76 protein-coding genes and 1 tRNA gene are annotated in these 80,872 nt (G+C 45.4%); 40 read left to right on the top strand and 37 right to left on the bottom strand.

Annotation, left to right across the window (positions count from 1 at the left end):
- On the top strand, positions 1 to 1,268 hold a 1,268-nt coding region (locus H528_RS12875; protein WP_022853372.1), incomplete at its 5' end, for an AAA family ATPase.
- Between the two features lie 35 nt (positions 1,269 to 1,303).
- Here the strand turns inward: H528_RS12875 and H528_RS0105680 are convergent.
- The 3 genes from H528_RS0105680 to aroC are packed head-to-tail and all read right to left on the bottom strand — an operon-like array spanning position 1,304 to position 3,320.
- On the bottom strand, positions 1,304 to 1,819 hold the full coding sequence (locus tag H528_RS0105680) for a flagellar basal body-associated FliL family protein (protein WP_022853371.1): 516 nt from the start codon (positions 1,817 to 1,819) through the stop codon (positions 1,304 to 1,306).
- Between the two features lie 60 nt (positions 1,820 to 1,879).
- Positions 1,880 to 2,227 (bottom strand): hypothetical protein, encoded by a 348-nt coding sequence (locus H528_RS0105675; RefSeq protein ID WP_022853370.1) that lies wholly within the window; start codon positions 2,225 to 2,227, stop codon positions 1,880 to 1,882.
- Positions 2,220 to 3,320 (bottom strand): chorismate synthase, encoded by a 1,101-nt coding sequence (gene aroC, locus H528_RS0105670; protein WP_022853369.1) that lies wholly within the window; start codon positions 3,318 to 3,320, stop codon positions 2,220 to 2,222. The genes H528_RS0105675 and aroC overlap by 8 nt, the downstream gene beginning before the upstream one ends.
- A 72-nt stretch (positions 3,321 to 3,392) precedes the next feature.
- On the opposite strand from aroC, the gene H528_RS0105665 reads away from it, so the two are divergent.
- Positions 3,393 to 3,635: an FmdB family zinc ribbon protein gene (locus tag H528_RS0105665; RefSeq protein ID WP_028845805.1), complete on the top strand. Its 243-nt coding sequence runs from the start codon at positions 3,393 to 3,395 to the stop codon at positions 3,633 to 3,635.
- Between the two features lie 2 nt (positions 3,636 to 3,637).
- Complete coding sequence (locus H528_RS12870; protein ID WP_022853367.1) at positions 3,638 to 4,216, top strand: YkgJ family cysteine cluster protein; 579 nt, start codon at positions 3,638 to 3,640, stop codon at positions 4,214 to 4,216.
- Here H528_RS12870 and H528_RS0105655 read toward each other — a convergent pair.
- From H528_RS0105655 to H528_RS0105645, 3 genes are read right to left on the bottom strand one after another with little or no spacing between them, the layout of a single operon-like run.
- The gene (locus tag H528_RS0105655) at positions 4,175 to 4,807 is read right to left on the bottom strand and encodes a tetratricopeptide repeat protein (protein ID WP_022853366.1); all 633 of its coding nucleotides are present in this window, start codon (positions 4,805 to 4,807) and stop codon (positions 4,175 to 4,177) included. The two genes, H528_RS12870 and H528_RS0105655, sit on opposite strands and share 42 nt — an antisense overlap.
- Positions 4,807 to 5,889 carry a DVU0298 family protein gene (locus H528_RS12865; protein ID WP_022853365.1) on the bottom strand — a complete coding sequence of 361 codons (1,083 nt, stop codon included), beginning with the start codon at positions 5,887 to 5,889 and terminating at the stop codon, positions 4,807 to 4,809. The genes H528_RS0105655 and H528_RS12865 overlap by 1 nt, the downstream gene beginning before the upstream one ends.
- Positions 5,882 to 6,496, bottom strand: coding sequence for a tetratricopeptide repeat protein (locus tag H528_RS0105645; RefSeq protein WP_022853364.1), 615 nt, complete (start codon positions 6,494 to 6,496; stop codon positions 5,882 to 5,884). The genes H528_RS12865 and H528_RS0105645 overlap by 8 nt, the downstream gene beginning before the upstream one ends.
- Positions 6,497 to 6,577: 81 nt before the next feature.
- Here H528_RS0105645 and mltG point away from each other — a divergent pair, with 81 nt between their 5' ends.
- Genes mltG through ligA form a run of 4 tightly spaced genes read left to right on the top strand, consistent with a single transcriptional unit; the run spans position 6,578 to position 10,289 of the window.
- The gene (gene mltG, locus H528_RS12860) at positions 6,578 to 7,624 is read left to right on the top strand and encodes an endolytic transglycosylase MltG (protein WP_022853363.1); all 1,047 of its coding nucleotides are present in this window, start codon (positions 6,578 to 6,580) and stop codon (positions 7,622 to 7,624) included.
- Between the two features lie 3 nt (positions 7,625 to 7,627).
- Positions 7,628 to 7,852, top strand: a complete 225-nt coding sequence (locus H528_RS0105635; protein WP_022853362.1) for a DUF433 domain-containing protein — start codon at positions 7,628 to 7,630, stop codon at positions 7,850 to 7,852.
- Complete coding sequence (locus H528_RS0105630) at positions 7,853 to 8,206, top strand: DUF5615 family PIN-like protein (protein WP_022853361.1); 354 nt, start codon at positions 7,853 to 7,855, stop codon at positions 8,204 to 8,206.
- 10 nt (positions 8,207 to 8,216) lie between these two features.
- Positions 8,217 to 10,289: an NAD-dependent DNA ligase LigA gene (gene ligA, locus H528_RS0105625; RefSeq protein ID WP_022853360.1), complete on the top strand. Its 2,073-nt coding sequence runs from the start codon at positions 8,217 to 8,219 to the stop codon at positions 10,287 to 10,289.
- Between the two features lie 31 nt (positions 10,290 to 10,320).
- Here ligA and H528_RS0105620 read toward each other — a convergent pair whose 3' ends face one another.
- From H528_RS0105620 to acs, 3 genes are read right to left on the bottom strand one after another with little or no spacing between them, the layout of a single operon-like run.
- On the bottom strand, positions 10,321 to 10,767 hold the full coding sequence (locus H528_RS0105620) for an ACT domain-containing protein (RefSeq protein WP_022853359.1): 447 nt from the start codon (positions 10,765 to 10,767) through the stop codon (positions 10,321 to 10,323).
- A 12-nt stretch (positions 10,768 to 10,779) separates the two neighbouring features.
- Entirely contained in the window at positions 10,780 to 12,087 is a 1,308-nt protein-coding gene (locus H528_RS0105615) for a phenylacetate--CoA ligase family protein (RefSeq protein WP_022853358.1), read from the bottom strand.
- A gap of 58 nt (positions 12,088 to 12,145) precedes the next feature.
- Entirely contained in the window at positions 12,146 to 14,053 is a 1,908-nt protein-coding gene (gene acs, locus H528_RS0105610) for an acetate--CoA ligase (RefSeq protein ID WP_022853357.1), read from the bottom strand.
- A gap of 66 nt (positions 14,054 to 14,119) precedes the next feature.
- On the opposite strand from acs, the gene H528_RS0105605 reads away from it, so the two are divergent.
- The 3 genes from H528_RS0105605 (at position 14,120) to H528_RS12855 (ending at position 17,400) form a co-directional block, all read left to right on the top strand.
- Positions 14,120 to 15,331: a 3-deoxy-D-manno-octulosonic acid transferase gene (locus H528_RS0105605; RefSeq protein ID WP_022853356.1), complete on the top strand. Its 1,212-nt coding sequence runs from the start codon at positions 14,120 to 14,122 to the stop codon at positions 15,329 to 15,331.
- A gap of 373 nt (positions 15,332 to 15,704) precedes the next feature.
- A complete protein-coding gene (locus H528_RS14770) occupies positions 15,705 to 16,682 on the top strand; it encodes a DnaJ C-terminal domain-containing protein (RefSeq protein ID WP_022853355.1) in 978 nt (325 codons plus the stop codon).
- Positions 16,663 to 17,400, top strand: a complete 738-nt coding sequence (locus H528_RS12855) for a DUF434 domain-containing protein (protein WP_022853354.1) — start codon at positions 16,663 to 16,665, stop codon at positions 17,398 to 17,400. The genes H528_RS14770 and H528_RS12855 overlap by 20 nt, the downstream gene beginning before the upstream one ends.
- Here H528_RS12855 and H528_RS0105590 read toward each other — a convergent pair.
- The 5 genes from H528_RS0105590 to H528_RS0105570 form a co-directional block, all read right to left on the bottom strand.
- Entirely contained in the window at positions 17,323 to 18,531 is a 1,209-nt protein-coding gene (locus tag H528_RS0105590; protein ID WP_022853353.1) for a type II secretion system F family protein, read from the bottom strand. The two genes, H528_RS12855 and H528_RS0105590, sit on opposite strands and share 78 nt — an antisense overlap.
- Positions 18,532 to 18,589: 58 nt before the next feature.
- Positions 18,590 to 20,059 (bottom strand): IMP dehydrogenase, encoded by a 1,470-nt coding sequence (gene guaB / locus H528_RS0105585; protein ID WP_022853352.1) that lies wholly within the window; start codon positions 20,057 to 20,059, stop codon positions 18,590 to 18,592.
- A 17-nt stretch (positions 20,060 to 20,076) separates the two neighbouring features.
- A complete protein-coding gene (locus H528_RS0105580) occupies positions 20,077 to 21,288 on the bottom strand; it encodes a Ppx/GppA phosphatase family protein (protein WP_022853351.1) in 1,212 nt (403 codons plus the stop codon).
- 3 nt (positions 21,289 to 21,291) lie between these two features.
- Entirely contained in the window at positions 21,292 to 22,164 is an 873-nt protein-coding gene (gene sppA, locus H528_RS0105575) for a signal peptide peptidase SppA (protein WP_022853350.1), read from the bottom strand.
- Between the two features lie 75 nt (positions 22,165 to 22,239).
- On the bottom strand, positions 22,240 to 23,940 hold the full coding sequence (locus tag H528_RS0105570) for a 30S ribosomal protein S1 (RefSeq protein WP_022853349.1): 1,701 nt from the start codon (positions 23,938 to 23,940) through the stop codon (positions 22,240 to 22,242).
- A gap of 135 nt (positions 23,941 to 24,075) precedes the next feature.
- Between H528_RS0105570 and H528_RS0105560 the strand changes: the two genes are divergently transcribed.
- Complete coding sequence (locus H528_RS0105560; RefSeq protein ID WP_022853347.1) at positions 24,076 to 24,696, top strand: bacterio-opsin activator HTH domain-containing protein; 621 nt, start codon at positions 24,076 to 24,078, stop codon at positions 24,694 to 24,696.
- Here the strand turns inward: H528_RS0105560 and H528_RS0105555 are convergent.
- The 4 genes from H528_RS0105555 to icd are packed head-to-tail and all read right to left on the bottom strand — an operon-like array spanning position 24,693 to position 30,109.
- The gene (locus tag H528_RS0105555) at positions 24,693 to 25,427 is read right to left on the bottom strand and encodes an ABC transporter permease (RefSeq protein WP_022853346.1); all 735 of its coding nucleotides are present in this window, start codon (positions 25,425 to 25,427) and stop codon (positions 24,693 to 24,695) included. The genes H528_RS0105560 and H528_RS0105555 overlap by 4 nt on opposite strands.
- Complete coding sequence (locus H528_RS0105550; protein ID WP_022853345.1) at positions 25,424 to 26,272, bottom strand: ABC transporter ATP-binding protein; 849 nt, start codon at positions 26,270 to 26,272, stop codon at positions 25,424 to 25,426. Before H528_RS0105550 ends, H528_RS0105555 begins: the two co-directional genes overlap by 4 nt.
- Positions 26,272 to 28,866, bottom strand: a complete 2,595-nt coding sequence (gene leuS, locus H528_RS0105545) for a leucine--tRNA ligase (protein ID WP_022853344.1) — start codon at positions 28,864 to 28,866, stop codon at positions 26,272 to 26,274. The genes H528_RS0105550 and leuS overlap by 1 nt, the downstream gene beginning before the upstream one ends.
- 16 nt (positions 28,867 to 28,882) lie before the next feature.
- Positions 28,883 to 30,109 carry an isocitrate dehydrogenase (NADP(+)) gene (gene icd, locus H528_RS0105540; protein WP_022853343.1) on the bottom strand — a complete coding sequence of 409 codons (1,227 nt, stop codon included), beginning with the start codon at positions 30,107 to 30,109 and terminating at the stop codon, positions 28,883 to 28,885.
- 177 nt (positions 30,110 to 30,286) lie between these two features.
- On the opposite strand from icd, the gene H528_RS12850 reads away from it, so the two are divergent.
- The 6 genes from H528_RS12850 (at position 30,287) to H528_RS12840 (ending at position 35,636) form a co-directional block, all read left to right on the top strand.
- Positions 30,287 to 31,135, top strand: a complete 849-nt coding sequence (locus tag H528_RS12850) for a damage-control phosphatase ARMT1 family protein (protein ID WP_022853342.1) — start codon at positions 30,287 to 30,289, stop codon at positions 31,133 to 31,135.
- Positions 31,136 to 31,335: 200 nt separating this feature from the next.
- Positions 31,336 to 31,719: a desulfoferrodoxin gene (locus tag H528_RS0105530; RefSeq protein ID WP_022853341.1), complete on the top strand. Its 384-nt coding sequence runs from the start codon at positions 31,336 to 31,338 to the stop codon at positions 31,717 to 31,719.
- 61 nt (positions 31,720 to 31,780) lie between these two features.
- Positions 31,781 to 32,983 (top strand): FprA family A-type flavoprotein, encoded by a 1,203-nt coding sequence (locus H528_RS0105525; RefSeq protein ID WP_022853340.1) that lies wholly within the window; start codon positions 31,781 to 31,783, stop codon positions 32,981 to 32,983.
- Positions 32,976 to 33,683, top strand: coding sequence for a DVU0298 family protein (locus H528_RS12845; RefSeq protein ID WP_022853339.1), 708 nt, complete (start codon positions 32,976 to 32,978; stop codon positions 33,681 to 33,683). The genes H528_RS0105525 and H528_RS12845 overlap by 8 nt, the downstream gene beginning before the upstream one ends.
- Positions 33,684 to 33,814: 131 nt before the next feature.
- Positions 33,815 to 34,957, top strand: coding sequence for a KamA family radical SAM protein (locus tag H528_RS0105515; protein WP_022853338.1), 1,143 nt, complete (start codon positions 33,815 to 33,817; stop codon positions 34,955 to 34,957).
- A 4-nt stretch (positions 34,958 to 34,961) separates the two neighbouring features.
- Positions 34,962 to 35,636 (top strand): PHP domain-containing protein, encoded by a 675-nt coding sequence (locus H528_RS12840; RefSeq protein WP_022853337.1) that lies wholly within the window; start codon positions 34,962 to 34,964, stop codon positions 35,634 to 35,636.
- On the opposite strand, the gene H528_RS0105505 is transcribed toward H528_RS12840, so the two are convergent.
- Together H528_RS0105505 and H528_RS0105500 are read right to left on the bottom strand one after the other, a co-directional pair.
- The gene (locus H528_RS0105505) at positions 35,620 to 36,219 is read right to left on the bottom strand and encodes an RNA ligase partner protein (RefSeq protein WP_022853336.1); all 600 of its coding nucleotides are present in this window, start codon (positions 36,217 to 36,219) and stop codon (positions 35,620 to 35,622) included. The two genes, H528_RS12840 and H528_RS0105505, sit on opposite strands and share 17 nt — an antisense overlap.
- Positions 36,216 to 37,271, bottom strand: a complete 1,056-nt coding sequence (locus H528_RS0105500) for a uroporphyrinogen decarboxylase/cobalamine-independent methonine synthase family protein (protein ID WP_022853335.1) — start codon at positions 37,269 to 37,271, stop codon at positions 36,216 to 36,218. The genes H528_RS0105505 and H528_RS0105500 overlap by 4 nt, the downstream gene beginning before the upstream one ends.
- 88 nt (positions 37,272 to 37,359) lie before the next feature.
- On the opposite strand from H528_RS0105500, the gene H528_RS0105495 reads away from it, so the two are divergent.
- From H528_RS0105495 to H528_RS0105475, 5 genes are all read left to right on the top strand, one after another.
- Positions 37,360 to 38,292 carry a J domain-containing protein gene (locus tag H528_RS0105495; protein WP_022853334.1) on the top strand — a complete coding sequence of 311 codons (933 nt, stop codon included), beginning with the start codon at positions 37,360 to 37,362 and terminating at the stop codon, positions 38,290 to 38,292.
- 61 nt (positions 38,293 to 38,353) lie between these two features.
- A complete protein-coding gene (locus H528_RS0105490) occupies positions 38,354 to 38,692 on the top strand; it encodes a P-II family nitrogen regulator (RefSeq protein WP_022853333.1) in 339 nt (112 codons plus the stop codon).
- Positions 38,692 to 41,205 (top strand): [protein-PII] uridylyltransferase, encoded by a 2,514-nt coding sequence (glnD, locus tag H528_RS0105485; protein WP_022853332.1) that lies wholly within the window; start codon positions 38,692 to 38,694, stop codon positions 41,203 to 41,205. The genes H528_RS0105490 and glnD overlap by 1 nt, the downstream gene beginning before the upstream one ends.
- On the top strand, positions 41,202 to 42,614 hold the full coding sequence (gene glnA / locus H528_RS0105480; RefSeq protein WP_022853331.1) for a type I glutamate--ammonia ligase: 1,413 nt from the start codon (positions 41,202 to 41,204) through the stop codon (positions 42,612 to 42,614). Before glnD ends, glnA begins: the two co-directional genes overlap by 4 nt.
- Before the next feature lie 36 nt (positions 42,615 to 42,650).
- Complete coding sequence (locus H528_RS0105475) at positions 42,651 to 43,292, top strand: class I SAM-dependent methyltransferase (RefSeq protein ID WP_022853330.1); 642 nt, start codon at positions 42,651 to 42,653, stop codon at positions 43,290 to 43,292.
- Positions 43,293 to 43,294: 2 nt separating this feature from the next.
- Here H528_RS0105475 and H528_RS0105470 read toward each other — a convergent pair whose 3' ends face one another.
- Positions 43,295 to 43,606 carry a PilZ domain-containing protein gene (locus H528_RS0105470; protein WP_022853329.1) on the bottom strand — a complete coding sequence of 104 codons (312 nt, stop codon included), beginning with the start codon at positions 43,604 to 43,606 and terminating at the stop codon, positions 43,295 to 43,297.
- Between the two features lie 579 nt (positions 43,607 to 44,185).
- Between H528_RS0105470 and nifH the strand changes: the two genes are divergently transcribed.
- The 8 genes from nifH (at position 44,186) to H528_RS0105425 (ending at position 51,430) form a co-directional block, all read left to right on the top strand.
- Positions 44,186 to 45,013 carry a nitrogenase iron protein gene (gene nifH, locus H528_RS0105460; protein ID WP_022853327.1) on the top strand — a complete coding sequence of 276 codons (828 nt, stop codon included), beginning with the start codon at positions 44,186 to 44,188 and terminating at the stop codon, positions 45,011 to 45,013.
- Between the two features lie 32 nt (positions 45,014 to 45,045).
- The gene (locus tag H528_RS0105455) at positions 45,046 to 45,363 is read left to right on the top strand and encodes a P-II family nitrogen regulator (protein ID WP_022853326.1); all 318 of its coding nucleotides are present in this window, start codon (positions 45,046 to 45,048) and stop codon (positions 45,361 to 45,363) included.
- A gap of 27 nt (positions 45,364 to 45,390) precedes the next feature.
- Positions 45,391 to 45,771: a P-II family nitrogen regulator gene (locus H528_RS0105450; protein ID WP_022853325.1), complete on the top strand. Its 381-nt coding sequence runs from the start codon at positions 45,391 to 45,393 to the stop codon at positions 45,769 to 45,771.
- Between the two features lie 11 nt (positions 45,772 to 45,782).
- Positions 45,783 to 46,610 (top strand): radical SAM protein, encoded by an 828-nt coding sequence (locus tag H528_RS12835; protein WP_022853324.1) that lies wholly within the window; start codon positions 45,783 to 45,785, stop codon positions 46,608 to 46,610.
- 12 nt (positions 46,611 to 46,622) lie between these two features.
- A complete protein-coding gene (locus tag H528_RS13805; RefSeq protein ID WP_157608145.1) occupies positions 46,623 to 48,053 on the top strand; it encodes a nitrogenase component I subunit alpha in 1,431 nt (476 codons plus the stop codon).
- A 15-nt stretch (positions 48,054 to 48,068) separates the two neighbouring features.
- A complete protein-coding gene (locus tag H528_RS0105435) occupies positions 48,069 to 49,541 on the top strand; it encodes a nitrogenase component 1 (protein WP_022853323.1) in 1,473 nt (490 codons plus the stop codon).
- Between the two features lie 122 nt (positions 49,542 to 49,663).
- The gene (cynS, locus tag H528_RS0105430; protein WP_022853322.1) at positions 49,664 to 50,113 is read left to right on the top strand and encodes a cyanase; all 450 of its coding nucleotides are present in this window, start codon (positions 49,664 to 49,666) and stop codon (positions 50,111 to 50,113) included.
- A gap of 33 nt (positions 50,114 to 50,146) precedes the next feature.
- Entirely contained in the window at positions 50,147 to 51,430 is a 1,284-nt protein-coding gene (locus H528_RS0105425) for a nitrogenase component 1 (RefSeq protein WP_022853321.1), read from the top strand.
- Between the two features lie 193 nt (positions 51,431 to 51,623).
- Here the strand turns inward: H528_RS0105425 and H528_RS0105420 are convergent, their stop codons facing one another.
- From H528_RS0105420 to apgM, 9 genes are all read right to left on the bottom strand, one after another.
- Complete coding sequence (locus H528_RS0105420; RefSeq protein ID WP_022853320.1) at positions 51,624 to 52,286, bottom strand: response regulator transcription factor; 663 nt, start codon at positions 52,284 to 52,286, stop codon at positions 51,624 to 51,626.
- Between the two features lie 315 nt (positions 52,287 to 52,601).
- The gene (locus H528_RS14765; RefSeq protein WP_022853319.1) at positions 52,602 to 52,961 is read right to left on the bottom strand and encodes a prepilin-type N-terminal cleavage/methylation domain-containing protein; all 360 of its coding nucleotides are present in this window, start codon (positions 52,959 to 52,961) and stop codon (positions 52,602 to 52,604) included.
- Between the two features lie 600 nt (positions 52,962 to 53,561).
- Positions 53,562 to 53,774 carry a hypothetical protein gene (locus H528_RS0105410; RefSeq protein ID WP_022853318.1) on the bottom strand — a complete coding sequence of 71 codons (213 nt, stop codon included), beginning with the start codon at positions 53,772 to 53,774 and terminating at the stop codon, positions 53,562 to 53,564.
- Positions 53,761 to 54,672, bottom strand: a complete 912-nt coding sequence (locus tag H528_RS0105405; protein ID WP_022853317.1) for a hypothetical protein — start codon at positions 54,670 to 54,672, stop codon at positions 53,761 to 53,763. Before H528_RS0105405 ends, H528_RS0105410 begins: the two co-directional genes overlap by 14 nt.
- 24 nt (positions 54,673 to 54,696) lie before the next feature.
- A complete protein-coding gene (locus H528_RS0105400; protein WP_022853316.1) occupies positions 54,697 to 55,623 on the bottom strand; it encodes a trypsin-like peptidase domain-containing protein in 927 nt (308 codons plus the stop codon).
- Between the two features lie 164 nt (positions 55,624 to 55,787).
- Positions 55,788 to 57,632 (bottom strand): AfsR/SARP family transcriptional regulator, encoded by a 1,845-nt coding sequence (locus H528_RS0105395; RefSeq protein ID WP_022853315.1) that lies wholly within the window; start codon positions 57,630 to 57,632, stop codon positions 55,788 to 55,790.
- A gap of 94 nt (positions 57,633 to 57,726) precedes the next feature.
- Positions 57,727 to 59,211 carry an HD-GYP domain-containing protein gene (locus H528_RS14005; protein ID WP_022853314.1) on the bottom strand — a complete coding sequence of 495 codons (1,485 nt, stop codon included), beginning with the start codon at positions 59,209 to 59,211 and terminating at the stop codon, positions 57,727 to 57,729.
- Between the two features lie 88 nt (positions 59,212 to 59,299).
- On the bottom strand, positions 59,300 to 59,854 hold the full coding sequence (locus tag H528_RS0105385) for an adenylyltransferase/cytidyltransferase family protein (protein ID WP_022853313.1): 555 nt from the start codon (positions 59,852 to 59,854) through the stop codon (positions 59,300 to 59,302).
- Positions 59,851 to 61,155, bottom strand: a complete 1,305-nt coding sequence (apgM, locus tag H528_RS0105380) for a BPG-independent phosphoglycerate mutase family protein (RefSeq protein ID WP_022853312.1) — start codon at positions 61,153 to 61,155, stop codon at positions 59,851 to 59,853. The genes H528_RS0105385 and apgM overlap by 4 nt, the downstream gene beginning before the upstream one ends.
- A gap of 118 nt (positions 61,156 to 61,273) precedes the next feature.
- Between apgM and H528_RS14000 the strand changes: the two genes are divergently transcribed.
- On the top strand, positions 61,274 to 61,759 hold the full coding sequence (locus H528_RS14000) for a desulfoferrodoxin family protein (RefSeq protein ID WP_022853311.1): 486 nt from the start codon (positions 61,274 to 61,276) through the stop codon (positions 61,757 to 61,759).
- Positions 61,760 to 61,895: 136 nt separating this feature from the next.
- On the opposite strand, the gene der is transcribed toward H528_RS14000, so the two are convergent.
- Positions 61,896 to 63,224 carry a ribosome biogenesis GTPase Der gene (gene der, locus H528_RS0105370; RefSeq protein ID WP_022853310.1) on the bottom strand — a complete coding sequence of 443 codons (1,329 nt, stop codon included), beginning with the start codon at positions 63,222 to 63,224 and terminating at the stop codon, positions 61,896 to 61,898.
- 54 nt (positions 63,225 to 63,278) lie between these two features.
- Between der and H528_RS0105365 the strand changes: the two genes are divergently transcribed.
- The 4 genes from H528_RS0105365 to H528_RS12815 all read left to right on the top strand — a co-directional run bounded on the left by H528_RS0105365 (position 63,279) and on the right by H528_RS12815 (position 68,257).
- Positions 63,279 to 63,851, top strand: a complete 573-nt coding sequence (locus H528_RS0105365) for a FumA C-terminus/TtdB family hydratase beta subunit (RefSeq protein WP_022853309.1) — start codon at positions 63,279 to 63,281, stop codon at positions 63,849 to 63,851.
- Positions 63,848 to 64,267: a secondary thiamine-phosphate synthase enzyme YjbQ gene (locus tag H528_RS0105360; protein WP_022853308.1), complete on the top strand. Its 420-nt coding sequence runs from the start codon at positions 63,848 to 63,850 to the stop codon at positions 64,265 to 64,267. The genes H528_RS0105365 and H528_RS0105360 overlap by 4 nt, the downstream gene beginning before the upstream one ends.
- Before the next feature lies 1 nt (position 64,268).
- Positions 64,269 to 65,570, top strand: a complete 1,302-nt coding sequence (hisD, locus tag H528_RS0105355) for a histidinol dehydrogenase (RefSeq protein ID WP_022853307.1) — start codon at positions 64,269 to 64,271, stop codon at positions 65,568 to 65,570.
- A gap of 284 nt (positions 65,571 to 65,854) precedes the next feature.
- Positions 65,855 to 68,257, top strand: coding sequence for a Lon protease family protein (locus tag H528_RS12815; RefSeq protein WP_022853306.1), 2,403 nt, complete (start codon positions 65,855 to 65,857; stop codon positions 68,255 to 68,257).
- A 30-nt stretch (positions 68,258 to 68,287) separates the two neighbouring features.
- On the opposite strand, the gene H528_RS12810 is transcribed toward H528_RS12815, so the two are convergent.
- The 6 genes from H528_RS12810 to H528_RS12805 form a co-directional block, all read right to left on the bottom strand.
- Entirely contained in the window at positions 68,288 to 70,876 is a 2,589-nt protein-coding gene (locus H528_RS12810; protein ID WP_022853305.1) for a protein translocase subunit SecDF, read from the bottom strand.
- A 92-nt stretch (positions 70,877 to 70,968) separates the two neighbouring features.
- Positions 70,969 to 71,985: a metal ABC transporter substrate-binding protein gene (locus tag H528_RS0105340; RefSeq protein WP_022853304.1), complete on the bottom strand. Its 1,017-nt coding sequence runs from the start codon at positions 71,983 to 71,985 to the stop codon at positions 70,969 to 70,971.
- Positions 71,986 to 71,999: 14 nt separating this feature from the next.
- Entirely contained in the window at positions 72,000 to 73,634 is a 1,635-nt protein-coding gene (gene nadB, locus H528_RS0105335) for an L-aspartate oxidase (RefSeq protein WP_022853303.1), read from the bottom strand.
- Positions 73,634 to 74,860, bottom strand: coding sequence for a cofactor-independent phosphoglycerate mutase (locus H528_RS0105330; RefSeq protein WP_022853302.1), 1,227 nt, complete (start codon positions 74,858 to 74,860; stop codon positions 73,634 to 73,636). Before H528_RS0105330 ends, nadB begins: the two co-directional genes overlap by 1 nt.
- A 1-nt stretch (position 74,861) precedes the next feature.
- On the bottom strand, positions 74,862 to 75,341 hold the full coding sequence (locus H528_RS0105325; protein WP_022853301.1) for an FKBP-type peptidyl-prolyl cis-trans isomerase: 480 nt from the start codon (positions 75,339 to 75,341) through the stop codon (positions 74,862 to 74,864).
- Between the two features lie 49 nt (positions 75,342 to 75,390).
- A complete protein-coding gene (locus H528_RS12805) occupies positions 75,391 to 76,755 on the bottom strand; it encodes a sensor histidine kinase (protein ID WP_022853300.1) in 1,365 nt (454 codons plus the stop codon).
- Between the two features lie 134 nt (positions 76,756 to 76,889).
- On the opposite strand from H528_RS12805, the gene H528_RS0105315 reads away from it, so the two are divergent.
- From H528_RS0105315 to H528_RS0105295, 5 genes are all read left to right on the top strand, one after another.
- Positions 76,890 to 77,354 (top strand): RrF2 family transcriptional regulator, encoded by a 465-nt coding sequence (locus H528_RS0105315; RefSeq protein ID WP_022853299.1) that lies wholly within the window; start codon positions 76,890 to 76,892, stop codon positions 77,352 to 77,354.
- A 168-nt stretch (positions 77,355 to 77,522) separates the two neighbouring features.
- Positions 77,523 to 77,598, top strand: a tRNA-Ala gene (locus H528_RS0105310).
- Positions 77,599 to 77,609: 11 nt separating this feature from the next.
- Positions 77,610 to 77,810, top strand: a complete 201-nt coding sequence (locus H528_RS12800; RefSeq protein WP_033396311.1) for a hypothetical protein — start codon at positions 77,610 to 77,612, stop codon at positions 77,808 to 77,810.
- 160 nt (positions 77,811 to 77,970) lie between these two features.
- The gene (hflX, locus tag H528_RS12795) at positions 77,971 to 79,653 is read left to right on the top strand and encodes a GTPase HflX (RefSeq protein ID WP_022853298.1); all 1,683 of its coding nucleotides are present in this window, start codon (positions 77,971 to 77,973) and stop codon (positions 79,651 to 79,653) included.
- 164 nt (positions 79,654 to 79,817) lie between these two features.
- The gene (locus tag H528_RS0105295; RefSeq protein ID WP_022853297.1) at positions 79,818 to 80,675 is read left to right on the top strand and encodes a histidine kinase; all 858 of its coding nucleotides are present in this window, start codon (positions 79,818 to 79,820) and stop codon (positions 80,673 to 80,675) included.
- The last annotated feature ends 197 nt before the right edge of the window (positions 80,676 to 80,872 follow it).

Genomic DNA, 80,872 nt, shown 5'->3' with positions numbered 1-80,872 from the left:
TCGAAGACGAAAACGACCTTATAAAACGTATCCTTCTGATTCTTGAAGAAAACCAGGAAACCTTAGAAATTACCTGTAAACACGCCGAAGATTACCGGGCCTGTTTTTATGAGCTCATCAAAAAGGCTGCGGAAAAATACGGCGCCAAAACTGTAGTGCTGGTTGATGAATACGATAAACCTATCTTGGATAGGATAGATAGCATTGAAACCGCAGCACGCATTCGCGAAAAACTAAAAAATTTCTACTCCGTACTCAAAGACGCAGATCCTTATCTTAAATTCTGCTTCCTCACTGGCGTTACCAAATTTTCCAAGGTATCGATTTTTTCAGGTTTAAATAACCTGGAAGACATAACTATTTCGCCTGCTTACGCCACTATATGTGGCTACACCCAGGAAGAATTTGAAAACACCTTTGCCGATCGCCTTGAAGGGATTGATCTTTCTGAGGTGCGTCGCTGGTACAACGGCTACTCCTGGCTGGGGGAGCCTGTTTACAATCCCTTCGACATTCTGCTCTTTTTGCGAAGTTATGAGTTTCGGCCTTACTGGTTTGAAACCGGCACACCTACTTTCTTGATCAAGCTCCTTTTGGAAAGAAAATTTCTTGTTCCTGAACTTGAAGAAGTAGAGGTTGGGGAGGTTCTTCTGGAAAGCTTTGACATAGAAACCATCGAACTTGAGGCGGTGCTTTTTCAGACGGGTTATCTCACCATCAAAGAGCTAAAAAAACGAGGCCCCCGGAGGAGATATCTCCTTGGTTATCCCAATCTTGAAGTAAAGATGAGTTTTACCGATGCCATACTTAATTTTCTCTCAGAGAGATTGTCAGCCAAAGAGCGTTTGATAGACAGGCTTTACGATGCCCTTGAAGCGGAAGATTTTGGGGCTCTAAGAGATATCTTTCATGGTTTTTTTGCGTCGATTCCGCATGACTGGTATCGAAAGACGGAGCTTGCGGGATATGAAGGTTTTTACGCAAGCATTTTTTACTGCTATTTTGCGGCGCTTGGCCTGGACGTGCGGGTGGAAGAAGCTACGAACCAGGGCCGCCTTGATATGGCGGTGATATTTGAGGGCAGGTGCTATCTCTTTGAATTCAAAGTCGTGGATGATAAGCCTGAAGGTAAAGCACTTTTACAGCTAAAAGAGAAGCGCTACTTTGAGAAGTATCAGGGGAAGTGCGAGAAGATCTGGCTCATCGGGGTTGAGTTTAGCAAGCGTAAGCGGAACATTGTTTCTTTTGAGGTGGAAGAGGTTTCTTGAGATCGCTTTGTCGCCCCCCTTACAGGCTTCCTATTTTAGAGGCCTTTTTGTTGGCCGGTGGCAAAATGTATGAGGTAGATGCGAGCCACGTGTGAGCCTAGTTTTGCTCTGAGAGTAGCTATTAAGTCTTTTTTGATGAGGGCAAGCCCATCGGCGTTTTGGAAATCAAGCCAGTCTTTTTCGGCAAGGGTTGAGACTATTTCGTCACGCAAGAGATCATCATGGGTGCGCAGTTTTTTAGCAATTTTTTTGTCTTTTAATTCAATCACTAAGTCAAAAATTACAAAGGCTCCTCGCGGGGCCCCTTTTGGGGAAACAATTATCTTTTCAAGATAAATTTGATTGTCTTTAAGCTTGGCAAGGAGTAGTTGGTTTCTCTTTGGGATCGGCTTTTCTTTATTCTCAAAAGGAAGGGCCTTAAGCATCGAAGGAATTTCTTTTGTCTTTTTGGGCTCCAAAAAGAAATTTTTTACCTGCTTTCCAAAAACAAAAAGCCCACCAATTAAAAAAAGCACGATCAAAATTGCTATTAACGTGTAGTTTCTGTGCATTTTAACTATAAACGCCTAACATCATTAAGAATCCGTGGCCCGTCCGCTCACCCAAAGTCATTATCGGCTAAAAATGCCACCACTAATACAAGCTTTGACAATTTCAAAGCCGTTTTGGTTTGCATCTTCAAGAAACTTTCTTCCGTCTTCTATTCTTTCAAAGATTTCAGGAGGCCTTGTAGGAGGAATTCCAGCCTTTTTAAGTGAACTTAAGCACACCAGGGCCTTTCCCCCATCAAGGATGAATTGATGAAGGAGCCTAAAGAGCTCGGGCTCACAAACAATACACCTTTTAACCCCTTCGTCCATTACGAGAAGTAGTGTTTCGTCTTCTTTTACTAAAGACAGGGCCTTTTCGATGCCAGGGGCCCAGTCTTTTTCGTGGCAAATTACGACAATTTTAGGCATTTTTTTCGCTCCCAAAGGGGTACTTGGTCCATCTCGCAAAATGACCAAGGCTTAATTGCCTTAGGAGATGATCTGCAAGCACCAAGCGCACCATAGCCTGGCAAACAGGAACTATTCTCGGAATAGCAGAGGCATCATGCCTTCCGCCAACCTTTATCTTTCGAGGTTTCATGTTTATGTCTATTGTTTCTTGCTCTTTGCTAATGCTTGGTATCGGTTTTACCGCCACACGGGCAATTATTTCATCTCCATTAGAGATGCCGGCCAAAATTCCCCCTGCATTGTTAGTCTTAAACCCCTTTGGGGTTAGTTCGTCGTTATTTTCTGAGCCAAGCATCTCTGCTGCACCAAATCCTGCGCCAATCTCAACCCCTTTGACCGCACCTATGCTCATAAGCGCCTTGGCAAGATCTGCATCTAACTTGTCAAATACAGGCTCACCAAGGCCGGCGGGGACACCTCTGGCCACGATTTCAACGATTCCTCCCACGGAGTCTCCCATAGCACGCACTTCCTTTATCCTCTCTTCCATCTTTTCGACCATATCCTGGTCAGGGCAAAAAAATCTATTTTGATACACAAAAGAAAGGTCTTTGCGCTTGGCTTTTACGCCCCCAAGGGCAAGGGTGTAGGCGATGACTTCGATACCGAATTCTTGAAGAAGCCTTTTGGCCACCGCTCCTGCTGCCACCCGGGCGGCAGTTTCACGTCCGCTTGACCTTCCGCCTCCACGCCAATCCCTTAAGCCGTACTTCCAGAAATAAGTGGCATCCCCATGGCCAGGGCGGAAAAGATCTTTTATTTCTTCGTAAGCTCCGGGCCTTGCGTCTTCGTTATAGATGACAAGCGCGATGGGGCACCCTGTGGTTTTCCCTTCAAAGACCCCTGAAAGAATATGCACTTTGTCTTTTTCCTTGCGAGGGGTTTCTGCCAGAGACTTCCCCGGCCTTCTGCGATCTAATTCTTCCTGGATATAGGCTTCATCAAGGGAAAGCCCTGGAGGGCAGCCGTCGATCACTGCCCCTAAGGCCGGGCCGTGTGACTCCCCAAAGGTTGTTACTCGAAAAATTTGGCCGAAGGTATTGCCAGGCATGTTTTGCTCCTTGTTGACTTTTTGGTCTTCCATTTTAACCTAATTCCTCTCGAAAAAGAAAAGGAGGCCCTTATGCCTATTTATGAATTTGTTTGCGAGGATTGTCAGCACGAGTTTGAAGTTCTTCTGAAGAGCCGTGAGGAGATAGACTCTGTTCGTTGCCAAAAGTGCGAAAGTCCTCGCGTAAAGCGCCTTATGAGTGTTACCGGTGCGGTAATAACTGGTTCGGGAAGTTCCTCAAAGCCAAGTCTTTCCACCCAAAAATGTGATACAGGTACTTGTGCACATCTTAACCTTCCTGGCTATACTAAATAACCATGCAAGCTATCTGGCAGGGACTTACAGAAATATTTGGCGAAATAGAAGCTGCCTTTAACGAGACCAAAAGGCTTTATCCTAAAGAAGTGCGCTGTAAACCCCGGTGTGATGACTGCTGTCATGCTCTTTTCGATTTATCCCTGGCAGAAGCAGCTCTTATTTACCGGGACTTTTTAAGAAGCCCGCGTAAGATTCGGCGTGATATTCTGAGGCGGGTTGAAAAGTACGAAAGGCAGTGGCAACGTAAAAAGCCTTCGGTGCTTACGCCCTTTGTGATTTCCGCCATTAAAATTCGCTGCCCGCTCCTTAACGATAAACGCCTGTGTGATCTTTATGAGGCGCGTCCTGCGACCTGCCGTTTATATGGTATCCCGGTCCAGATTGCCGGAGAAACATTCGTGTGTGGCTACTCTGGCTTTGAACCCGGGAAAACTTATCCCACGGTGTTTTTCGAGAAAGTCTTGGAAAGACTTAGCGCTTTATCTGAGAAAATGGCTCCCGAAGGGGGAAAGGTAAGGGTCCCCCTTCCAGCGGCTTTACGAGGTCGTTTCCCCGGAGCCCAGTTTGTCACTAAGTGAAGCCAAAGCCTCTTCCACTAATTTAGCTTGGTCGCGGGCCCCAAGGCCTTTATAAATTTTTAAGGCGATTTCGTAAGCCTCACGTGCCGCGTCTATCTCTCCGCCAAGTTTTTTGACGTCTCCGATCCCTGCCATCATGCGCGCGGCCCGGTGAGCATCGCTATATTTTTCAGCAATTTCAAGGCAGCGGTAAAGATAGGGCAGGGCCTTTTGGGCTTCGCCCATCTTTTGGTAAACAAAAATGATTTTTTCTGCGATCAGAGCCGCGCTTATTTCGTCTTCAAATTCTTCGCAAATATCTAAGGCCATTTTGTAAGGCTTAAGGGCTTCTTCAAATCTTTCACGGAAAAACTTTATGTCGCCAACAACCTCTGCGGCGTTAACAGCCTCCCGGTAAAGTTTTTTATCGAGGAAAATTTTTAGGGCCTCTTCAGCCCTTTCAAGGGCATCAAGGCTTCTGCCTTGGCCCCACATAACTTTGGCTTCCTCAAGCCATTTGCGCGCTTTGGTTTCATCATCAAGTTCTTCCTCAGGGACCTGGGCCTTGTTGTGAAGTTCTTTTAATTTTTCTTGAATTTTTTCTTCGTCCATTAATTCTCCTTTTCTATTTTTTCGATGGCTTCTTTTGCTAAATCTGCGATTGTTCTCCTTTCAAAGATTTGCTTTTCCGGATTAAATATTTCCACTTCCGTGTCGTCATTTGTTAGTTTTTTAAGTTCTTTAAGTGCTTCTAGTATTTTGCTAGAAGCGCAGGCAAGGGTGGCAAGGGCCCTTGTTTCAGGGGTGGCATCTTTCAAGAGTTCTACCAGCACAAAAACCCTTTCACCACGTATAAGGGAGGGTTTTTTTTCTCCGATGCGGTAAAGCGCCCAAAGGGCTGCGGGCCTAAATTCCGGATATTTTAAAAAGGCAAAGAGATTTTTCACGAAAAGACCGAATCTTTCTGGCTCACGCCTGATGATTTCGCCAACAGTTTCAAGGGCTCCCCAGGCAGAGGCTGCCGAGTCGGCACTTGAGTAAATAAGCCGCTTGATTAAATCTGCCACGATATCCGGGCGGCTTTTTAAAACAGCCTGGGCTGCTTCACCGAGGGTAAGGATGGCCTTCCAGCGCAAAAGGGGATCCGCACTATAAAGAACTTTGCGCAAGGTGCTTAAATTTACCGGCAAAAAGCGGCAGTGAAAGACAACTTCTTGAGACTTGTCTTTGCGCAAAAGTTCTTCTATTTCCTGACGCCTCAAGCGTTTGGGTTTAAAACCCTCTGGGGGTGTTTCTGTTTTACGCTTTTCTTGTTTGAGCTTGGCTATTTTTTCAGCTGAAAGCTCTCTTATTTCGTCAACTAAGCGTAGGAAATATAAAACCCCTCTTACACTTACGCGATCAGAAGGGTCTCCAAAGACCTGGTGGCTTTTCTGGTCGTAATGTTCAAGCACGTATTCCTGGTAGTCTTCTTCAGGGGAAAGTTCCCAGGCAAGGTCCCAGTTGCCACCACAGGCTAGGAGTAAGGCCTCCACAAAGGCAGCACCCTGGTTGTGACCGGTTACATCGCTTACATAGACCGCCCCGCAATCGCAAAAACCCGCGTCAAAATCTGAATATTGAAACCCCAGGTTTTGTGGTGGGGCAATTGGCCGACCACAAAACGGGCAAAGTGCAGGCTTAGCTTTAAGCATTTTCCGCTTCCGTAATCATTTTTTCTAAGCTTTCTTGTACGGGATAGCCCAATTCTTTTGCTTTCTCAAGAGCTTTGCGTGCTTCTTTTATTTTACCAAGATGATAATATGTTACGGCAAGGTTATTGTAGGCCATAGAAAAATTAGGGTCACTCTTGATGGCTTTTTCGCAGCACGAAGCCGCGTCTTCGTAGTTTTCCTGGGCTATGTAAACGGTCGACAAGTTTACGAGCACCGGCGGCCAATCTGGCCGTACTTCAAGGGCTTTTTGATAATATTTCTGGGCTTCTTCCAGGTTGTCTAAATGGAAATTTACCAGGCCTAAATTAACCAAGGCTTCGGGGGAGCTGGGATAGGCCTTAAGGGCTGCTTCGAATTGTTTTTTGGCTTCCTCAAGTTGCCCTACCTGAGCAAGAAGTGTCCCGAAGTTAATTCTTGCTTCAAAGTTTGGTGGATCAAGTTCAAGGAGATAGTTGAAGGCTTTCAGGGCATCTTCGGTTTTTCCTGCCTGCCAGTAGGCAATTGCCAGACGGTGCCAGGCAAAAATAGACTTGGGATTTTCTTTGGCTTCTTTTTCTAAAATGGCAAGTTTTTCTTGGTCTATCATTTTCACCTCCCGTAAGTGAAGCTAAAATCTAGCATCCCTTGCCTTCTTCGCAAGAAAAACTTATCAAACTAAAATGGAGCTATGAAAAAAATAATATCGATTCTAACAGTTTTGCTTTTTTGCCTGTATCTTTTCGCCTGGTATCATGAACTTACCCTTCCTGCAGCTGAGGGTGAGGCCTCCCCAAAAATTGTTTTTATTAAGCCTGGGACCCCCTTTAAAGAAGTAGCAAAACTTCTGAAGGAAAAAGGCATTATTCGTAGTGAACTTGGTTTTACCTTTGAGGCCTATCGCCTGGGAGTAGTTCATCAGCTCAAGGCCGGGGAATACGAACTTGATCCCCGGGATCCTCCTGCGCGCATTTTGCGTATTCTGGCCAAAGGGCGGGTGGTGACCCATTACGTGACTATCCCAGAGGGCTATAACATCTATGAAATTGCCCGTCTGCTTGATAAAGCGGGACTTTGCAAACGTGATGATTTTTTGCAAGTGGTGAAAGACCCTTCTTTTTTGAAGGAGTTTAATCTTCCCGGGCCTACGGCAGAGGGTTTTCTTTTTCCTGACACTTATGCTTTTTCCAAGGGCATGAGCCCGCGCCTTATAGCCGCTACCATGGTCATCCGTTTCTGGAAAATATGGAACAAAGAATTTGCCAAGCGCGCTCAGGAGATAGGGGTTTCGGTGAAGACGGCGATAACCCTTGCCTCTATTGTGGAAAAAGAAGCTATCATTCCCAGGGAAAGGCCCATTATTGCCAGTGTTTTCTGGAACCGCCTAAAAAGGGGGATGAAACTTCAGGCTGATCCCACGGTGCGTTATGCTACCAAGCGTTTTTATTATCGTTTGCGTTACCGGGATTTGCGTTCTCGCAATCCTTACAACACTTATGTCTATCCAGGTCTTCCTCCAGGCCCTATCTGTAATCCTGGCAAAGATTCCATAAGAGCGGTGCTATGGCCTGCTAAGACTGATTATCTTTATTTTGTGTCCAAAGGGGACGGCACGCATTATTTTTCACGCACCTTAAGGGAACACGAACGCGCGGTTGATATTTACCAGCGCGGCATTTTGCCTGAGAAGACTACGTCTTCAAAGGATGACTCTAAAAATGAGGGAAACAAGGAGTAAGTTATGGGTAAAATAACAGTGGATCCAAAAGTGAGATTCGGTAAGCCTTGTATAAAGGGAACAAGAATTACAGTACAAGAAGTTCTGGAGCTAATTAATCAAGGAATTTCCTTTCAGGAAATAATTGAAGAATATTACCCTGATCTTACTGAAGAGGATATTAAAGCTTGTATTGAATATGCTATAAAAATTATTTCTGAAGAAGAAGTCCATTTGGAAGCAATTTAAATGAAGTTTTTACTTGATCAAAATATTTACCATAAAACCGAAATATTTTTAAAAAATTTAGGGTATGATGTCTTAACGCTTAGAGAATTAGGTCTTCATAAGGCAGCAGATGAAGAACTAATTTTATATGTAAGAAAATTAAATAGAATCTTGATTACAAGAGATAAAGATTTTGGCCATTTAGTTTTTGTAAAAGATATGAAAGCAGGAGTTATCCTTTTGAAATTGAATCCTGGCAATTTAGAAAGAGTTCATCATATATTGAATAAAGTACTCAAAACTCAAAAAGAACGATTAAATTCTGCCTTTGTAGTTGTCTCTTCATCTGGTTATCGCATAAGGTGGCTTAGATAAGGAGGGGTATATGGCTGATAAAGAAAAGTCTCCCGAAAAAAAGAAGAGAGAAATACCCAGGGAGATAATCGAGCGGGTAAAAAAACTTCGCGAAGAAATAGAATATCACAACTACCGATATTACGTGCTTGACTCTCCTGTTATCTCAGACGCTGAATACGACGCGCTAATGCGCGAGTTAAAAGAACTTGAGGCCAAGTATCCTGAGCTCATAACCCCTGATTCTCCCACCCAGCGTGTGGGATACCCTCCGGCCAAAGAGTTTCGACAGGTGCCTCATGCCGAGCCCATGCTCTCCCTTGATGACGCCATGACAGAAGAAGAAGTAATCGAGTTTGACAGGCGCATTAAGCGCCTGCTTAATCTCCCAGAGAACACCAAGATTGAATATACCGTGGAACCAAAGCTTGATGGTCTTGCCGTTGAGCTTGTTTATGAAAACGGGGTCTTTACCGTGGGTTCAACCCGCGGAGACGGCTATGTTGGCGAAGACGTAACCAACAACTTGAAGACCATTAAGTCCATCCCTTTGCGCCTAAGGCCCCTTACCGAAGATGCTCCCCCTGCCCCCAAACGCCTTGATGCCCGCGGTGAAGTATTCATGGAAAAAGAAAAATTCCACCAGCTTAACGAAGAACGCTTGAAGCGCGGGGAAACACCTTTTGCCAACCCTAGAAACGCTGCGGCAGGTTCCTTGCGCCAGCTTGACCCCAATATCACCGCCCAGAGGCCCCTAGATATCTTTTTTTACGGGGTAGGGAAGGTAGAAGGCTATGAGTTTAAAACCCAATGGGAAATACTTACTACCCTCCCAAAATGGGGCTTAAAAACCAACCCCCTTTGCCGTTTGGTAAAGGGGATCGAAGAGGCCATTTCCTATCATCACGAGATGGAAAGAAAAAGGGATAGCCTTCCCTATGAGATAGACGGCGTGGTTATCAAGGTGAACGATCTTTCCCTCTGGGAAAAACTTGGTACCAAGGCCAGGAGTCCGCGCTACGCCCTGGCTTACAAATTCGAACCAACCCAGGTGACCACCAAAGTGCTTGACATTGTGCTTCAGGTGGGCCGCACAGGCGCAGTTACCCCGGTGGCCATCCTTAAGCCGGTAAAAGTAGGTGGGGTGATTGTCTCTCGTGCTACCCTTCACAATGAAGATGAAGTCCGCCGCAAGGATATTCGCATAGGTGACTGGGTGCTGGTGCAAAGGGCAGGGGACGTCATCCCCGAAGTAGTTATGCCCATTAAGGAACGCCGCACCGGCCAGGAAAAGCCCTTTGTTATGCCTAAGAAATGTCCGGTTTGCGGAAGTGAACTGGTTCGCAAACCAGGAGAAGCAGTCTGGCGTTGCCCGAACAAAAACTGCTATGCCCAGCTTGTGCGGCATCTTCAGCATTTTGCCAGTCGCAACGCCATGGATATCGAAGGCCTTGGCGAACAGGTGGCCAAAGCCCTGGTAGACATGGGGCTTGTGCGCGACGTGGGTGACCTTTATTACCTGACCGTGGAAGACCTTTTGCAGCTGCCGGGATTTGCCCTGAAAAAGGCCCAGAACCTTTATAATGCGATTCAAAAGAGCAAAAAGACTACTCTTGCCCGATTCCTCTACGCCCTGGGAATCAGGCATGTTGGTGAAGTGGTGGCACAGATCCTTGCTGAGCATTTCAAAAGCCTGGACAAGCTTATGAATGCCTCTATGGCGGATCTTATGGCCATTCCCGGTATAGGGCCTGAGGTTGCGCGAAGCATTGTGGAGTTTTTCCGCAACCCGCGCAATCGGGAGATAATAGAAAAGCTTCTTAAGGCAGGTATTGAATTCGAAGACTTAAAAGAAGAGGCCAAAGAAGAAAAGCCCCTTAAAGGTAAGACCTTTGTTTTTACCGGTGCTTTAAAGAGCATGACCCGGGATCAGGCCAAGAAAAAAGTCCAGGCACTGGGGGGGCGTGTGGCTTCTGATGTTTCGCGAAACGTGGACTATGTGGTGGTAGGTGAAAAACCTGGCTCCAAGTTTGAACGCGCCAAGCGCCTTGGGCTAAAAATTATAAACGAAGAAGAATTCCTGAAAATGATTGGTGAAAAGTGATGAAAGGCCCGGGATGCCCCGGGCCTTCTCTTTAGCTTCCGTAGAAAAAGATTGGTTCTACCAGCTTGACACCGCCCTGGTGGATCACTTCAAGGGCCTTTTCAAACAGGGTATCAGGCACTTTGAAAATAAGAATGGCTGAGTCTTTCCCCCCTACAAAGGCGTAAGTGTAGTCGATGTTTATGTCAGCCTCGGTAAGAATTTTTACCACCTGGTAAAAACCTCCGGGTTTGTCAGGTACCTCTACGGCAAAAACGTCTTGTTCTTTAACGGTGAAGCCTCCAGCAGAAAGAACACTGCGGGCCTTTTCAGGGTTGTCCACCACCAGACGCAGGATGCCGAACTCGGCACTTTCTGCAAGGGCAAGGGCCCTGATGTTTACGTTTGCCTCTGCAAGAACCTGGGTTACTTCTTTTAAACGTCCTTTGCGGTTTTCAAGAAAAATAGAAATTTGCTTGATGGCATATTTGGCGCGCATTTTTGGCCTCCTTTAGGCTATGTCTTTGAGTTCTCGCCGGTCAACCACACGTTTGGCCTTACCCATGGAGCGTTCAAGGGTTTTGGGTTCCACCAGTTTTACTCTGGCACGCAAGAAAAGGGCGTTGGCCAGTTCTTCTTCCAGCTTGCGCTTTAGATTTTCAAGAGAGCCGATATCTCCAGTAAATACCCTTTCGTCAACCTCTACCCACACTTCGAGTACGTCAAGAACGCCGCGTTTGTCAACCACAATTACATAGTTCGGGGTAAGGCCCTCTACCTGGGTGAGCACGTGTTCTACCTGAGACGGAAACACGTTTACCCCTGAGACAATAAGCATATCGTCGGTGCGGCCCAAGATGCGTCCCATGCGGATAGCCGTGCGTCCACATTTGCACGGGGCCTTATAAAGGGTGGCGATGTCTTTGGTACGGTAGCGAATAATGGGGAGCCCTTGCTTGGTGATTGTGGTGAAAACAAGCTCACCTTCTTCGCCCTCAGGAAGCACTTCTCCTGTTTCAGGGTCAATGATTTCCGGGATAAAGTGGTCTTCAAAGATGTGAAGGGCTCCTTCCGCACAGCTTGCTGCCACCCCTGGGCCTATGATTTCGGAAAGCCCATAACATTCAAAGTATTTAATCCCCCAGGCATCTGCCACTGCTTGGCGGAGCCCTTCAGATGCGGGCTCAGCCCCAAAAAAACCTGCGCGCAAAAGGAAATCTTTCTGGGGGTTAAAGCCTTCTTCCTGGGCTACTTCAGCTAGATGAAGCGCATAAGAGGGGGTGCAACAAAGAATCGTGGCCCCGAAGTCTTTCATGAGCATGAGTTGCCGCTTGGTAAAGCCAACGCTTGAAGGAACTACCGCTGCACCCACTGCTTCGGCACCGTAATGGAACCCGAGCCCACCGGTGAAAAGCCCGTAACCGTAAGCGTTGTGGACTACGTCTCCTGGGCCAACATCTGCCATTTTGTAGGTTCGATACATGACCTCCGTCCACACATGCAAGTCGTGTTCGGTGTAACCAACAACCGTTGGTTTGCCCGTGGTTCCGGAGGAAGAATGGATGCGGATTATCTGATCAAGTGGAACTGCGAAAAGTCCAAATGGGTAATGGTCGCGAAGATCCTGTTTAACTGTGAAGGGAAGATGCTTTAAGTCGGCAAGGCTCTTTATGTGTTTGGGTTTTAGGCCGATTTCGTCGAACTTTTTCCGGTAAAAAGGAACCAAATGATACACCCTTTCAACGGTTTCCTTGAGTCTTTTAAGCTGGATTGCTTCGATTTCTTCCCTTGGTAAATAGTCTTTTTTATGCCAATCCATAGCCCCTCCTTTTCGTCTTTTAAATGGCCATAGCTTAAATTTTCGTTAAAAACAAGCCTTAATCTTCAAGGGTAGATGTATCTCCCTCAGGGAGCCCCAGTTCACGGGCGCGTAAGAGCCGTCTCATGATTTTCCCACTGCGAGTTTTGGGGAGCTTATCTACAAATTCGACCTCAGAGGGAGTTGCGATGGGCCCGAGTTCTTTGCGCACGTGCTGGATTATGCTTTTGCGAAGCCCTTCGGTTACTTTTTTACCCTCCCGCAACACCACGAAAACTTTTATGCGCTCACCTTTCACCTCGTCAGGCAGCCCGATGGCAGCAGCCTCAGCAATAGCAGGGTGGCTCACCAGTGCTGATTCAAGGTCTGCGGTGCCTATTCGATGGCCAGCGACGTTTAAGACGTCGTCAGCGCGCCCTAAAACAGCGAAATACCCTTCGTCGTCGCATACGGCAATGTCTCCTGTTTTGTAACAACCTGGAATCTCATTCCAGTAGGATTCATAGCGTGTTGGGTCATTGTAGATGGTACGCATCATATAGGGCAAAGGTTGACGCAGGACCAGATAGCCGCCCCTGCCAGCAGGGATGGATTTCCCTTCGGCATCTACAATATCTGCCACAACTCCTGGGAGAGGCTTTCCTGCAAAGCCAGGTTTTGAAGGCATGGTGGGCATAGTGCCAAGCACCGGCCCCGCTACTTCGGTTTGCCAGAAATTATCAATGCAATAGCCCTTGTTTTCAAGGATGACATGCTGGGCAAATTGCCAGGCTTCGGGATTAAGGGGCTCTCCGGCACAAGCCAGGATACGCAATGTTGAACGGTCAAATTTTTTAATATGCTCTTCCCCAAAGCGCATGAACATGCGAAGCGCTGTGGGGGCGGTAAACATCACTGATACGCCGTATTTTTGAACCATTTCCCAGACAATTCCTGGATGAGGGTAGTCCGGGGCTCCTTCCCTTATGAGCACCGTTGCTCCCGCACAAAGAGGGCCATAGACAATAAAAGAATGTCCTACAATCCAGCCTATGTCAGAGGTTGACCAATAAACATCTTGGTCTTTTATGTCAAAAAAAGCCCTTGTTAAGTAATAAGTGCCAACCATATAGCCCCCGTGCACGTGGACTACACCTTTGGGCTTTCCGGTGGTGCCTGAGGTATAGAGGATGAAGAGTGGGTCTTCGGCGTCCATGATTTCTGGTTTAAAGCGGTGGGAATGAGCACGTAAAAGTTCCCAAAAATCAACTTCCCATTCCTCAAGCTCAATAGGGGGCTTGGTGCGCCGATGCACCACTACTTTTTCTACACAATCAACGCCATCAAGGGCTTCGTCCACTACGGCTTTGAGACGGACAACTTTTCCGCGCCTGAAAGTTACGTCTGAACAAATGACAACCTTGGCCTCACAGTCTTCAATGCGCGAACGAAGCGCCCCTGCACCCATCCCCGCATAAACCACTGAGTGGATAGCACCAATGCGGGCGCAGGCAAGCATGGCTATAATGCCTTCAATGGTAAGGGGCATATAAATCACCACGCGATCGCCCTTGGAAACGCCAAGGGACTTTAACCCGTTGGCAAATTGATTTACACGGTCGCGTAACTGACCATAAGTGCCAACTTGCTCTTCACCTTCTTCTGAAAGCCAGATCACGGCCACTTTGTTTCTGCGCCAGGAATCTGCGTGGCGGTCAAGGGCATTCAAAGTGATGTTTGTTTTTCCCCCAATAAACCAGCGATGATAAGGGAGCTTAAGCTCGCGCACCTTTTGCCAGGGCTCAGTCCAGGTGAGCTCACGTGCAATTTGCCCCCAAAAACCTTCAGGATCACGGATGGAATAGGCATAAACAGACTCATAATCCTTGATGTAAGCGCTACTTACAACTTCTTTCGGGGGGTAGAATTTTTTTTCGCTTTTTAAGAGGTGTTCAATCTGGGTTTCAAAGTTGTGGGAGTTTGCCATACGTCCTCCTTCATGCTCGGCTATGTTTAAGCTATAATCCTTACGAATTTTTAAAAGGCGGTTTTAATGCAAAAAATATATTTTGGCACCCAAATATTTACCTGGCCGTGCTATATATTGCCGCACCTTTCAGGTAAAAAGCGTCATCTTCTAGAGAAAAGACTCTTTCCGCCGAAAATAAGCGTCCCAAAACCGGTTATCTGGATTCATACCTTATCAGTAGGGGAGGTGCAAGCATCGCTTCCCTTACTCAAGGCCTTAAAGAAAAACTATCCCGGTTATTTTTTAGTTTTTACCGTGGCAACTGCCCAGGGCCTTGAACAGGCAAGGCTTAAGGCGGAAGAATATGCGGATTTAATTTGGCCAGGGCCAATTGATTTGTATCCGGTGATTACTCGTTACGTGAAAGGCTTTAATCCCCGGGCTTTTATACTGGTAGAATCAGACGTATGGCCGGGGGTGCTTTCCTTGCTAAAGAAAAAGGGTGTTCCGCTTATTTTTGCTAATGCAGCAATTTCTAAAAAGTCGTTTGAAAAATTCAAGAAATATTCCTTTTTGCGAAAATTCTTCTTCGGAAATTTCGACGTCATTGGGACAGCAACCCTGGGTGATTTTGAAAGATTTAAAAAACTTTTACCCACTAAAAAAATATTTTTCCCAGGTAATCTTAAATTTGAAATTGAATTGCCACCTACTGACAAAATAGAAAAAATAATCTCTCAACTTTCTCCTTTTTTAAAAAGGCCTGTAATTGTTTGCGGCTCCACCCATCCTGGTGAGGAAGAAATTTTGTTTGAGGCGTTCAGGCTTTTTGGCCAGGGAAGCCTTGTTATTGCACCACGCAAAACAGAAAGGGCCCAAGAGGTTCTTTTGTTGGCGCAAAAAAAGGGGTTTGATGTTGCGCTGCGGAGCAAACCTTCTCATGCTCAGGTTATGGTAGTTGATACTCTTGGAGAACTTTTGGCTCTATACGCCCTGGCTGATATTGCTTTTGTAGGTGGAACTTTGGTTCCGGTGGGGGGGCACAATATCTTTGAGCCGGTGCTTCACAGTATTCCGGTGAGTTTTGGTCCGTATGTAGAAAGCATCTCAGACCTTGCCTCTTTGATGATCGAAGAAGGAGTGGGGTTTTGTGCTTCAGATGCCCCAGCCTTGGTAGCCCTCTGGCAGCAAATGCTTGCCCGGAATGATACTTTATCTTCCCGGGTTTCAAATTTTTGTAAAAAATTTTCCGGAATCTCGGAAAAGTATCTTGAAATTTTAGCTACCTTTTTATAAAACTTCTGAAGACTTAAATTGAGACTTTGCAAAATACGTTGGTTCCGTTCCTTAAGGGGATCCGTTCCCTTTTTTTTCGGAACGAAAAATAGGAACGGATCCTGAACGGGCCTAGAAAAAATGTTTTGCAAAGGCTTCTTGTAACATTTTTCAAAAAGGCGTATTAATCTTGACAAGATAGCTAGAGATGTTATAGCTATTGAATCTAAATAGAAAACAAGTTGGTTCCCCTGTGGGGTTACCCCTCATCTCCACCCTCAGACGACCAGATACCCACCTCCATCCCTCTTTACCCCACAGGGGGCCTTTCTTTTCTTGACTCCCGCTCATATAGCTTTAACTTTTATGGCGAATTAAAAACCGGGTGAGACTTATGGCTAAGGATTATTACAAAATCTTGGGGGTTCCTCGTAACGCTACTCAGGAAGAGATAAAAAAGGCCTATCGAAGGCTTGCGCTCAAATACCATCCAGACCGTAACAAAGGAAACAAAGAAGCAGAAGAGCGCTTTAAAGAGATAAACGAGGCCTACGCAGTCCTTTCAGATCCAGAAAAAAGGCGCCAATACGATAGCTTTGGTTCTACGGAATTTCACAGGCGTTATTCCCAGGAAGATATTTTTCGTGATTTTGATTTTGAGTCTATTTTCAGGGATTTGGGTATTGGCTTTGAGTTTGGCAAAATTTTCGGCTTTGGAACAGGCCACTCAAGAAGAAGTGGTGCTTTTCATTTTGATTTAGCTGATCTTTTCAGTCAGGTCTTTGGCACTTCTCCTGAGGCAGATTGGCAGGAGAGAACTCAAACACGCGCGAGAACCTCTTACCGTGATTTTGATACCAGTGGCAATGTTGTCCTTGAGCTTCCGGTAACTTTAGAAGAAGTAGCAAAGGGAGCAGAAAAAGTGATATCTATCGCGCCCACGGGGAAGGCCGAACGTATCAAAGTAAAAATTCCACCTGGCATCGAAGACGGCCAAAAGCTTCGCATTCCTGCTCAGGGTGCCTATGGTGCCACTGGTAAACGGGGCGATCTTTATCTAAAAGTAAAAATTGAAGAACATCCTGTTTTTGAAAGAAAAGGTGCGGATATTTTTTGCGATCACGAGATATCTTTTACAGAGGCTGTCTTTGGAACCACGATAGAAGTACCCACCCTTTATGGTAAAAAAGTGCGTGTAAAAGTCCCTCCGGGGACCAAAAGCGGAGCCAAGCTTCGTTTGAAGGGGCTTGGTCTCCCCAAAAAAAGCGGGCTTAAGGGCGATCAATACGTAAACGTTCAGATAAAAGTACCTAAAAAACTTACCAAGGAACAGGAAGATTTGCTCAAAAAACTTGCCAGGGCAGGGCTTTAAACTGCGGTTTGATTTACTACGAGAAGTAGCCAAAGATTTGAGATACCTGCTTGCCCGCGGCTATCATAAAGAGCCTGCTATAAATTTTCTTTCTAATCGCTGGCAGTTAAGCTCTTTAGAACGCGAGATTTTAAAAAGGGCTATCTTTTCAGAAAAAGAAGCCAAAACGCGCAGGGAAAAAAGACTTAAGCCTCACCTTTTGCGCGGCAAAATCCTTTATGTAGATGGCTTTAACTGTTTAACCACGATACGTTCAGCGCTTAAGGGAGATCCGGTTTTTCTGGCGGATGATGGTTTCTTGCGTGATGCCGGATGTGTGGCACGTAAATTTTCTCTTACTGAGCCAGAAGATACCGGCCTTGAAATCATGATAAGTGCCCTTAAAAACCTCCCCACAAAAGAAGTTGTTATTTTTCTTGATAAGCCTGTTTCTAAAAGCGGAGAACTTGCAAGTACGTTACGTGAACTTTTAGCTGAGGCGGGACTTAAGGGCAGAGTTGAGCTTGTTCCTTCCTCTGACAGAGCCTTAGAGGGGCTTTGCCCTGTGGCTTCAAGTGATACGGTGGTGCTTGATAGGGCAGGGGCTGCTTTTGACCTCGCCGCCCATGCCCTTAAGTCTTGCGGTTTTTCTTTTTCTTCCCTAGCCAGCCACCACGGAACCGAGTTTGAAGATGGGGAGATAAAGGGAAACAATGATACCACCGATGACCCCGCCTAAAAATACGATCATCACGGGTTCTATCATCTGGGCCAGGGCGTCAACGGTGTTATCCACTTCTTCTTCAAAGAAGTCGGCCACTTTGTCAAGCATGGTTTCAAGGGTTCCGCTTGATTCTCCCACTGAGACCATCTGGATGACCATGTAGGGGAAGATCCCACTTTTAGCCAAAGGGTCGGCAATGGGGTTTCCTTCCTGTACTCCCTGGCGGACTTTGTTAATCGCTCGTTCTACTACGACGTTTCCTGCGGTTTTGGCGGCAATGGTCAAGGCGTCGATAATGGATACTCCGCTTGAGATAAGGGTGCTAAGGGTGCGTGAGAACCTTGCCACTGCAACTTTGCGTAGGAGTTCTCCGAAAAGGGGCATCTTTAGAAAAAGCGCATCAAGATGTAACCGCCCTTTTTCGGTTTGGTAGTATCTTTTGAGCAAAAAACTACCGATGATAAGCCCACCAATAAAAAAAGGAAAATACTGTTTAGTTAAGTGGCTGGCTTCAATGACAATCTGGGTAGGTAAGGGGAGCGCTTGCCCCATTTCGCCAAACATTTTCTGAAAAGTGGGTACCACGAAAATCATGATAATACTTAGAACCACGGTAGTGACGAAGAGCACAATGGCCGGATAAATCATGGCCTTTTTGACTTTGGCTTTAAGGGCCATAGCCTTTTCCATGTAAGTTGCCAGACGTTTTAGAGCGTGATCCAGGTTTCCGCTGGCCTCGCCAGCATCCACCATGTGGTAATAAAACTTGTCGAAAATTTTGGGATAGCGGTTAAGGGCCTCGGCAAAGGGTGTTCCTTCTTCTACGGCTTGTTTTATTTTGAAAATGACTTCTTTGAAATAGGCATTTTTTTGCTGGTTAGCCAAAGAATCAAGGGCCTGCACCAAAGGCAGCCCTGCCTCTAACATGGCTGCAAGTTGCCTGGTAAAAACTACTACTTCCCTTTGCTTTACCTTCTTTGGGGTGCTCAGGCGTGCTAAAAGTCCTGTCCCTTTAGCTTTTACCTTGATAGGGGTGATTTTTTGGCGCCTCAGTTTTATTTTAACGATGCGCTCGTCAGGGGCCTCAAGGGTCCCTTTTACGGTTTCTCCGGAAGGATTGCGACCAACCCACTCAAATACGGGCATAACACTTCCCCTTCTGTTTTTTTAATCTTTTTCGGCAAAACAGAAGGGGAAGTTAATTTTAGCGGCCAATCCAATAATTCGGGGCTTCTTTGGTGATAATTACGTCGTGAACGTGGCTTTCGCGAAGGCCTGCCGGGGTAATACGCACAAAACGAGCTTTGGTGCGCAATTCCTGGATGTTTTTGCACCCACAGTAGCCCATGCCAGAACGAAGTCCGCCCATGAGCTGATAAACCATGCCCGAGACCGGCCCACGATAGGGGACCCTGCCTTCAACTCCCTCTGGGACAAATTTGGCTGGAGAGTCAGCCTTCTGGAAATAGCGTTCGCCGCCGCCTTTCATCATGGCTCCGAGAGACCCCATGCCCCGGTAAACTTTATAGGTACGCCCTTCGTAGAGAATCATTTCGCCAGGGGCCTCGTCTGTGCCAGCAAAAAGCGAACCAATCATTACGGCATGGGCTCCGGCCCCAATGGCCTTGGTGATGTCACCTGAGAATTTGATGCCACCATCGGCTATGACCGGAATGTCGTACTTGTTAGCCACCGTGGCACTGTTGTGGATAGCAGAAAGCTGAGGGACACCAACGCCAGCTACAATGCGCGTAGTACAAATAGAGCCAGGGCCAACGCCTACTTTGATGCCGTCTGCCCCTGCCTTGATAAGGGCCTCAGCACCTTCAGCTGTGGCAATGTTTCCGGCAATGAGGTTGCATTCAGGGAAATGGGCTTTGATATCTTTTATCGCCTCGATAACGTTTTTTGAGTGGCCATGGGCAGAGTCTATGACAATCACATCGCACCCTACTTTGAGCAGGGCTTCCACATGTTGCAGGCGTTCCGGGCCAACCCCAACCGCAGCCCCTACGCGTAAACGGCCAAGTTCATCCTTGCAGGCATTGGGATATTTGCGCAGTTTTTCAATGTCTTTGATGGTGATGAGACCTTTTAAACAGAAATTTTCATCAACAATAAGAAGCTTTTCGATACGGTGCTGGTGAAGAATTTTTTTGGCCTCTTCAAGGGTGATGCCTGGGTCTGCGGTGATGAGATTTTCCGTGGTCATGACTTCTTTGACCGGGCGGTCAAGCTCAGTTTCAAAGCGAAGGTCGCGGTTTGTTACAATGCCTAAAAGCTTTTTCTCAGGGCCTTCAACCACCGGGACTCCAGAAATGCGATAATCCTCCATGATGCGTAGTACTTCGCGAATTGGCACTTCAGGGCCAATGGTTACCGGATCGATGATCATGCCGTACTCAGACTTTTTGACTTTCTCAACCTCGCGGCATTGTTCTTCAATGGACATGTTTCTGTGAATAATGCCAATGCCGCCTTCGCGCGCCATGCTTATGGCCATGCGAGCCTCGGTAACCGTATCCATGGCCGCCGAAAGAAGCGGAATATTTAGTTCGATGTTTTTGGTTATCCTGGTGCGCAGGTCCACATCCTTTGGCAAAACATGGGACTCTGCCGGCTGAAGCAATAAATCATCAAAGGTATAAGCCTCCTCAATAGGAAGATTAAGCATTTTGATCCACCTCTTTTTTAGTTATTTTCGGAAATATTTGAGTCTTTTTCGTAAAGATGCAAGAGGAGCCCTTCAAGAATACCTGTTTCGCTCACGCGAAAGTATTCAAGGCCTAAGGCTTCGGCAATTCCCAAAAATATTAAAGCCCCGGGCAGAATAATATCTTCACGGCCTTCTTCCATGCCTTTAAGTCTCAGTCGTTCCTGAGGCGAAAGCTTTGAAAGTTTGTCAATAAGTTGCCTGAGTTTGGAGACTTTTAATTTATGGCCGTGGGTTTTTTCTGGCAGATAATATTCCAGGCGAAGATCAAGGGCTGCAAGGCATGATGCCGTTCCCCCGGTGGCAATAGCTTCTTTGGGGGCATACTCTAAGTTCTTAATAGGGCTTAAGCTTTGGTCTATAACTTCTTTGGCAGTTTCAATTTCTTTTAGGGTGGGGATTTCGTCAACAGGAAAACACTTTTCTTTTAAGGTTACCGCACCAAGTGAAAGACTCCCCCAAGCATGAACTTTACTATCATTGCAAAGGACGTATTCGGTGCTTCCGCCACCAACGTCTATTATTAGACAGGGAAAGGCCTTTTTTTGCAAAAGGCAAAGCACACCCTTGGCGGTAAAAAAGGCTTCTTCTTCTGGGGAAAGGACTTTGATTTCTATACCGAGTTCGGTTTTAGCCTTTTCGATAAACTGAGCTGCGTTTTTAGCACGACGAAAGGCCTCAGTTCCCGCGGCAAAAACGTCTTCTGTCTCCGCTTGGGTTAGCAGGCCCTTGATTTCCTTAAGGGCCAAGAGGCCTCTTTTCATGGCTTCGTTTGATATTTCCCCGGTCTTAGAGAGACCGTCTCCCAGGCGCACGTTAAAACGTTTGCGCAATATGGGCCTAAAGGTGGGGTTATTTTTCCCTATTAACAAACGAAAGGTCTGGGTGCCCAGGTCAAGGCTCGCCTTGGCCGGGGTATTTAGTCTTTCTTTTAAGTCTTTCCCTGGCTTGAAAATAATGCGTTTGCGTGGGGGGAGGATCTGTTCCTTGCCAGTTTTAGGATTTTTGAAACGACGGGCTTTTTGTTCTCTTACCAAAAACCTTCCAAAGCCACGAATTTCAATCCTTTCTCCTTGTTTTAAGGCTGTTTTTAGGCGCTCAAAAAGAAGATCTAAAACGATTTCAAGGTCTTTGCGCCTGAAATCCGGAAACTTGCGCCATAGTTTGGTAACAAGATCGTTTTTGTTCATAGCTTATTGCCATTTAAGTAAATAAAGAGGTGCAAAAATAACCGCCAAATTCTCAGCCAAATTTTCTTCAAAAAGGTAACGCCACCAAAATCTTTCCTTTTGGAGATAAACTAGCTGGGGCCTTTCTTTTATCCCTGCAAGTTTAGCAGCAAGATAAATGGCATCGTTAAAATTGCCAAGCTCATCTACTAGGCCATATTCTTTTGCCTTTTTTCCGGTAAAGACCCGGCCATCAGCAAATTTTTTGATTTCTTCGGGATTAAGCCCACGAGAAGTGGCAATAGCTTCTACAAACTGCTGATAAACATCTTTTATTGTCTGGTATAGCACTTTCTTTTCATCTTCTCTTAAAGGGCGAAACATGCTTCCTGTGTCTTTATAAGGTCCACTTTTTAAGATAGTGGTTTCAATGCCGACTTTTTCAAGCAACTTGCTCACATTTGGCACCTGGATCATTACGCCAATGCTTCCGGTCATGGTGCCAGGGGCAGCAACTATCTTTTGGGCTCCAAGAGCTACGTAAAGACCACCAGAAGCGGCAACCGAGCCCATAGAGGCCACTACCGTTTTTTTCTGGGCGAGTTCTTTTAGGGCAAGGTAAATCTCCTGAGAAGCTCCCACGGCACCCCCTGGACTATCAATACGCACTACCACGGCTTTTACATGGTCGTTTCTTTCGTAATTTCGAATAACGCGCAAAGTTTTGTCAGCATCGGTAATTAGACCTTTTATTTCAACGATTCCTATTTTGGGGCCGGTGCTTAAAGTGGGTTCTCCCCTAAGGAGCAATAAAATTCCGATGAAAAAAACAATGATAAAAAAAAGAAAGATAACCCCTAAAAAAGTTAATATGCCCTGTAAAAATTTTTTGACCATTTACCAGCTCCCCTTGGCTGGAAGGAGATAAAAACGCAAAGAGGCGGGATGTTCCCGCCTCTTTATGGCTTGTTATTAGCTTTTTTCGGAATTAAGCGTTTCTTTAAGAATAGCCCCAAGGGTAATGCTTCCGCCTTTTTGTTCTTTGCTGAACTCGCTGAAGTGCTTTTTCTCTTCGTCTTCTTTGAGCTTTTTGATGGAAAGCCCGATACGGCGTGCTTCTGGTTCGACTTTTACTACCTTTGCTTTAACTTCCTGGCCAGGTTCAAACATCCCCACCGGCGTTTTTACTTTCTTATCAGAGATTTCTGAAACATGGATAAGCCCTTCAACGCCTTCTTCAAGCTCCAAAAAAACGCCAAAATCAGTAACGTTTGAGACTTTTCCTGTGACCACACTTCCCACGGGATATTTTTCCGGCACACTGAGCCAGGGATCAGGGGTGAGTTGTTTAACCCCTAAAGCAAGCTTTTCTTTTTCCCGGTCGATTTTAAGGATTGCCGCCTGGATGGTGTCTCCGGGCTTATATAAGTCCCCTGGATGTTTTATACGCCCCCAGGAAAGATCAGAGACATGAATAAAACCGTCTATTCCTTCCATTACTTCTACGAAGACGCCAAAATCAGTTACGGTTTTAACAGGGGCCTCAATGACCATCCCTTCAGAGAACTGTTCCACCAATACGTCCCAGGGATTTGGTTCGACTTGTTTAAGCGAAAGGGAGATGCGGCGATTTTCTTCGTCAACACCCAGCACAACTACTTCGACTTTGTCCCCAACAGAAAGCATGTCGCGCGGGTGTTTGATACGCTTTGTCCAGGAAAGCTCTGATACGTGGATCAAGCCTTCAACTCCTGGCTCAAGCTCAACAAAAGCGCCAAAATTGGTGAGAGAAACCACTCGGCCTTCTACCTTCTTGCCTTCGGGGTATTTTTCCTTGGCAGTTTCCCATGGGTCAGGGGTGAGCTGTTTAACTCCCAGGGCGATTTTTTCTTTGTCTCGGTCATATTTGATAACTTTTACTTTGATTTTGTCACCCACTTTAAAGTAGTTTGAAGGGTGTTTGACGCGCCCCCAGGAAATATCTGAGACATGAAGCAGACCATCAACCCCGCCAAGATCTACAAAAACGCCGTAATCAGTGATGCTTTTAACCGTACCCTCAAGCACTTGGCCTTCTTCAAGGCTTTCAAGGAGGGCCTTTTTCTTGGCTTCTATTTCTTTTTCAAGGTAGTTTTTATGGGAAACCACGATGTTTCCCTTTTTACGGTCCGCATTTACTATTTCCACTTTTAAAGTTGTGCCGATGATTTCTTCGGGATTTTTGGGAGGTTTTAAAAATGCCTGAGAAAAGGGCAAAAAGGCCCTTATTCCTTCAATATCTACGGCAAAGCCGCCTTTGATGCGCTCTAAAACATAAGCTTCAAGAGGTGTTCCTTCTCTTTGAGCCTGGCTGATTTTTTCCCAGGCCCGGCGGCGCTGAAGTTTTTTATAAGATACCCGCACCATGCCATCTGCGGTGCGCAAGTTTTCTACGATGACTTCAACTTCGTCTCCGGGTTTAACTTTTACCTCGCCATCAGGGCCCTTGAATTCTGCAAGGGGTGCTATCCCTTCGCTTTTGTAACCGATGTCAATGATCACCCATTCTGGGTCAACCCGCAGGACCTTTCCGGTGGTAATGTCTCCGCGGGAAATGGTAGTGATTTCTCCGGCAAGAAGCTCCTCAAAGCTTTCTTCCGGAGTCTGGTTTTGTGTTTCAACTGCGTTTTCCATGGCCTCAACCTCCCTTAATTTGACTGCACCTTATACCACCCAGCGGCACAAAATTCAATGCGCAGAAAAAATTAGCCCTGGCTTTTTCAAAATAAATGCTCATTTTTAAGTTAGAAAAAATCAGGAGGTGAGAGTATGCCGGTAATCATTGGTCCGCAGGAGATTAAAGAATTCGACGTAGATGCCATGGCGATCAGGGTCTTTCTTAAGGCACTTGAGATCATAGGTGGTCCGCGCAAGCTGATCGAGTATCGCAACTTAACTTGGATAACAAGCCTGATGGAGGCCTCTTACGCCATTGTTTTGGCAGAGGAGGCCTTTAAAACCGAAGACGACATTGCGGAATTTTTAGGCCTTACGCGCCAGACAGTGCGTAATATCTTGCGTGCTGAGCCTGAACTTGTCCTTAAAAAACTAGAAGGTGAGCTACAGGAAAAAACTCCGCGGGCACATACCGCAGGTGGCCTTGCCAAACTTGCCTACAAAGAAATCAAAGAAGGCCGCGATGCCCTTATCTTTTTCTCTGCGGTGCTTCAAGAAAGCGCAAGGGTACTTGGGGTAGGCTGGCCAGCAGAGGTGCTGGTGCGTATCAAAGGGCTTTCCTGGCCAGCTGAACCAGAAATAGTTGCTGAGCGACTGGCAGGGCTTGTGGTAGATGGCAAGGCCCTTGATGCGCTGGTGCGTGAACATGAAGGCCCCATTGATCATCCACGGGTGCTTTTACATTTTCTTTCGCAAAAGTTAAAAGAGGCCTAGTCTCTTGCCCTGTCAACGGAACGATAGGCCAAAAATAGACACAGACACGCAAGAACCACCAGAATCAAAAAAGAGGACCAGACAGGGCCCTTCCCATAAGCCGCGTTTCTTATGAAATGAGACGCATGGGTCAAGGGGAGGGCCTTTAAAATTACCTGGACCACCCCGGGCATGTTTTCTACCGGAAAAAAAGTTCCCCCAAGGAAGACCATGGGTGTGATGATAAAGTTAGAAATAAGGGCCTGGTCTGCATGGGCCTTGATGATCATGGCGGAAGTGACCCCAAGACTTGCAAAAATAAACGCGTTTAAAAAAACCCCAAACCAAAAGAAAAAGTCATAGCTGAGATGTACTCTGGCCAAAAAAGAAACTGCTATGATAACCGATACAGACAAGAAGGCCCGGGTAACCCCGGCAAGTATTTCTCCCAGCACATAGGCCACGTTTGAAATAGGAGCTGCTTGAAACTCTTCGAAAACCCGCAGGTAAAACCGGGCTACGTTTATTTCAACGTTAATACCAAAACCCTGGGTCATGGATGAAGCTGCTACCAGCCCGGGGATAAGAAATTCAAGATAAGGCCTTCCGCCAACCTGGATATTTTTGCCAAGCCCAAGCCCAAAAGCCACCAAGTAAAGAATAGGTGAGACCGAAAAAGAAAGAAGCATGCGCGGCAGGCGATGCCAGATGATCAGAAGCTCTCTCAAATAAACCGCGAAAAATCCCTTCATACTTTTTTCCCGGTAAAGTTTACAAAGGCGTCTTCCAGGTTGACGCGCCTTAAAGTAACAGTCTTGGGACCCTTTGAAAGCGAAAGGGCAAAGGCCTCGGCCTCTTTGCGCGAAGGGAAAAACTTTGTTTCAAGCTCTGTCTCGTGGATAATATCAACCGCATACTCCCCAAGGCGCTTTATCAGGGCCTGAGGGGTATCAACCGTAACTAAACGTCCACCATCAATAAATGCCACCCTTTCGGCCAAAAACTCGGCTTCTTCGATGTAGTGGGTGGTAAGAAGAATCGTAGTGCCCTCTTGCTGGATACGCTTGATAAGTCCCCAAAGCTTGCGCCTTATGTGGGGGTCAAGGCCCACGGTGGGTTCATCAAGAAAAAGAATGCGCGGTTCGTGAAGTAGGGCCCGTATGATGAGAAGCCTCCGCCGCATGCCCCCTGAAAGGGTGCGTACTTTGCTTCCGGCTCTTTCAAGGAGCTCTGCAAATTCCAGAAGTTTTCTACTTCTTTTGCGAATCTCTTTTCGACTAAGTCCGTAAAGAAGCCCATGTATCAGGAGGTTTTCGTTAACCGTGAGTTCAAGGTCAAGGTTAACGGCCTGGGGCACAAGCCCTGCCATTTTTTTTGCCCGGACTGGATTATCAAAGACAGATATGTCAAAGAAAAAGGCCTGGCCGGCGGTTGGGCGTGTGAGCCCGCAAAGAATGCGAATGGTAGTGGTTTTGCCGGCACCATTTGGCCCAAGAAGGGCAAAAAGCTCACCTTCATTTATTTCAAAGGAAACGCCTTTTAAAGCGTTTATCGCACCATAACGCTTGACAAGATTTTCAACCTTTACGGCAAACACTATTTGGCCACAAAGTTGATGAGCTTATTGGGAACGTAGATGACTTTTTTGATTTCTTTGCCCTCAAGATGACGCATCACTTTAGGGCTTTTTAACGCTTCTTCTTTAACAAAGCTTTCCTCAGCACCTGCGGGCACACGAATTTGATCTCTTAGCTTCCCGTTTACCTGAATGGCAATGGTTACTTCGTCAGCCTTAAGGGCGCTTTCGTCATAGGTGGGCCAGGGGGTATCTGAGACAAGGCTTTCTTTGCCAAGCCTTTCCCAGAGTTCTTCAGCGATATGTGGTGCCATGGGCGCAAGCAAAAGGATTATAGCTTCAATAGCCTCGCGCATCACCGGCCAGAATTCCTTTTCATTGGTGAATTTGGCCAGGGCATCGTAGCTGGCATTCACCAGTTCCATGATGGCAGCAATAGCGGTGTTGAATTGATAGCGTTCTTCGATGTCCTGGGTCACTTTGGCAATGGTCTGGTGGGTCTTGCGCCTAAGCTCCTTAAGACCTGGAGGCAGGGCGTCTTGTTTTCCCTCATAGGCAGCGGTGTTTTTCAAGTTATCGAGATTTTCGATAACCAGGCGGAACACACGTTGCAAAAACCGGTGAGCCCCTTCAATGCCAGAGTCACTCCACTCAAGGTCTCTTTCAGGCGGAGCCGCAAAAAGCATGAAAAGCCGCACGGTGTCTGCTCCGTAGCGTTCAATCATGGCGTTCGGGTCAACCACGTTGCACTTGCTTTTAGACATTTTTTCAAAGCGGCCAATTTTGACTTTGGCGCCACAACCCTCTTTAAGACAAGTGCCTTCAGGGGATACTTCTTCTGGGTAAAGCCAGCCGTGCTTGGGGCAGCGGTAAGTTTCTTTGATAACCATGCCTTGGGTAAGGAGCCTTTCAAAAGGCTCGTCAAGATCCAGGTATCCTAGGTCGCGGAGCACCTTGGTAAAAAAGCGGGCGTAGAGAAGATGCAAAATAGCGTGTTCAATACCGCCGATGTACTGGTCAACCGGAAGCCAATAAGAGACTTTTTCTTTATCAAGGGGCTCTTCCGCGTGGGGGCAGGCAAACCTTGCAAAATACCAGGAAGACTCCACAAAGGTGTCAAAGGTGTCTGTTTCGCGGCGGGCCGGTCTTCCGCATTTCGGGCAGGTGGTTTCCACAAAAGATGAAAGCCGCGGAAGTGGCGAGCGCCCTTGTTCGTCTAGCTCTGCGTCAAGAGGAAGCGTAACCGGAAGGTTTTCTATTTTTTCAGGGACAATGCCGCATGAATCGCAGTAGATCACCGGGATGGGGCAACCCCAGTAACGCTGGCGTGAAACCCCCCAGTCCCTTAAGCGGTAGGTGATTTTGCGGCGACCAAGGCCTTTTTCTTCAAGATAGGCAATTACTTTTTGTTTGCCTTCTTCGCTTGGGAGCCCGGAAAATGGCCCGGAGTTAACCATAATGCCAGGGTCTTCATAGGCCGCTTCTAGGGTCTCTGGGCTAAGTTCTTCGCCTTCTGGCTGAATGACCACTTTGATGGGGAGCCCATATTTCTTGGCAAATTCGAAATCACGCTGGTCATGTGCAGGCACTGCCATTACGGCGCCTGTTCCGTATTCCATCAAGACAAAGTTTGCGGCATAAACAGGGATTTTTTCGCCGGTTAAGGGATGTTTGGCGTAAGCTTTAAGGAATAGGCCTTTTTTCTCAAAATCGCCTTCTTCAATCTTGCGCCGCTCACGTCTTGCTTCTGCGAGAAATTTTTCAAATTCCTCTTTAAGGGAAGGGGCTTTTTCAGCGAGTTTGCGTGCCAAAGGATGTTCTGGCGAAAGGCTAATGAAGGTTACCCCGTAAAGGGTGTCGGGTCTGGTGGTAAAGACCACGATTTCTTCTGGTTCACCAAGCAGGGGAAAGCGAATTTCAGCGCCTTCGCTTTTGCCAATCCAGTTTATCTGCATGGCAAGGACCTTCTCAGGCCACTTGCCTCGGAGTTTTTCAATGTCAGCCAAGAGTTCTTCGGCATAGTCCGTTATCTTGAAAAACCAGCCTTCCATTTCCTTGAGCACTACTTCTTCACCGCAGCGCCAGCAGCAGCCGTCTTCAACCTGTTCGTTGGCAAGAACCGTCTGGCAGCTTTCACACCAGTTAACCGTGGTCTTTTTGCGGTAAGCCAGGCCGCGCTCAAGCATCTCAATAAAAAAGCGTTGCTCATGCTTGTAGTAATCAGGGTCACAGGTGGCAAGCTCTCTTTCCCAGTCATAAGAAAGACCAAGGCGCTTTAACTGTTTGCGCATGTAGGCGATGTTTTCGTAAGTCCACTTGGCGGGATGAATTCCGTGTTTGATGGCCGCGTTTTCCGCGGGAAGGCCAAAGGCGTCCCATCCCATGGGATGGAGTACGTTTTTGCCACGCATTTTTTGAAAGCGCGCTATTACGTCACCGATGGCATAGTTGCGCACATGTCCCATGTGAATGCGCCCAGAAGGATAGGGAAACATCTCAAGCACGTAATACTTGGGTTTTGGAGCGTTGTCCTCAGCAGCAAAGGTCTTTTTTTCTTCCCAGGTCTTTTGCCACTTGTTTTCAATCTCCTGGAAATCGTATTTGGCGCGGGCCATGGCGCAACTGCCTCCTTTAGAGTTCTTTTATTTTTTCAACTACGTATGCCCCAAACTCTGAGCACTTTACTTCTTTAGCCCCTTCAATCTGGCGGGCAAGGTCGTAGGTGACGACTTTGTCCTGCACTGCCCGGGAGATACCTTCCCAGATAAGATCTTTTACTTCCTTCCAGCCAAGGTATTCAAACATCATGGCGCCAGAAAGTATTACCGAGCTTGGATTTACTTTGTCGAGGCCGGCATATTTAGGGGCTGAACCGTGGGTAGCTTCAAACACCGCGTACCCGTCGCCTATATTGGCTCCTGGAGCCATCCCAAGGCCACCCACCTGGGCTGCCAGGGCGTCTGAAATGTAGTCGCCGTTTAAGTTTGGCATGGCAAGCACGTCGTATTCTGCTGGTCTTAGAAGTGCCCATTGAAACATGGCATCAGCAATGCGGTCGTTTATAAGGATTTTGCCCTGGGGGAGTTTTCCGTCGTATTTTTCCCAGAGTTCGTCTTCGGTGATGGTTACTTCGGGGAACTCGTCTTTGGCAAGTTCATAGCCCCAATTGCGAAAAGCCCCTTCGGTGTATTTCATAATGTTTCCTTTGTGCACCAAAGTCACACTTTTGCGACCGTGGTCAAGGGCATATTGAATGGCCTTGCGCACGTGGCGTCTTGTGCCAAAGCGGCTTATGGGTTTGATACCAATGCCAGAGTCTTCACGGATCTCTTTGCCCAATTCATCACGGATGAAGGCGATGATCTTTTTGGCTTCAGGAGAGCCTGCTTCCCACTCAATGCCAGCATAGACGTCTTCGGTGTTTTCCCGAAATACGACCATGTCAACAAGCTCTGGGCGCTTAACCGGACTTGGCACCCCAGGCACCCACTTAACCGGGCGCACACAGGAGTATAGATCAAGCACCTGACGGATGGTGACGTTTAGGCTTCTGAATCCTTTGCCCACCGGGGTGGTAAGGGGGCCTTTTATAGAGACGACGTATTCGCGAAGGGCTTCGATGGTTTCTTCGGGGAGGTAATTCCCTGTTTCTTTAAAGGCCTTTTCACCGGCAAGAACTTCTTTCCAGTGGACTTTGCGCTTACCACCATATGCCTTTTCCACGGCAGCGTTCCACACAGGCATTGCTGCCCTCATAATATCAGGGCCGATGCCATCGCCTTCAATATAAGGGATGATAGGTTCATCGGGTACGATAAGCTTGGCATCTTCAGTTAGTTTTATTTTCTCTGGGGCCATAAGTTCCTCCTTTTAAAAAAAACATTTTTTTAGTCAATTCTTCGGGATCCGTTCCTATTTATCGCTCCGAAAAATGGGAGCGGACCCTAAACAACGTCTGTCTTTTAATATTCTCCTTTAATAAAAAGCATTTGCTGGTCATTTAAAACACGTTTTTTTTGTGATATCAACAAGGTTATGCGTTACCAGCAAATTAAAGAATACTGTCGTCCGTGTTTGGAAAGGCTTGCCAGGCAGGCAATAAGCCTAGGTTGCGGAGAAAATGAGGAAAATCTTTCGTATGCCCTAATGTGGCTAGATGAGCTTTACGATGAGAATACTCCTCCGCCAATAATCGCCTCAAAGCTTCACCACCGGGTTAAAAAAGTCTGCCGAAATGACGATCCTTACAGCCCTTTAAAAGAAAAAGAAATAGCCCTTGCCCAGAAAGTCTCTTCAGAGCTTCGCAAAAATTTTAAAGATGAATTTGATGATCTCATGTGTTTTTCCCTTTTGGGTAATGCCATAGATTTTTTTCGTCCGCTTGAAGAGCTTGAACAGGCTTTTCGCCAGGGGGTAACTCTTGCCTTAAACGATCTCCCAAAGATTGAAAAGCGCCTTGATACGGCCGAAAAAATTCTCCTTCTTACCGACAATGCCGGGGAAGTATTTTTTGACTTACCGCTTCTTTCCTGGTTTAAGGAAAACGGTTTTGAAATTTATTACGTGGTCAAGCCTAAACCCATTCAAAATGACTTGTCTCTTCAGGATTTAAAACGCCTGGGGATGGGAATCCCAGCTAAAGTGATAACTACCGGGGCAGAGATGGTGGGTCTTGATCTTTCCCTTGCCTCTGATGAATTTAGACACCTTTATCACGAAGCTGATCTTGTGCTGGCCAAAGGGATGGGCCACTTTGAGACATTGAGCGTATTTCCCGGGCGCGAAGAGCTAGTTTTTATGCTTTGTGCCAAGTGTGTGCCCGTGGCCAAGGCCTTAGAAGTGCCGCAGAACAGCTACGTTATATTATTTGAGAACTTCAGCTAGTTCCCCCCTGTGCAATATTTTGCCTTCAATCGCAGGGCTCCGTTCCTGTTTTTCGTTCTGAAAACAGGATCGGATCCTCGGTAAGCATTGTAAAAAAATGTTTACATAAAAAACTGGAATGAAATGTGATTTTATTGTTGACGAAGCAAAAAATTTGATTAACTTTAAGATAAAAATAATTCTAAAGTAAGGAGGCCAAAATGGCACAGAGGTTAGAAGTTTATAAGTGTAATGTGTGTGGCAACATCGTAACTGTTCTTCACAGTGGTCAGGGGGTCTTGGTGTGCTGTAACCAACCTATGGAATTGCTAAAAGAAAACACCACCGATGCTTCCCAGGAAAAACACGTTCCTATAATCGAAAAAACCGACGGTGGCTACAAAGTAAAAGTTGGGAGCGCTCCACATCCCATGGAAGAAAAGCATTATATCGAATGGATTGAGTTAATCGTGGGGACGAAAAGCTACATACAATTTTTGGTTCCAAGGGATGCCCCTGAAGCAGATTTCAAAGTAGAGGCTGATGGTCCGGTAGCAGCACGAGCATATTGCAATCTTCATGGTCTCTGGAAGGCCAATTTATAAAATTTAATCGGGCCGGGGGCATCCCGGCCTAAACAATAGAACTAACAAAGGAGGGGATGGTATGCCGCCCATTAAAGTGAAAGACGATATCTATTGGGTTGGAGCAGTTGATTGGAATGTCAGGGATTTTCACGGTTATTCCACCAAAAGAGGCTCAACTTACAATGCCTTCTTAATAATTGACGAAAAGATCACCCTTTTTGACACCGTCAAAAAGCCTTTTACTAATGATCTAATTCACAAGCTTATTAAGGTGTTGGGAGATCCTGAAAAAATCGACTACATCGTGGTAAACCACGTGGAGATGGACCACTCAGGTGCACTACCTGAGATCATAAAAAGGGTAAAACCAGAAAAGGTCTTTTGTTCTCCAATGGGGTATAAGGGCCTTAAAGAACACTTTAATTGTGATGATTGGCCCTTGGTGGAAGTAAAAAGTGGAGATTCTATCTCTCTTGGGAAAAGAACCGTCCAGTTTCTTGAAACCAGAATGATTCACTGGCCAGATAGCATGGTTTCTTATATCCCGGAAGAAAAAATTCTTGTTTCTCAGGATGCCTTTGGCCAGCATTACGCCACCAGCGAACGTTTTGATGATGAGGTCAAGTATGACGAGCTTATGCAAGAGGCTGCCAAGTACTACGCCAACATTGTTTTGCCTTTTTCTCCACAGGTTGAAAAGATACTTAAAACCATCGAAGAGATGAAGCTAGAAATTGAAATGATTTTGCCTGACCACGGCGTTATTTGGCGCTCTCATATTAAAGATATCGTCGATGCTTATAAGCGCTGGTGTACGTACCAGGCTCGCGATTATGCCTTAGTGGTTTATGCCACCATGTGGCACAGCACGGAAAAAATGGCCATGGCGATTGCCGATGGTATCATGAGTGAAGGTGTATCCGTCAAAGTAATGAACGCAAGCATTGATCACCGTAGTGACATTATGACCCAGGTCCTTGAGGCTAAGGCCCTTGTATTTGGTTCTTCTACGCTTAACAACAACATGTTACCTCAAATGGCTGACGTGCTTACCTACATCAAAGGCCTCAGGCCGCGCAAAAAACTTGGCGCAGCCTTTGGTTCTTTTGGCTGGAGTGGAGAAGCAGTAAAACACATGAATAAATACCTCGAAGAAATGCAGGCAGCGCTAGTTCATCCGGGTTATAAAGTCAAGTTTGTTCCCACTCATGACCAGCTTAAAGAATGTCGCGAAATTGGTGTCTCTATCGCAAGGGCCATAAAGGAAAAACAAAATGCCTAGCTTTTCCTGTCGTGATTTAAAAAGGGAGATCCTCAATCTTCTTGCCAAAAAGGATCTCCCTTTTATTCTAGAAGAAGTCAAAAATTTCCCGCCTAAAAAGACTATAAACGTTTTAATTGGGGCTCTTTGTCATCGGGAAGAAGAAGTTAGGCGGAAAGCGATTGCCGCCATTGGTCCGGTGGTAGCTCAAATCGCCGCAAAAGATTTAGAAGCAGCCCGCGTGATTGTCAGGCGCTTTATGTGGATGCTTAACGAAGAATCAGGTGGCATGGCCTGGGGTGTGCCTGAGGCCATGGCTGAAAGCCTTGCAAATCACCGCAAACTTGCTGAAGAATATACCTCAATCCTTATTTCGTATATCTGGGAAGAGGGTAACTACCTAGAATATCCTCCGGCTCAAAGGGGCGTGGTGTGGGGAATAGGCAGACTTGCCCAGGTTTTTCCTGATCTTTTGGAAAAACACAAAGCGCCTCAATACGCATTGCATCTTTCAGATTCGTCAGATCCCTTTGTGCGTGCCTTCTGGATATGGGCATATCTTCAGATGAAGCCTCTAATTGGAGGTTTAAAAGAAGAAGTGGTTTGCAAGCTTAAAAAAATGCCTACTTCCGAATTAAATCTTCTCTTTTATGATGGTAATGATTTACGAAGGGTAAGTTACGCTGAACTTTTAAAAGAGGCCCTGAAAGCCTATTTATAGCAAACCATAATAATTGAGACTCTATTGCAAAAATCCTTGACAATAATCCTAATTTCTTGGTAAAAAATTTCTACCGCTTGTTTTAATCTTTGGCCCGCGCTTCTGCGGTCTCTTTTTTAAAGGAGGTGCCTATGCTTAAAAAGCCAAATTTTGTGACCAAAATCGACCAACTCCCTATTGCCTTGGAAAATAACAGAATCAAAGAAGTTGTGCGGAAATATCCCATGAAATGCACAGAATATTATTTGGGCCTCATCAATTTTAACGATCCGCGGGATCCCATTGCAAGGCTTATCCTTCCCAATGAAGAAGAATTAATGGAATGGGAATGGGGACGCCTTGACCCCTCAAACGAAAGTGCATACACCGTGATGCCCGGGATGCAACATAAATACGACACTACTGTTTTGGTGCTTGCAAGTAACGTTTGCGCTGGTCTTTGCCGCTATTGTTTTCGTAAGAGGCTTTTTATTGACGGTGGCCGGCCTGAGCGCCTGGAAGATATTGATGCTGCTATGGATTACATTGCTTCTCATCGAGAGATTACGAACGTGATTCTTTCTGGTGGCGACGGTCTCATGCTTTCTAACCGCCGTCTAAAAGAATTTCTTTCTAAACTCAGGGCTATCGACCACGTTGGTATTATCCGTATCGGAAGCAAAGTGCCTGCTTTTTATCCTCAAAGGATTACCGAAGACCAGGAGCTTTTAGAAATTATTAAGACCTACTCCACGCCAGCAAAACGCATCTACGTCATCGTTCACTTTGATCATCCACGTGAGTTAACCGACGAAGCTCTTAAGGCTTGTGATCTTTTAATGAAGGCAGGAGCTATTTTGTTGAATCAGACCCCTATCATCCGCGGCGTGAATGATGATCCAGAAGTAATGGCTGAGCTTTTTAGAAAGCTTTCTTTTGCTGGAATTGCACCATATTACATCTTCCAATGCCGTCCTACTATCGGAAACAAACCCTATGCCGTTCCCATTGAAGAAGGCTACCAGATATTCGAAAAGGCGAGGGGGCTTGTTTCAGGGCTTGCCAAACGGGCACGCTTTACCATGTCTCACGAACTTGGCAAACTAGAGATATTGGCCCTTACAGAAGAAAAGATTATTTTTAAATTCCACCGGGCTGCGGATAATAAAAATACTGGTAAAATACTCATTTATCGCAGAAACCCTGATGCTTATTGGCTTGATGATTATAAAGAAATGATTTCATCTCATTATTTATTAGAAGAAGAAAAACCTGCTTACTCATATTATATTTAGACCTATGGAAGAAAAGGCTGAGCAGGAACCAAAGTTTTTGGTTGACTTACATGTCCACACGGATGTATCTCCGTGTGGACATCAAAGTCTTGAGGCGTGTTTGGAAAGGCTTTCAAAAATCGGCTACCACGCGGTTTGCATCACAGACCATTTCTCAACTCAAGCCAGGGAAATATTTGCCAACTTGAGCTTTAACGGAAAAGTCAGAATATTTTTCGGCATGGAATACTCTGCCCCAGAAGGAGACTTTTTGCTCTTTGCTGAAGAAGAACTTCCTAATTTTCCTTATGGTCTTTCGGCGCGCGAGGTCCTAGCAGAGATAAAAAAGCTAAATGGTCTTGCTATCTGGGCACATCCTTTTCGTTGGGGGAACGAACCCGATGAGTCTCTTCTTGAAGAGGGGTTAGTCCATGCCATTGAAGTGATAAACGGAAGAACGGCTCCCCAAGACAATGCCAAGGCTTTCGGTCTTGCAGAAATCTACGGTCTTCCCATGGTTGCTGGAAGTGACGCCCACACCACCGAAGAACTAGGCATTGTAGCAAATTTTGTAGACAGGCCCGTTGAAACCATTAGCGATTTGTTTGACCTAATAAAAAAAGGAGCCCTTGAACCTACTATTTTGCGTGCAAGTGTGAAAAGTATTTATACGCGCTTTGCTATCAGGGACTATAAATAAGCCCTTCAATGGTGTCTCTGATTTCTTCAGGTGGTACCCAGCGAATACCGAGCTTGTCAGCAAGGGCCAAAATGCCTCTGTCAGCTGAAAGTAAGAGGCCATCAAGCTCAAGGGCCAGCAAGATAAGCTCAATGTCTTCTTTGGAATCGACAATGCCTTCTCGTAGGGCTTCGCGATATCTGCGGCGCAGGGCGTTTATAATTTCATCCGGGCTGCGGTGTGCAGAAGCCCTCACAGCATCTTCAGCCACCCGCAGGCCTTTGTTTATGCGTTGTCTGATATCGTCGATTAATTCGTAAAGTAAAAATGCCGGTATCTGAATTTCATATTTTTTGGGGGATTTTACCCGAAATACCGCCCGGGCCTTGGGAGGGACTTTTGCGTTTTTAAGCATCTTTTTGAGTTCTTCGTAAACGGAAGAGGGCATGTACACCCTTACGTTGGGGGCCTCTGCTACCAGTTCTAAAAAGTTTGCAAAGGCTTCGTTTGGGTTTTTACCAAACTCCCTATAAACATCAGGATTGGTAAAAACACTGGTATCTGGAATAAGGCGTTCCCTTTCTGTTTCGAGTTCAAAGGTCATAATTTTGCTCTCAGGGTTGCTGAGGTTTCCTTTAAAAGTGATAGCGCTTTTTCTACCAAGTTTTCAGGCAAAGTTCCCATGCCACAGCTGGGAGTAATCAAAGAGTGTCTTAAGATTTCTTGGTAGTCTAATTGGGCCTTTTGTGCAAGTTCTTCTATGGAAGAATCAAGTTTACCGACCAGTTCGTCAGCTTCTATATTTGCCAATACCTCTGGCTTAAGGGTGGGGACTATGCCCCAGGCGATAACTTTTCCTTCGGCTATAAAATTTTTGAGGTCTTCGGCAAACAGAAGAAAACGATCAAGATAATCAAAGGCGTCAAAATTAAGCACATCAAGCCCTGCTTCTATGAGGAGGTCCCACTCGGTGTTGGCACAAACGTGGACTCCTACTAGCCCTTCTCTTTCTTTGATTTCGAGAGCAACTTCTGAGAGCGCGGCAAGTATTTCTTCGCGACTTACCCCCACAAAGGCCGAAGAACCAAAACCAGAAAGGGCTGGCTCATCAAGGAAAATGATCACTGGCATGCCAAGTTCTTTTAAGAATTCTGCTTGATATGCTGCTTTCATAGCAACCATTTTTATGATGATGTCTCGCAGAGGGGGATCATAAAAGGCAGCCTTGCCTTCAGGAGTTTTGATCCCGGTGGCCAAAGTAAAAGGGCCTGTGATTTGCCCTTTTACGGCAAAGGCATTTTCCTTGCTTTTAAAGTTTTCTTTTAAAAGATAAAGTCCTTTTGCTTCGGTTTCTTTAATGACAAAAAGGCTCTCTGAAAGGGGTTTTCCGCCTTCTTTAACCGCCATGTATTCTTCGTAAAAAGCAAGCATTTCTTCTTCAAAACCAGGGCTTGTGGGATCAATAACCAATTTTTCAGGGTCAAAGCCCGGAAGCCCGTGGCTAAACTGGATGAGCATTCCTTCGTGAGGAAAGGCTGGAAGTTGAGGCCAGCATGGAATTTCAGGGGTATATTTAAAAATTAAATCCATGGCTTTTTGGTAATCACTTCCAGGGAAACTTCCGATCAGAGTAGGTAAAGCGTTTGCTTTGATCATGAAAACAACCTCCTTGTTTTATGGAAGCTCTTTTACCAAAATATCGGCATATTCGCCAAGGAGAAAACAATAGTTTAAAATTTAAGACATGCGCCGAAATCCTTTTGAAGTTTTGGGCATATCGCCAGAAATAGTCCGCGAACTTGACGATGAAGCCCTTTTTGGTCTGGTAAAGGCTTGTTACCGCGCTCTTCAGCGGGCTTACCATCCGGATCTGCAAGGAAGTGATAAAGAAAAAGCCGTGGAACTAAACCTTGCCTTTGAAGCCCTTGATCTTGAACGCAACCCTGATTCCTTTGAGGCCCACCGTAAGGCATATTTAAAGCGCCTTTCACGGCGCACCCAAAAGCGTACCATTGATGAGTTAAACAAAAGGCTGGCCCAGCTTCTAAGGCAGCAGGAATTACTTGCTGATAACTTTTGGCGGCATCTTATGGAAGCCTCTGAAAAAGCAAACGCTACCCTTTTTCCTGAAAAGCCAAAGATGACTAAAGTCCTTCTCCTTGATATCGGCCTTAGGTTTAACGCTTCTTTTACCGGATTTTCCCGCCAGGTGGCCTTTAAAGAGATGCTCTTCGATGAAGAAGGAAAGCTTTATTGCCGTTTTCCTCGAAGACGTAATTTTCAACCCGTTAATTTTATAACCCTTGTGGGTTCAGTCTCAAGGCGTCGTTTAGAAATATGGCCCCTTTTAGAAAGACGCCCCACCAAAGAAGCGGCAGATGCTGGGCTTCCTGATTTAAAGGCCTTTCAAATTATAAATGCTCTTCAGGTGGAAGTGTTTAAACGCACTTGTCTTCCCCTTCTTAAAACAGAGCTTAAAGAGAATTCCTATCTTTTTTCCCTTCATCGTCGTTATAACGTGCTTGAACCGCTGGTTTTTCTGGAAGGGATGATTCTCAAAATAGAAGCCGCTTCCCCCAAAGATCTGAACAAGATTGTCAAAAAACATGGTGAACCTTTACATAAATGTCAAAGCCTTCCCCCAGGATTCCTGGCTTTGGATTCAGGCCAGGAGTAATTTTCGCTGGCATAGTTTTTGAATTTCGGTAGGGTGCTTTTAAAAATTAGGAGGGAGAAGCATGAAAAAAATCGAAGCTATTATCAAGCCTTTTAAACTGGAAGAGGTAAAGGAAGCGCTGGCTGAAATTGGTATTAAAGGTATGACTGTAAGCGAAGTGAAAGGTTTTGGGCGCCAGAAGGGTCATCGGGAGATTTACCGCGGTGCAGAGTACATCGTGGATTTTCTTCCCAAGGTAAAGATAGAATTGATTGTAGATGATGACCAGGTGGAAAAAGTCGTAGAAACCATTATCAACAGTGCACGCACCGGGAAAATCGGCGACGGCAAGATTTTTATCCTGCCGGTGGAAGATGTCATTCGTATCCGTACCGGGGAAAGGGGTCCGGAGGCCGTTTAATGGCCTATGCTGAGGAAGCGTTAAAAGACTTTGGTGTGGCCAAACCGCAGGTGTTGGGCCGCACCAAAGAAATAGACAGACTCATAAAAAGTCTATTCCCCAATAGCTTGCGCCGAAAACCCCTTTCTCTCATAGCAATTGGGGGCTACGGGCGCAAGACTCTTTGTCCTTATTCTGATCTTGACCTACTTTTCCTTCACGAAGAACTTGACGAAAAGATCCTTACCCAAACGGTTGAAAGCATTATTTATCCCCTGTGGGATCGCAACTTCGATGTTGGCTACCGTGTGCTCACCTTAGAAGAAGTTTTTCACGATGCCCGGGAAGATTTACCCTTCCTTACTGCGCTTCTTTCCATGCGTTTGGTGGCGGGCTCTAAAAAGCTTTACCAAAAATTTGTTTCTCTTTTTGAAAAACAACTTATTTCAGGCAGACGCAAAGAAATTTTTCTGGCCCTAAGAGAAGTCCGTGAAAAGCGCCTTAAGGTCTATCAGGAAGATTCCTTTCTTCTTGAGCCGAATATCAAAGAAGGCCTTGGGGGGCTTAGGGACTATCATTTTTTGTTGTGGACAGCCAGGGTTCTTTTTGGGTTGAACGATTTACGCGAAATGGAACGCGCAGGTCTTATCTCTCATGCCGAAAGGCTTATTTTGAAAAATTCCGTCAATTTCTTACTTTGTGTGCGCGAAGAATTACACCTTTTGGCCAAAAGAAAAGAAGATAGGCTTTATTTCGAATACCAGCCTCTTATTGCCCTTAAGATGGGCTTTGGCACCCGTGCCGAAACCGCCATTGAAAAATTTATGACCTGTGTTTATCGCGCCATGAAAAATATAAACGAAGCTGCCGAAGCCCTTTTTGACCACGTTGAGATAACCCTGGGGCTTAGTTCAAAAGAACGAGAGATCTTGCATGAGGGCTTTGAGATTTTATCTGGCCGGATTCATCTGACCTATCGCGAAAGGGCTTTGATAGACCCTTCTTATTTATTGCATCTCTTTTTGCTGCAAGCTGAAACAGGCTTAAAACTCCATAACCTCACCCGTATTTTTCTTAAGGAAAACTTCCCATCAAATCGCCTTGTAAGTTTTGAAGGAAAAATTTTTACAAAAATGTTGACAAAACCCCACGCCGCCTTGGCATTGCGAAGCATGCGGGACACAGGGGTTCTTCTTGATATTTTGCCCGAGTTTAAAAGGGTTCTCGGGCTTACCCAATTTGATGTTTACCACATTCATCCCCTAGATGAACACTTAATCCTTACCGTACAAGAACTTGCAAATTTAAAAAGGGAAGAACCTACTTTCTGGAAACACGTAGAAAACGAAGAAGTTCTTTTTTTGGCAGGATTATTGCATGATATTACCAAAGGACAGGGAAGGGGACATGCAGTTACTGGAGCGAAAGTGGCTAGAGATATTGCTAAACGACTCGGCTTTACAGAAGAAGAAGCAGAAAACGTGGCGCGCTTGGTAGAACAACATTTGCTTATGGTTGAAACTGCTTTTCGCAGAGACTTAACCGAAGAAAAGGTAGTTATGGATTTTGCCATGAAGGTGGGAAACCTCCCACATTTAAATAGGCTTTATCTTCTAACGGTAGCTGATTCTCGGGCCACTGGGCCTTCTGCCTGGAATAGCTGGAAGGCTTCTCTTCTCCAGGAGCTTTATCTTAAGGCGGAAAAGCTTTTCCTAGAAGGCGTCTTCTCCGAAAAAAGAACTATCCCCATTCTTGTTGAACGCGAAGAAATTTTGAGGGAAAAATTTGGTGCCCTGGTAGAAGTTTTACCTCCTTGTTTTCTTTTACATGCAGATATAGAAAAATTAATCAGAGGAGCCTCTCTTTTAAAATCCTACCAAGAAGCCCAAAGAGAACTTCTCCTAGATATTGAAGAAAAAAAAGGGCTTTACCAGGTTGTGGTAATCACCAAAGATAAACCTGGTCTTTTTGCTAATTTAGCAGGAGTTTTTACTTTATTTCATCTAAATATTCACTCTGCTCGTGTATTTACCCTGACAGATGGCACGGTCTTTGATATTTTCGAAGTAACCTCTCCTTATGGAGAGGTCTATTGGGATGAGTTTGAAAAGACCCTCAAGCTTGTTCTTGCCGGCCAAAAGGATCTCGATAAAGAACTTAACAGATTAAAACCTTTAGTATGCCAACTAAAGAAGCCACCTAAAGCACCAGAAATTTACGTTAACGTAAATAACGAACATTCAGACTTTTTTACCATTATCGAAGTTTTTGCTACAGACAGATTAGGTCTTTTGTATAGGCTTGCAAAGGCCCTTTCTAAGTGGCCGGTAAACATTGAACGAGCTTTTATTGCCAACCGGGAAGATTTACTCACAGATGTTTTTTATGTACGCACACCTGAAGGGGAAAAATTAGGAGAAGAAGAAATCAAATCTCTCAAAGAGTATTTGCAAAACACCCTTAACAAAATCTTTTCAGACAAAGCTTTTAGTTGCGAACAAAATATAAACCAACATAAGGAGGTAGTGGTATGACACCCAAAGAAGTACTTGAATTTGCCAAGAAAAACGGCGCAAAGATGGTTGACTTGAGGTTTGTTGATTTCCCTGGTATGTGGCAGAACTTTACGGTTCCTATTGAAGAGCTTGATGAGTCTTCCTTTGAAAACGGCTTTGGTTTTGATGGTTCTTCAATCCGTGGCTGGCAGGAGATTCACGAAAGTGACATGATCGTTGTGCCGGATCCTGACACTGCGGTTATGGATCCCTTCTATGAAGTGCCTACTTTGGTACTTCTTTGCAACATTTATGACCCTATTACCAAAGAGCCCTATAGTCGTGATCCCCGCTATGTAGCCAAAAAGGCTGAAGAGTATCTCAAGAGCACCGGTATTGGCGACGTAGCTTTTTTTGGTCCTGAGCCGGAATTTTTCATCTTTGATGACATTCGCTACGACACCGGCACCAACTATAGTTTTTATTTCGTAGATTCTATCGAAGGTGCCTGGAATACCGGCCGTGAGGAGTGCCCCAACCTTGGCTATAAGCCTCGTCCCAAAGAAGGTTACTTCCCGGTGCCTCCGTCTGACAAACTCCATGACCTCCGTACGGAGATGGTCATGGTGCTTCAGCAGATCGGCATCAAGGTAGAATGCCAGCACCACGAAGTGGCCACTGCTGGCCAGGCTGAAATCGATATGCGCTTTGCGCCCCTCCTAAAGATGGGCGACCAGCTCATGTGGTACAAGTACGTCATTAAAAACGTGGCCTATAAGCACGGAAAGACCGTTACTTTTATGCCCAAGCCTCTTTTTGGTGATAACGGCTCTGGTATGCACACTCACTTCAGCATCTGGAAGGGGGATACTCCTCTTTTTGCTGGCGATCGTTATGCTGGTCTTTCTGAGACCGCCCTTTATGCCATTGGTGGTATTTTGAAACATTGTAAGGCTGTTTGTGCTTTTACCAACCCCACCACCAACTCGTATAAGCGTTTGACCCCTGGTTTTGAGGCTCCGGTGAACCTCTGTTATTCCAGCCGTAACCGTTCAGCTGCTGTTCGTATTCCTATGTACAGCCCAAGCCCCAAAGCCAAACGTATTGAATTCCGTACCCCAGATCCTTCCTGTAACGGTTATCTTGCTTTTGCCGCTATGCTTATGGCTGCCCTTGATGGTATTGAAAATCGTATTGATCCCGGTGAACCTATGGATAAAGACCTCTACAGCCTGCCTCCAGAAGAACTCAAAGACATTCCTCAGACTCCTGCTACCCTTGAAGAAGCCCTTGATGCCCTTGAAAACGACTACGAGTTCTTGCTCAAGGGCGACGTGTTCACCGAAGACCTCATCAAGAAGTGGCTTGATTACAAACGTAGCGAAGAGGCAGATCAGGTTCGCCTTCGTCCGCATCCTTACGAGTTCTATCTTTACTTCGATATCTAAAAACAATAACGGGGGGCCAAGCCCCCCTTTTATTTTATGTGGCAAAAAGTTAGCAAAAGTTTTGGTCAAGTAGCCCAAGAATACGATGCCTGGTATCAGGAAAACCCCATCTTTGCCTCAGAGATCGAAACTTTACGCAACTTGGGCCCTCCAAAACAACCTGCTTTAGAAATTGGTGTTGGTACCGGAGCCTTTGCGGTGGCGCTAGGCTTTGACTACGGGCTTGACCCTTCTCTTGAGATGCTCTCCCTAGCCAGAGAAAAGGGGATAAAAGCCGTGTGTGGCATCGCAGAGCGGCAACCTTTTAAAGATAAAAGTTTTAATGCCTGCGGCATGTTTTTTACTTTATGTTTTTTGGAAGATCCTAAAAAAGCCCTCTCTGAGTGTTACCGGGTTTTAAAGCCCAACGGAAATTTATATCTTGGGGTAATACCAAAAGATTCTCCCTGGGGTGTTTATTACGAAGAAAAAGCGCGCCAAGGCCATCCCCTTTATCGCTATGCCAGGTTTTTAGCAGGAGAGGAACTGCCAAGCTTGCTTGATGAAGCGGGTTTCAGACTAAAGGCGGGTTATAGTTCTCTTTTTATTTCGCCAAAAGCTTCCCCCAAAAAAGAAAGCCCAAAAGAAGGCCTTCTTACCCAGGCGGGTTTTTGGGCCATTTTGGCAGAAAAACTTTAGCTTTATTCGAACTCTGGCTCAAGAAGCCAGGAATAATACGCCATTCTTTGTTTTTCATTGGCAAAATCAATCCACTCGCAACCAACAAGTCTTCCGTTGAGATGAACCACCCTGGCTTCTCCGTTTATTTCTTCGCCCTGATAAGTCAAGACAATACTTAAAGTATCTCCTGGTTTAAGAGAGGCTCCGTTTGGTTGCCAGAAGGCAATACCACTGATACTTGCGTTGGCAAGCTCCCCTTCCTGACCATCAGGGAGAAATACCTTTGAACCTTTAAGTTTTACCCTTATATGACGTCGGCGTTCTTGTTCCATTTTGCCACCTCCTAACACTTATTTCGGCGAAAAAGCTGAAACCTTAAAGCATTTATTGCCGGGAGCATGTTTTAAAGGTGTCATCGCGAGGCGACTTGTACGCCCGCGCGATCCCTGTCCCTTCACTTACCGAGATTGCTTGGCTCACTGCGTTCGCTCGCAATGACTTACAAAAATGGTGCTTTCGATACCCATTCAATCCAAACCTCTAGAACCTCTAGAACCTCTTCTACTTGAGATTGCTTCGCTTCGCTCGCAATGACTCCCCAAAAAGGCGCTCGCAATGCTTAAGTGTTGCCTGTTTTATGCTCCTAGTAATTATTATCGGGAGAATTTTCCGTCCTCTCTGCTTTCAAAGGGATCCGTTCCTATTTTTCGGAACGAAAAATAGGAACGGATCCAAAAAAAAACTTCCCAAAAACTGACCTGTCATATTCTGAAATAGGTGCTTGTAAGTTTTTTGTAGCTTTTTGTAGGCGCTTGTCTTCTAAAAGCATTGATAATCAAGGGTTTTAATTTTTGGCATCAGCTTTGCTCTATTCGGTAGGCAAATAAAAAGTTTTAAAGGAGGTAATAATTATGGCTACAAGGAAGATCGGTATCTACGGAAAAGGTGGTATCGGAAAATCAACCACTACCCAGAACCTAGCTGCTGCTTTGGCCCACTATTTTGATAAAAAGGTCATGATTCATGGTTGTGACCCCAAAGCTGACGCTACCCGTATGATTCTTGGCGGAAAACCCCAGGAAACGGTTCTTGATGTCCTTCGTGAAGAAGGTGAAGAAAACGTAACCCTCGATAAAGTCGTAAAAATCGGTTTTGCCGGTATTCGTTGTGTGGAATCTGGTGGTCCTGAACCAGGTGTTGGATGCGCTGGTCGCGGTGTTATCACCGCTATAAACCTTATGGAACAGCTTGGTGGCTATCCTGAAGACCTAGACTTTCTTTTTTACGACGTTTTGGGTGACGTAGTCTGTGGTGGTTTCGCTATGCCGGTGCGTGATGGCAAGGCCCAGGAGATTTACATCGTAGCCTCTGGTGAAATGATGGCCATCTATGCTGCCAACAATATTTGCCGCGGAATGGTCAAATATGCCCAACGCACAGGGGTGCGTCTGGGTGGCATTATCTGTAACAGCCGTAAGGTTGACCGTGAAGAAGAACTTATGCAGGAGTTCTGCGAACGTTTGGGCACCCAGATGATTATGTTCATCCCACGTGACAACATCGTCCAAAAGGCAGAATTCAACAAAAAGACCGTGGTGGAATATGATCCGGACCACCCGCAGGCTCACGCTTATAAGGAGCTTGCGCGCAGGATCATTGAAAATAAGAACTTAGTCATTCCTAAGCCCCTTTCCATGGATGAATTGGAACAGTTGGTAGTCAAATACGGAATCGCTTAATTCAAATTTTTAAGACACAGGAGGAAAACAACATGAAAATGATCAAAGCTATTGTCAGGCCAGAAAAAACCCAGGACGTAGTGGATGCCTTAGAAGAGGCGGGATTTCTTGCGCTAACGCGCATTGACGTGGTTGGTCGCGGAAAACAAGGCGGTCTTACTATGGGAGAGATCGTCTATGACGAACTCCCTAAGACCTTGCTTTTTCTGGTGGTGGATGATGAGGCAGTGCCCAAAGTGCGCGACATCATTATGGAATCAGCGCGTACCGGGCGTTTCGGAGACGGAAAGATATTTGTGGTGCCGGTGAATGAAGCTTGGACTATCCGTACCGGCCAGCCTGAACTCTAAAGCTTTTGCAGAAGACAAGGAGGCAATATGAGCAAAATATGCGAAATCATTGCAATAATTAGACCCACAAAAATGCTGGCCACCAAAAAGGCTCTGGCTGAGATGGGGCTACCTTCTTTTACTGCGGTAAAGGCCTTTGGTCGCGGAAAACAAGGTGGCTACGTTGACGAGCTTGGTTACCGGGTAAGTCCTGAAATCATCGAAAAGGCCAAGGAAATGAAGGCACGGTTTATCCCTAAGCGCTTACTCATGGCAGTGGTGCCAGAGGCCATGGTGGAAAAGGTGGTTAAGACCATTATTAGCGTAAACCAGACAGGCAAACACGGAGACGGCAAAATCTTTGTATTGCCAGTGGATGAAAGTTACCGGGTTCGTACCGGAGAAAAAGACCTAGAAGCCCTTTTTTAAAGGAGGAAAACATGCTCAGACACCCATGTTTTGACGAAAAGGCGCATCGTTTAGTGGGAAGGGTACATCTTCCCGTGGCGCCTGCCTGTAATATTAAGTGTGCCTATTGTGAAAGAGAGATTGGCTGTGTCCACGAAAGTCGTCCAGGTGTTACCAAATCCATTTTAAGACCTGAACATGTCAAAGACTATTTGTCGTATGTTTTGACAAATGAGCCACGCATCGAAGTAGTTGGGATTGCGGGGCCAGGAGATGCCCTTGCAAATGAAGAGACTTTTTTCGCCCTTTCCGAGGTAAGGCGTCATTTTCCAGAGATTAAGATTTGTCTGGCGACTAACGGCCTGACGCTTCCCGAAAACATAGAAAGACTTACGGCCCTTGGTCTTGATTTCCTTTCAGTCACTGTAAATGCCGCTACCCCTGAGACCGGGGCCAAACTTGTCAAGTTTGTGAATACCAAAGAGGGCAGGTTACAAGGGGAAGAGGGAGCAAGATTTCTTCTTGAGAAACAACTGGAAGGTATCGCCCTGGCATCCGAAGCAGGCATTCGGGTAAAGGTTAATACCGTGCTTGTGCCTGGGATAAACGACCATGAGATGGCTGCCATTGCTCAACTTGCTGGCAACGCAGGGGCAAGCCTTATGAACATTATTCCGTTGATTCCCCTTGGTGAGTTTTCGGGCCTTAGGCCTCCTAGCAAAAAGGAGATGGCCAGGGCGAGAAGTGTGGCGGGAAGATTTTTGCCCCAGTTCCTTTCGTGCAAACGCTGCCGGGCTGATGCCGTAGGCATTCCCGGTTTAGGGGATATGACTTTATCCTGCTTAGCAGGCAATTTTTAAGGAGGTGAAACTATGCCGTATCATCAGTTACGCTGCAATATATGCATTCCAGAAAGAAACAAACACGTAGTCATAGTTGACGAAGATAAAAGTACCATTCCTGCTTGTAATGCCCCAACAGTGCCTGGCGACCTAACAGAACGTGGGTGAAGCTATGCCGGGGCCCGCGGGGTCGTGGGCGGACCTATTACCGATGTGATTCACATGATTCACGCACCAGTGGGTTGTGGCTATTACACTTGGGGTACCAGACGCCACCTGGGCAATGTCTATAACTGGGCCATGCCTGGGGTGCTTGAAAACGAAGCCAATCACCGGCGCCATTGTTTCTGTACTGACATGACCGAAGAAGACATCATCTTTGGTGGTAACGAAAAATTAAAAAAGGCCCTGCTTGAGGCCTTTCGCATTAACCCTGGAGCCAAAGGAGCCATAATTTACAATACCTGTTCCACTGCGCTCATTGGTGATGATATCGAACAAATTGCTAAAGAGGTGTCACAAGAGGTAGGAAAACCGGTTTTTGCTTGTTCTTCTCCGGGATTTTGTGGTGTTTCTCAATCAAAAGGACACCACGAGTTTAACTATCAGTTTTATAGCTGGCTTCTTAAGTACAGGGAAGAACATCCTGAGGTTTGTTTACCGGAAGAAGAAAAGACACCTTATGATATTAACCTTATCGGAGAGTATAACATCGATTGGGATACTTATACCATTTTGCCCCTTTTTGAAAAAATTGGCCTGCGTGTAATAGCTACCTTTACGGGTAATAGTCGTTTTGAGGATCTTTTTAAAATGCCAGATGCCAAACTGAGTGTGGTGCATTGTCAGCGTTCAGCAACCTACATCGCAGCCCTCATCAAGGAAGGTTTTGAAATCCCGTATATCGGAGTGAGCTTGTTCGGACTGGAGCAGACCTCTAAGGCCTTAAGGGATACCGCAGCCTGGTTTGGAGAAGAAAAGCTCATCAAACGCGCCGAAGAGGTTATCGAAGAAGAAACCGCGGCTATTCAAAAGGCCCTTGACTGGTATCGGGACAAGCTGTCTGGCAAAAAGATCGCCATCTATGTTGGTGCTCCCCGTGTATGGCACTGGGTAAAGGCCATGAGGGAGCTTGGTATGGAGGTAGTGGCCTGTATGACCACCTTTGGCCACAAAGACGATTACCAGAAAATAGTCGAACGGGTAAAGCCAGGCACCCTTGTTATCGACAATCCCAATGAGTTCGAAATCGAAGAGATGATCGAGACGAAAAAACCTGACCTTTTCTTAACCGGTCTCAAAGAGAAGTACCTGGTGCGCAAATTTGGGGTACCAACTCTCAACTCACACTCTTACGAGAAGGGGCCTTATGCGGGCTTTCGAGGGTTTATCAACTTTGCCCGGGACATATACCAGGCTCTTTATGCTCCGGTATGGAAAATTGCGCAGGAAGAATTTTAAAACAAGGAGGATGTCATGATTAACAACGTAAAAGAGATACCCATTGAGGGAATAACATACAAGCAACTAAAAATCGAAAAGGAACCTTTGACGGAAGAATATACTCCGCCGCCACCAGAGCTTGTGCCGGCGAAAAACCGGGCAGTGTGCATTGATCCTTCGCGCACCTGTATGCCTTTTGGGGCTATGTGGCCGACCCTTGGGGTTCATCGTGCTATCCCCTTTGTTCAAGGGGCCCAGGGGTGCACCACTTACGTGCGCTATACCTTTGCCCGTATTTTTCGTGAGCCTGCCTCTATTGCCAACGCAAGCTTTCACGAAGACGCCGCAGTTTTTGGCGGGCGCAAAAACCTTATCCGCGGCATAAGGAACTTGGTCTGTCGTTATCAACCAGAGCTAATCTCTATTATCACCACTTGTTCTAGCGAGGTTATCGGAGACGATATCCACAGCTTCCTGGATGAAGCTATAGATATCATGGAAGAGGAAATGGGCCCGGATGTTCGCGATGCCGTGAAGTTTGTTATTGTTAATACGCCAAGTTTCGCTGGCTCCCACGTGGAGGGTTACAACCGTGCGGCGCGCGAATTCTTAAAAACCCTTGCTAAATCTACGGGGCAGACCACTGAAGACGTCTATTTCATCCCGGGGTTTATGATGCCTGGGGATATTCGTGAACTCAAACACATGATGGAGCTTATGGATGTTTCTTGCAAAGTTCTTTTTGATATAAGCGAGACTCTTGATTGTCCTCTGGTGGGGATGCCCAACCGCATTCCTTATTATCCGCCAGGTGGTACGAGAGTAGAAGACTTTGTGCGAGCGGGTGATGCCAAAGCCATATTTGCCCTATCTCCTGATGCCGGAGGTGCTGGGGCCACCTGGCTTGAAAGACGGTTCAAGACTCCTTCAAAAATCATGACTATGCCCATAGGCGTTAAAAATACTGACCGCTTTATCAAAGCGGTGGCAGAACTTGCCGAAAGACCAATTACCGACGCCTTGCGCTGGGAGCGTGGCATCCTGCTCGATGCCATGGCAGACACACTTCATTACACCATGTCCAGGAGAGTGGCCCTTTGTGGCGATCCTGACTTTGTGGCTGCGGCCACGGGATTTGTCTGCGAGCTTGGCATGATACCAACCTATGTCCTGATCGGAACTAAAAGCCGTACCGCTGAGGCTGCTATCAGGGAGGTATGCGAAGAGTACGGGCATAGCCCCACTATCTTTAACGATAGCGACCAGTTTGAATGGGAATACGCCCTTAAAAATGATATTCCGGATGTAATCGTCGGGCATTCACGCTGTGTAAACATTTCTCGTGAAATTCAGGTGCCGTTGGTACGTTTTGGTTTTCCTGTTTATGACCGGGTGGGTTATCAGCGTGAGCCTATTATCGGTTACCGGGGTGGGGAGCGGTTCTTGGCTCGTATTATCAATGCGATCCTTGACTACCATTATCCTGATGACCGTACGCATCAATAAAATTAATGAGGGTATAAAAGCCCGACGTCGTTTTAGATCCGTTCCCATTTTTCGAAATGAAAAATGGGAACGGATCCCAAGAGGTTCGGGGCTACCCGGATCTACCAAAAAGGAGGTTTGTTATGGAATACGTCTTTTGTCCGATAATTAGAAAACTTATTCAGGCTAAACAAGCCAGCGGACTTAGCTTTGAAGAGATAGGTAAGGCAATTGGTAGGGATAAGGTTTGGGTAGCAGCCCTTCTTTACAGACAGGCTGTGGCTTCTAAGGAAGAAGCAGATAAACTCAAAGAGCTACTTAAATTAGATGATGAATGTTATCAAGCGATCCAAAAGGTTCCTATGAGGGGGGCTGAAACCGATACCATTCCCTCTGATCCTCTAATTTATCGCTTTTATGAGATCATGAGGGTTTACGGCCCTGCTATTAAAGCGGTGATCAACGAAATGTTTGGTGATGGCATTATGAGTGCCATTGATTTTTCTATTGACATAAAAAAGCAAGAAGATCCCAAAGGGGATCGGGTAGTGGTTACTTTCAACGGTAAATTTTTGCCTTTCAAAAAGTGGTAATAGCTTAAGCTTAGATCAAGCGAGGAGGAGAGCATGCGCACCTTGACTATTTCTAGTGCCGAAATTTTACCAAGACGCTCCTGTGGCCTGGCCACTGAACCAGGGAGCATGAGCCAGCGGAGTTGCGTTTATTTTGGTACACGTTACGTACTTGGTCCCATAAAGGAAGCCGTACATATTGTTCACGGTGCTGTTGGCTGCAGTTACTACGGTAAGATGGTGCGCGGCACTCCTGCCCCCGTATGGACAACTGACATGCAGGAACACGACGTAATTTTCGGTGCCAGGGAAAAACTTAAAAAGGCCCTTTTGGAAGCTTTTTCTCTTGATCCCTCAGCGCAAGGAGCCTTTGTTTACATTACCTGTGTTTCTGGTCTCATTGGCGAAGACGTTACTTCTATTGCAGAAGAAGTATCAAAGGAAACCGGAAAGCCTGTGAAAGTGGTGTCTTGCCCTGGTTTTTCGGCCTATTCCCAGTCAAAGGGACACTCCCTGGCATACCAGGTTATTTTTGACATGTTAAAACATTCGCCCAGTGCTAAGAAGCCCACGGTTAACCTGATCGGAGAGTATAACGTTGGTGGCGAGACTAAAGTTATTAAAGAGCTTCTTGCAGAACTTGGAGTAAAGGTGCATGTATCTCTTACGGGAGATGCCTCCTGGTCCCGCATAGAAAAAATGACCTGCGCTCATTTAAATCTCATGTTCTGTGGTGCCACAGCAGAAGATTTTTGCAAAAAAGTAAAAAAAGCGTACGGTATCCCTTATATGAAGGTCTCATTTTATGGGCTTAAGTCCATAGCCGCTTCCCTTAGAAAAATTGCCGCCTATTTTGATCTTCCAGAAAAGCACATAGAAAAAGTTATTGCTGAAAAAGAGGCCGAAGTCCTTGAAAAGATTTTCCCTTTAAGACGCCATTTTGTTGGTAAGAAAGCCCTTGTGGTACTGGGAGCTTATCGCATTGGCCCTCAAGGCAAAATGTTAAAGGAACTCGGCTTTGAGGTTCTGGCTGCTGCGTCTATCTTTGGCAGGGGGGAGGACCATGAAGAGGCCAAGGAAATAGCCCCGTTGGTCACCGATAATCCGGGTGATGCCGAGTTAGAAGAGGCTTTGTGGTTGCTTAAGCCGGACATCGTCTTAACAAACGCGCGGGAACAGTGGCGTATCGTGAAACTGGGAGTGCCAGTGCTTTCTTTTCCTCAGCCCAAAGACCGCGGCCCTTACGCGGGTTATGTTGGCATGGCCAACTTTGCCAGGGATATCTACCGCCATCTCAAGGCCCCGGTATGGAATCTTTTACACGGCGAACCTCTATAACCTAGGCTTACCCTAAACGTCATCCTTAGCCTTTCTTCCCCTGTCATCCTGAGCCGAAGCCCTGAGCGAAGCGAAGGGGCAGGCGAAGGATCCATAACGACGTCGGGCTTAAAATGCCCTCATTATTAATTTAATGGGTACGGATCTTTGCAGTTGGTCTTGCAACACTGATCCCAGTAATTTTGCAAAAGTCTTATATGTTTAAGCGGTAACCACGGCTGTGAACGGTAACAAGAGTGTTTTTGGGAAGAAGTTTGCGCAAGTCTTTTATGTAGGAGCGCAGGGTGTCATCGTTGACATTTGCATCCTGCCAGACATTTGCAAGGATTTCTTCTTTAGTAACCAGACGCCCACGGTTTTTTAACAAAAACAGCAACAGATCCCAGCGGCGTTTCGAAAGAAAAATTTCCTCGCCGTTTTTCAAAATTATTCCTTTGTCAGGATAGACTTTGAGATCACCTAGGCTTATCGGTTCATAAGACTCTTTAGCTTCATAGCGGCGCAAAAGGGCCCGTAAACGGAGTTCCAGTTCAAGTATCTCAAAGGGTTTTACCAGATAATCGTCAGCCCCTGCTTCGAAACATTCCTTTTTGGAGGTAAGGCCATGTTTGGCGGTGAGAACGAGTACAGGAAGCTCGGGATAAGTTTCTTTGATATTTTTTAGGATACTTTCTCCTGATTCGTGTGGAAGGATGAGATCTAACACCACCGCTGCGAAATGGCCTTCAGCAAGCACCTTTTGCCACTTTCGTTCATCAGCAAGCCAATAAGCAACGAAACCATGGTTATTGAGATAATCCTCCAACTGAGGCCCTAAAAACATGTCATCTTCGATTATTAGTGTTTTGGGTTTCATTACACTAATATTTTTGATTTTATTTCTATCTATATACGGCCTTAATTTCTACAGTTTTCCCCAAAAGACATAACCTTTTTGTTCTTTCTTTAAGAAATCTTCTTTTTATAAATATTCTGATTTTTAAGATAGTATTATATGATTTTGTTTCTTTTTTTACTATTCTGTATTTTGTTCAGGGAACTTTTGTAAAAACATAATAAAGAAAGTTATTAGAAATAGTGTTATGAGAATATAATTTCGAATTGGTAGGCATAACTGTAAAAATCTAGAAGGAGGGAGAATTCCCCTCCTTCTAGATAGAATAGAAATAGATTATGAGCACGTTACTACATTACCGTTGATATTACAGGTCAACCCTATCCCTTTAACTGTTACACTGCAGTTTGGGTCTTGAATTTGGCCAGTTGTTGGATCTAACGTAAGGTTGCAAGTTGATCCATCTACATCACAAGCCTTTGTTGTAGTACCGGCATCCGCATATTCTGCTACAAGTTCACTCATACATGTACGTATTGATCCTTCTGCCGCTGCTATCGCTGACTTTTTCTTATATTGTGCGTACTGTGGAATAGCAATTGCTGCCAAAATACCGATAATTGCTACGACAATTAATAGTTCTACCAAGGTAAAACCTTTCTTCCTGTTCTTCTTTAAACTTCTTTCCCTAATCATCTTTTAATCCTCCTTTTGTTTTTTGATTATTTTCGAGGTGGCCACCTCGTTTTCTCTCGTTAAACTAATTATGCAATGAGCGTGCCAATTTGTTTCTTTCTCCTTTCCGCTAAAATTGCTATCGGAAAAAGATGTAAGGGGCTTTAAACTGACAAATTTTGTCAATCAACTGCCGTATATTGGCAACTATTGTTGGGAGCCGTTTTTGGTGGACAATGTTTCTCCGGATCCGTTCCCGTTTTTTTTGAAACAAAAATGGAAAGGGATCCTCAAAACATTTTAAAGGCTAAGCAACAGGTGAAGGTTCAAGCGACGGAACCCTCAAATCGCTTTATGGATGCTTAAGAGCTAAAGGCCCTCACTCTTACGACGTGGATTGGGACTCTTTGGTCGTTCTCCGCAGAAAGATAGAAAAGAAACGCTCTCCTAATGGGAGCACGTTTTATCTGACAAGGTGCCTTCGCGAGGCGACTTTTACGCCCGCGCGATTCCATGGGATTGCTTCGGCACTTCATGCCCCGCAATAACCATGAAAAAGAATTTCCGCTCGCGATTCCAAGGGATTGCTGTGACCATTTTCATGTCTCATCAGATTTGTAACTAAAGGGCTTCAGGGGGTTCTGTTTCAATGAAACGTAAAGGGGCTCCTTTGAGGATTTTCTCAAGTTTTTTTTCTAATGATCGATCTTTCTTGGGGGCAAAAATTGTTATGCCCTTGCCTGGGTCTTCAGGTACCTCAAAGCCCAAAATGGCCCCCTGCTCTAGGAGCGAGTAGAGGGCCTTTTCTATTTCTTCTTTTTTAAGCGAACTCAAAGCGTACCCCTGGTACATAAATGCAGTCAGGTCTTCTGAAGGATAACACACTTAAAGTGCCGCTTCCCTCAGTTTCAACCCTCAGCTTACACGTTACTTCAGCAAAGACCCACCTATTAGCACCTACGGACATGGGGTCTGAGTATATGCTTTGGTAGCGATCAATACGATTTGCCGCTGAGATGTTCCCCCCACCGCGGGAAAAGATACGCCTTTTTTTGATTGGGCCCCAAAAATTTTGATAAAGGCGTATTTGTAGGGTAATTCGGGCTTTGGCTTCTTTGGAATTCCACCATTTATCATTGGAGCGCAATTGGTACCAGCCTCTGGTGGTCACCGGCACGTAGACCCGTACGGTGCCTATGTTGCGGGGATAAAAGGCGTAGTAAAACTTACCATAGACCGTGACGTCGTTATCATCGGTGATTCCAAGCCCTGCACCTCGGGCCTTGGCGTAGAGAAACATTTTTCTTTCAGAACGAATAAGAGTTGCTGAGCCTTGGGTTACACCACCTTCGTTGTGTTTGTAAACCCTTCCCCAGGCATGAAAGGGTAGGGTGTCCCAGTAGTGCCCTGCTTTTCCGCCTACTACTCTCTGGGTTTCTAAAATGAACTGATCTAATTCTTCTTCCCCTAGAATTTCAATGTCCAAATCTCTGGTTTGTAGAGTTTCTTCGGCCTGGCGCGCAAAGATTTCAGCTTGTTCGTCTTCTTTGGCATTTTCTGCTTCTATGGCCTCTGGTTGAAATTTAAGGTGGCGGATAAGCTCCCACATTTCCGCCTCATTTTCTCGAGCCATTTCTTTTGATTGGGTAATTTCTTCTTCTAGCAGGGCCATGGCCGCCGATGTTTCCTGTTCGGCACTTTCTTCTAAGAAATTTTTATCTATCCTTTCCATGAAGGACCTCCTTTTTAGTTTTATTTAAGCCGTAACGAGTCTTACCCTTAGGGCCAGTAACACGTTGTGAATGTTGTTGTGAATGGTGACCACCGAAGATCCGGCGAAAAGTAGCCCCACGGCATAGCCATCGCTTGAAAAAAGCAAAGAGCCTGAGTCTCCCCCACGGGACATATTGGTCGTAACTATCTGATTTCGGAAAATTGCCCTTTTGCCAGCGCCGTAACGTACGGCTATGGTGGCATCTACACCACGAACTCTGCCGCGACTAAATTGGGTGGTGCGACCGAATTTGTAAACTTGCATTCCCAGGTTAGCCACTTTGGTTCCTTTGGGCAAAGAGCCATTGGGAAAATAGGGGATAACTAAGCTTGAACCAGCTGGGTGCGCGAGGGCAGCATCAACCAGGTTATACGTTCCTGAGGAAAAGCTAATGGGGACAAAGGCTGCTAATCTGGCAATGACTTTGGGGTTACAGGGCTTGTTGTCATAAGGCCCTGGCTGCACAATCGGATCTCCGATACGGGCTTGATTACTATTGGCCAGCACGTGGTTGTTTGAAAGAATATAGGACCTTCCCGTACGGCAACTCTTTACCAGACAGCCGAAAGTTCCCGCGGTGATACGATAATGGCCAATGCTATAGCCAGGCCGCGCTGGTCGCACACAGGCCGTATAACTTTGGGCTTCAACGATTCCCACCTCTACTACATCTGTAGGTAGCTCTGAAATACGTTCTGGAACAAGCGCCTCTGGAGCTAATTCCTTTTGGGGAAGCTTTTTTTCCACATAAACTTGCAGGCAAAGGTCAGTGGTTTCTTTGCCCCCTACTTCTTTGAATCCCACACCCAAGCCTACGACGTTTTCTTTGATCAAAAGCTCCTCTTCTACCTCGGCCTTAATTTCCTGGATACGTAAAATCATCTCTTCTATGACCTGTTCTTGTTCCATAAGTGCCTCCTTGTTTTGGTCTATGACCTAAAATAAAGCCGAGGCACTCACAGATATTTCACAAAAAACTAACCAAATGGGGTCTTTCCCACTTTCTTCCGGAAAATGGGAACAGATTGCTGGAACGGGACTTAAGAAAACGTACTTTGCAAAGGGCTCTAAAATTATAGGTTCTGGGCCAATTTTTGAGAAAACTCCGGGCCTAAAATGGAAGCGGCTTTTTCTTTCAAAAATGGGACCTCTTTGGGAAAGCTTTTTGTTAAAAACTCTAAGCATTGAATAAGTAGGGCAGAGGTCTTCTTTTTAAGAAAATTTCTTTCATAGATTACCAGAGGGTTGTGGTATCCTGGAAGGAATTCGTCATAAAGATCGAGAACTTCTTCTGTTAGCAGAAAAGCTTCTGCCCCAGCTTGGCGGGTTATAGCTTTTTTAATTTTTTCAAGTTTGCTTTTCAGCTCCCACATGTCCACGTAACAACTTTCGGTATCCAGGCTTATAGTGCGACCGTGGCTTTTAATAAGGTCTTTTTGCCCCAATACCTTTCGCAGCCGATAGATTGTAGTTTCAAGGTTGTGATAAGCGTTATCAGCTTCAATTTCAGGCCAGAGGATATCTAGAACATAAGATTTTTCTACTTCTCCTTGGGCTGCGACTAAAATAGCCAGTAATTCAAGGGGTTTTGAAGGAGTTTTTCTAATTTTTTGCTTGTTTAATTCTATTTCTAAGGCAAAGCGCCCAAGAGTATAAATTTTTAGACGATAAGGCCAGTTGACAGAGATATTTCCAAAAGCAGGCGACGGCCTCAAATTATGTCGAATGATAAGCTGTTTGGCATAATTCGGGAAAATGTTGCCCTCAAGGGCTTTGGCTAGCGTATAAGAAAGCATCTGGGGATTATGCCACCAGAGAAGATGGATATAATTTTGTCTGTTCCCTATGGAAAGGGCCCTTTTTAGAAAAAACTTTCCAAAGGCAGCATCTCCGCTCAAATAGGCTAAATAAGCCTGGTGAAGACTACACATGAACAAAAGAGCAAAAGATTTAGCTTCTCTGGCAAAAGTTTCACATTTTTTCAGGTATTTAAGGCTTTCAGGAAATTCTTTTTTTGCAAAAAGGACCTGTGAGAGGGCAAAGCAAGTCAGATAAAAAGGATAGCGATACCCTGTCTCTTCTAAAACCTGGAGCGCACGCTTAAAATAGATGTCAGCCTGATTAAAGTCTTTGGCTAAAAAGTGTTTCCACCCCTTCAGATAGAGAAAGTGCCCCAAGGCGTGTTTTCCTGTTTTTGGTAAAGATGCTTCCATAGCGTTTAAAGCCTTTTCAGCACCTAAAGGCTTGTTTTTCAAAAGAAAGCAAGCGCCCTCAAAGGCAAAGAGAAGGTGTTTCCAAATGGGGATTTCTTTTCTATCCGCTAGTTGATGGGCTTTTTGTAATAAACTTCTGGCAGCATCAAATTCATCATGTACCCATATTGCTTTTCCCGCTTCTATCCAAGTTTTGGTGATTTCAGCGCCAGGAGAAAACTTTGTTAGGCGCTTTAGCTCATCTCCAAGAAGAGCAAGAGTTATAAGGTCTCCTTGCCAAAAAACACGCCAAGAAATACTAAAAAGGATTTCTGCTTTGGTCTCTTGTTGTTCAACTTGATTTAGCGATGCCAAGAGTTCTTGTTGAAGCACCGGAAGGATTTGTTTTTCAGGTTTCCTGAGAAAAAGTGCCAAGAAATAGTTGCTTTTTAAAAAAGCTAAAAACTCAGGAATGATTTCAAGCCTAGCAAGGGGGAAATTTGATTCGTACCACTCAAGGTAGGGATCAAGTTTTTTAAAATTATCCCAGGAAAAGATGATGGCTTTGATTAATAAAGGCCAGAGCAAAAAGGCATGGTAGCTGTCTTTTTTATCGGTAGCCCATTTAAAAAGAGGATTAAGCTCTTGGAAGCACTTTTTAGGGTTTTGAGGTAAAAGGATTAAATATCTTTGGTAGCGATCCCAGCTTTCGGCCAGATCTTTCATGAAAACATTATAAACAAGTCTTAAAAAAATAAAAATTTTAAGTTTATATTGCTACCCTGAAATTCTGTACTCTCAAAAATTTTTTAAAGATTAGTTAAACAACTATATGGGGGACTTCCATCTCTCCGTGTTCAAAAGCCTTTACAAAGGCCGCTACTACTTTGGGGTCAAAGTGCTTACCGGCACCTTTTACGATAATTTCTTTGGCTTCAAAAGGAGGCAAGCCCTTTTTGTAAGGCCGGTCGCTTATAAGGGCATCGTACACATCTGCAACAGCAAGAATTTTGGCCTCAAGAGGAATGTCTTCCCCTTTCATCCCTAGGTATCCTGAACCGTCGTATTTTTCGTGATGTGCCAGAATAATAGGAATAATTCGGCCCAAAGTTCCTTGCAGGGGATCAAGTATTTCGGTGGCAGAGGTAACGTGTTTTTTTATTTCTTTGAATTCCTGTTGGGTGAGCTTGGCGGCCTTATAAAGTATTTCCCTGCTTATTTTTAATTTCCCGATGTCATGTAATAAAGCCGCATTACGTAAATCTTCAATCCGTTCTTCAGGAAGCCCGAGATATTGGGCAATTTTTACCGCAAAAACGGAAACCCGATAACAATGGTTTTCCGTATATTCGTCTTTTGATATAAAATGCCTAAGTATCAAGAGAACTCCATGATAGGTCTTCTGTAGTTCTCTGATTTTCTCCTTGTAGCGGTCATAAAGAGATCCCATGGCATAAGCAGTTATTATTAAACTTCCACCCCAGATGGCAAGTTCACGCCAATTGTTAGAATTCAGAGAAAGAATCGACTTTCCTTCTATTAGTTGAGGAAGATAATAAATAAGCAAAATTACTAACAAGATACTGGCAAAAGCTGTAAGAACGGCATGCCTTTTGCCAAAAAAGTACGCGGAAAAGACGGTAGGAAGTGTATAAAGACTTAAAAGAAGCTTCTGAGAATCTACTAAAAAATTAGTAAGTGCAATCAAAGATACCAAAGATAAAATTAGCCAAAGTTCTTTATTAACACGATATATTTCTTCCTGGATGATATTTTTTAGGTTATGAAAAGAAAACTTTTTCTTATTTTTTTCTTCATACCAGTATTCTTGTAGAAGTTTTTCTTCATCGTATTCGTGATCATGAAGGGAAAAATCAGATACATCTTTAGGCTTATCAGAAGAAAATCTATCTTGTTGGTTTAAAACTTTTTCCCGTTCTGCATCTTCGTTAACGGGTAGAGACCCCTGGAAAGCACCAGGATCAGTTCCTATTTTTTGTTCCGAAAAATGGGAAGTCTCTTGTGGTTGTGCTGGTTTTGACAACTTTGCAAAGGTCTCAGGGCCCTGTTCTAAAGGAATGAATTGTACTTCTGCCCCCATGCTAGATAGAAAATCAAGAAAAGGCTTGGCAGCTTCTTCGGGGATATTTTTTTTCAAAATCAAGGGCTTTTTTAAAAGAACTTTTTTAATATGTTCAACTGAAGTTCCGTTGCCTTTGGTATATTGGCTTAAAAAAGTTGCTATTTCGTCTGTTTTTTCTATTGGAAAGTCTTTGAGAATAAGCATTCCTTGGCGACTAGGCATAAAACCTCCCAAGATTTTTTCCTAAAATTCTCTTCGGGAAAAAAATGAAAAGCCTTGAAAAAGCTGGGAGAGCTTCGAAAGAGAAGAACTATAGATTTTTGAGCTTTTCAATAAGGTTAAGCTTTTCGATAATTCTGGCAGTTCCCGGGGGGACGAGTTCTCTCCACTTTGGATCACCCTGGCGCATGAGATGGCGCACTTCTGTGGCCCTAATCCCTTTCTGAGAAAGTGGCTTTTCCCAAAGAACTTCGACTTTTAACCCTTGTTCTTCAAACATTTTCTTTTTTTTGCGGCCCCAATCGTCATAAATAGTAAGAAAGAAAACCGCATTTAAAGGGACGTAAAATTTCCACAATTCGGGACGGTTAATAGGAAAGGGTACGATTGAAAATTCTTTTTGAGAAAGCCCTTCATCAAGAAGTGATTCTTTCACCATAAGATACCTTTCGAAGTAAGTGAAGGGATTCGCCTCTGGCTTGCTTCTTTCAGGGTCTGCTGGATCTTCTTTGGTAAGCATGGGATCGGGATTGGTAATCCCTACTACTAGATGTTCACAACGCTTGGCCGCCGCAAGTACGTATTTTAGGTGGTCTAAATGAAAGCCCTGAAATCTTCCGTGGACAACGCCTAAAGGATATTTCATGCTTTCACCTCAAATAACCTAGCATTGCAAGGATAATATGCCCGCGGAGTTTTACCATAGCAAAGTCCTGCAAGTATTCCTCTGTCCAAAAAGTTGAGCACAAGATACATAAGGGATTTGGCAGAAATAAGGCTCAAGGCCCCTTGAGTGCAGGAGACTTCTGAAAATTTTTTAACGTTATCTGGCCAAACTCCTTCTCCACAAAAAACAACAGGTACAGGTTCACCGCTATGGATCATTTTACCTGAGGACGGTGTCGCGTGGTCTGAAGTGAGGATAACGAGGTTTTCAGGAGAGAGTAACCAATCAAGATGAGAAGACAAAGCCTTATCAAGAGCTTCGATAGTCTTTTTCTTAAGCAAAGGGTCTTTACGATGGGCGGCTTCGTCAGGACCCTTGTGATGGATATGAATAAAATCAAAGTCCTTGGCAAGTTCTTTAGCGCGCAAAAGCCGTTCATCAAGCTCTTGTGCCGGGTCTTTATAATCTTTCATTTTTTCCACGTGAAAACCCAGGTATTTGCCAATACCCCAATAAATTATGCCAGAGGAAATACTTGCTGCGCGAAGCCCCCAGCGTTCATTAAAAGTTTCGGTTTCCCCGAGCTTTCCTGCCCGGTGAGTTGCAAGAAAATTAACAGGGGAAAACCCTTTTTTTAGTCTTTCCTGGTTTAAAGGAGCTTTTTCTAGTTTTTGCCAGACCTCGTAAAGAAACTTATTCAAAACTTCTGCGGTTTTAGCTGCCAGGGCATCCTCCGGGTTCGTGGGTTCAACTTTGTAAATGGGGGCCCCTTCGCTAAGAGGATCTGAGTCCGAAACAAAGGGAGAGACTTCTCCTTTAACTATCAAAATACCCCTTGTTCCGCTTACAGGATGAAAAGAAAATTTTACCCCAGGAATATTTATACTGGCTACAAGGGAAACCAGATATTCTTTTTCTTGGGCCGTAAGCTGGGGCGAATTATCAATGATTACGAGTCCATCTTGGAGTTGTTTTACTCCCACAAATCGTGCGAGGATAGCCACGTCACCTGGAGAGATTTTTATCTCTGCGCCAAGGGCTTCTAAAGGTCCGCGCCCTGGAAAATCCTTAGCAAAACCAAACATGGCAAAATGGGCTTGCTCACTGGGAAGCGCTACTCCAGGCTCGCTTGCATGCATAAGACCGCACAATCCTCTTTGTGCCAAAATATCCATGCTGGGCGTTTTAGCAGCCTCAAGGGGAGTTTTGTTTCCTAACACCTGATGAGCACGATCAGACAAGCCATCTAACAATATCAAAACACATCTTTTGGGCGCCATCACGAATAACCTAGCAAAAAAATTAGGTACAAGGTAGACCTAAAACTTTATAAAAATTCTTGTTTTAATATGAATTAAAATTTATAATAATTTCAAAATTATTTAACAGGAGGTTGTTATGGAAAGAAGGGATTTTCTCAAGAAGGTTTTGGGAGGCGCAGCTGCCTTTTCTGTTTTAAGTGCCGTAAATATTGCACGTGCAAGTGAAGACGAATATCACGAGTACAAAAGCGAATACTACGAACACAAAAAAGAAAAATACTTACGTCTTAAAAACCCGGCCAATCCCTCAATGCTTGAGAAAAAGCATGTTCCTGCCATTGTTGTCCCCAAAAAAGTTAAGGCGGGCGAGTGGTTTGAGGTTGAAGTTAAAGTGGGATATAAGGTAACCCATCCTTCCACCCCCAAACACTGGATTTCCGATATCTATTTGCTGTGTGACGGAAAAAAGATTGCCGAGGTGGAATACCCGGTAGGTGGAGTAGCCTCTTCAAGCGCAAAGTTTTCCATCCGGCTTAACAAAAGCGCTACCCTTGAGGCTGTTGAGCATTGCAACCTGCATGGTACCTGGATAAGCAAACCTTTTAAGATCGAAGTTTATTAATAAGAATTTTAGTGAACATTCCTTTCGGGATCCGTTCCTATTTTTCGGAACGAAAAATAGGAACGGATCCATAACCTCGGGCTTTAAATGCTCTCTTTAATCACTTAAAGGGCGCCTTGCGGCGCCTGCCCCCCCTTTATCTTTTTTCTCTGAAAATTACTTTGACAGGGCTCTTGTCAAAGCCGAGCATCTCCCGCAGGCGGTTTTTGAGATAACGTTCAAAGCTTTTGGGAATCTCATCAGGATAATTCGTAAAAACAACAAACGTAGGCGGCCTAACGCCTACCTGGGTGCCGTAGTAGAACTTAATGCGTTTGCCTGTTGAGGCGTAGATACTGTGATCTGTGGTAATTTGTTCCAGGGCCTTGTTTACCTTCCAGGTGGGTACACGGGTGGAATATTGGGCGTAAATTTCATCGACCAGAGGCAAAATTTCTTTTACACGGCGCCCGGTCATGGCCGAGATAGTAAGTATGGGGGCCCAGGGGATGAAACGTGCTCCATATCTTATTTGCTGAAGCATAATGTTTGCTTCTTCGCGCTTGCCGTCAAGCAAATCCCATTTGTTTACCAGGATCAAACAGCCCTTGTGATTTTTGTCTATTTGAGAGAGTATTTTTTGGTCCTGGTCGGTAATGCCTTCCTCAGCGGTAAGTACCATAAGGGCGATATCACAGCGGCGAAGGGCCTCAAGGGCCTTATCAACGCTAAACTTTTCCACCCTTTGCTTAATACGCGGGCGCCTGCGAATTCCAGCGGTGTCAATTAAGAGGTATTTGCGGCCATTAGGAAGTTCAAGAAGGGTGTCAACACTGTCGCGGGTGGTGCCTGGCACGTCGGAGACTATCATGCGTTCTTCCCCAAGGAGCCTGTTTACCAGCGAACTCTTACCTACATTGGGACGACCAAGCACGGCAAGTTTTACAATGTCATCTTCTTTTATTTCTTCCTCTTCGGTTTCTTCAGGCAGAAATTCTTCGATAGCGTGTTCTAATTCTTCGAGGTTTCTTTTGTGTTTGGCAGAAATGCCAATCACTTTGTCAAAGCCAAGGGCGTAAAACTCAGAAAGCGCTTCGTCAAGCCGCGGGCCGTCAAGTTTGTTAACCACTACAATGACGGGCTTTTCTTTCTTGTGAAGTAAAGAAGCCAATTCCTCATCAACAGGGGTTACCCCTTCCTGACCATCAACCACAAAAAGAACTAGGTCTGCCTCATCCAAGGCCTTTTCTGACTGAGAAAGTATCTCACGGGCAAAGCGGTCTTCGTCTCCTGGAAGAAGACCGCCTGTGTCAATCAGGGTAACCATGCGTCCTGCAATTTCAGCGGTTCCATACACCCTGTCCCGGGTAACCCCGGGGGATTTTTCAACCAGGGCCTTTCTGGTGCGGGTGAGGGTATTAAAAAGGGTCGACTTTCCTACGTTTGGTCGCCCAACAATGGCAATGCGAAAGATTTTTTTGTCCATTTTCCTCTCCTGAATGATTTTCTTATCTTTTTCTGCTAGCTATAATGACAAGCTATGAGCAAGAAAATAAGTTTTCCGCTAAAAGATAAAAGTGTTTTGGCAAATTTTTCTGCTGGTGATTTTTTAAAGATAAACGGCACTCTCCTTGCGGCAAGGGATCAAACCCACCGCTTACTTCTCGAACTGATTGAACAAGGAAAACCTCTTCCGGTTTCCCTTGCCGGCCAATGTATTTATTACGTAGGCCCGACTCCTGCTCCCCCTGGCCACGTAATCGGGTCCGCAGGCCCAACCACCTCTTACCGTATGGACCCTTATACTCCGGCATTGCTAGCCCAGGGGGTGTGCGCCACCATGGGAAAGGGAAAGCGCGGCACCTACGTGCGGGAGGCACAAGTTAAACACAAAGCCCTTTATCTGGCAACATTTGGCGGGGCAGGGGCCTATCTTGCCCGTTGCATTAAAGAAGTAAGAGTCCTTGCCTTTGAGGAGCTAGGGCCCGAGGCTCTTCTAGAGCTAAAAGTAGAAGACTTCCCAGCGGTGGTGGTAAATGATCTTTCAGGACGTGATTTTTACGAAGAAAACCAAAAGACCTGGAGCAAGATTCTAAAAGAGGCAGGGAAATGATTATCAAAACCACGGAAATCCAAATAGAAACCAAGGGATTTTGCGATATACATGATCTCACCCCCAGAGTAGAAGCTTTCCTTAAGGAGACAGGGTTGCTTGAGGGGCAGGTTATGGTTCACGTGCCCGGCTCAACAGCGGGGGTGACCACTATTGAATTTGAACCAGGAGTTTTAAAAGACCTTTGCCGTGCCCTTGAGGCCATTGCTCCCCAGGACATTCCTTACGAACATGACAAGGCTTGGGGTGATGGCAACGGCTTTGCCCACGTGAGGGCGGCCCTTATGAAGCCAAGCCTGGTGGTACCTGTGGCAGACGGGCGCTTGCTTCTTGGCACCTGGCAGCAAATCGTGCTTCTTGATTTTGATAACCGGCCCCGCAGAAGGCGGATAATTTTTCAGGTTCTCGGGAGGTAATATGCGCATATTATCGGTTGCAGAAAAAGAAGGCCAAGAGTTTTTAGCCAGACTAATCAATCGTTTTCAGGAGTTTCCCGCGCATTTTGAAGAAGGAGTGCGCGAGATTCTTTCAGCGGTCAAAGAAAAGGGCGATGAGGCCCTGATTTCTTACACCCGCAAGTTTGACTGCCCGGATTTTGAAAAAGATGATCTTCTAGTCCCTCAGGAAGAAATCGAACTTGCTTACCAGCAAATAGAAAGAGACATCCTTTCCGCTATCAACCTTGCCATTTCTAACGTGCGCTCTTTTCACGAAAAACAGAAAGAAAAATCCTGGATTGAGGCCAGGGAAAACGGCGCGGTAGTTGGGCAACTGGTGCGTCCTGTTGAGCGGGCAGGGCTTTATGTGCCTGGGGGCACGGGTGGCGAAACCCCGCTTATTTCAACGGTAATCATGGGGGCCGTGCCTGCTAAGGTGGCAGGAGTTAGCGAGCTTATTATGGTCTCCCCTCCGCAGAAAAACGGAAAGCTGCATCCTGCGCTTCTTGTGGCAGCCAAGGAAGCGGGGGTTGACCGGATATACCGTATTGGAAGCGCCTGGGCCATTGCAGCCCTTGCTTATGGTACGGAAACTATCCCCAAGGTGGATGTGATTTGCGGCCCTGGAAACATCTACGTCACTTTAGCCAAAAAGATCCTTGCAGGGGAAGTGGGCATTGACATGATTGCCGGGCCAAGTGAGATCCTAATTATTGCCGATGAGGCGGCAAACCCGGCCTGGCTTGCCGCAGATCTCCTTTCTCAGGCTGAGCATGATGCTCTTGCCACCGCCGTGATGCTTACGACTTCTAAAAAACTTGCAGAAAAAACCGCCAAGGAAATAAAAAAGCAGCTGAAAAAGCTTCCGCGTAAAGAAATTGCTGTCAAGGCCCTTGATAATTTTGGGGCAATTTTATTAGTTAATGATCTTTTGCAAGCAGCTAACATTGCCAACAGTATTGCCCCTGAGCACTTAGAGCTTTGTGTAGAAGAGCCCTGGAGTCTTCTTGGAAAGATAAAACATGCTGGTGCGGTATTTCTTGGGCATTTTACCCCTGAGGCCGTGGGAGATTACATTGCCGGAGCCAATCACGTGCTCCCTACCATGGGCTGTGCCCGCTACGCCCAGGCTTTAGGGGTCCAGGTATTTCAAAAACGCCTGAGTGTGGTGGGCTATTCCCAGGAGGCCCTTACAGAAGAAAAAGAGGCGGTAGTTAGGCTTGCTGAAAAAGAAGGGCTTTTTGCCCATGCCAATGCTGTAAGAATTCGCTTTGAAAAATAGCCATTTTTGTGGCTGCGATCAGTAACCTGGATCCTTACGATCTATCCCGGCTTTTTTCTTTTCATGTTTTATACCTTACCATGGATTCAATATACAAGGATCCGTACGATCTGTACCGGCCTTTTTTCTTTTCATGTTTTACACCTTACCATGGATTCAATATACAAGGATCCGTTTCTATTTTTGGCTCCGAAAAATGGGAACGGATCCGTTTTCCGCTTAACCAAAAAGCAAAGTATATGATAGGATGACGAAAAACTTAAACGCACTTGCGGAGGGAGAACATGGCGAGAGCCCTTAAACCTGAAGAAGTTCGTCTGGTAATTGATCCTCAAACCCTTGGCTTCCAATCAACAGATGAAATAGAAGAACTTGAAGACCAGATCATGGCCCAGGAGCGTGCTGTACGAGCCCTTGATTTTGGCCTTAATTTCGAAGACCTTGATTTTCACATTTACGTTGCCGGTACCCCTGAGCTTGGCACAAGCTTTATCACCCGGTCTTTGGTTGAGCTTCAAGCAAAAGAGCGCCCGACCCCTTCTGACTGGTGCTACGTCTATAACTTCAAAGACCCTGACACTCCCAAAGCTATTGAACTTCCGCCGGGCAAGGGTCGCGAACTCCAAAAAGACATGGGCGATCTCATTGAAAACCTGCGCCAAAAAATCCCTGAAGCCTTTGAAAGCGAAACATACATTACCCGCAAAGAAAATATCATCCGAGAATTCAACATTACGCGTGCCAAAATTTTCGAAGAATTAGAACAAAAAGTCCGTGCGGAAGGTTTTATCCTGAACGTAGAACCATTTGGCATGATGATTATACCCGCCAAGCCTGACGGGACCCCCATGACCCCTGAAGATGTGAAAAATCTGCCTGAAGAAGTAAAAGAATCCCTTAAGCGCAAAAGTGAAGAACTACAAAAAGAATTAAACGCCACAGCCAGGCGTATCCAACAGCTAGAAAAAGATCTCCGCAAGAAGCTTAAAGAACTTGACCGCGAAGTGGCCTTAAACATCGTAGGGAGTTTTATTCAAGAACTTCGCGAAAAATATGCGGGTATTTCCGGGGTGGTTGATTATCTGCTTGAGGTCCAGGAAGATATCATTAAACACCTGGATGATTTTCGCCAAAGGTCTGCTCCTCAGCCCCCCATGCCTTTTCCCATGCCTCCCACTCAACCTTCGTTCACACGCTATGAAGTAAACGTCTTTGTGGACAATTCAGAGAAAAAAGGCGCACCTGTCATCTTTGAGCCCAACCCAACCTACACCAATCTTTTCGGTGCCATAGAACGCAAGGCCCAATTCGGGGCCCTTGTTACCGATTTCACCATGCTTAAAGCAGGGAGCCTTCACAAGGCAAACGGCGGCTTTCTCATTGTGCGTGCCCTTGACCTCTTGAAATATCCTTTTAGCTGGGAAAACCTGAAAAGGGCCATTAAAACGCGCAAGATTTATCTTGAAGATCTGGCCGAACAAATCGGCCTTTTTACCACCAAAACCCTGAAACCTGAGCCCATCCCCTTTCGCGCCAAGGTAATCCTTCAGGGCGATCCCTTCATCTACCACTTGCTCTATCTTTATGATGAAACGTTTCGCGAGGTGTTTAAAATTAAGGCCCACCTTGATATTTGGGTTGACCGGGACGAAATCCGCACCAAGCAATTCTTACGCGCAGTAGCCACTATGGTAAAACGCGAAAAGCTCCTTCCCCTTGAGGCTGGTGCCTTGGCCCGCCTGGTTGAGTTTTCCTGTGAGCTTTCCGGCCGCCAGGATAAGCTCTCTCTTGAGCTTCCCATAATCCTTGACGTCATAAAAGAAGCTTCTTTTTGGGCCAAGCGCGAAGAGAAAGACTCTGTCTCCAGGGAGCATATTCAAAAAGCGATTAAAGAAAGAGAATACCGGGCAAACCTTCCCGAAGAACGCATCCAGGAAATGATCGCAAAGGACCTCCTGAAAATTCAAGTTGATGGGACTCAATGTGGCAGCATAAACGGCCTTTCCGTCTATGATCTTGGAGACTATTCCTTTGGCAGGCCAACTCGTATCACGGTAAACATCTCTCTTGGCAAAGAAGGTGTGGTCAATATTGAACGTGAAGCAGATCTTTCAGGGAAGATTCACACCAAAGGCGTTATGATTCTAGCAGGATTTTTGCGAGAGCGCTTTGTTTATGACAAACCCCTTACCCTTACCGCTACCCTTTGCTTTGAACAAAGCTATGGCATAGTTGAAGGAGACTCGGCTTCAAGCGCAGAGCTATTTGCTCTTCTATCTGCGCTCTCTGGCATCCCTATTTATCAGGGCATTGCGGTAACGGGGTCTGTTAGTCAAAAAGGAGACATCCAGCCCGTTGGCGGCATAAACGAAAAGATAGAGGGCTTTTACAAGGTTTGTAAGGCCAAAGGGCTTACCGGGAAACAGGGGGTTATTATTCCGGAAGCAAACGTAAAAGAGCTCATGCTTGAGGAAGAAATCGTTGAGGCCATTCGTGAAGGTAAGTTCCACATCTGGGCCATCTCACGCGTGGAAGAAGGCATTGAAATACTAACCGGAAAGCCCGCTGGGGAGCGTAAACCAGATGGCACCTATCCTGAAGACACGGTGTTTTATCTCGTGGATCAAAAATTAAGAGAGTTGGCCCGCCTAGCCAGAACTTTTGCCAAAGAAGAAGAGAAAAAATAGAACTTACGGGCGGGGTCTCCCGCCCGTAAGCTAGCCTTTTATCTCAGGGGTTTTTCCTTTCTCGAGCCAGTAAACAATAGGGCTTGCCACAAAAGTGGAACTGTACGTACCAACGACAATCCCTAGAGCTAGGGCCAGAGCAAAATCCCTTAAAACTACCCCACCCAAGAAGAGAATTGAAAGCACCACCACCAGGGTAGTACCGACTGTTATCAGGGTTCGGGAAAGCATTTCGTTTATGCTCTTGTTTATGATCTCAAGAAAACTCATTTTGCCCTTTTGCTTTTTGATATTTTCGCGAATACGGTCAAAAACAACAACGGTATCGTTAAGGGAGTATCCGGCGATGGTAAGTAGCGCTGTCACAAAGAGCAAGGAAACTTCACGGTTAAGCACATAAAAAAGCCCGGTCACCGCCAGGACATCATGAAAAGTGGCCAGCGCTGCCCCAATGCCAAAGTTAAGGTTGAAACGAAAGGCCAGGTAAATCAAAAGACCAAGGAAAGAGACTCCTATGGCAATGAGAGCCTTTTCTTTTAGCTCTTTGCTTATAGCAGAACCTATTTCTTCTTTGGCTTCTAACTTAAACTTGCATTCCGGGAAGTTTTTCTGTAACACCTCCCGCACTTTGGCTTCAAGATCTCCCAGGGTTTCCGCCTTTTTACGGAGCTTGATAATGAGAAGGTTTTCTCCCTTTACGTCCTGTAGGGTAAAACTTCTGATTCCGGCGTCTTTTAAGGCCTTTCTAATCTGGTCAAGCTTAAAAGGCTTTTCCGCACGGTAGTAGGCCATGATCCCGCCACTAAAATCTACCCCAAGATTGGCCGCACCACGGGAAATCTGAATAAATCCAATAATGCCTAACACTACCAAAACCCCTGATAAGATAGCCGCAGGCATGCGGAACTTCATAAAATCAAAATTTGTTTCGCCAATGAGAGACAAGAAGTTGATGTTAGGGGTTATGCCCTTGGCCAGAAGGAATTCATAAACTGTGCGCGTGGCAAAAATCGAAGTGAAAAGGTTTATCACCACACCTGTGGAAAGAGTTACCGCAAAGCCCTTAATAGGCCCGGTACCAAAGAGGAAAAGAGCAAGAGCCGTAATTAGCGTGGTAACGTTTGCGTCAACTATGGTCCAGAAGGCATGATCATAGCCTGCAAAAATAGCTGAGCGCGGTGAGCGCCCGAGCATGAGTTCTTCTCTCATGCGTTCAAATATAAGAACGTTTGAATCTACCCCCATCCCCACGAGCAAAATGATACCTGCAATACCTGGCAGGGTAAGAGTTGCTTGAAATAGCGACAGGGCAGCAAGAAGCATGAGTACGTTTAAAAGGAGGGCAAGGTCTGCAATAAACCCTGCAAAGCGGTAATAAATAATCATGAAGACCAGGACAATGGCTGCACCCACCAGGCCAGAGATCAGGCCGCGCTTAATGGAGTCGTGCCCAAGGCTTGGCCCAACGGTGATATTCTGAACGATTTTAACCGGTGCCGGAAGGGCACCTGCACGGAGCACAATGGCAAGGTCTGCGGCCTCTTCATAGGTAAAGGCTCCAGTGATTTGTGCCTGACCACCGGCTATCTTTTCACGAATCACAGGCGCTGAACGCACTACACCATCAAGCACAATGGCCAGACGCTTGCCAACGTTTTCTCCAGTAACCCGCTCAAAAATACGGGCCCCACGGTCGGTAAACTCAAGGGCAACATAAGGTTCGTTATAGGGACCGCCTATCCTTACACGAGCGTCTTTTATCATGTCACCCGTAAGAAGGACCTGCTTTTTAAGTAGAAGCGGCCTTTTGACCACCCGGCCCGTCTGAGGGTCTTTTTCCACCAGGAAATAAATCTCAGTGTCTGGTGGAATGTAAGGCCTTAGGACTTTATTTACTTCCTCTCTTGAGGCATCAGGTTTTAAGCGCCCTTCAGCAATTGCCTTTGAGATAAGGCCAGCTAGATCAATACGCGACATAGCCTCATCGTCCACCAGCCTGAACTCAAGCTGAGCCGTTTGACCGATGAGCTTAAGGGCCCTTTCAGGGTCTTTGACCCCGGGAAGCTCTACTACGATTTTGTTTTCGCCTTCTTTGACAATTACCGGCTCAGTTACGCCAAACTGGTCAATTCGGTTTCGGATAATCTCAAGCGACTGATCAACAGCGTGTTCTTTAATAAAAGCAACCTGTTTTTCAGAAAGGGTAAGCACCAAACGGGGGAACTTTCCTTCTTCCTCGCGCAATATCTTTAAGCTGCTGAATTCATCACTTATGATTTTTTTGGCCCGAGCCAGGGCGTCTTTATTTGGAAAGACCAAGACAACTTCTTTAGGGTTTTTGCTTTCCGCAACGGTGGCGCGGATCCCTTTACGGATTAAAACCTGCTGCAGGTCTTTTACCGAGGCGTTAAGGGCGTTTTCTATGGCTTTATCCACGTCAACCTGAAGCACAAGGTGCATACCACCCTGGAGGTCAAGCCCAAGCTTAAGACGATAGGGATAGACGTATTTGTAATACCAGGAAGGAAGGTTCGGATAAAACGAAGGAAGCACGAAAAGCACCGAAAGAACCGTAAGGATGAAAAGTACGGCAATTTTCAGTTTGAGCATGCGCGACATATTCTCCCCCTTTTTCACCACAGGACTAGGTTGGCTTTTAATTCAAAGACCAAATCTTGGCAAGAAGAACCAGCAAGAAAGACAAAATTTGGTCAATTTTGACCAAAAACTGCGCAGGGACAGTCAAGCCCTTCGCATAGATGGCGCAAGTTGCGCCACATAAGCTCAAAAAAAGAAACTCCTTTTGAGATTTCTTTACGTGTAAGAATTGCCCCGGTAGAAAGATAAAAAACCCGCGCCCCTGTTTCCTGAGCAATAAGTCTGGCAAAGCGTAAACGACGGGGCTCACTATAATAGACGGCCTTTAAGTTCTTATCCTTCATGAGTTTGATCATTTTTGAGATGGCCCGCGGGGTGGGCTCGGCTTCAGGAGAAAAGCCAGATAGCGCTACAAACTTTAAGCCGTAATTTTTTTCCCAGTAAGAAAAGGCCTGATGCCCTGCCAGGGGAACTATCCTTAAAGAGCATTTGGCAAGATTTGCGCCAAAGGCCTGGTGAAGCTTCAAAAACTTCTGAGAGAGCTCCTCACCACGCTTGAGAAAAATCTCCCGTTTGGAAGGATCTATTTCGGCAAGTTCTTTGGCAATTCTCCGGGCAAAGGCTGCATCTCTTGGAAAATCAAGCCACAGGTGGGGATCAAGTTCTTCTTCGGGGTGCTTGTTTTTTTCATGCCCGTGATGCTCAAGGGGGGCTTTGCCCTGATACATGAAAAGGAGCTTTAAGCGGCCATTTTTTAGGCTTGCGACAACATCATCAAGCCAGGGTTCAAGGCCTCCTCCCACGGCGATGAGCAAAGAGGCTTTATTAAGCTCGAAAATATCCCTTGGTGTTGGCTCCCAGGAATGGGGATCTGCTCCAGGAGGCATAAGCAGACGAACTTTTATCTCGTTGCCACCGACAAACTTGGCCATCTCTGCCAAGGGGAAAATGCTTGTTACCACCAGGGGCTTTTTAGCCCAGGCCAGGCCCGAAAAGGCTGATACTAAAAGTATTAAACAAACGACGCTTTTAAGGATTCGTTCCCATTTTTTAGAACGAAAAATGGGAACGAATCCCGAGGAGCAATGTTGACCTAAAAAAAACATCATGGTTATGGCTATGCATTTCATGGCTAAAACCTCACCTATGAGACTATTTCGCGGGCACGCCAAAGAACAGTATCTTTGCGGAATAAGGCGTCGTTTTTTTCGGGATATTCCACCATGAAGTGGGTTCCCCTGCTTTCTTTTCGTCTTAGCGCGCATTCAATCACCAAATTGGCCACGTGGGCTAAATTGCGCAGTTCGATGAAATCAGAAGTGAGGATATAAGCCCAGTAATGGGCTTCTATTTCTTCTAAAATGGCTTTGAGTCGCTTCTGTGCAAGTCTTAGACGCTGCTCTGTGCGCACAATGCCAACATAGTTCCACATGAGCCTTCTGATGGCATCCCAGTTATGTGAGATAAGCACTTTTTCTTCCATATCAACCGCACCACCTGGATCCCAGGAAGGGACTTCTGGCGGCTCAAAATCTTTAAAATAGGGCCATTCTTTTTTTACGTGAACCGCAGCCTGATGGGCAAAAGCAAGCCCCTCAAGCAAGGAATTAGAAGCTAAGCGGTTTGCTCCGTGAAATCCCGTACACGTGCATTCACCCAGAGCATAAAGACCTTTTATGTCAGTTAGGCCGAAGCGGTCTGTTACCACCCCGCCACAAAAATAATGGGCTGCTGGAACCACAGGGATGGGTTCTTTGGTAATGTCTATCCCAAATTTAAGGCAAGTTTCGTAAATGTAAGGGAATCGCTTGATGATAAAATCTTTGGGTTTATGGGAAATGTCGAGATAAACGCATTCTTTTCCGGTCTTTTTCAGTTCAAAATCTATGGCACGGGCAACGATATCTCGTGGGGCAAGCTCCTTGCGCTTAGGATCATATTTATGCATAAAGGGCTTGCCAAAAGGGTCTAGCAGGATGGCTCCTTCGCCACGCAGGGCCTCAGAAATAAGAAAATTTTTGGCCTTGGGGTGATAAAGACAGGTGGGATGAAATTGCACAAATTCAAGGTTTGCCACCCTGCAACCAGCCCGATAGGCAAGGGCGATCCCGTCTCCTGAAGCAACGTCTGCGTTGCTGGTGTAAAGGTAAACCTTACCTGCACCCCCTGTGGCCAAAACTGTTATCTTGGCAAGAAAGGTCTCGATTACACCTGTATTTTCATCTAAGACGTAGGCTCCAAGGCAACGTTCATGCCCCAGGACTTCTCGCGGGCAACCGCGATAAACCTTGCAAAGGGTAATCAGATCAACTGCTAGGTGATTTTCTAAAATTTCAATATTAGGATGGGCACGCACGTGTGCCAATAAAACGTTTTCAACCTCTCGGCCGGTGTGATCTTCTACGTGGATAATACGCCGCCTGCTATGGCCACCTTCAAGGGTAAGGTGCAGGCGGGTAGGGTCTTCGGGGTCTCTAGTAAAAGGAACCCCTAGATCGAGAAGTTCTTTAATACGCTCAGGGGCCTGGCAAACCACCAGAGAGACGATTTCCCTGCGGGAAAGGCCATCACCAACCCGAAGGGTGTCTTCAATATGGAGTTCAAAAGAATCGTCTTCCGCAAGCACGCACGCAATACCACCCTGGGCAAGGGTGGTATTGGCATCCTGGGCACGTTTTTTGGTAATGATGGTGACTTTGCCGAGCTCAGCAACTTTTAAGGCAAAGCTCAATCCCGCAATGCCAGAGCCTATTACCAAAAAATCCGTGTGAATAGCCATTATTCCTCAGGCAAATTAGGCTCACGCTGCAGAAAATGGCTCAAAAGCTTCTCCCCAGTCTTAAAAAAGAGCCCGGTCTCAGCGGCGCTTTTTTCGTTATAACCCCCGGTGCGTTTTACCTGCGGGTCACGAGAATCGTAAATAGCAAAGGGTACCGGCTTAGAAGCATGGGTGCGCAATGAAATGGGTGTGTAATGATCCGTCACTACCATGAGACGATGCTCTCCTAGTTGTGCCGTGGCTTCTTCCAGCACGGTTCTTACCACGTAGCGGTCAAAATCCTGGATGGCTTTGAGCTTTAGGTCAAGAGAGCCCTCATGGCTTGCTTCATCTGGGGCTTCAACATGTAAAAATACAAAGTCAGCGCCTTCTTTTAAGGCTTCAATAGCAGCCATGGCCTTGCCTTCATAGTTTGTGTCAAGATATCCCGTAGCCCCTGGGACATCGATAATTTTAAACCCCGCAAGCACTCCTAGTCCTCGGATAAGATCAACCGCGGCTACCACCGCTCCTTTTAAGCCCCATTTTTCTTCAAAAGGTTCAAGCTTTGGCATTCTCCCTTGCCCCCAGGGCCAGAGGGCATTGGCTGGGAGTTTCCCTTCTTCTTTTCGTTTTAGATTTATGGGATGTTTTTCGAGAAAAGCCATGGCCTTTAGCAGAAAGTCCCTTAAAATGGGTTCGTTTTCATAGACAAGCCAGGCTTCATAAATATCTCTGCCAAGGAGATCGTGGGGCGGATACGTTTTAATGCCTTCTGGCCCCCCGCGCCAGACCAAGATTTGTCGGTAGCTCTTTCCAGGATGAAGGAAAAGTTTATCACTAGCAAGGTGTTCGTTTAAATCATTTATGAGAGTTTTGGCCTCTTCGGTGGAGATATGCCCTGCGCTGTAGTCGTACATGACGTAGCGGTTTTCTATCTTTTTTATGGTTACCAGATTGCACCGAAAGGCTACGTCTTCAGGGCGCAGGCTAAGTCCCAAGCTTGCAGCCTCAATAGGGCCTCTTCCGGTATATTGAAACTCCGGGCGATACCCAAGAAGAGACATATTAGCTACGTCACTTCCAGGTTCCATTCCAGGAGGCACGGTTTGGATAAGCCCGAGATCGCCGTGCTGGGCTATGAAATCCATCCCCGGAGTAAGCGCTGCCTCAAGGGGAGTTTTTCCATCAAGCTCTTTAAGGGGAAAATCTCCCATGCCGTCACCTACAAGCAAAATATATTTCATATCAGACCTCCTCTTCTTGGGCTTCGTTAAGTTCGTGTCTTTTTTCGGGCTTTTTCACTTCAAGGATATCTACTTCAAAACGCAGATGTTTACCTGCTAAAGGATGGTTGAAATCTACCACAGCAAGCCCTTCTTCTACTTTTTTAAGGATAGCAGGATGGATAACCCCGTATTCATCTTGAATCTTAACAATTGCCCCTGGGCTTAAGCCTTCAGGGATCTTTTCTGCTGGCACAAGCTGAAGTTTTTTAGGGTCATATTTTCCGTAGTGCTCTTCAGGGGCAACCCAGATGGTAACGTGCTCCCCAGGGCTCCGCCCGATAAGGGCCTCTTCCACCACCGGCATAAACTTTCCTGTGCCGACTTTTATTTTGATAGGCTTAGACGAAGCGTCCACTACATCTTTGTCAGCAAAGACCTGGTAGCGAATAAGTATTTCATCGCCTGGTTCAATAACAGGTTTTTCCATTTTTTCTTGCACAGGTTCCCCCCCTTTGCCTTTTTCGAAAATAATGCTACCAGGCGGGTAGTCAATGAGGTTTTTGAGTTTTATCCAGCTGGGGAGACTCTTTAAGGGGTAAAATGAAATAAAAATTGTTTCCTAAGGGGGTTGGTTCGTAGCCAACTACTCCGCCGTGGAGTTCAATGACCTTGCGTACAAAGTAAAGCCCTCTTCCTGAACCAGGCTGGCCGTTAGTGTTGTTCCCGCGCCAGCCTTCTTCAAAGAGCTTGGCAGCCTCATCGGGATTTAACTGAGGACCCGTGCTAAAGACGTTGAATTTGATACCATCCCGGCCAGGTCCAAAATAATTGGGCAAAATTTCTCTACCAAAAGAAATAAATTTAACCTTTTCACCCTTTTCGTTGGTTACTTCCTGGGTGTATTTGAGAGCATTGCTAAAAAGATTGGCATAGACCTGCGAAAGAAGGCCTACATCCACCGCCAGCACAAATTCTTCATCTTCAGGAACACCGCCCAGACGATTGTCAATAGTTATACCGGCTTGTTCAAAACGTTTGCGGTAACGTTCAAGCTGGGTCTCGATGACTTCTTTGGCAAAACGGCAAGGCCTTCGCCTGAGTACAAAACGCCCAGTTTGAAAATGTTCCCTTCTTAAAAGGCTTTCCAGAAAAAGACTTGTGTTTTCGTAATGTTTTTCTATTTGTTGGTAATTATTTAAAAGCTCGTTATAAAGGTACTCAAGGGCACTTTTAATCTTGCCTGGATAAAAATCCTTGTTTTCGTCAATGTTTTCACTCAATTCCTTCACTAAGGCTATCTTTTTCTTTAATTGTTTAAAAAGATAGCGATAATATATGTTTGGGGTAATTACATTGTGTTCAATATCAGCAACCAACTCGTTAACAAAGCGAATATGCTCCAGAATATGAGCAATAACTAACTTAATATGCAAATTGTAGCCGATACGATTGGCATACTTCTGTAAAAAAAACTTTTCCTGATCAGACATTTCATGAGGAGCTCTTACTTCTAAAAGACCAAGAAGTTCTTTTTGTTTTGGGTGAACAGCGATTAGTTCAAAAAGTTTGCGGTTACCTTTGAAAGGAAAAAAATGACTGCCGTTTTTTTGGAAGTAATTTTCTGAGATTGCAAGAGAAACTTCTACCGGTGGATCGAAAAGCCCTTTGTCACTATCTGAGACTTTTTCAATTCTGTGGTTTTCATTTATCAAATAAAGGGTAGTGCTATAATTGAAGAATCTTTTGGGAATAAGGACACTTATGCGATAAAAGTTTTTAAGTGAAGCGAATTCCTGAGCAAGATCAAAAAAGGCCCAGAGGGCGTTTAACTGTTCACGAGAAAAATTATATTCCTGATATTGCTTCTTTTTAGTCTCAATACGCTGGGCGATAATTTTTAAACCGATGTCCATGTCTTAAATTTAATGCAAAAATTTTAAATTTTCCAAAATTTAAAGAGATTATCATCCCAAATCTTTGTTGACTAAGAAAATATATTATACGATGAATTTAATTCAACAAAACAAAAAGATAAAAGGAGCTGAAGATGAGGATTACCACGCGCAGCCGCTATGGAACCAGGATGATGCTTGAACTTGCAGCTAATTACGAAAAAGGTCCTTTACAGATAGGAGAAATCTCAAGAAGACAAAATTTATCTGTCAAATATTTGGAACAACTAATCATCCCTTTGAAAAAGGCCGGGCTTATTAAGAGCATCCGTGGCCCCAAAGGGGGGCACATGCTCAACAAACCCCCGGGCGAAATAACAATCTGGGAAATTGTCTCAGTTCTTGAAGGCTCAGAAGGGATTACTCCTTGTGTGGTACAGCCTGAAATTTGCGAAAGAAGCGAAGTCTGTCCTACTAGAGATGTTTGGTATATGGTAACTGAAGCTATAGAAAAATGCTTAAGCAAGATAACACTTGCGGATCTTTTAAAAAAAAGCCTAGAAGAAGCCAAGAAGTTTCCAGACAAAAGATGCCCGTTAGATGAAAAACAAACGAGCTAAATATTACTGGGGATGTTAAACGCCCGATTGTTGAGCAGTTGTTTCCTTTTTTCGAAACGAAAAACGGGACGGTCACCTGAAAGTATTTTCGACAAAGAAATGCTTCCTGTAGTATAACTGGGTTGACAGAAATAATCCCGCACGTTAATTTCTAAGAAGCTTGCTTGTGGGGCCGTAGCTCAGTTGGGAGAGCGCGTGAATGGCATTCACGAGGTCGAGGGTTCGAGTCCCTCCGGCTCCACCAAGGAATTAAAAATGGCGCGGCCAGAATTGATTAAAAATATCCCTCGAGACCAAAAAATTTCCCGGCTTAGCCCGGAAAACGAAGTTGTCCTTAAAACCACCAAAGAAATCGTCGTGAAGTTCATTGAGATGGGGCGTTGCTCCCCAGCCTCTTTTGATGAAGTGTTCAAACAAGTCTTTAAAACCATCAAACAAACCGTCACCGAGGAATAAATTTTTCAAAAATATTTCTCCGACTGTTACAAAACCTCAAAAATTCCCGCAAATTTTAATTTTTGGCAAAATTTGTGTTATATTGATTGCGATAGCGATTGCGCACAAAAAAACGTGAAATTTTACGGGAAAGGATCCTAAGAAAAATTAAATAGACATTATGAGTAAAACTATTTACGGGAATACAAGCGGACTCAAACCCAGCCAAATAAGAAAATTAGAACGCCTATACCGGAGAAGGTTAAACCCAAGTCAAATCTTTTCTCATGAACTTGCCAAAGAAATTTCTTCCATTTCGCAGGAACTCAACAGACAAATTGGTCTTCTAATTAATCGGCGTGGTGAGATTGAGTTTGTCATTGTAGGTGATCATAGCCGCATTGTAATCCCTGCGATGACGCGGTTTCGTGAAAGTACAGGAAGACTGAGGGGCCTTCGTCTCATTCATACTCACCTTTCTCACGAAGGCCTTGATCAGGACGACCTTCTTGACCTTGCTTTTTTGCGCCTTGATCTTGTTGGGGCACAAATGGTCAAAGAAGACGGCTTCCCTGGAAAAATTTATCTTGCCCATCTTTTGCCTTCTGGTGAGGGCGGCAAACATTTTGGCTATCTTGAGCCTCAATTCCCCTGGGTGCTAAAAGAAAACTTTCTCGAACTGATTAATTCCCTGGAAGACGAACTTGAGCGCCTGCGCCCGGCTAAGGAAGTTGGAGATCGCAAAGATAGAGCCATTCTTGTTAGTGTTACCACGCGTTCGCGAGGAGAAGCACAAGAAAGCCTTTCTGAATTAAAAGAACTTGCCGAAAGCGCAGGTGTTACCGTGCTTGATAGCATCATTCAACGCCGACAAAAAATAGACCCACGTTATTTAATGGGTAAGGGTAAACTTTCAGAATTGATTATCAGGGCCATGCAGCTTTCGGCCAATCTTTTAATCTTTGACCAGGAACTTACTCCCTCCCAGATGCGTTCTATAACTGAAGTTACCGAGATGCGGGTCATTGATCGCACCCAGCTTATTCTTGATATTTTTGCCCAGCGGGCCAAAAGCCGCGAAGGTAAAATCCAGGTAGAAATGGCCCAGCTTCGTTATTTACTTCCCAGACTTCGCAGCCGAGACGACGCCTTTTCGCGTCTCACTGGTGGCATTGGCGGCCGTGGTCCTGGAGAAACCAAACTCGAAATAGACCGCAGGCGTATTAAAGATCGCATTGCCCGCCTGGAACGCGAACTCAAAAACATCTCTTCTCAGCGCAAACTCAGGCGTAAACGTCGTCAAAAGGAAGGACTTCCTGTGGTGGCTATTGTAGGCTACACCAATGCCGGAAAAACCACGCTTCTTAACCAGTTAACCGGCAGCAATCTCTTTGCCGAAGACAAACTTTTTGCAACGCTTGACCCTGCAAGCCGCCGTTTACACTTACCAGGAGGCACGCCTGCAATTTTTACCGACACCGTGGGATTTATTCGTGATCTTCCCAAGGATTTAGAACGCGCCTTCCGGGCCACCCTTGAAGAGCTTTTTGAAGCAGATCTTCTTCTTCATTTGGTGGATGCCTCAAACCCATATTATGAAGACCAGATTGCTGCGGTTGAAAACATATTCGAAGAAATGGGGCTTGATCACTTGCCAAGGCTTCTTGTTTTTAACAAAATCGATTTGCTGGCCCCAGAAGAAGTAGAAACATTAAAGCGCCGCTACCATGCCGTGACCATTTCGGCCTTACAGAGAGAAACCCTCAGGCCTTTGCTTGAAAAAATAGAATTTTTGTTGATACCCAAACGCTCCCATAAAAGCCTGCCTCAAGAAGAAACTGACACCCAAATTTTTGTTTATTAGAGACCTTTGCAAAATTACCTGGGATCCGTTCCCGTTTTTCGGAAAGAACGGATCCCTAACAATGTCGGGCGTTTAACACCTCTTACCTGGGAGAGAGATAGAGGAAGTTGATGTTTTTTCCGATAATGTCAAAAAGTGTTCTGTATTTTGGGTAGCTCTATATCATGAATGAAAAAAGTATTTTTAGACAATTTGTTTTGGTTTTTCTCCTGGTACTTGTCATTCTTTTTCTAGCTATGCTTTCTTATTACGCTTTAGAAAATCCCTTGAATCGAAACAAAATTTTTTCTTTTGCTAAATATTTTTTTCTTTGGGAAGCACTTCTTGCCATATCAGTTTCCTATATCTTTTATCGTCTGTTTGCTATTTACGAACGATATAAAAAAGACCAAGAAGAATTTTTATCCCTTTTGGTTAAGACACTTTCTCATCGTTTTGGCAATTTTATATCAGCTCAAAAATTAGGTTTAAATGTTCTTTCGCAAAAGTATCATTCTAAAAGTATAAATACCCTTATACGTTCATGTAACCTAATGGAGCATGACTTAAGACATCTACTTGTTGTGCTTGATTCTTTTCTTGAAAGAAAAGATCTTGAAAACAATGTAACTATATCGGCTCTTTTAAAAGAAAGTAGGCAGCAATATGCGCATGTTTTTGGTGAAAAAACGATAAAAGTGAGCTCTTTTAAGGAGCCCAAATTTTTTAAAAGAACTGAGGCCTGTTTCGTAATGGCTCTTTTATTGGAAAACGCCTATCGTTACGGCAAAAGTTTTATCTGGTTAAGGGCAGGAAGGTATAGGGGCATTTCATATCTTGCATTAATAAATGACCTTGGAGATTCCCACCCCCCGCCAGGAACAGGCCTGGGGCTTTATTTAGCGAAAAGGTTTGCCGCCCGCGCTGGCCTTGAAATAGCAACTAAAAAGAGTGAGAATTATTATATATCGTTAATATACGAAAAGAGCTCTGCAAAACACCTTTTCTTAAGGTCCGTTTCTATTTTTCAAAACAAAAAATAGAAAAGGATCCCCAAGAATTTTTATTACTAAGAGCGTAAAACATGCGACACTTGATCAATGTCTTGCGAGCGAAGCGAAGCAATCTCAGGTAGAAGAGTTTGTAGAGGTTCTAAAGGTTTTAGAGGTTGTCGAGGTTTGGATTGAATGGGTATCGAAAGCACTATTTTTGTCAGTCATTGCGAGCGAACACAGTGAGC

The sequence above is a fragment of the Thermodesulfatator atlanticus DSM 21156 genome (genome assembly GCF_000421585.1).
Taxonomy (GTDB): Bacteria; Desulfobacterota; Thermodesulfobacteria; order Thermodesulfobacteriales; family Thermodesulfatatoraceae; genus Thermodesulfatator; species Thermodesulfatator atlanticus.
Note: the sequence above shows the minus strand (reverse complement) of the source record. Positions and strands in the feature narration are given on the sequence as shown.

Bases quoted from the DNA above. Each gene is read 5' to 3' on its own strand.
- H528_RS12865 (WP_022853365.1), bottom strand. From the start codon at position 5,889: ATGCTTAAAGCTAAGCCTGCACTTTGCCCGTTTTGTGGTCGGCCAATT.
- ligA (WP_022853360.1), top strand. From the start codon at position 8,217: ATGGCTGATAAAGAAAAGTCTCCCGAAAAAAAGAAGAGAGAAATACCC.
- H528_RS0105425 (WP_022853321.1), top strand. From the start codon at position 50,147: ATGCGCACCTTGACTATTTCTAGTGCCGAAATTTTACCAAGACGCTCC.
- H528_RS14765 (WP_022853319.1), bottom strand. From the start codon at position 52,961: ATGATTAGGGAAAGAAGTTTAAAGAAGAACAGGAAGAAAGGTTTTACC.
- H528_RS0105455 (WP_022853326.1), top strand. From the start codon at position 45,046: ATGAAAATGATCAAAGCTATTGTCAGGCCAGAAAAAACCCAGGACGTA.
- H528_RS0105675 (WP_022853370.1), bottom strand. From the start codon at position 2,227: ATGCCTAAAATTGTCGTAATTTGCCACGAAAAAGACTGGGCCCCTGGC.
- H528_RS14770 (WP_022853355.1), top strand. From the start codon at position 15,705: ATGGCTAAGGATTATTACAAAATCTTGGGGGTTCCTCGTAACGCTACT.
- cynS (WP_022853322.1), top strand. From the start codon at position 49,664: ATGGAATACGTCTTTTGTCCGATAATTAGAAAACTTATTCAGGCTAAA.
- glnD (WP_022853332.1), top strand. From the start codon at position 38,692: ATGGCCTATGCTGAGGAAGCGTTAAAAGACTTTGGTGTGGCCAAACCG.
- H528_RS0105630 (WP_022853361.1), top strand. From the start codon at position 7,853: ATGAAGTTTTTACTTGATCAAAATATTTACCATAAAACCGAAATATTT.
- H528_RS0105315 (WP_022853299.1), top strand. From the start codon at position 76,890: ATGAGGATTACCACGCGCAGCCGCTATGGAACCAGGATGATGCTTGAA.
- H528_RS0105665 (WP_028845805.1), top strand. From the start codon at position 3,393: ATGCCTATTTATGAATTTGTTTGCGAGGATTGTCAGCACGAGTTTGAA.
- acs (WP_022853357.1), bottom strand. From the start codon at position 14,053: ATGGCAAACTCCCACAACTTTGAAACCCAGATTGAACACCTCTTAAAA.
- hflX (WP_022853298.1), top strand. From the start codon at position 77,971: ATGAGTAAAACTATTTACGGGAATACAAGCGGACTCAAACCCAGCCAA.
- H528_RS0105645 (WP_022853364.1), bottom strand. From the start codon at position 6,496: ATGATAGACCAAGAAAAACTTGCCATTTTAGAAAAAGAAGCCAAAGAA.
- H528_RS0105470 (WP_022853329.1), bottom strand. From the start codon at position 43,606: ATGGAACAAGAACGCCGACGTCATATAAGGGTAAAACTTAAAGGTTCA.
- nifH (WP_022853327.1), top strand. From the start codon at position 44,186: ATGGCTACAAGGAAGATCGGTATCTACGGAAAAGGTGGTATCGGAAAA.
- H528_RS0105450 (WP_022853325.1), top strand. From the start codon at position 45,391: ATGAGCAAAATATGCGAAATCATTGCAATAATTAGACCCACAAAAATG.
- H528_RS12850 (WP_022853342.1), top strand. From the start codon at position 30,287: ATGCGTTACCAGCAAATTAAAGAATACTGTCGTCCGTGTTTGGAAAGG.
- H528_RS0105360 (WP_022853308.1), top strand. From the start codon at position 63,848: ATGATTATCAAAACCACGGAAATCCAAATAGAAACCAAGGGATTTTGC.
- H528_RS0105635 (WP_022853362.1), top strand. From the start codon at position 7,628: ATGGGTAAAATAACAGTGGATCCAAAAGTGAGATTCGGTAAGCCTTGT.
- H528_RS0105495 (WP_022853334.1), top strand. From the start codon at position 37,360: ATGCGCCGAAATCCTTTTGAAGTTTTGGGCATATCGCCAGAAATAGTC.
- H528_RS0105475 (WP_022853330.1), top strand. From the start codon at position 42,651: ATGTGGCAAAAAGTTAGCAAAAGTTTTGGTCAAGTAGCCCAAGAATAC.
- H528_RS0105515 (WP_022853338.1), top strand. From the start codon at position 33,815: ATGCTTAAAAAGCCAAATTTTGTGACCAAAATCGACCAACTCCCTATT.
- aroC (WP_022853369.1), bottom strand. From the start codon at position 3,320: ATGCCTGGCAATACCTTCGGCCAAATTTTTCGAGTAACAACCTTTGGG.
- H528_RS12835 (WP_022853324.1), top strand. From the start codon at position 45,783: ATGCTCAGACACCCATGTTTTGACGAAAAGGCGCATCGTTTAGTGGGA.
- H528_RS12815 (WP_022853306.1), top strand. From the start codon at position 65,855: ATGGCGAGAGCCCTTAAACCTGAAGAAGTTCGTCTGGTAATTGATCCT.
- sppA (WP_022853350.1), bottom strand. From the start codon at position 22,164: ATGGTCAAAAAATTTTTACAGGGCATATTAACTTTTTTAGGGGTTATC.
- der (WP_022853310.1), bottom strand. From the start codon at position 63,224: ATGGACAAAAAAATCTTTCGCATTGCCATTGTTGGGCGACCAAACGTA.
- H528_RS0105570 (WP_022853349.1), bottom strand. From the start codon at position 23,940: ATGGAAAACGCAGTTGAAACACAAAACCAGACTCCGGAAGAAAGCTTT.
- H528_RS0105490 (WP_022853333.1), top strand. From the start codon at position 38,354: ATGAAAAAAATCGAAGCTATTATCAAGCCTTTTAAACTGGAAGAGGTA.
- H528_RS0105655 (WP_022853366.1), bottom strand. From the start codon at position 4,807: ATGGACGAAGAAAAAATTCAAGAAAAATTAAAAGAACTTCACAACAAG.
- hisD (WP_022853307.1), top strand. From the start codon at position 64,269: ATGCGCATATTATCGGTTGCAGAAAAAGAAGGCCAAGAGTTTTTAGCC.
- H528_RS0105365 (WP_022853309.1), top strand. From the start codon at position 63,279: ATGAGCAAGAAAATAAGTTTTCCGCTAAAAGATAAAAGTGTTTTGGCA.
- icd (WP_022853343.1), bottom strand. From the start codon at position 30,109: ATGGCCCCAGAGAAAATAAAACTAACTGAAGATGCCAAGCTTATCGTA.
- H528_RS0105615 (WP_022853358.1), bottom strand. From the start codon at position 12,087: ATGGATTGGCATAAAAAAGACTATTTACCAAGGGAAGAAATCGAAGCA.
- H528_RS0105420 (WP_022853320.1), bottom strand. From the start codon at position 52,286: ATGAAACCCAAAACACTAATAATCGAAGATGACATGTTTTTAGGGCCT.
- H528_RS0105330 (WP_022853302.1), bottom strand. From the start codon at position 74,860: ATGAAATATATTTTGCTTGTAGGTGACGGCATGGGAGATTTTCCCCTT.
- H528_RS0105560 (WP_022853347.1), top strand. From the start codon at position 24,076: ATGCCGGTAATCATTGGTCCGCAGGAGATTAAAGAATTCGACGTAGAT.
- H528_RS0105405 (WP_022853317.1), bottom strand. From the start codon at position 54,672: ATGGAAAGGATAGATAAAAATTTCTTAGAAGAAAGTGCCGAACAGGAA.
- H528_RS12810 (WP_022853305.1), bottom strand. From the start codon at position 70,876: ATGTCGCGCATGCTCAAACTGAAAATTGCCGTACTTTTCATCCTTACG.
- H528_RS14000 (WP_022853311.1), top strand. From the start codon at position 61,274: ATGGAAAGAAGGGATTTTCTCAAGAAGGTTTTGGGAGGCGCAGCTGCC.
- apgM (WP_022853312.1), bottom strand. From the start codon at position 61,155: ATGGCGCCCAAAAGATGTGTTTTGATATTGTTAGATGGCTTGTCTGAT.
- H528_RS0105340 (WP_022853304.1), bottom strand. From the start codon at position 71,985: ATGAAATGCATAGCCATAACCATGATGTTTTTTTTAGGTCAACATTGC.
- H528_RS0105395 (WP_022853315.1), bottom strand. From the start codon at position 57,632: ATGAAAGATCTGGCCGAAAGCTGGGATCGCTACCAAAGATATTTAATC.
- H528_RS0105580 (WP_022853351.1), bottom strand. From the start codon at position 21,288: ATGAACAAAAACGATCTTGTTACCAAACTATGGCGCAAGTTTCCGGAT.
- nadB (WP_022853303.1), bottom strand. From the start codon at position 73,634: ATGGCTATTCACACGGATTTTTTGGTAATAGGCTCTGGCATTGCGGGA.
- H528_RS12805 (WP_022853300.1), bottom strand. From the start codon at position 76,755: ATGGACATCGGTTTAAAAATTATCGCCCAGCGTATTGAGACTAAAAAG.
- H528_RS14005 (WP_022853314.1), bottom strand. From the start codon at position 59,211: ATGCCTAGTCGCCAAGGAATGCTTATTCTCAAAGACTTTCCAATAGAA.
- H528_RS0105680 (WP_022853371.1), bottom strand. From the start codon at position 1,819: ATGCACAGAAACTACACGTTAATAGCAATTTTGATCGTGCTTTTTTTA.
- leuS (WP_022853344.1), bottom strand. From the start codon at position 28,866: ATGGCCCGCGCCAAATACGATTTCCAGGAGATTGAAAACAAGTGGCAA.
- glnA (WP_022853331.1), top strand. From the start codon at position 41,202: ATGACACCCAAAGAAGTACTTGAATTTGCCAAGAAAAACGGCGCAAAG.
- H528_RS0105400 (WP_022853316.1), bottom strand. From the start codon at position 55,623: ATGGAACAAGAACAGGTCATAGAAGAGATGATTTTACGTATCCAGGAA.
- H528_RS12800 (WP_033396311.1), top strand. From the start codon at position 77,610: ATGGCGCGGCCAGAATTGATTAAAAATATCCCTCGAGACCAAAAAATT.
- H528_RS12845 (WP_022853339.1), top strand. From the start codon at position 32,976: ATGCCTAGCTTTTCCTGTCGTGATTTAAAAAGGGAGATCCTCAATCTT.
- H528_RS12870 (WP_022853367.1), top strand. From the start codon at position 3,638: ATGCAAGCTATCTGGCAGGGACTTACAGAAATATTTGGCGAAATAGAA.
- H528_RS0105555 (WP_022853346.1), bottom strand. From the start codon at position 25,427: ATGAAGGGATTTTTCGCGGTTTATTTGAGAGAGCTTCTGATCATCTGG.
- H528_RS0105525 (WP_022853340.1), top strand. From the start codon at position 31,781: ATGCCGCCCATTAAAGTGAAAGACGATATCTATTGGGTTGGAGCAGTT.
- H528_RS12840 (WP_022853337.1), top strand. From the start codon at position 34,962: ATGGAAGAAAAGGCTGAGCAGGAACCAAAGTTTTTGGTTGACTTACAT.
- H528_RS0105385 (WP_022853313.1), bottom strand. From the start codon at position 59,854: ATGAAATATCCTTTAGGCGTTGTCCACGGAAGATTTCAGGGCTTTCAT.
- H528_RS0105530 (WP_022853341.1), top strand. From the start codon at position 31,336: ATGGCACAGAGGTTAGAAGTTTATAAGTGTAATGTGTGTGGCAACATC.
- H528_RS0105505 (WP_022853336.1), bottom strand. From the start codon at position 36,219: ATGACCTTTGAACTCGAAACAGAAAGGGAACGCCTTATTCCAGATACC.
- mltG (WP_022853363.1), top strand. From the start codon at position 6,578: ATGAAAAAAATAATATCGATTCTAACAGTTTTGCTTTTTTGCCTGTAT.
- H528_RS0105605 (WP_022853356.1), top strand. From the start codon at position 14,120: ATGCAAAAAATATATTTTGGCACCCAAATATTTACCTGGCCGTGCTAT.
- H528_RS0105435 (WP_022853323.1), top strand. From the start codon at position 48,069: ATGATTAACAACGTAAAAGAGATACCCATTGAGGGAATAACATACAAG.
- H528_RS0105620 (WP_022853359.1), bottom strand. From the start codon at position 10,767: ATGCGCGCCAAATATGCCATCAAGCAAATTTCTATTTTTCTTGAAAAC.
- H528_RS0105590 (WP_022853353.1), bottom strand. From the start codon at position 18,531: ATGCCCGTATTTGAGTGGGTTGGTCGCAATCCTTCCGGAGAAACCGTA.
- H528_RS0105500 (WP_022853335.1), bottom strand. From the start codon at position 37,271: ATGATCAAAGCAAACGCTTTACCTACTCTGATCGGAAGTTTCCCTGGA.
- H528_RS0105295 (WP_022853297.1), top strand. From the start codon at position 79,818: ATGAATGAAAAAAGTATTTTTAGACAATTTGTTTTGGTTTTTCTCCTG.
- guaB (WP_022853352.1), bottom strand. From the start codon at position 20,059: ATGCTTAATCTTCCTATTGAGGAGGCTTATACCTTTGATGATTTATTG.